Annotated in this window: 102 protein-coding genes, 5 tRNA genes, 3 rRNA genes and 1 riboswitch (1 of these 111 cut by a window edge); of the genes, 40 read left to right on the top strand and 70 right to left on the bottom strand. The window is 36.7% G+C overall.

The window, feature by feature from the left end; genetic code table 11:
• From arcC to arcA, 4 genes are all read right to left on the bottom strand, one after another.
• Positions 1-283 carry the 5' end (the start) of a carbamate kinase gene (arcC, locus tag OZX59_RS05495; protein WP_277125047.1) on the bottom strand. It extends 659 nt beyond the left edge of the window, so 283 of the gene's 942 nt are visible here — the first part of the coding sequence; the start codon lies at positions 281-283; its stop codon lies off the left edge, out of view.
• A gap of 17 nt (positions 284-300) precedes the next feature.
• On the bottom strand, positions 301-1719 hold the full coding sequence (locus tag OZX59_RS05500) for a basic amino acid/polyamine antiporter (RefSeq protein ID WP_277125049.1): 1419 nt from the start codon (positions 1717-1719) through the stop codon (positions 301-303).
• 111 nt (positions 1720-1830) lie between these two features.
• Positions 1831-2871: an ornithine carbamoyltransferase gene (gene argF / locus OZX59_RS05505; protein WP_277125051.1), complete on the bottom strand. Its 1041-nt coding sequence runs from the start codon at positions 2869-2871 to the stop codon at positions 1831-1833.
• A 29-nt stretch (positions 2872-2900) separates the two neighbouring features.
• The gene (arcA, locus tag OZX59_RS05510) at positions 2901-4130 is read right to left on the bottom strand and encodes an arginine deiminase (protein WP_277125053.1); all 1230 of its coding nucleotides are present in this window, start codon (positions 4128-4130) and stop codon (positions 2901-2903) included.
• A 174-nt stretch (positions 4131-4304) separates the two neighbouring features.
• Between arcA and OZX59_RS05515 the strand changes: the two genes are divergently transcribed.
• Together OZX59_RS05515 and OZX59_RS05520 are read left to right on the top strand one after the other, a co-directional pair.
• Entirely contained in the window at positions 4305-4955 is a 651-nt protein-coding gene (locus OZX59_RS05515) for a GntR family transcriptional regulator (RefSeq protein WP_277125055.1), read from the top strand.
• A gap of 276 nt (positions 4956-5231) precedes the next feature.
• Positions 5232-6629, top strand: a complete 1398-nt coding sequence (locus OZX59_RS05520; RefSeq protein WP_277125057.1) for a basic amino acid/polyamine antiporter — start codon at positions 5232-5234, stop codon at positions 6627-6629.
• Positions 6630-6635: 6 nt separating this feature from the next.
• Here the strand turns inward: OZX59_RS05520 and OZX59_RS05525 are convergent, their stop codons facing one another.
• Positions 6636-7577, bottom strand: coding sequence for an aldose epimerase family protein (locus OZX59_RS05525; protein ID WP_277125059.1), 942 nt, complete (start codon positions 7575-7577; stop codon positions 6636-6638).
• Between the two features lie 277 nt (positions 7578-7854).
• Here OZX59_RS05525 and OZX59_RS05530 point away from each other — a divergent pair, with 277 nt between their 5' ends.
• The gene (locus tag OZX59_RS05530; RefSeq protein WP_277125061.1) at positions 7855-8421 is read left to right on the top strand and encodes a DNA-3-methyladenine glycosylase I; all 567 of its coding nucleotides are present in this window, start codon (positions 7855-7857) and stop codon (positions 8419-8421) included.
• A gap of 42 nt (positions 8422-8463) precedes the next feature.
• Here the strand turns inward: OZX59_RS05530 and phnE (OZX59_RS05535) are convergent, their stop codons facing one another.
• The 8 genes from phnE (OZX59_RS05535) to OZX59_RS05570 all read right to left on the bottom strand — a co-directional run bounded on the left by phnE (OZX59_RS05535) (position 8464) and on the right by OZX59_RS05570 (position 16039).
• Positions 8464-9276 (bottom strand): phosphonate ABC transporter, permease protein PhnE, encoded by an 813-nt coding sequence (phnE, locus tag OZX59_RS05535; protein WP_277125063.1) that lies wholly within the window; start codon positions 9274-9276, stop codon positions 8464-8466.
• Positions 9276-10079 carry a phosphonate ABC transporter, permease protein PhnE gene (gene phnE, locus OZX59_RS05540; protein ID WP_277125065.1) on the bottom strand — a complete coding sequence of 268 codons (804 nt, stop codon included), beginning with the start codon at positions 10077-10079 and terminating at the stop codon, positions 9276-9278. Before phnE (OZX59_RS05540) ends, phnE (OZX59_RS05535) begins: the two co-directional genes overlap by 1 nt.
• Positions 10072-10845 carry a phosphonate ABC transporter ATP-binding protein gene (gene phnC / locus OZX59_RS05545; RefSeq protein WP_277125067.1) on the bottom strand — a complete coding sequence of 258 codons (774 nt, stop codon included), beginning with the start codon at positions 10843-10845 and terminating at the stop codon, positions 10072-10074. The genes phnE (OZX59_RS05540) and phnC overlap by 8 nt, the downstream gene beginning before the upstream one ends.
• 12 nt (positions 10846-10857) lie before the next feature.
• Positions 10858-11793 carry a phosphate/phosphite/phosphonate ABC transporter substrate-binding protein gene (locus tag OZX59_RS05550; protein ID WP_277125069.1) on the bottom strand — a complete coding sequence of 312 codons (936 nt, stop codon included), beginning with the start codon at positions 11791-11793 and terminating at the stop codon, positions 10858-10860.
• 290 nt (positions 11794-12083) lie between these two features.
• A complete protein-coding gene (locus OZX59_RS05555) occupies positions 12084-13022 on the bottom strand; it encodes a phosphate/phosphite/phosphonate ABC transporter substrate-binding protein (RefSeq protein WP_277125071.1) in 939 nt (312 codons plus the stop codon).
• Between the two features lie 171 nt (positions 13023-13193).
• Positions 13194-14129 (bottom strand): phosphate/phosphite/phosphonate ABC transporter substrate-binding protein, encoded by a 936-nt coding sequence (locus OZX59_RS05560; protein ID WP_277125073.1) that lies wholly within the window; start codon positions 14127-14129, stop codon positions 13194-13196.
• 250 nt (positions 14130-14379) lie between these two features.
• Entirely contained in the window at positions 14380-15315 is a 936-nt protein-coding gene (locus OZX59_RS05565; protein WP_277125075.1) for a phosphate/phosphite/phosphonate ABC transporter substrate-binding protein, read from the bottom strand.
• A gap of 244 nt (positions 15316-15559) precedes the next feature.
• A complete protein-coding gene (locus tag OZX59_RS05570; protein WP_277125077.1) occupies positions 15560-16039 on the bottom strand; it encodes a universal stress protein in 480 nt (159 codons plus the stop codon).
• Between the two features lie 143 nt (positions 16040-16182).
• Here OZX59_RS05570 and OZX59_RS05575 point away from each other — a divergent pair, with 143 nt between their 5' ends.
• Positions 16183-16983, top strand: coding sequence for a tyrosine-protein phosphatase (locus OZX59_RS05575; RefSeq protein WP_277125079.1), 801 nt, complete (start codon positions 16183-16185; stop codon positions 16981-16983).
• 15 nt (positions 16984-16998) lie between these two features.
• A complete protein-coding gene (locus OZX59_RS05580) occupies positions 16999-17475 on the top strand; it encodes a nucleoside 2-deoxyribosyltransferase (RefSeq protein ID WP_277125081.1) in 477 nt (158 codons plus the stop codon).
• A gap of 37 nt (positions 17476-17512) precedes the next feature.
• Here the strand turns inward: OZX59_RS05580 and OZX59_RS05585 are convergent, their stop codons facing one another.
• Both OZX59_RS05585 and nagA read right to left on the bottom strand, forming a co-directional pair.
• Complete coding sequence (locus tag OZX59_RS05585; protein ID WP_277125083.1) at positions 17513-19177, bottom strand: IS1182 family transposase; 1665 nt, start codon at positions 19175-19177, stop codon at positions 17513-17515.
• Positions 19178-19329: 152 nt separating this feature from the next.
• Complete coding sequence (nagA, locus tag OZX59_RS05590) at positions 19330-20484, bottom strand: N-acetylglucosamine-6-phosphate deacetylase (protein ID WP_277125085.1); 1155 nt, start codon at positions 20482-20484, stop codon at positions 19330-19332.
• A gap of 158 nt (positions 20485-20642) precedes the next feature.
• On the opposite strand from nagA, the gene OZX59_RS05595 reads away from it, so the two are divergent.
• Complete coding sequence (locus OZX59_RS05595; protein ID WP_277125087.1) at positions 20643-23636, top strand: TIM-barrel domain-containing protein; 2994 nt, start codon at positions 20643-20645, stop codon at positions 23634-23636.
• A gap of 75 nt (positions 23637-23711) precedes the next feature.
• Here OZX59_RS05595 and OZX59_RS05600 read toward each other — a convergent pair whose 3' ends face one another.
• Positions 23712-24560: a helix-turn-helix transcriptional regulator gene (locus OZX59_RS05600; RefSeq protein ID WP_277125089.1), complete on the bottom strand. Its 849-nt coding sequence runs from the start codon at positions 24558-24560 to the stop codon at positions 23712-23714.
• 101 nt (positions 24561-24661) lie between these two features.
• Between OZX59_RS05600 and OZX59_RS05605 the strand changes: the two genes are divergently transcribed.
• Entirely contained in the window at positions 24662-25894 is a 1233-nt protein-coding gene (locus tag OZX59_RS05605) for an MFS transporter (RefSeq protein WP_277125091.1), read from the top strand.
• Between the two features lies 1 nt (position 25895).
• Here OZX59_RS05605 and OZX59_RS05610 read toward each other — a convergent pair whose 3' ends face one another.
• Genes OZX59_RS05610 through OZX59_RS05625 form a run of 4 tightly spaced genes read right to left on the bottom strand, consistent with a single transcriptional unit; the run spans position 25896 to position 28703 of the window.
• Positions 25896-26660, bottom strand: a complete 765-nt coding sequence (locus OZX59_RS05610; RefSeq protein WP_277125094.1) for an ABC transporter permease — start codon at positions 26658-26660, stop codon at positions 25896-25898.
• A 22-nt stretch (positions 26661-26682) separates the two neighbouring features.
• A complete protein-coding gene (locus OZX59_RS05615) occupies positions 26683-27438 on the bottom strand; it encodes an ABC transporter permease (protein WP_277125096.1) in 756 nt (251 codons plus the stop codon).
• A complete protein-coding gene (locus OZX59_RS05620) occupies positions 27438-28313 on the bottom strand; it encodes an ATP-binding cassette domain-containing protein (protein ID WP_277125098.1) in 876 nt (291 codons plus the stop codon). The genes OZX59_RS05615 and OZX59_RS05620 overlap by 1 nt, the downstream gene beginning before the upstream one ends.
• A gap of 15 nt (positions 28314-28328) precedes the next feature.
• The gene (locus tag OZX59_RS05625; RefSeq protein WP_277125100.1) at positions 28329-28703 is read right to left on the bottom strand and encodes a helix-turn-helix transcriptional regulator; all 375 of its coding nucleotides are present in this window, start codon (positions 28701-28703) and stop codon (positions 28329-28331) included.
• A 569-nt stretch (positions 28704-29272) separates the two neighbouring features.
• Here OZX59_RS05625 and OZX59_RS05630 point away from each other — a divergent pair.
• Genes OZX59_RS05630 through OZX59_RS05640 form a run of 3 tightly spaced genes read left to right on the top strand, consistent with a single transcriptional unit; the run spans position 29273 to position 31960 of the window.
• Positions 29273-30238, top strand: a complete 966-nt coding sequence (locus OZX59_RS05630; protein ID WP_277125101.1) for an ABC transporter substrate-binding protein — start codon at positions 29273-29275, stop codon at positions 30236-30238.
• Between the two features lie 26 nt (positions 30239-30264).
• A complete protein-coding gene (locus OZX59_RS05635) occupies positions 30265-31179 on the top strand; it encodes an ABC transporter permease (RefSeq protein WP_277125103.1) in 915 nt (304 codons plus the stop codon).
• On the top strand, positions 31157-31960 hold the full coding sequence (locus tag OZX59_RS05640) for an ABC transporter ATP-binding protein (protein WP_277125105.1): 804 nt from the start codon (positions 31157-31159) through the stop codon (positions 31958-31960). The genes OZX59_RS05635 and OZX59_RS05640 overlap by 23 nt, the downstream gene beginning before the upstream one ends.
• Before the next feature lie 76 nt (positions 31961-32036).
• Here the strand turns inward: OZX59_RS05640 and OZX59_RS05645 are convergent, their stop codons facing one another.
• Complete coding sequence (locus OZX59_RS05645) at positions 32037-32396, bottom strand: hypothetical protein (protein WP_277125107.1); 360 nt, start codon at positions 32394-32396, stop codon at positions 32037-32039.
• Complete coding sequence (locus tag OZX59_RS05650; protein WP_277126995.1) at positions 32389-33267, bottom strand: cytochrome C5; 879 nt, start codon at positions 33265-33267, stop codon at positions 32389-32391. The genes OZX59_RS05645 and OZX59_RS05650 overlap by 8 nt, the downstream gene beginning before the upstream one ends.
• Positions 33268-33445: 178 nt before the next feature.
• On the opposite strand from OZX59_RS05650, the gene OZX59_RS05655 reads away from it, so the two are divergent.
• On the top strand, positions 33446-34681 hold the full coding sequence (locus OZX59_RS05655; RefSeq protein ID WP_277125109.1) for an MFS transporter: 1236 nt from the start codon (positions 33446-33448) through the stop codon (positions 34679-34681).
• Between the two features lie 72 nt (positions 34682-34753).
• On the opposite strand, the gene OZX59_RS05660 is transcribed toward OZX59_RS05655, so the two are convergent.
• The 6 genes from OZX59_RS05660 to OZX59_RS05685 all read right to left on the bottom strand — a co-directional run bounded on the left by OZX59_RS05660 (position 34754) and on the right by OZX59_RS05685 (position 42196).
• Positions 34754-35575 (bottom strand): histidine phosphatase family protein, encoded by an 822-nt coding sequence (locus OZX59_RS05660; protein WP_277125111.1) that lies wholly within the window; start codon positions 35573-35575, stop codon positions 34754-34756.
• Between the two features lie 31 nt (positions 35576-35606).
• Complete coding sequence (locus OZX59_RS05665) at positions 35607-37052, bottom strand: 6-phospho-beta-glucosidase (RefSeq protein ID WP_277125113.1); 1446 nt, start codon at positions 37050-37052, stop codon at positions 35607-35609.
• A 24-nt stretch (positions 37053-37076) separates the two neighbouring features.
• A complete protein-coding gene (locus OZX59_RS05670; protein ID WP_277125115.1) occupies positions 37077-39026 on the bottom strand; it encodes a beta-glucoside-specific PTS transporter subunit IIABC in 1950 nt (649 codons plus the stop codon).
• Positions 39027-39167: 141 nt separating this feature from the next.
• A complete protein-coding gene (locus OZX59_RS05675) occupies positions 39168-40037 on the bottom strand; it encodes a PRD domain-containing protein (protein ID WP_277125117.1) in 870 nt (289 codons plus the stop codon).
• A gap of 190 nt (positions 40038-40227) precedes the next feature.
• Positions 40228-40815 carry a M15 family metallopeptidase gene (locus tag OZX59_RS05680; RefSeq protein ID WP_277125119.1) on the bottom strand — a complete coding sequence of 196 codons (588 nt, stop codon included), beginning with the start codon at positions 40813-40815 and terminating at the stop codon, positions 40228-40230.
• Between the two features lie 16 nt (positions 40816-40831).
• On the bottom strand, positions 40832-42196 hold the full coding sequence (locus tag OZX59_RS05685) for an amino acid permease (RefSeq protein ID WP_277125121.1): 1365 nt from the start codon (positions 42194-42196) through the stop codon (positions 40832-40834).
• Between the two features lie 384 nt (positions 42197-42580).
• Between OZX59_RS05685 and OZX59_RS05690 the strand changes: the two genes are divergently transcribed.
• A complete protein-coding gene (locus OZX59_RS05690; protein ID WP_277125123.1) occupies positions 42581-43804 on the top strand; it encodes a C39 family peptidase in 1224 nt (407 codons plus the stop codon).
• Between the two features lie 24 nt (positions 43805-43828).
• Complete coding sequence (locus OZX59_RS05695; protein ID WP_277125125.1) at positions 43829-44902, top strand: P1 family peptidase; 1074 nt, start codon at positions 43829-43831, stop codon at positions 44900-44902.
• A 78-nt stretch (positions 44903-44980) separates the two neighbouring features.
• Here OZX59_RS05695 and OZX59_RS05700 read toward each other — a convergent pair whose 3' ends face one another.
• Together OZX59_RS05700 and glpK are read right to left on the bottom strand one after the other, a co-directional pair.
• Positions 44981-45748 (bottom strand): tyrosine-protein phosphatase, encoded by a 768-nt coding sequence (locus OZX59_RS05700; protein ID WP_277125127.1) that lies wholly within the window; start codon positions 45746-45748, stop codon positions 44981-44983.
• Between the two features lie 14 nt (positions 45749-45762).
• On the bottom strand, positions 45763-47265 hold the full coding sequence (glpK, locus tag OZX59_RS05705; protein WP_277125129.1) for a glycerol kinase GlpK: 1503 nt from the start codon (positions 47263-47265) through the stop codon (positions 45763-45765).
• 142 nt (positions 47266-47407) lie between these two features.
• Between glpK and thiD the strand changes: the two genes are divergently transcribed.
• The 4 genes from thiD (at position 47408) to OZX59_RS05725 (ending at position 51329) form a co-directional block, all read left to right on the top strand.
• Positions 47408-48220 carry a bifunctional hydroxymethylpyrimidine kinase/phosphomethylpyrimidine kinase gene (thiD, locus tag OZX59_RS05710; protein WP_277125131.1) on the top strand — a complete coding sequence of 271 codons (813 nt, stop codon included), beginning with the start codon at positions 47408-47410 and terminating at the stop codon, positions 48218-48220.
• 61 nt (positions 48221-48281) lie between these two features.
• Positions 48282-48947 (top strand): cobalamin biosynthesis protein CobQ, encoded by a 666-nt coding sequence (locus tag OZX59_RS05715; protein ID WP_277125133.1) that lies wholly within the window; start codon positions 48282-48284, stop codon positions 48945-48947.
• A 123-nt stretch (positions 48948-49070) separates the two neighbouring features.
• A complete protein-coding gene (locus OZX59_RS05720) occupies positions 49071-49706 on the top strand; it encodes a DNA-3-methyladenine glycosylase (RefSeq protein ID WP_277125135.1) in 636 nt (211 codons plus the stop codon).
• Positions 49707-49784: 78 nt separating this feature from the next.
• Positions 49785-51329 carry an SLAP domain-containing protein gene (locus OZX59_RS05725; RefSeq protein WP_277125137.1) on the top strand — a complete coding sequence of 515 codons (1545 nt, stop codon included), beginning with the start codon at positions 49785-49787 and terminating at the stop codon, positions 51327-51329.
• 70 nt (positions 51330-51399) lie between these two features.
• On the opposite strand, the gene OZX59_RS05730 is transcribed toward OZX59_RS05725, so the two are convergent.
• The 3 genes from OZX59_RS05730 to OZX59_RS05740 all read right to left on the bottom strand — a co-directional run bounded on the left by OZX59_RS05730 (position 51400) and on the right by OZX59_RS05740 (position 53136).
• Positions 51400-52314: an HNH endonuclease signature motif containing protein gene (locus tag OZX59_RS05730; RefSeq protein ID WP_277125139.1), complete on the bottom strand. Its 915-nt coding sequence runs from the start codon at positions 52312-52314 to the stop codon at positions 51400-51402.
• A gap of 116 nt (positions 52315-52430) precedes the next feature.
• Complete coding sequence (locus tag OZX59_RS05735; protein ID WP_277125141.1) at positions 52431-52571, bottom strand: hypothetical protein; 141 nt, start codon at positions 52569-52571, stop codon at positions 52431-52433.
• Positions 52572-52740: 169 nt separating this feature from the next.
• Entirely contained in the window at positions 52741-53136 is a 396-nt protein-coding gene (locus tag OZX59_RS05740) for an iron-sulfur cluster biosynthesis family protein (protein WP_277125143.1), read from the bottom strand.
• A gap of 187 nt (positions 53137-53323) precedes the next feature.
• On the opposite strand from OZX59_RS05740, the gene OZX59_RS05745 reads away from it, so the two are divergent.
• The 3 genes from OZX59_RS05745 (at position 53324) to htpX (ending at position 55960) form a co-directional block, all read left to right on the top strand.
• Positions 53324-54424: an SLC13 family permease gene (locus OZX59_RS05745; protein WP_277125145.1), complete on the top strand. Its 1101-nt coding sequence runs from the start codon at positions 53324-53326 to the stop codon at positions 54422-54424.
• Positions 54425-54500: 76 nt separating this feature from the next.
• Positions 54501-55061: a LemA family protein gene (locus OZX59_RS05750; protein WP_277125147.1), complete on the top strand. Its 561-nt coding sequence runs from the start codon at positions 54501-54503 to the stop codon at positions 55059-55061.
• A gap of 14 nt (positions 55062-55075) precedes the next feature.
• The gene (gene htpX, locus OZX59_RS05755) at positions 55076-55960 is read left to right on the top strand and encodes a zinc metalloprotease HtpX (protein ID WP_277125148.1); all 885 of its coding nucleotides are present in this window, start codon (positions 55076-55078) and stop codon (positions 55958-55960) included.
• 92 nt (positions 55961-56052) lie between these two features.
• Here htpX and OZX59_RS05760 read toward each other — a convergent pair whose 3' ends face one another.
• Positions 56053-56991: a helix-turn-helix transcriptional regulator gene (locus tag OZX59_RS05760; protein ID WP_277125150.1), complete on the bottom strand. Its 939-nt coding sequence runs from the start codon at positions 56989-56991 to the stop codon at positions 56053-56055.
• Between the two features lie 108 nt (positions 56992-57099).
• Positions 57100-57189: riboswitch (TPP riboswitch) on the top strand.
• 41 nt (positions 57190-57230) lie between these two features.
• Between OZX59_RS05760 and OZX59_RS05765 the strand changes: the two genes are divergently transcribed.
• Positions 57231-58589 (top strand): ABC transporter ATP-binding protein, encoded by a 1359-nt coding sequence (locus tag OZX59_RS05765; protein ID WP_277125151.1) that lies wholly within the window; start codon positions 57231-57233, stop codon positions 58587-58589.
• 8 nt (positions 58590-58597) lie between these two features.
• The gene (locus OZX59_RS05770) at positions 58598-59251 is read left to right on the top strand and encodes an energy-coupling factor transporter transmembrane component T (RefSeq protein ID WP_277125153.1); all 654 of its coding nucleotides are present in this window, start codon (positions 58598-58600) and stop codon (positions 59249-59251) included.
• Positions 59252-59303: 52 nt separating this feature from the next.
• Here OZX59_RS05770 and OZX59_RS05775 read toward each other — a convergent pair whose 3' ends face one another.
• The 8 genes from OZX59_RS05775 to yycF all read right to left on the bottom strand — a co-directional run bounded on the left by OZX59_RS05775 (position 59304) and on the right by yycF (position 67616).
• Positions 59304-59624: a hypothetical protein gene (locus OZX59_RS05775; RefSeq protein ID WP_277125154.1), complete on the bottom strand. Its 321-nt coding sequence runs from the start codon at positions 59622-59624 to the stop codon at positions 59304-59306.
• A 156-nt stretch (positions 59625-59780) separates the two neighbouring features.
• Entirely contained in the window at positions 59781-60260 is a 480-nt protein-coding gene (rlmH, locus tag OZX59_RS05780; protein ID WP_277125156.1) for a 23S rRNA (pseudouridine(1915)-N(3))-methyltransferase RlmH, read from the bottom strand.
• Between the two features lie 489 nt (positions 60261-60749).
• A complete protein-coding gene (locus OZX59_RS05785) occupies positions 60750-61946 on the bottom strand; it encodes a trypsin-like peptidase domain-containing protein (protein ID WP_277125158.1) in 1197 nt (398 codons plus the stop codon).
• A 70-nt stretch (positions 61947-62016) separates the two neighbouring features.
• Positions 62017-62814, bottom strand: a complete 798-nt coding sequence (locus tag OZX59_RS05790) for an MBL fold metallo-hydrolase (RefSeq protein ID WP_277125160.1) — start codon at positions 62812-62814, stop codon at positions 62017-62019.
• A 27-nt stretch (positions 62815-62841) separates the two neighbouring features.
• Positions 62842-63651, bottom strand: coding sequence for a two-component system regulatory protein YycI (locus OZX59_RS05795; protein ID WP_277125162.1), 810 nt, complete (start codon positions 63649-63651; stop codon positions 62842-62844).
• Between the two features lies 1 nt (position 63652).
• A complete protein-coding gene (locus tag OZX59_RS05800; protein ID WP_277126996.1) occupies positions 63653-64993 on the bottom strand; it encodes a hypothetical protein in 1341 nt (446 codons plus the stop codon).
• Positions 64974-66830 carry a cell wall metabolism sensor histidine kinase WalK gene (gene walK, locus OZX59_RS05805; protein ID WP_277126997.1) on the bottom strand — a complete coding sequence of 619 codons (1857 nt, stop codon included), beginning with the start codon at positions 66828-66830 and terminating at the stop codon, positions 64974-64976. The genes OZX59_RS05800 and walK overlap by 20 nt, the downstream gene beginning before the upstream one ends.
• 69 nt (positions 66831-66899) lie before the next feature.
• Positions 66900-67616, bottom strand: a complete 717-nt coding sequence (yycF, locus tag OZX59_RS05810) for a response regulator YycF (protein ID WP_277125164.1) — start codon at positions 67614-67616, stop codon at positions 66900-66902.
• A 137-nt stretch (positions 67617-67753) separates the two neighbouring features.
• Here yycF and OZX59_RS05815 point away from each other — a divergent pair.
• A tRNA-Lys gene (locus tag OZX59_RS05815) sits at positions 67754-67826 on the top strand.
• A gap of 88 nt (positions 67827-67914) precedes the next feature.
• Here the strand turns inward: OZX59_RS05815 and OZX59_RS05820 are convergent.
• Positions 67915-68691: a DUF4097 family beta strand repeat-containing protein gene (locus OZX59_RS05820; RefSeq protein WP_277125166.1), complete on the bottom strand. Its 777-nt coding sequence runs from the start codon at positions 68689-68691 to the stop codon at positions 67915-67917.
• 266 nt (positions 68692-68957) lie between these two features.
• On the opposite strand from OZX59_RS05820, the gene OZX59_RS05825 reads away from it, so the two are divergent.
• The 5 genes from OZX59_RS05825 to OZX59_RS05845 all read left to right on the top strand — a co-directional run bounded on the left by OZX59_RS05825 (position 68958) and on the right by OZX59_RS05845 (position 72718).
• Positions 68958-69033, top strand: a tRNA-Lys gene (locus OZX59_RS05825).
• A 637-nt stretch (positions 69034-69670) separates the two neighbouring features.
• A complete protein-coding gene (locus OZX59_RS05830; protein WP_277125168.1) occupies positions 69671-69994 on the top strand; it encodes a PadR family transcriptional regulator in 324 nt (107 codons plus the stop codon).
• Positions 69978-70628 carry a DUF1700 domain-containing protein gene (locus tag OZX59_RS05835; protein WP_277125170.1) on the top strand — a complete coding sequence of 217 codons (651 nt, stop codon included), beginning with the start codon at positions 69978-69980 and terminating at the stop codon, positions 70626-70628. The genes OZX59_RS05830 and OZX59_RS05835 overlap by 17 nt, the downstream gene beginning before the upstream one ends.
• A 3-nt stretch (positions 70629-70631) precedes the next feature.
• The gene (locus tag OZX59_RS05840; protein WP_277125172.1) at positions 70632-71519 is read left to right on the top strand and encodes a DUF4097 family beta strand repeat-containing protein; all 888 of its coding nucleotides are present in this window, start codon (positions 70632-70634) and stop codon (positions 71517-71519) included.
• A 113-nt stretch (positions 71520-71632) separates the two neighbouring features.
• The gene (locus OZX59_RS05845; protein ID WP_277125174.1) at positions 71633-72718 is read left to right on the top strand and encodes a DUF4097 family beta strand repeat-containing protein; all 1086 of its coding nucleotides are present in this window, start codon (positions 71633-71635) and stop codon (positions 72716-72718) included.
• A 55-nt stretch (positions 72719-72773) separates the two neighbouring features.
• Here OZX59_RS05845 and OZX59_RS05850 read toward each other — a convergent pair whose 3' ends face one another.
• The 3 genes from OZX59_RS05850 to OZX59_RS05860 form a co-directional block, all read right to left on the bottom strand.
• The gene (locus OZX59_RS05850; RefSeq protein WP_277125176.1) at positions 72774-73619 is read right to left on the bottom strand and encodes an Rgg/GadR/MutR family transcriptional regulator; all 846 of its coding nucleotides are present in this window, start codon (positions 73617-73619) and stop codon (positions 72774-72776) included.
• 456 nt (positions 73620-74075) lie between these two features.
• A complete protein-coding gene (locus OZX59_RS05855; RefSeq protein ID WP_277125178.1) occupies positions 74076-74483 on the bottom strand; it encodes a type II toxin-antitoxin system HicB family antitoxin in 408 nt (135 codons plus the stop codon).
• A 92-nt stretch (positions 74484-74575) separates the two neighbouring features.
• Positions 74576-74773, bottom strand: a complete 198-nt coding sequence (locus OZX59_RS05860) for a type II toxin-antitoxin system HicA family toxin (protein ID WP_277125180.1) — start codon at positions 74771-74773, stop codon at positions 74576-74578.
• A gap of 278 nt (positions 74774-75051) precedes the next feature.
• Between OZX59_RS05860 and OZX59_RS05865 the strand changes: the two genes are divergently transcribed.
• Positions 75052-76320: an MFS transporter gene (locus OZX59_RS05865; protein WP_277125181.1), complete on the top strand. Its 1269-nt coding sequence runs from the start codon at positions 75052-75054 to the stop codon at positions 76318-76320.
• Positions 76321-76849: 529 nt separating this feature from the next.
• Here the strand turns inward: OZX59_RS05865 and OZX59_RS05870 are convergent.
• From OZX59_RS05870 to deoC, 5 genes are all read right to left on the bottom strand, one after another.
• Positions 76850-77128, bottom strand: a complete 279-nt coding sequence (locus tag OZX59_RS05870) for a hypothetical protein (protein ID WP_277125182.1) — start codon at positions 77126-77128, stop codon at positions 76850-76852.
• A gap of 193 nt (positions 77129-77321) precedes the next feature.
• Positions 77322-77957 (bottom strand): hypothetical protein, encoded by a 636-nt coding sequence (locus OZX59_RS05875; RefSeq protein ID WP_277125184.1) that lies wholly within the window; start codon positions 77955-77957, stop codon positions 77322-77324.
• Positions 77958-78677: 720 nt separating this feature from the next.
• Positions 78678-79877 (bottom strand): hypothetical protein, encoded by a 1200-nt coding sequence (locus OZX59_RS05880; protein WP_277125186.1) that lies wholly within the window; start codon positions 79875-79877, stop codon positions 78678-78680.
• Between the two features lie 169 nt (positions 79878-80046).
• Positions 80047-80766, bottom strand: coding sequence for a GntR family transcriptional regulator (locus OZX59_RS05885; protein ID WP_277125188.1), 720 nt, complete (start codon positions 80764-80766; stop codon positions 80047-80049).
• Between the two features lie 125 nt (positions 80767-80891).
• Positions 80892-81599 (bottom strand): deoxyribose-phosphate aldolase, encoded by a 708-nt coding sequence (gene deoC, locus OZX59_RS05890; protein WP_277125190.1) that lies wholly within the window; start codon positions 81597-81599, stop codon positions 80892-80894.
• A gap of 271 nt (positions 81600-81870) precedes the next feature.
• On the opposite strand from deoC, the gene OZX59_RS05895 reads away from it, so the two are divergent.
• From OZX59_RS05895 to OZX59_RS05915, 5 genes are all read left to right on the top strand, one after another.
• Positions 81871-82635: a 1-acyl-sn-glycerol-3-phosphate acyltransferase gene (locus OZX59_RS05895; protein WP_277125191.1), complete on the top strand. Its 765-nt coding sequence runs from the start codon at positions 81871-81873 to the stop codon at positions 82633-82635.
• Between the two features lie 10 nt (positions 82636-82645).
• Positions 82646-83485 (top strand): glycosyltransferase family 8 protein, encoded by an 840-nt coding sequence (locus OZX59_RS05900; protein WP_277125193.1) that lies wholly within the window; start codon positions 82646-82648, stop codon positions 83483-83485.
• Positions 83486-83506: 21 nt separating this feature from the next.
• The gene (locus tag OZX59_RS05905; protein WP_277125195.1) at positions 83507-84454 is read left to right on the top strand and encodes a glycosyltransferase family 8 protein; all 948 of its coding nucleotides are present in this window, start codon (positions 83507-83509) and stop codon (positions 84452-84454) included.
• Entirely contained in the window at positions 84451-85314 is an 864-nt protein-coding gene (locus OZX59_RS05910; RefSeq protein WP_277125196.1) for a lysophospholipid acyltransferase family protein, read from the top strand. Before OZX59_RS05905 ends, OZX59_RS05910 begins: the two co-directional genes overlap by 4 nt.
• Before the next feature lie 91 nt (positions 85315-85405).
• On the top strand, positions 85406-85639 hold the full coding sequence (locus tag OZX59_RS05915) for a cytochrome b5 domain-containing protein (protein WP_277125198.1): 234 nt from the start codon (positions 85406-85408) through the stop codon (positions 85637-85639).
• 92 nt (positions 85640-85731) lie between these two features.
• Here the strand turns inward: OZX59_RS05915 and OZX59_RS05920 are convergent, their stop codons facing one another.
• The 5 genes from OZX59_RS05920 to OZX59_RS05940 form a co-directional block, all read right to left on the bottom strand.
• On the bottom strand, positions 85732-86658 hold the full coding sequence (locus tag OZX59_RS05920; RefSeq protein WP_277125200.1) for an SLAP domain-containing protein: 927 nt from the start codon (positions 86656-86658) through the stop codon (positions 85732-85734).
• 144 nt (positions 86659-86802) lie between these two features.
• Positions 86803-87564: a type I 3-dehydroquinate dehydratase gene (gene aroD, locus OZX59_RS05925; RefSeq protein WP_277125202.1), complete on the bottom strand. Its 762-nt coding sequence runs from the start codon at positions 87562-87564 to the stop codon at positions 86803-86805.
• A 12-nt stretch (positions 87565-87576) separates the two neighbouring features.
• Positions 87577-88491, bottom strand: a complete 915-nt coding sequence (locus tag OZX59_RS05930) for a shikimate dehydrogenase (protein ID WP_277125204.1) — start codon at positions 88489-88491, stop codon at positions 87577-87579.
• A 36-nt stretch (positions 88492-88527) separates the two neighbouring features.
• Entirely contained in the window at positions 88528-90240 is a 1713-nt protein-coding gene (locus OZX59_RS05935) for an FAD-dependent oxidoreductase (RefSeq protein WP_277125205.1), read from the bottom strand.
• Between the two features lie 29 nt (positions 90241-90269).
• The gene (locus OZX59_RS05940; RefSeq protein ID WP_277125206.1) at positions 90270-91463 is read right to left on the bottom strand and encodes an MFS transporter; all 1194 of its coding nucleotides are present in this window, start codon (positions 91461-91463) and stop codon (positions 90270-90272) included.
• 283 nt (positions 91464-91746) lie between these two features.
• Between OZX59_RS05940 and OZX59_RS05945 the strand changes: the two genes are divergently transcribed.
• Together OZX59_RS05945 and citG are read left to right on the top strand one after the other, a co-directional pair.
• Positions 91747-92676, top strand: a complete 930-nt coding sequence (locus tag OZX59_RS05945) for a LysR family transcriptional regulator (RefSeq protein WP_277125208.1) — start codon at positions 91747-91749, stop codon at positions 92674-92676.
• Entirely contained in the window at positions 92669-93493 is an 825-nt protein-coding gene (gene citG, locus OZX59_RS05950) for a triphosphoribosyl-dephospho-CoA synthase CitG (protein WP_277125210.1), read from the top strand. The genes OZX59_RS05945 and citG overlap by 8 nt, the downstream gene beginning before the upstream one ends.
• Before the next feature lie 52 nt (positions 93494-93545).
• Here the strand turns inward: citG and OZX59_RS05955 are convergent, their stop codons facing one another.
• On the bottom strand, positions 93546-95420 hold the full coding sequence (locus OZX59_RS05955; RefSeq protein ID WP_277125212.1) for a flavocytochrome c: 1875 nt from the start codon (positions 95418-95420) through the stop codon (positions 93546-93548).
• A 121-nt stretch (positions 95421-95541) separates the two neighbouring features.
• Between OZX59_RS05955 and OZX59_RS05960 the strand changes: the two genes are divergently transcribed.
• Positions 95542-96468 carry a LysR family transcriptional regulator gene (locus OZX59_RS05960; protein WP_277125214.1) on the top strand — a complete coding sequence of 309 codons (927 nt, stop codon included), beginning with the start codon at positions 95542-95544 and terminating at the stop codon, positions 96466-96468.
• Between the two features lie 37 nt (positions 96469-96505).
• On the opposite strand, the gene OZX59_RS05965 is transcribed toward OZX59_RS05960, so the two are convergent.
• The 7 genes from OZX59_RS05965 to OZX59_RS05995 all read right to left on the bottom strand — a co-directional run bounded on the left by OZX59_RS05965 (position 96506) and on the right by OZX59_RS05995 (position 102510).
• Positions 96506-96578 (bottom strand) — tRNA-Asn (locus OZX59_RS05965).
• Between the two features lie 11 nt (positions 96579-96589).
• Positions 96590-96706 (bottom strand): 5S ribosomal RNA (gene rrf / locus OZX59_RS05970).
• Between the two features lie 89 nt (positions 96707-96795).
• Positions 96796-99713 (bottom strand): 23S ribosomal RNA (locus OZX59_RS05975).
• Between the two features lie 122 nt (positions 99714-99835).
• Positions 99836-99908, bottom strand: a tRNA-Ala gene (locus tag OZX59_RS05980).
• 50 nt (positions 99909-99958) lie between these two features.
• A tRNA-Ile gene (locus OZX59_RS05985) sits at positions 99959-100032 on the bottom strand.
• A 124-nt stretch (positions 100033-100156) separates the two neighbouring features.
• Positions 100157-101723: ribosomal RNA gene (locus tag OZX59_RS05990) — 16S ribosomal RNA — on the bottom strand.
• Together the 16S, 23S and 5S rRNA genes with 3 tRNA genes alongside form the textbook arrangement of a ribosomal RNA operon.
• 373 nt (positions 101724-102096) lie before the next feature.
• Positions 102097-102510 (bottom strand): peptide deformylase, encoded by a 414-nt coding sequence (locus OZX59_RS05995; protein ID WP_277125215.1) that lies wholly within the window; start codon positions 102508-102510, stop codon positions 102097-102099.
• Between the two features lie 145 nt (positions 102511-102655).
• On the opposite strand from OZX59_RS05995, the gene OZX59_RS06000 reads away from it, so the two are divergent.
• Positions 102656-103744, top strand: coding sequence for a serine hydrolase domain-containing protein (locus OZX59_RS06000; RefSeq protein ID WP_277126998.1), 1089 nt, complete (start codon positions 102656-102658; stop codon positions 103742-103744).
• 42 nt (positions 103745-103786) lie between these two features.
• Here OZX59_RS06000 and OZX59_RS06005 read toward each other — a convergent pair whose 3' ends face one another.
• Complete coding sequence (locus OZX59_RS06005; RefSeq protein ID WP_277125217.1) at positions 103787-106621, bottom strand: DEAD/DEAH box helicase; 2835 nt, start codon at positions 106619-106621, stop codon at positions 103787-103789.
• A 67-nt stretch (positions 106622-106688) separates the two neighbouring features.
• Positions 106689-107516 carry an exodeoxyribonuclease III gene (locus OZX59_RS06010; protein WP_277125219.1) on the bottom strand — a complete coding sequence of 276 codons (828 nt, stop codon included), beginning with the start codon at positions 107514-107516 and terminating at the stop codon, positions 106689-106691.
• A 373-nt stretch (positions 107517-107889) separates the two neighbouring features.
• Between OZX59_RS06010 and OZX59_RS06015 the strand changes: the two genes are divergently transcribed.
• Complete coding sequence (locus tag OZX59_RS06015) at positions 107890-108900, top strand: D-2-hydroxyacid dehydrogenase (protein ID WP_277125222.1); 1011 nt, start codon at positions 107890-107892, stop codon at positions 108898-108900.
• 80 nt (positions 108901-108980) lie between these two features.
• On the opposite strand, the gene treC is transcribed toward OZX59_RS06015, so the two are convergent.
• Both treC and treR read right to left on the bottom strand, forming a co-directional pair.
• A complete protein-coding gene (treC, locus tag OZX59_RS06020; RefSeq protein ID WP_277125223.1) occupies positions 108981-110642 on the bottom strand; it encodes an alpha,alpha-phosphotrehalase in 1662 nt (553 codons plus the stop codon).
• A 9-nt stretch (positions 110643-110651) separates the two neighbouring features.
• A complete protein-coding gene (treR, locus tag OZX59_RS06025; protein ID WP_277125225.1) occupies positions 110652-111377 on the bottom strand; it encodes a trehalose operon repressor in 726 nt (241 codons plus the stop codon).
• A 189-nt stretch (positions 111378-111566) separates the two neighbouring features.
• Between treR and OZX59_RS06030 the strand changes: the two genes are divergently transcribed.
• Entirely contained in the window at positions 111567-113495 is a 1929-nt protein-coding gene (locus OZX59_RS06030) for a PTS glucose transporter subunit IIABC (protein ID WP_277125227.1), read from the top strand.
• A gap of 69 nt (positions 113496-113564) precedes the next feature.
• Here the strand turns inward: OZX59_RS06030 and OZX59_RS06035 are convergent, their stop codons facing one another.
• Positions 113565-114329 carry a pyrroline-5-carboxylate reductase gene (locus OZX59_RS06035; RefSeq protein WP_277125229.1) on the bottom strand — a complete coding sequence of 255 codons (765 nt, stop codon included), beginning with the start codon at positions 114327-114329 and terminating at the stop codon, positions 113565-113567.
• A 67-nt stretch (positions 114330-114396) separates the two neighbouring features.
• On the bottom strand, positions 114397-115110 hold the full coding sequence (locus tag OZX59_RS06040; protein WP_277125231.1) for a YjjG family noncanonical pyrimidine nucleotidase: 714 nt from the start codon (positions 115108-115110) through the stop codon (positions 114397-114399).
• Positions 115111-115343 lie beyond the last annotated feature (233 nt).

Here is a 115343-nt window from a genome sequence, read left to right on the forward strand (position 1 = left end):
GAGCATTTTGTAACCAATAACCTATACTTCCTTGAGTCATCGCACCAACTGTGTCAAGTGGCATAGCAGGATTCTTAGGACTATTAGCGGCTAATTGCTGTAATAGTTGATTACCAACTTGTGGTCCATTACCATGAGTTACGATGAGCTCGTCACCATTTTTAATAAAGTTAACTAAAACTTTTGCTGTTTTTTTAACTGCTGCTTGTTGCGCTCTAGCTGTTGGGTCAGTTGATAAAATCGCATTTCCCCCTAAGGCAACAACAACTCGACTATTTGTCATAAATAATTTCCTCAATTCTAATTTATTTTAATTGTGCCATTGATTAATAAAGTAACAGTTAATAATGCTAACAATAAAATGATTACCATTACCACTTTTTCCATTTTAGTGATTTTGTGCTTATATTCTTTGGATGCTGCCCAATAGAAGTATAATCCTGGTAAATATGCCAGCGTCGTCATTAATACTTGTTGCCATCCAGCTAAAATCATTGCTAATAACTGAAATCCAGCTGCAAATATTCCAATTGCAAACTGACCCCAGTCGCCGTTTTGGTATGAATATTTCATTTGATAGACACCAACCAGCAAATAACTTAATAAAATCGCTGCTGTTGCCAATGTATAAGCAAAATTATAAGCATAATCTGTTGCTAGCAAGGTAAACAGAAACAATGTCTGCATAACACCAGTAATTATTAAAGAAGTTGTAGGTGAATTTTTAGCGTTTAATTTACCCCAGTATGACGGCAAAGTTTGATCCTTAACCATCAATGTTGTGGTTTCAGCTGGTAACATAGTCCATGATAGCCAAGAACCAATTGTTGAGATAATAACACCGACATTAATAAAACTTGCTCCCCAATCACCAACAACATGTTTCAAGATATTTGCCATGGCTGGCTGTTTAATTGTGGCTAATTGTGCTTGACTCAAAACACCATAAGGTAAGATTGATGCAAAAACATAAATAATAATTAAAGTTGCTAATCCCATAATGGTTGCAGCTTGTGCATCTGAACGCCTTTTGGCACGATTGGCTAATACACTAGCACCTTCGATCCCAATAAAGACCCACATAATAATCATAATGCTTTGCTTCATTTGACCAAAAATACTAAGTACTTTACCACCGTGCAATAGATTATTGGCCACATTGCCCCAAAAGTCAGCAGTAAAAATTCCTGCTTTAAAGCCAACTATGGTAATAATCATAAATACTACCAGTGGAACTAGCTTGCAAATAGTTACAATAGTGTTAACAAAACTTGCACTTTCCACACCATTATTTACCAGCCAGCTTAGTCCCCAAACAAAAATAATAGCAACAAAAATTGACGGCAAATTTTGTCCACCCTTGAATACAGGGAAAAAGTACCCTATAGCACTCATCAGCATTGTGGCAAAAGCAATGTTTCCTAGCCAAGCAGACAACCAATATCCCCAACCACTTAGAAATCCTCCAAGTGGTCCGAAAGCTGCCTTAGCATAACTGAAAATACCGGAATTTAATTCTGGTTGTTTTTTCGACAGATTATTAAGTGACAATACTAAAGCATAGATACCAATCCCACAAAATAGCCAAGCTAGTAATGCTGGTCCTGGAGCCGCTGCATTAGCGAGATCACTCGTAATTCCAAAAATGCCTGTTCCAATTGAAGAACTAACAATCAGGGCAGTTAACCCCGTTTTACTAATTCCTGTTTCTTTAGCCATTGTAAATCTCCTAGATTTTTTAATAAAAAAACAGCCGCATACCAAAGAACTTCTGAAGTAAAACTGCTGCCTTTTTGTAACTTTATAACAGAGATATTAATTAATTTAAACCTAAGCTTTAGGAATGAATAAATCACCTAATGTTGCAGCCATAATTGCCTTAATACCATGCTTACGATTCTCACCCTCCTCGAAAACGCGTGAATATTTGCTACGGAAGACCTCATCGGTTACTTCCATTTCGGTGATGCCATACTTTTCTTCAATCTCTTTACCATATTCGGTCTTTGTGTCATGAAAAGCAGGTAAACAATGCATAAAGATCAATTCATCGTCTGGAGTACCAGTTTTACGCATTAAATCCATATTTACTTGATATGGCTTTAGCAACTTAACCCGTTCTTCCCAATCTGACTCACCCATTGATACCCAAACATCAGTGTAGATTGCATTCGAACCTTTAACTCCCTTATCAATGTCATCAGTAATTACAATTTCTGAGCCACTTTCTTGAGCATATTTTTTAGCAATTTCAACATGATTTTCTGAAGGTAACAATGATTTTGGTGCTACTATATGAACATTTACGCCAACCATTGAACCACCAACTAAAAGTGAATTAGCAACATTGTTGCGACCATCACCAATAAAGGTCAAAGTTAGACCCTTGAGATAGCCAAAGTTTTCTTTTAGAGTCATCAAATCTGGAATTGTTTGTGTTGGATGCCATTCATCAGTTAATCCATTCCAAACCGGTACACCCGAATACTTAGCTAAACCATCAACTGTTGATTGTTTAAAACCACGAAACTCGATTCCATCAAACATACTACCCAAGATTTTAGCAGTATCTTCAACTGATTCCTTTTTTCCTAAGTGAATGTCATCTTTACCTAAGTAATCTGGATGAGCTCCGAGTTCAACTGCTGCTGTAACAAAAGATGAACGAGTTCTAGTCGATGCTTTCTCAAACAAAAGAGCAATACTCTTACCCTCAAGATAACGATGTGGAATATTATGCCGTTTGAGATATTTCAAATGCAAACCAAAATCAATCAAATAGTTCATTTCTGCAGGCGTTAATGAAGTCTCAGATAAAACACTTCTACCTTGGAATATACTGTTCTTTTTTCCGTTAAATCTTTTGTCCATTATAATTAATTCTCCATCTTATCAAACTATTAAATATCTTCTCTAACGATTGGCATTGACATACATCTAGGACCACCACGACCGCGTGATAATTCACTCGAGCGAACCTCATGTACTAAAATACCGTGTTCACGTAACAAATCATTTGAAACATAATTACGGTTATAAGTTACTACTTCTCCTGGAGCAATTGTTAATGTATTAGAACCATCGTTCCACTGTTCTCTTGGCGCTACAATTGGATCACCATTGCCGGTTGGAATTAGATCAATTTCTGATTGATTCAATTCTTTTTTCAGAACTTCAACAATATCGTCATGATAGTCTACTTTAATTCGATCATTTTCATCAGCAGTTAAAACGTATACATCAAGTTTTCCATCTGCCTTTAAAATCGCAGGATGAACTGTAAATTGATTGTAATTAATCATCGTAAAGACAGTATCTAAGTGCATCATCGCATGATTATGTGGAATCCGAATCGCCAAAACGGTATCAAAATCAGAATCCTTAAACAAATTATGAGCAATATCCTCGATTGCCTTAGCTGATGTTCTTTGTGAAACACCAATTGCCAAAACACGCTGACTAAGTACCAGTTCGTCCCCGCCTTCTATACGGCTAGTGTGGTTCCGATCACGCCAAACATGAATACCCTGATCTTTAAAGCGTGGGTGATTAGCAATAATATATTGCATAAATAATGATTCTCGGTTACGCGCAGCAAAAGTCATATGATTAATTGATAAACCATCTCCAATTGCAGCTGCCGGATCTCTTGTAAAGTACGTATTCGGCATTGGATCCATCAAGAATGGATATTCAGCATCTTCTGCTAATTCTGCTAATGAATTCAGCTTAACATCGATATCAGTCTTGCGAACACCAGCAATAATTTTGTTAACCATTGCTTGGTTATCCAAGCTAAGTAAATATGCTTTTAAGGCATCATGAACTGATCCAGCAGCATAACCTGACTCTGCCAACATCTGATCTAGAAATTGTTCTTTAGTGCCTTCATCAGCCAAAGCTTGAGCAGCTAATTGCTCCATGTATAAGACTTCAACGCCATTATCTTTTAGAGTATTAGCAAAATCGTCATGTTCTTCTTGAGCAATTGGCAGATAGGGAATATCGTCAAATAATAGACGCTCCATTGAATCTGGGGTAATATTCTCAACTTCCTCACCAGGTCGTTTTAAGATAACAGTCTTTAACTTACCAATTTCTGAAGTTACATGAATTGCATGTTGTGACATAAAAATCACTCCTTTGTGACTAGTTTTGATTTTTTTGATTGAAGTGCACTCAACACGTCGAATATTAATACATAACTGCAAACGCTGTCAAACATTTTTTTGATTTGAACAGTAAAAATTACCTTTTTCAAACCTGCTGGAAGTATATTATAATCAAGCTTGGAGGTGTTTTTTATGACCAACAAAATTTTTTCTCCAAAAGAGAAAGTTTATAATTATTTAGCCCAACAACTAACACTAGGAAAAATTAATCGCCATGAGCACATCACGGAACAATCCTTAGCAGATCAGCTTGGAATGAGTAGAACCCCTATACGAGAGGCTTTATTAGAACTTTCCATGGATAATATTCTTGAAAGAATTCCCAATAAAGGCTTTAGAATTAAGTTTTATACCAAAAAAGATTTACGTGAGCTTTATAGTTTAATTGGGTTACTTGATGGCAAAATTGCTGAATCAACTATTGACCAATTAACCGATCAAGATTACTCACTCATGCAATTTTACGTAGATAGCATGAATTCTGCACTAGCCAATCGGCTGTATACAAAATACAATGAGCTACAAGAACAATTTCATGATATTTATTTAGATAAGTGTGCCAATAAATTATTAAGACAAGAATTAAGAAGTAAAAAGAAAAGTTTTATTGGCAAGGATTACGCAAAACTATCTGACACAGAAATTACTAATCTATTGAAGCAAACTATTCTTGAGCATCAACATATCCTTAACTTATTCAAGCAGCATAATACAGCTGACTTACGTAAATATATTGAAGAGGTACATTGGAATCCCAATAATTCTCGCTATGATGTTTCTTGATAATTAGTCTATATAATAGGAAGAAACTAGAAAATTTTGTATAAGTTCATGATAAACTTTCCAGTTTCCTCCTATATTAAGTACTTGTAAAAATACATTTCAACTTATTCTGTTGAAATGTATTTTTTATCCAATTCTTTTGTGATAAGTTAAATTATTATCAATTGTATTTTGTATGTGAATATTTTCTGTTTTTTCTTTGCCTCTATTAAAATAATGTGTTATTATATAAGCGCTTCCAAGATAGTGAATTGATGGACAAGGAATTCAAGGATAATGGAAAAAAAGAAAAAAATAGGCGGTTTCACTTTAGTCATGTTAATTGTAACTGCTTCAATTGGGGCGGGAGTTTTCGCTCTCAACAGTCAGTTAGCGCAAGCAGCCGCACCTGGTCCTGCCCTAATTGCTTGGGGAATTGTTGGCTTAGGAAGCTTATTACTAGCAGCAACACTTAATAATTTACTCAATAAATGCCCTCAACTTGATGGTATTTTTGCTTACGGCAAAAAAGGGTTTGGCGATTTCACTGGCTTTTTAAGCGGTTGGGGTTATTGGATGTCAGGCTGGCTAGGTAATGTCGCAATCTCAACTGTTTTCATGAGTACATTAGGGAGTTTTTTACCAATTTTTTCTAAAAGTAATAGCCCTTACACAATTACAGGGGCTAGTATTTGCACATGGCTGTTAATTTTATTAGTTTCGCGTGGGATTGAAAATGCTGCTTTTCTAGACTCAATTATTACAATTTGCAAATTAGTTCCAATTATCACTTTTATCATTATTAGCTGGGTAGTTTTTAAAGCTGGCTTTCTCTCTCGTAACTTTTGGGGTAATCTGACTAATTCCTTCAATTTGCAGACTACTTTTTCACAAGTAAAAAATTGTTTTGTAGTTATGATGTGGCTCTTCGTCGGATTAGAGGGAGCCACTGTTTTAGCCGCACGCGCAAAAAGTAAAAAAACTGCAGGACGTTCTACTTTAGTAGGCGTTATTTTATTACTCGTAATTTATATTCTAACTTCGATTTTACCTTATGGCTATTTCACTCGAAAACAATTGATTAATGCTCCTCAACCACCTATGGCCTACTTGTTAAGTAAAATAGTTGGAAATTGGGGAGGCTTATTAATTACTGTGGGGGTACTTTTATCTTCACTTGGTACTTTAATTTCCGGAACTATCTTACCTTCAGAAACAATGCAATCAATGGCTCAAGATCAACTTTTACCTAATAAGCTGAATAATAAAAATAGTTTCGGGGCACCAACAACCGCATTATTAGTAACCGGTACAGTAATTCAACTATTTTTAATCAGTCTATTATTTACTAATAAAGCATACAAATTAACCTATAGTCTAAGTACTGTTGCCATTATCATTACCTATCTAATTATTGCTGCCTTTCAAGTCAAGATTTCCTGGCAAGAAAAAAACCTACTACAATTATTAATTGGAGTAGGTACATTGATTTTTGAAGTAATTGGGATTCTCTCAGCTGGCTTAAAATATCTTCTTGCCTGTACAATTATTTATATTCCTGGTCTATATCTTTACTATCGCACAATCAAAGCGAAGCGAAAATTAACTTTACCAGAAAAACTAGCTATCGCAATTATTACAATTATTGGTCTATCTGCCTTAATAGTCTTAATCACTGGAAAACTATCACTATAATGATTTTTAAAAGTGTAAATGGTACTTGATTGTATAAGACTTTGGTCTATTTGGTTGTAACTCAATCTCAGAAAAATCATTTTCTTTTTCCAGACCAGTCAAAGTTTCAGGTTCTAAAGCTATCCCTGCGTATGGCCGTCCAACACCTTTTGTTCTAATTAGATTCATGTGCTCTTCAGTAAAGGAGTTAGCAGTAAAAGCGACTAATCCATTACGCTTAGATTCAATTGCTACACTGATATTGGTTTCTGGATCTGCTAGCTCCGCAATTATTCCACTTTCATCAGGTTGAACTACAAAAAGATCGTCAAGGCCTTTTTCGTTTGTGTCACTCATTGCCGCAATTGCTGTTCCAAGTTTAGTTGAACCTTGAAAATCAAACGATGTTTGAGCAACAGGCAATTTTTTGGTAGTTGGGATCTTTTGCTTATCTAATTCTAAAACTTGATTACTGTTTATCTTTAACCAATGCTGCTTAATAGTCTCAGTCTTACCAAGGTTAAAATAGGTATGCTGTGTAGGATTAAAAACCGTCTTTTCATTACTATTAGCACTAAACTTAATCTCTACTACATCATCCTTAGTTAAGGAATACGTAACACAGACTAGCATTTGACCAGGAAAGCCGTCACTGCTAGCTTGTTCGTGATACATCTTGATCACATCTTCATTAGTCGCATGAACAATTTCACCCTGCCAAATTTGTGTATTGAAGCCTTGAGCACCCCCATGAAGAGTAGTTGAACCTTCATTCGTTGGTAATTGAATAGTTTGACCATCAAGCATCAATCTTCCATTAGCAATTCGTCCAGCAGTTCTCCCAATCGCCATGCAAACATAGAAGGGATTATCTAAATAATCTCGACTATGAGCATAATTTAATACTAAATTACGTTTACCAGTTTTAGTTGGAACACTAATTTCATAGATTGTTGAACCTAAGCTCAATATCGAAAGAGTAACTCCATGTTGATTGGTCAAACTGAACTTTTAATTTTTTGTTCCTGATATTCATCAAAATCTACTGTTGTCCCACTCGTTTTATTTATCATTAATACTATCTCCTAAGTATTTTATTAAATACTACCAAAGCTAAAATTGGTAGGCATTGAATTCGCTTACACAATAACTATAAAGTATTTTCTTTATAGTTGCAAAAAATTCCACATTTTTTTGCGTACTTACTTAAAATCAAGTAAAATAGTGAACAAAGGAGACTTTTATCATGACTGAAACAAAACGCTGTCCTTGGTGCACCGACAGTGATACTTTAATGCAGAAATATCATGATCATGAATGGGGAAAACTAAACTTAGATGAAAAACATCTTTACGAAATGCTAGTCTTAGAGTCATTTCAATCTGGTCTAAGTTGGTCAACTGTACTGCATAAACGAAGCAACTTTCGCAAAGCATTTAATGATTTTGATTTGTTAACTGTTGCAAAGATGGACGAAACAGATATTACTCGACTAATGCAGGATAGTTCTATCATACGTAACAGGATGAAGATTACTGCTGCAATTAATAATGCCAAAATGATTTTAAAAATTGAAGTAACCCAAGGCAGCTTTGCTCAATACTTACAACAATTTGTTAAAACACCAATTGTGCATCATTTTGAGAATACCGAGAGCTTACCTACTACCAATTCTGTTGCTACTGACTTAGCTAGGCAAATGAAAAAAGATGGGTTCTCATTTGTTGGCCCAGTTACAATCTATTCATATTTGCAAAGTATTGGTTTAATTAATGATCACTTAGAATACTGTGTATTTAAATATCATGGCTAAAAAATAAGCATTGCAGTTAAGCATTGCTTATTTTTTTAGTTATTAAACTAGCTTCTTCCGAATCATACCCGAAATCCAGTCAATCACAATTACCATGATAATGATACCTAATAGGATAATTCCTACACGATCCCATTGGCGATATTGCAAAGCAATAATTAACGGATAACCAATACCACCAGCACCAACTAAACCAAGAATTGAAGCTGAACGAATTGACACATCGAATCGGTACAATGTATTAGAGATTAAAGCTGGCATTAAGTTAGGTAAAGTTGCGAACATCGTTACATTAGTTTTAGATCCTCCAACTGCCGTAACAGCTTCATTTGGACCGTCATCCAAGTTTTCTATTGCTTCAGAAAATAGCTTTGCTAGCATCCCAACTGAATGAAATCCTAAGGCCAACACCCCGGCTGCCGAACCCGGACCAACTGCTTTAATAAACATTAAGGCCAACACAATTTCTGGAAATGACCGAACAATTGCTAAAACTATCTTACCTGTACGCGAGACATACCATTTTTTATGTTTCGTATGCGCAGCCCAAAAAGCAAATGGTAAGGAAATTATTGCAGAAATAAACGTTCCTAAAAATGCAATACAGATAGTTTGCCATAATTGTGAAACCAAATCTTCACCGCTACCATTATACACATATGACCAATCAGGATGAAAAATCCCACTAAAAATCGCACCAGCAATCTGTCCAGCCGTTGCCTTAATTCCACCAAAGTCCATTCCAGTACAAGACCAAACAATTAATGCAACAGTGACTATCCCTAGTGACCAGTGCAATAATCTTTTTTTCGAATCAACTGGTTTAGGAGGTAAAGTTTTCATTTTTGTATTCATTATTCCATCAACGCCTCCCGAGATTTAGACGAAACATAATCGATTAAGACCACAACCAAAATAATTACAATAATAATTGTTCCCGTTTTGGCATAATCAAAGACTTGCAGCGTCTGTTGCAGATATAGTCCAATACCACCAGCACCAATATAGCCAAGTACAGTTGAGGCTCGGACATTAATTTCAAAAGCATACAAACAATATGAAATGAAATACGTAATTACTTGTGGTAAAACAGCAAACATAATAATTTGTAATTTATTGGCACCAACTGCGATCAATGCTTCAATTGGACCAGGATCAATCGTTTCAATTGCCTCATAAAACAATTTAACAACAATTCCAAAAGTACAAATCGCTAATGCTAAAACACCGGCAACTGGTCCAATTCCGACAATTGCTACAAAGATTGCCCCAAGCAGCAAGTCCGGAATTGTTCTGATAATATTCATAATTAATCTTAAAACGCCAGTAACTGCCTTATTTTTAATAATATTACGTGCAATTAACAACGAATAGACAAAGGCCAAAGCAGAACCAATGACTGTTCCCAAAATAGCCATCTTGATTGTCTCTAAGAGTAAGGGAATAACCGAACCTAAATAAGACCAATCAGGGTGTAACATCTGAATAAAAATATCTGTAAATTGGCTAAAGTTGGCAAACAACGCCCCTAAATTGGTATTAGTAACATCTGTTGAAACAAATAATCCAGCTACAAAAATAATGACCCACAGCAAATTCATAACTTTGAATTTTTTCTTAGGTAATTCCAGTAGCGTTTCCTTATTGGTATCAGTCATCCTGCTCACCGCCGTTATAAATTTGGGCAAAAGTTGCTTCAGATGTGTCACTCATTTTGCCATCATAAATAATCTCGCCACTACGCACACCGATTACTCGCTTACCAAATTCCCGAGCCAGATCGACACTATGTAAATTAATTACGACAGTCATGCCATGCTTTTCATTTAACATTTTTAGATCCTGTAATACACGACGTGAAGTTTGCGGATCTAGCGAAGCAGTTGGTTCATCTGCCAAAATTATATCTGGATTCTGAGTTAAAACTCTGGCAATCGCAACCCGTTGTTGTTGACCACCTGATAATTCATCAGCTCGTGCATAAACCTTATCAGCTAAATCCACCTGCTCTAAAGCTTCATATGCTTTTTGCTTATCCTCTTTAGTAAATAAATTCAAACTACTCTTCCAAGTTGGATAGTAGCCTACACGTCCAGTCAAAACATTCCGCAGAACACTTGAACGTTTAACTAAATTAAAGCTTTGGAAAATCATTCCAATATTACGCCGTAATAATCGCAGCTTCTTACCTTTAGCTTGCGTAATTGATTTACCATTAATTAAAATGTCACCTGAAGTAATATCAATTAACCGATTAATTGATCGTAATAAAGTCGACTTCCCAGCACCTGATAAGCCAACAATAACTACAAACTCACCTTGATTAATTGTTAAATTAACATCCTTTAAGCCAACAATATCTTTGCCATAGATTTTTTGTACATTCTTTAATTCAATAATTGGCTGTGTTGAAGAATTTGCCATCAGATATATCCTCTATTTCTTTTTGGTTGATTCGATAATCTTTTCATATTTACGCACAACGTTAAAGTCGCTATCTTTAGCGCGAACATAACCTTCATGAGTATAAATACTTTCAATTACCTTCTTACCCTTCTTGGTTTTACCAATATCAATGAAGGCATTAGCTAATTTTTTCTGGAAAGATTTTGACATGCTTGGAACAACCGAAATCGTATCGTTAGGAATTGGCTTTGTAAAGTAGATTGGGACAACCTGATCCATAATCTTTGGGTTATCTTTTTGAACGATTGTACGGGCATCCTCAAAGACAAAGGCTGCATCTGTATCACCATTTAAGACATTCAAGACAGCTTGGTCTTGACCAGTAACAGTTACCAATTTACAACTCTTAGGAACATCCAAGCCTTTTTCTTTTAATTCAGCAATTGGAAAAACATAACCAGCAGATGAAGTTGGGCTTTGCACAGAAATTGACTTACCCTTTAAGTCTTTCCAGCTCTTAATTTTAGAACCTTTCTTAGCAACAATCTCTGCTCGATAAAAATCAACTAAGTCCTTAGTTGGTCGACCATTGGGTTGCTTAACGCCATATCTTTGGGCTTGCAACAACACATCAGCTGCACCTTGTTTATGCGCTAAGATATATCCATTTGGTGGCAAGAAACCAACATCGACTTTTTTAGACTTCATCGCTTCAACTACCGTGTTATAGTCAGTTGACATTGATACATGAACCGGAATTCCTAAACGGTCGGAAAGCATTTTTTCAAGTGGCTTAGCACGTGATTCGAGCTTAGTTGCAGCTTGACTAGGTACGAATTGCACTTTTAAAGACTTGGGTGTGTAACTATCTTGGCTTTCTTGCTTACTCTTATTGGAACAAGCGGTTGCCATTATTGCTACCAAAAAAACAGCAGCACCAACTAGAACTTTTCTAAACTTCTTCATTATGCCCTCCTAGACACAAAAAAAGACTTAATGCAAAAACACAAACGTGAATTAATCTTAAGTCTTTCAATAATTCTTTCAAATAAAACGCGAACAATACTCTTATTCTGTGGGGAATAAAAGCAACAACTGCAAAAACACTAATGAACGCGTTACGCTCTTCATATCTTTGCATGGCTTTCACTCCCTTTCAGCTATACTGTATACATTCTTATCAATGATAACAAAAATATTCGTTTTAGCAAAGGAATTTCAGTCAACTTTTTCGGATAATTTTTGGTTTATTTAGTTTAATCGTTCTTCTTTTTAGTTGATGCAATTACCTTATTGTATTCTCTAATGACATCATAGTCACTATCCTTACCGTAAGTATAACCCTCGTGACTATAAATTCTTTCGATAATTTTCTTACCTTTTTTAGATTTTCCAATTTCAATAAAGGCTTTGGCTAACTTTTTCTGGAAGGATTTAGGCATATCCGGCACAACCGAAATAGTATCGTTCGGAATTTGCTTAGTAAAGTAAATCGGCACTACCTTAGACATAATATCTGGGTTGTCCTCTTTAACACTATTACGAGCATCTTCGAAGGTAAAAGCCGCGTCTGTATCACCATTCAAGACGTTTAACACAGCTTGATCTTGACCTGTCACTGTTACCAACTTACAACTTTTAGGTACATCCAGACCTTTTTGCTTTAATTCTGCCACTGGAAAAACATAACCAGAATCAGATGTCGGATTAGAAACAGAAATTGACTTACCTTTTAAGTCTTTCCAGCTCTTAATAGCAGAGCTCTTTTTAACCACAACTTGACCACGATATGAATTAACTAACTTATCAGTTTGCTGACCATTAGGTTGCTTGATACCATACCTCTGCGCCTGCAACAGTAAATTAGCTGCATGTTGCTTGTGTGCCATTACATAGGCATCAGACGGTAGGAAGCCAACATCAACTTTCTTAGATTTCATTGCTTCAACTACCGTATTGTAGTCAGTTGACATGGTTACATGAACCGGAATTCCAAGCTTATCTGATAACAATTTTTCCATCGGTTTAACCCGAGACTCCAACTTATTGGCTGAAATACTTGGCACAAACTGTACATTAATTGATTTAGGAGAGTTACTCTTGCTTGAAGTTTCCTTTTTGTTTGAACAAGCTGTTGCACCTACAGTTAACAACAACAAGAAAAACGTTATAATTACTTTTTTTAATTTGGTCATTTTAGCTACTCCAGAAGATTATTTTAAAAAATTATGTCTTTTTACGTCCACTACATATAGTTTTCAATATCACTATACCACAATATATAGTATTTACCAGTTAAAATTTAAAATTCAGCTCCCACAAGATTGCTATCCCAATGAGCAGTAAGGGTTAACGTTCCTGTTTAATTATTTTTGCATTGTCTTAACAATCTTTTCATATTTGCGTACAGTATCAAAGTCACTGTCTTTGACTGGTACATACCCTTCATGAGCATAGACGTTTTCAATGAGTTTATGGCCTTTTTTAGATTTACTAATCTCAATAAAAGCCTTAGACAGCTTTTTCCGAAATGCTTTAGACATGCTAGGTACTACCGAAACAGTATCATTCGGAATTCGTGCCTTGGTAAAGTAAATTGGCACTACTTTACTCATAATCTTCGGATAATCCTTTAACACCTTGTTACGAGCATCTTCAAACACAAAGGCAGCATCCGTATCACCATTTAACACATTCAAAACAGCCTGATCATGACCTGTTACTGTCACTAATTTACAATTTTTCAAAACATCAAAGCCCTTTTGCTTCAATTCTGCAATCGGATAAATATAACCAGCAGTTGAGGTGGGACTTTGAATCGAAACTGATTTTCCCTTTAAATCTTTCCAATTCTTTACTTTAGAGTCCTTGCGTGCCACAATTTCTGCCCTAAACGATTTAGTTAACGTATTAGTCCAGCGACCACCTGGTTGCTTGATATCGTAGCGTTCAGATTGCAATAATACATCAGCTGCACCGCGTCGATGAGCGACCACATAACCATCAGGCGGCAAAAAGCCGACATCCACTTTCTTAGAACGCATTGCCTCCATTAGCGCGTTATCACTAGTTGAGACTAATACATGTACTGGTATACCTAGTTTTTTAGAAAGCATTTTCTCTAATGGCTTAGCCCGTCCCTCCAACTTATTAGCTGCAATACTGGGAACGAACTCTACAGTTAACGATTTGGGCGTATAACTTTTACTTTTTGATTGTGAAGTTTGCTGTGAACAAGCTGTTAACAATACTGTACCCAAAATCGCAACAAAGCCTAATAAAAACCGTCTTATTTTTTTCATTTTGCCCCTCCATGGCATAATTGCACACGTAAAAAGGCATGATGCAAAATCACATCATACCTTTATTTAATATTTCAATAAAAACGAACATTGTTAATTTATGTGCATAATCAGTCAAGCAGTAATAATTCTTTGCTAATTCAAGAATATTATTCATCATTGCCCTCAACCTCCCACTAATATTTACGTTCGTTAAGATTATAATATAGCATAAATGTTCGGGTTGCTGCAACAATAAATTTTAACCAAGTTAATGCTTTTTAAGTGATTGGGCGATTTTCTCGTACTTACGAACTATATCATAATCACTGTCTTTAGCCTTACGATAACCATATTGGTCATACATTTTTTGGATTAATTTTTGACCGTCTTTAGTCTTACTAATATCGATAAAAGCATTAGCCAACTTCTTACGAAATGCTTTCGGCATACTTGGAGAAACCGAGATAGTATCATTAGGAATTGGTGTAGTAAAGTAAATCGGCACTACCTTTTGTTTAATCTTAGGAGCATCTTTTAAGACTTTATTACGTGCATCCTCAAAGACAAAAGCCGCATCAGTATCGCCACTCATAACATTTAAGACTGCCATATCGTGACCATTAACCGTGACTAACTTACACTTTTTGGTTACGTCTAAGCCTTTTTGCTTTAATTCTGCCACTGGAAAGATATAACCAGTTGTTGAAGTTGGACTTTGAATTGAAATTGATTTACCTTTTAAGTCCTTCCAACTCTTGATGTTAGAATTTTTTCTGACAACTATCTCAGCACGCAGCGTGTGTACCAATTTCTTAGTCCAAGTTCCGCCTGGTTGCTTAATACCATAACGCTCAGATTGCAAAAGTACATCGGCTGCACCTTGCTTATGAGCTTGAACATAGGCATCAGCCGCCAAAAAGCCAACATCAACCTTCTTGGATTTCATAGCTTCGATTTCGGCATTATTGTCAGTCGAAGTAGTCACATGAACTGGAATACCTAACCGTTTCGAGAGCATCTTTTCTAACGGTTTACCCTCACCTTCCATACGACCAGAAGCATCACTAGGAACAAATTGCACATTCAACGACTTGGGATCATTGCTTTTACTAGTTTTTGACTCTTTTTGATTAGCACAAGCTGTTAAAGTCACTACACTAATTGCAGCTAACGCACTTATCATTATCCGCTTAAATTTCTTCATCATCGGCCTCCCTAAAGCTCAAAAAAAGACTCAATGCAAATTACCTAAGTAATTCACATCAAGTCCATCTTGAAATTACACTTTAAATTATTTAATTTTGGAAACTGTAAAAGCTGAACAACAAAATTGATACTGGAATTTTGAACATTCATCGTCATTGTTGCCATCTCCTTTAGCCACAAAATTAACCAATCAAGATGATAGCAGATTTTAAGCTAAAATGAAAGAGCATTCAGCAAAAAAATCATTTTTGTTTAAGAGGCTGATTGTTAATATCCGTGCGTACAATCAATACGTCAGCCAGAGCATGCTGATTAACATATTCTGTTACTGAGCCCATTAACATTCTCTCAACTCGATTTAACCCTGTTGCTCCCATAATAATCAAATTATTATGATGATCTTTAATAAAGTCATAGGAAATTATCGCCTTTGGACTGCCATAACGAATGTGATAATCGATATCATCAAAGTCAAAATTATCATGAGCCCAAGTTTTAAGACTTTTGAGGTATTCAGCTGCATCCTGGGTCATCTGATAAAAAGTATCGCTAGTAATCACCGTATCTTGCATTTCACCCAAAAATTGTCTGGTATCAATCACATTTAAGATATCAATGTGCGCCCCCTCTGATAGCGCAATCTTAACTGCCTTATCAAAAGATCTTTCAGCAGAATCCGAGCCATCAACTGGAACTAAAATATTGTTTTTTTTCGTACTCATGTAATCATCCTCTAAAAATATAGTATTCTACTTTAGATTTTATTTTAACATAGTTTTGAATTAACTCGGCTTTTTTGTAATTGTTTATAAAAAGGTTTATTGCTAAAATAGAACTTAAAAGTCAAAAGGCAAGGATGGAAAAGATGACAGAAAAACTTAAAAACCAACTAATTGGTGTCAAAAGTGGACGGAACTTTCGCGAGTTGGGTGGTTACCAAACTAAAGACGGCAAAACCGTAAAGATGCATAAATTATTGCGGACGGCAAACTTAGGAACACTAGATGAAAATGATCAAAAGCTTTTGCAAGATTACGGTGTGAAATACATCGTAGACTTCAGAAGTAGTACCGAAGCTGAAGCCGAACCCGATCGAATTCCTGAAGGTGCTAGCTATGATTTTGATCCCGTTTTTAGCGAAGATTTAACTAATGCTTTTAGCAGTGTTGAAAATGTCGTTGCCATGGGCGAAAAAGATCCGCAGGCTGGTTTTAAGCATATGTTTATTGCCTACGACGATATGATTACTAGCGCTTCCGCACAAAAGGCTTACCGTCATTTCTTTGATCTACTACTAGCCAATGATCAAGACGGTCAAAGTCTAATTTTCCATTGTACAGCTGGAAAGGATCGAACCGGCTTTGGTGCATTGCTCATTTTGAGCGCTTTAGGTGTTCCTGCTCAAACCATTAAGCAAGATTACTTATTAACCAACGTGACAACCGCGGATTTTGTCGAAGATTTCCTAGCTAAAGCCAAAGCAAAAGGAGCAAACGAGGCTACCTTAAATATTCTTAAGGACTTCCAAACCGTTCACCCTGAATACATTGACCATGTTTTCGAAACGCTTGATAAAAATTATGGTGGCGTTAACAACTATCTGCGTGATATTATGAAATTGACTGATGCTGAAATCAGTCAGTTGCGTAAAATCTATTTAGAATAAAGGAGCAAAAGACCGATGACGAAAACAAAGACCGTTTATTTTGGTGCTGGTTGGTTTAATGAAAAGCAAAATGATGCTTATCAGGCAGCCATGCAAGCACTAAAAGCCAACCCTACGATCGATTTAGAAAACAGCTATGTCCCACTAGATAATCAATACAAAGGGATTAATGTAGCCGAGCATCCTGAATACTTACATGATCGCGAATGGGCAACTGCAACATACAATGGCGATTTAGTTGGTATTAAATCAAGTGATGTTGTACTTGGCGTTTATCTGCCAGATGAAGAAGATCCAGGTTTAGCAATGGAAATGGGTTACGCCGTAGGTCAAGGAAAATATATTTTATTAGTTATGCCAGACGAAGATTATGGTAAGCCAATCAACTTAATGAGTTGGGGTGCTTGCGATAACGCCATTAAAATTAGTGAACTAAAAGATTTTGACTTCAATAAGCCTCGTTATAATTTCTATGACGGAGCTGTTTATTAAAGAAACCACGATATATAAAAAAGTGTCTGGGAAAAAACTAGCTTTTCAGACTTAAAAACAGACCAAGTTTTCGTAATAAGAAAATCTTGATCTGTTTTTTATTGCTTATTTCCTGTAAAAGAAGTTTTCCGCCACCTCTTCTACTCCAATATTTGCTCAAATTCATCATCATGAACATCAAGCCTACATCGGTTTCGACCTTTTTCTTCCCTCGCAAGTGTGTTCTGCGCATGCCAAAAACGTTCTTCATATGTCCAAAGACTGGCTCTACGTCAGTTTTTCTATAGCCATAGATCCGTTTGCCTTCGCTACTTTGAAGAGTTTGTTTAGCTTTTTCCTTTAAATATTGCCAATTGGGATTGTATTGCACCTGCCTTTGGCGTCCGCTTTTAGTTTTGGCTAGCTCAGTTAATTCAGCTGTTAACTGAAACTCATCTGCTTCATATATTTTTAGATCAGAGATTAACCCCGTACTCTTATTCCTCCGCTTACCATACCGTTTGAAATTAAAACGCACACCTTGCCAGTCAAGGTAATAATCTTCTTGCTCATTATAAGTCCAATTCGCCAGCTTGGTGGGATCATTTTGATACTTTCTAGTCTGCTCCTTATCGTAAAGGCTGTAAGGAATAAAATATTGTTTATCTTCATACTCATTTTCAAGCATAGAATAATTATATTCGCTGCCATAGCCGGCATCGGCAACGATGTTCTGGAACTTGTCTAAATTTGTCATTTGCTTTAAGAAAGGTTCTAAAGTCTTGAAGTCTGTTGGATTAGGGTAAAGTGCATAATCTACTACATATTGGTTGGTAGTTGCCACTTGAATATTATATCCGGGTTTAAGCTGACCATTCCTCATATGATCTTCTTTCATATGCATAAAAGTGGCATCATGATCGGTCTTTGAGTAGCTATTACGCTCACCAAAAGTTGCTTGCGCCTGTTCATACTTTTCTGCTCTGGGGATAAAATCCTGACGCAACTTATGCAAGACTTTTTTAAGGCCTCGCCTTTGGCGTTTTTTAGTTGAACCTCCAGGAATTACTTTCGGCTCAGCCGCGATTGCTTCATCTAGTTGCTTGATGGCAGTTTCTGTTTGTTCTGCCATGATTGCCAGACCCTGACTAGTTTGTGCTTCTTCTTCAGTAATCGCTTGGATTACTTCTTTTTGAATCAATTCGTCATAAAGCTCAACTGCATTAGCCTTTAACTTAGTATGAAACTTTTCGACAGCTCTTTTCCAAACGAAAGTATACTTGTTAGCATCAGCTTCAATTTTGGTCCCATCAATAAAGATGGCATCTTCTCTAAGCAACCCTTCTGCTTGCAAAAGATTAGTAAAATAGACAAAAGCTTGTTTAATCAGCTGATTGGTATGGCTACTAGCTCTAAAGTTATTGATCGTATGATATGAAATATGTTTACCACTAGCTATGACCATCATCGGGAGGTTTTCTGTGAGCATCCGCTCAATTTTTCTACCAGAGAAAACGCGTCTAGAATAGGCAAAGAGTAGTATTTTGAGCATCATTGCTGGGTGATAGGCAGGCCGACCAGTATTTGAATTGTCTTCCAGCAACACATCGGCAGGAATCGAGTCGACAAAATCACTGATAACCTGAGCAAGATGATTTTTAGGAATAGAAAAGTCAAAGTTAAGTGTTAAAGCAGTTTGACCTGTGATATAATTTTGATACATGAAAAGCCCACCTTTTTTGTTTTTTGTAGTAATTTAATAATAACAAGGTTAGGCTAGAATGTATATGAAAAATCCGCTAGAACGCAAAGGTTCTAACGGATTTTTTGCTTTTAAGGGTCTAGTTTTTTCCCAGACACTTTTAATTTGTTTTTTTAAGCTTGATAACGTGATTCACCATTTAAATAGGTTTCACTCAAAGTCATGTCAGGATTAATCACTAAGAAATCGGCGGCCTTATCTGGTGCAATCGAACCACACTCATCTAAAATATGAGCGCTCTTAGCTGGAACATAAGAAGCCATCATAATTGCTGCTTCTGGAGTAGCCACATTCCAGTCAACGATATTCTTAACAGCTGTATTCAGTTGCAAAATACTACCAGCTAAATTATCACCGTCTTTTAGCCGAGCCATACCATCCTTAACATAAACTGGTAATTCACCCAAGCTATAATCGCCGTCAGGCATCATCCCAGCTTCCATACAATCAGTAATTAGGGCAATATGTTCTGGGCCTTTTAATTGCACAAAAGCACGCACCAATGCTGGCTTAACGTGATGACCATCACAAATCAACTCTGCCGTAACATTATTTAAGGCCATTGCCGCATTAGACATTGTTGGTGCATGATGAGAAGGATCTGGCATCCCATTAAAAGTATGGGTAAACATGGTTGCACCAGCTTCTATGCCATCAGTAGCTTGTTCATAATTGCTACTAGAATGTCCTAAAGAAACCACTACGCCTTCTTTAACAGCCTCACGAATAAATTCCTTGGCTCCCTTTCTTTCAGGTGCTAAGGAAATTTTATTTAATAAACCACTTGATGCATCGCGCCAAGCATTAAACTGATCAATATCTGGATCAAGTAGATACTTTGGATTCTCCGCTCCTGCATGTTCAGCGGTAAAATACGGGCCTTCAAAATGCAGTCCTTGAATCTTAGCACCCGTTTCTTCACCTTTGTGGTCGCCAAACATCTGACAGATTTGCATGAGTGTATCGGCACCAGCCGTATAAGTCGTTGGCAGCCAGCTAGTCACGCCTGAACGTAAAAACCCCTCTGACAAGTGATTAATTCCTTGCCAATCACTCTTCATGACATCTTCTTTGAGCGAACCGTGAACGTGAGTATCAACTAAGCCCGGTGCAATCCATTGACCTGTGTAATCGATAATCTTGCCAGCCGGTTTTTCATTTTCACGATAATAAAAACCAAATTTGCCATTATCTTGAACTTCCAGATAACCACCCTCCTCAGTGGTATTTTCTAAGAAAAATTTATCTGCATGGATATAATAAGTCATTGTTTCCCCTTTCCTGAATTAAAAATTTAAATTGTTATTGCTAAACTTATTTTAGCCTAACAGATTGGTCTTGACCAGTTTAATCACAAATAGTAACGAAAATAGCAAATTTTTAGTTATAATGGATACTAGGTAAAACTATATTAGGAAGCAAAAGCATGATACAAGATATTCAAAATCCAAAACACCAGTTAGGCTCACTAACTGGTGCCAATCGCTGTGAAAATTATTACGAACTGCATTATTCAACAGGAGAAGTCGCCCGCTTTTACATATTAGCTGACGGTATTTTCCGATTTTTACTTGATCCAACTAAGATTTTTGAGGAAAATCAGACTTCGTTAATTCAATTAGCTAACTTTGATCAATCTCACTTTAATCAGTCTACAGTACGAGCAACTAATGACTCACTTATTATTCAAGCTGGGCATTATCAAATCTTATTTGGAAAAGAACCAGCTATAATTAGTATTTTTGATGAGGAATTACATAGAACTCGGATGGCGCAAGCTAAGCCTTTAGAACTTAACGCTAACCAGACAAGTGAATTTTTGGTTCAGAATAAAAACGAATTTTACTATGGTGGTGGTTTGCAAAATGGCTATTTCGGCCATAAAGGTCGCCAAATTGAGATTAAGCACGATCAAATTACTGGTAAAGGCGGCGTAATCACGCAAACTCCTTTCTTTTGGTCTAATACTGGCTATGGCGAATTGCGCAATACTAACCAAACAGGCACCTATGATTTCGGCGTTAATGATCATCGCCTAACAACTATTAGTCATCAAGATCGGATTTTTGATACTTTTTACCTAATTGGTAAGACTACTCAAGATATCTTAGTAAAATATTATTCCTTAACTGGTAAACCGCTAATGCCGCCAAAATATAGCTTAGGCCTAGGTCATATTGGTAATTATGAAACTACCTTATGGCAACCAAGTCAGGCTAAAGACCGCAATGCTAGCAAAATTGCTGGAAATTATTACACGCGTACTCAAGATTCTACAGTTGCCACCAAGAAGGCCTCTCTTAACGGCGAAGAAGATTATCAATTCTCAGCTCGCGCAATGATCGATCGTTACAAAAAACTACACTTTGCTTTAAGCTGGTTTATCCCTAACTATAATACTCAACCCGATCACGAGGCGCTTGCGAGCTTTAATGAATATGCACACAGCCAAGATGTGCAACCAGGATATTGGCATGCAAAAGAAACTGACTTACCAAACACCACTAGCTTCACATTAACAAATAATAGCGCAGCAGTGACATCAGATAATGAAAAGTTGCTAGCTAGTCTAAACAGCAAGCGACCGCTAGTATTAAATACTCACGGCAGCATAGGTATGCAGTCAAAAGCAGCCATCATCTTTAGCGACATCGGTGGTAATTGGGAAAACATCACTACCCAAGTTGCTGGACTCATTGGAGCTAGCTTGTCTGGGATACCCTTTGCTAGTACAGCAGTTGACGGCGACCAAGGCGGCGGTAATGCGCAAATTAATATTCGTGACTTTGAATGGAAAGCCTTTACCCCACTATTATTTAATCTTGATGATCAAGGTGAGTTTAGTAAAACACCTTTTGCTTTCAATAAAAAGATAACTGAGATTAATCAAGCATATTTACAATTACGTTATCAGTTCCAGAGCTATCTATATACACTAAGTTATCAAGCTCAAAATGGCGCTACAATTGTCGGCCCAATATTTATTAACTTTCCTAATGAGTTAGTTAATTATACTGAACAGTTTAAAAGTGAATTTATGCTTGGTACCAATTTACTAATTGCTCCAATTACCAATGGTCGTGAAGACGCCAATGGCCGCTCACGCAAAGATAACCTATATTTACCCGATCAGCGCACCATGTGGATTGACTTGTTTACTGGTGAAAAATATGCTGGTGGTCGAGTTTACAATCATCTTACTTATGCTTTGTGGCACTTACCCGTTTTTGTTCGCGGCGGAAGTATTTTTGACTTTGGTCAGCGCAATTTTGTCTTCTATCCACAGGGACAAAGCAGTACCACAATTTATGACGATGATGATCTGAACGATTTTATTCATAACCATACTGAAACCAAAATTAGCAGCATTAAAAGCGCTAATGAGCTAACGATAACCATTGATCCTATTCAGGGTAATTATCCAAGTCTTGAACCAGAACAACCTACTATGCTTACTATTATGTGTGATGCTTATCCTGATCAAATAACGGTTAAGATTAATGACCAAAGATTATCACTACAAGAATTTGGAACAATTGATGCCTTTAACCATGCTAAAGAAGGCTTCTTCTACAATTCGAATTACAGTCCTGTACCAGCATTCAACTATTATCAAGCTCCTAAACAAGCGGCACTACAAATCAAATTAGCCGCTCGCGATATTACTACTAGCAAGTTTGAAATCATTATTCATAATCATGTTTATGGCGATAACGTCCTCGTTCACGCCATTACTGATAGTTTATTACCATCACCTAAGTTGCCAGCAGTTGATCCCAGCAAGATTACGGCACACTCCTTTGAACTTGCTTGGTCAAAAACCAGTCAGGTAGAAGTAGAGATTAATCAGATTCTTTACCAAGGAATTATTGGGAGTTCCTTTACTTTCCATGAATTAGCTCCCAATACCCGTTATATTATCCGAATGCGCTATGTCATGGGCAATAAAGTATCTGAATGGTCAGACTACTTCGGGGTTATCACTAAACATGCCGCTAGTGAATATGCAATTAAAGATATCGCTGTTACCGCTAATTTTACCAGTGAACCTAATCATCCATTGCAATACTTAACTGACCTAAAACTAGCTAGTGAATGGCAAACTAACACTGTTGCTACTAAAGAAAAGCCTCTGCAATTAACTTTTACCTTTAAAGATATTGAGAAACTGAGCCGTATGGTACTAGTACCACGCAATATTGACCATAATGGTAATCCTACTGATATTAGTATTGCGATTTCTACCGATGAGGTGAATTACACTACTTACGCTGAACATATTCACTGGAAAGCCGATAGTAAAAACAAGGTTGTCGGCCTCCGTGACGTGCGTGCTAAATCATTACGCCTGACTATTCATGAAGCATCTGGTGCAATAGTTGCTGCTAGAGAAATCGAATTTTTTAGAGCCAAGAAATAAATAAGTCATTATTAAATTAAGAAATAGCTTTATCTCCTGTTTAAGAGGTAAAGCTATTTTTAGTTTGCCAAATTCTTACTTATTTTTTTCGACAAAGTCTGACACTTGTTGACCATATTCTGGCATCCCCAAAATCGTGAAATTCTGTAATGCCAGCTTGACATTAGTCAGATAAATTGGCTCATTTTGTAAATGATACTTAAGCAGATTAGCAAATAAGTAAATTACATTTTTAAGGAAAAAGATTTCTGGTCTAGTCGGGATCTGGTCAGCAAACTCTAGCAATTGTGCAGCTTCATTATCACGTTTTTGTTCGATACAATTATCAGCTACATTAACAATAATACCCAATAAAAGTTCTTGAATATTTACATCTGTCGTCTTTTGAAACTGCTTAATGACTCTCTTGGTAATTACTAAGTTACTATCAAGATCATATAGGTCAATAAAGTTACAATATAATTCCAGCTTTTCACGATTGAAGTCAGGAATATTAAAAATTAGCTCTCTTAATTTATTTTGCTTATCCTCGCTCAACTCTGACAAATCTCTATCAGTCATTGCCATAAACGCGTCGATATACAATAACTGCTCATCCTTATCAGGCAAATTACTGTTTTTAACAAGTTCTTTAACAGCCAATAATTCATTATTGGATTTGTGATAAAAAGCATATGTTACTGCCTGACTAATCTTTTGCTTCAATTGGCGTTGATTATCGACGTTTTGATCTAGTTCACTAAAAAAGTCCATTAATGGAACTTTATTAAACTGCAACAATTTAACTAAGTCTTGAGCAGTAATTCTGTGGCGATCTTGTTCCACTTTACCATAATATGAAGGACTGATAACCTTGCCGGCCCAGTCCTTTTTAGTCTTACCTTGTCTAACACGATAGGATTTCAATAATTCGCCAATCGTCATCTTAGCTACCCACTATCTTAAAAAGTGTCAAATACGCTACTTTCGTTTTTTTAATTATAACTTAAATATACTGAATATATCGTTAAATAAAGGAGAAAATTATGGACATTTTTTTAAGAAACAAAAATTATCGTAAACTTTCAGTTGCTAGTTGGCTGTCCGGTGCCGGAAATATTCTATTCTACTTGGCCCTCATGACCTATGCTAGCAAATTAAAAAACTATTCATTAGCACTATCGCTAATTGCAATTATGGAAGCTATTCCTAATTTATTATCCAGTATTGGCGGTTATTTTGCTGATCGCACCAAAAACAAATATCATGTGATTGTTACCCTAGCCTTAATCCGCTGCGCGCTTTACCTAGTTGTTGGTTTGCTCTTTGCTAGCAACTTAGCGGGTTGGAATTTGGTTTTACTAGTTATTGGCCTTAATTTCATTTCCGATTTAGCAGGTACCTATTCTGGCGGCTTATCAACCCCATTAATCGTCGATCTAGTTGGACAAAACGATTTAGCTGAAGCTGAAGGCTTTACTAACGGAATTAATCAAGTTATTACGATGCTAGCACAGTTTATCGGTTCTGGATTGCTACTTTTTATGTCGTACACCAACCTGGCAATTGTTAATGCTATCACCTTTTTAATTTCAGGATTACTTTATCTCAATGTTGGCCGTAACTACAAGAAGCAGCAGCCAATTAACACTAATGTTAATCAACAGTCCTTTTGGGCAACCTTAAAATCATCCTATCACCAAGTAAAAACAGCTCATGGCTTACTAACTATCGTCTTAGTATTCGCCTTGCTTAACGGTATTCTCAGTACGATCGAGCCATTACTTTCAATTCTAGTTGCTGGTAATAAAAGCATGCTAGTTGGTACTTATAGTTTCACAATTGCATTATTTGGGGCACTTGATTCAATTGGAATGGCTTTAGGTAGTGCAATTGGCACCAAAATTTTTAAGCAAACCTCATTATTTATTATTTCTTTGCTAGACACTCTTGCTAGTATTGCTATGGTAATAGCTTTACTTACCAAAAATATGCTTGCCTGTCTAGTCTTTGGTAGCCTGTTAGGATTCTTTGCTGGAGTGGGCAGTCCCAAATTATCACAATGGTTGGTTACGTCGGTTGATCACGATATTCTGGCTTCTTCTGTGGGAATGCTCAATACTATTTTATTGATTGCTGGGCCATTAATGACCACTATCTTTACCAGTATCGCGGGAACAACTAGAGTCAATTATGCATTATATGGCATAATTGCTGTTAGTATCGGTGTTTTCATAGTTACCTTAGCCGTCATGCATTCGGCTAAACCAAAACAGTAATTTAAAATTTCTTTTGACGAAAGATTAAGTAACCTAAAACAAAAAACAACACTAAGTATAGTATGGTTCCAATAATAATTTGTTCATTAATAAGTTGAGTAGTCTTATAGTACATCCCAAAGTTATAATACTGCCTAGTTAAATTGATCATATTAAAAGGATTCCACTTCAAAACATTTACTAATTTATTGGAATTCAACAAATTAGCAGAAACACCTTGCCCCATAAAGACAGTCAGTAGGCTTAATGTAATTACAACAGCATTCTTATTAATCAGACAAGATAATAAAAAAACTAAGCTGATAATTAACATTGTTGTTAACAAGTCTATTAACATTGTCTTAAACATATTTTTCCAAATTGGCTGTTGATATTGATAAATTGCCAGCCACGAAATTTTAGATCCTATTAATGCTATTTTTAAAATAATAGTTAGCATAATAGCGATAACGTGTAAAAAAATATCGTAAGCAAAAATAATAATGTATTTTGACAAATAGACTTTTATTTTGCTAGAAGCTTTATATAGCAACGTTAAAATGGTGTTATTTTGAAATTCCATTGAAAACAAAGTAGATGCAATAATTACCAAAATAAACATTATCCAATCAGGTGCATCATAGCAAGTCATTAATAGCAATTTTTCTTCACCATAACCTATGGTATAAGACGTCATCACCATTAATGCCAATAGTGTTACTAATGCAAACCAGGTAATTTTTTGATATTTTAACTTATAAAATTCTTGTTTTATGCTAAAAATCAATCTTGGATTATCCTTTCTAAAACTATACTTTTTGATGCTTAAATAATAGATAGCCTAAAAGCAAAAAAATCACTCCATAGCCAAACGTGCCCAAAACTAGCTGCTGATTAGTTAACTTAGAAATTTGAGTATAAGCACCCCTAGCTAACTGCTGCGAAATAAAGATCATGTTCAACGAATTCCACTTCAAAACATTAACCGCTACAGGAAATAGCTTTAATAAAGCCGTTGATACACTTGCTCCCAAAAATCCAATAACTAAATCACTACAAATAACAATTGCATTATTTTTTACAAGCATAATCAACATAAAAGAAAATGCCACTATGAAAAACGAATAAATCACACTACCAAGCATATTTAATAACAAATTAGTGACTAATGGTCTGCCCTGATCAATCGCTAACCAACTATATTTATTATTTACTAAAATAAACTTTAATAAAAAGGTTGTAACAACAGCAAATGATGTCAACCATAAACCATAAAGAAAAATAACTAGAAACTTAGCGATATATATTTCGAACTTCTTTGAGCCTTTATACATCAACAGCATAATCGTATTATTACTGTATTCCATCGAAAAGAAAGTAGAGCCAGTAGCAATCAGAATAATCGGAAGCCACTCAATTGCACCAAAACCTATAATTAAAGTATTTTTGGTAATTTTTGCAACTATTGCACTGTAAAGCATTACCATTATCAAAGCTATTAACCCATAAACGGGAGTTTTTTGATGACTAAATTTATAAGACTCATTTTTAAAACTGTCAATCATCACTTTTCCCTTTGTTTATCTAAAATATCAACTACCAATTGTTCAAAGTTTGGTTGTAGTGGACTCATTTCTGTTAAATAAATATCATGTTTGCAAAGTTCAGCTTGAACACGAAAAATATCCGATTGATTCACAAGCAAATGATCTGTCTTATCACAAAAGTCAATCTTAAGCTTTGAAAGCAAATCCTTGGTCGCAATATTATTTTGAGTTACCAATCTATATCTTTGAAAACTAATTTGCTCAAATTCATCCATTTTTTTATTCATAACGACTGTACCTGCACTAATTATAATTGCTTTAGTCATCACTTTTTGAAGTTCACTCAAGACATGGCTTGAAATTAAAAACGCTGTTCCTGAATTAGCATATTGCTTAATTAACTTTCTAACTTCGATTGTTGCCGCTATATCCAACCCATTCATTGGTTCATCCAGAATAATTAATTCAGGTTGATTTAAAAATGCTATTGCAATTCCCAATTTTTGTTTCATTCCTAAAGAATATTTTGCTGCTTTGGTTTCAATATAATCATTCATATCAAGTGCCGTGATTAAGTGATTCATATCATTTTTACTATAACTATATAACTCTAAGTTTTGTTTACCGGTTAAAAATGGGTAAATTGCGGGATGCTCAATTAGAGCACCAACTCTTGCTAAAGCTTGATGCTGATCTTCAGTAACTTTTTCACTGTCTATTTTTATTTCGCCAGTAAACTTAGTTAAACCAAGAATTGTTTTCATAGTTGTTGTTTTACCAGCACCATTAGCACCAATTAAGCCAACAATCTCACCTGGCTTAATATCAAAACTAATTTGATGAACTATCTCTTTTCGACCAATGGAGGTACTAAGATTATTGACCTGTAACATTTATTTAGTATCCTTTTATAAAACAGCTGCAATCATAAATATACAAAATAAAAATGCTATGAACATAAACATAAACAGCCACCAAAAATGAGTTAAAACACCCCAGAAGTTCATCGTGTCATAACGCCGAACGTATTTGTTTTTTCGTGGATCAAATACAAATTGCGTACTGTCAACTTTAGAGTCAGACTTTATCCCTAATACTAGATTATCCAAGCTAACGTTAAAAATCTCTGCCAATTTAACTACATTATCTAGATCAGGGGTTGAATCTCCAGATTCCCACTTCGAAATTGCTTGTCGACTAATTAATAATTTAGCCGCAAGATCATCTTGAGATAAAGAATTCTTTTTACGGTATGCCTTCAATTGTTCTGCAAGTTTAATCATGTTAATTCTCCTAAATATTTTTTAATACTTTTAATTTAGTTTGGCACAGCCGCTAAGATTATCAAGCAACTATTTTGTGCACTCTTGTAAAAGGCAACTAACTTTTACGCAACTAATAATTGCAAATCATCAAGCAAGTCCTTGATATTAAAGCATTCATTGGCTAATTCTCAAGTAGCGAAAATTTTATTAGATAAAAAGCTCACTCGTTTATTATTTTTCTTCCAGAATGCTTACTAATTTTAGCTATTGACTTTACTTTTTAAATAATTTATAATTCTCTCATCAAGTGTTGGAGGTAATTCTCATGGCTAGAACTGAATGTCATCAATTACAATTGAATACTCGTTATTACTTTAGCTATTTTAGATAGCGTTTGAATTCATCTAGATGAGTTCAAACGAAACGTAAGTTTGAATTTATCTATGATGGCTAAAGCGATTTGTTTGCGGTTAGTCACATAATTCTAAGTGGCTAAGCACAACAATGAATTTTAAAAAATGACTTTGTGATACCTGCTTAGAAATAAGTGGGTATTTTTTATTACAATTTTTTATGGAGGAACAACAATGAAAATCAAGAAAATGTTGCTAGGAGTCAGTCTAGCTGGATTACTATTATTAGGTGGCTGCAGCAATAAGTCAGATAAAAAAGCTGAAGTTAAACACGTGGGCGTTTTGCAAGTTGTGCAACATCCATCTTTGGACCAAGCATACAAAAGCTTTAAAGCAGGCCTAAAAGCTGGCGGTTATGTCGAAGGTAAGAATCTGAAAATTGATTATCAAAATGCGCAAAATAACCAAGATAATTTGAAAAGTATGAGTGACAAACTAATCAATGATAAGTCTGATCTGGTATTAGGAATTGGAACGCCAGCAGCACAAAGTTTAGCTAATACAACTCAAGATATTCCTATCGTGGTCACTGCCGTTACCGACTTAAAAGCTGCTAAATTAGTAAAATCGGATACTAAGCCAGGTGGTAACGTTACAGGAACAACCGATATGGTTTCAATTGATAATCAAATTAAACTATTACTATCAATTGTGCCAAAAGCTAAAACCATTGGCATTATGTACAATGCTGGTGAATCCAATTCAAAGATCCAAGCTGATTTGGCAATTAAAGCACTGAAGAAATCCGGGGTAAAAGTTTTAGTTAAAACCGCCAATACTACTAATGACGTGCAACAAGTAACTGAAACGTTAGCTGGAAAGGTACAAGGAATCTACATTCCTACAGATAACACCTTTGCTTCCGCATCATCCCTAGTTGGTAAAGTAGTCAAGAAGCACAAAATTCCATTAGTTGCTGGTTCAGCTGATCAAGTTAAAACTGGTGGTTTAGCCACTATTGGTATTGATTACAAGGCTTTAGGTAAACAAACTGGTAAAATGGCCGCTAAAATTTTATCCGGCAAAGCCAAACCTAAAGACATGCCAGTCGAAAAAGCCGATAATTTAAAATTAGTAGTTAATAAGGACATGGCTAAAGCTTTAAAGATTGATCCAAAATCAATTAAAGCACCTAAGTAAGCTAGAAAGGCAGAAACAGAATTACCATGAGTACTTTTACAGATTTATTGCTATCATCGACTTCACAAGGACTGTTGTGGTCACTAATGGCGATTGGCGTCTATTTAACTTTTCGAATATTAGATTTAGCTGACATGACAGCCGAAGGAAGTTTTCCGTTAGGCGGAGCAATTACCACAATGTGCCTGATTAGCGGAGTCAATCCAGTCTTAGCAACTATTGCTGCCTTTGGCGGCGGCATGCTAGCAGGACTAGTAACTGGAGTGTTAAATACTAAATTAAAAATTCCTTCTCTATTAGCCGGAATTGTAACCATGACGGGATTATATTCCATCACTTCTCGAGTAATGAAAAATGCAGCCAACGTTTCTTTATTAGGCAAAAGAACCCTCTTTTCAATTGCCCAAGATTGGGGTTTATCTCACAACAACGCCGTGATCGTTATGGGACTAATTGTTGCCTTACTAGCAATTATTTTACTCGTTGGTTTCTTTAGAACAGAAATCGGCTTGGCCATGCGGTCAACAGGTGACAACCCTGAGATGAGTGCCGCTAACGGAATTAACACTCAAAGTATGAAAATCTGGGGTTATATGATTTCTAACGGTTGCATTGCCCTTTCTGGTGCACTATTGGCCCAAAATAATGGTTTCGCAGACTTGAACTCTGGTGTTGGAACCCTAGTTATTGGCTTAGCTTCCATTATTATCGCCGAAGTTTTACTGCGGCATTTGCCAATTGGCATGCGCTTAGTTACGTTAGTAATCGGCGCCATTATTTACCGGCTAATCTTGGCACTTGTCTTCCAAATGAATGTTGAACCTTCTGATGCTAAATTAGCTTCTGCTCTAGTCTTAATCATCTGCTTGGCATTACCTAATTTTCATTTATCAAATAAAAACAAGGGAGAAAAGAACAATGTCTCAAGTATTGAAAATTAAAAACTTACATCAAACTTTTGAACAAGGAACCGTTAATGAAAATCGCGTCTTGCGCGGTGTCAATTTAGAGCTAGCAGCCGGTGATTTTGTTACCATTATTGGTAGTAATGGTGCCGGCAAATCAACTTTGCTCAACAGTATTGCTGGTACTTTGCCAATTCAACAAGGAAAAATTATTCTCAATGACCAAGATATTAGTAAACAGTCAGTAACTAAACGTTCAAAACGAATTAGTCGCGTTTTTCAAGACCCTAAGATGGGGACTGCTGTGCGGCTAACTGTCGAAGAAAATCTTGCTTTAGCAATGAAACGCGGTCAACGGCGAACTTTCCGTGCTGGCGTTAAAAAAGCAGATCGCAGCTTTTTCAAAGAACAATTAGCCCAGCTTGACTTAAACTTAGAAAATCGGTTAGATACCGAAATCGGCTTGCTATCTGGCGGCCAGCGTCAAGCTATCACTCTCTTAATGGCAACACTCAGGCGTCCCGATTTAATTTTACTGGATGAACACACTGCCGCATTAGATCCGCAAACTTCGATCACAGTAATGAATTTAACCGAGAAATTGATCGCTGAGCAAAAACTAACCGCCTTCATGGTAACCCACAATATGGAAGATGCCATTCGCTATGGCAATCGGCTTATTATGCTCCATCAGGGACGTGTTGCCTTGGATCTTGCTGGTGAAGAAAAGAAGCAAATGACAGTCCCAAAACTCATGGAATTATTCCAAAAACACGTTGGCACAGAACTAAAAGACGATGCCATCTTGCTAGCTTAAAAAAGTTTCATCTTTATATTGGACAAAATAAAGCCTCACAGATTTATCTTCTGCGAGGCTTTTTGCTTGGAAACTTTTATTTTCCTAAATATTTGATACCTTTCAATTTTGGTTGTTTTGATAAGCCAGCACTCTTAAACATTACTCCATAATCTGATTTACCAATTTTTATAATATAATAAAGAATATTTCCAGAGCCTTGATTATCTGATTCTATAGATATTAATTCTGTATTTTCATTAATAAGTTTTTTATCTGTTTTGGTATTCACACTATATTTGTGAACGGTATTTTTTTGTTTAATTTTTGAATATACTGCATTCTTAAGTAAAGATTCTCCATAATCATCAAATACTTTAAAACCTGCTATACCAATAATTATCAGTACAAATAACGTTATTAGAAAGTCGCATATTCTTTTCAATCTTTTATTCAAATCGATCCTGTTTAAAAACACGGTATATCGCAATTACTAACACTAAAATTGCACAAAGCATAGCAACATAAGCCATTGGCCCCACATGCACAGCTGCTTGTGCCTGTGCATGAGTCATTTGATTCTCCATGGCATAAGCCACAATCCATTTATTCATTAAGTGAGGCGTTAAGATAAAGCTAACAGTTGCAACTGCCGCTGATATTAAAACAACGTTTCTTGAATATGGCTCCTTAAAAAATTGTGCTAAGAACGAAATCGCCGGTGCAATCATCAATAATAGCACCCACATAATGATTAATCGTCCCGCATCACTATTCATCATTTGAGCGCTATTAGCCGCATAACGATATTTCCCCCAAAGTTGTCCGCCAGTCAACGTATTAAGCAGGCTTAACAAATACGACCCTTGTTGACCATAAAACCCGCCGCGATTAGACAATACACCTTGCACAACTTGCAAGCCATCAGTTGAACCAGCCGTTGAAAAATTAACGGTGACTACTTTCTTCATATAAGTAGCCAGAAACATTACCATCGAACCACCAAATTGCAGGGCCCTTAGCATACTTAATTTTTTGGTAGCCTTTAACTTAAATTCTAAACTAAGTACACGGTCAGGATGGTGGCTGCGGCCAATAATATAGATACCAACTACCACGATAATTAATAATATTCCTAATAACCACCATAATTTAACCATCACTAAGAAAATTGCTAAAACCGCAATTGCCACTGCAAGATATGGTCGATCAGAAAAAACTTCCCAAAAATTCAATTTCAAATGGCGATAATTGGTTCGCGTTTGTGAAACTTCAACCTTTTCTTGAACATAAGAGCTCGTTTGTGAAATTTCCACATCATGTGACATCCGCTTACGATACTCGCTTCTAGTCATGCGTGAATTTTTACTCATGCTGTAACTCTTCCTTCCAGAAACATTATCCTAACACGATTATCTTGCAAATATTACAAATTTAATAATTTTTTAGCAATTCTTAGTGCTATCATAGAAATGATATGTTTTTTTACAAAAGGATGAGTGAATTTTGACCAAAAATATTAAATTATCAGCCAATTGGTACAAGGCATTCTACACCTTATGGCTAGGCTGTTTTATCACTGGTATGGGCTATTCAATGACCATGCCCTTTATTTCGTTATTTATTGCTGATCTTGGCCATTATAGTCAATTGCAAATCAGCATGTACTCTGGTTTGGCCTTCGCCGCAACTTTTATTGCACAAGCAATTGTTTCTCCTTATTGGGGCAATTTAGCTGATCGTAAAGGAAGAAAGCTAATGTGTATGCGTGCTTCTGGCGTAATGGCGTTAACGATTACTGCCACTGGTTTTGCACCAAACGCAGTTTATATCATTGTGATGCGCTTTATCCAAGGTGCCTTTTCCGGTTATATTAATAACGCCACTGCCTTAATTGCTGGTGAAACTCCCCACCAAAAAAGTGGTTGGGTGATGAGTCAAATGATGACTGCAGGAACTGCTGGTAATTTAGTTGGGCCTTTACTTGGCGGAGTGTTATCAAGTTTCTTTGGTAATTTGTTAGGCGGTGCCTGGGGTTATCGAATTCCTTTCTTCATTACTGGCTTTTTAATGTTATTGGTGTTCCTTGGTTCTACCTTTTTAGTTCATGAAGATTTTACTCCAATTCCACGGACAGAGCTGAAACCAATGAAGGAAATCATGCATACGCTGCCTAATACCAAGTTAATTATTGTTATGTTTATTACAACCTTATTGGTACAGGCAGCTAACATGTCAATTGATCCAATCGTCTCACTTTACGTTAAGTCAATGATGCCAAATAGTAAAAACGTCGCTTTTATTGCTGGTATTGTTGCTGCAACACCAGGCTTAGGAACACTGCTAGCTGCTTCTAAAGTTGGTCATAAAATGGATGAAATTGGACCCTTAAAAATATTACGACTTGGCTTAATAGCTGGTGCCATCTTGTTTGTGCCAATGGCTTTAACTAATTCGCCATGGGTTCTAGCCGGTTTACGCTTTTTATTAGGAATTGCTAGTGCCGCAATGTTGCCAGCTGCTCAGACTGTACTAACACTCAATACTCCTGCAGAAAGTTTCGGACGGATCTTTAGTTATAACCAATCTTTTCAAGCAGTTGGTTCAGTCTTTGGCTCACTGATGGGCTCGACTATTTCCGGAGTCTTCAACTACGCTAGTGTCTTTTGGACAACCGGAATTACATTGTTACTCAATTTTATTTTAATTATCTTTTTCAGCTTCAAAAAATCAGCTAAGTAAAAAAATACTGCCTATAACTCTAAAGTTACAGACAGTATTTTTATTTTTGAAAGGGTATAAAATTATCGAGTATTATTTATTTTTACCAGCGTTATAGTATTCCAAACTACCAATCTCACCTGATAGTTTAAATTTACCATTGCGGTAAGTTAACTTCGTGACTGAATCATTAGCCAATCCAGTTCCTTCATATTGTGGATAGTCTTGTGTTGATAAGAATAGGTTGATTGACATGCCTGAACTTACAACTAAGACATTGCCACCTTTTTTCTGTTGTTTTTTAGCGATTGCTTTTAGAGCAGCTGTCATTCTCTTTTCAACTGTTTGAGAGCTTTCTGCACGATAAGCGTCTGGCAAAGTCGTATTCAACTTATTTTCTTTATCTAAGCCATAGTAGCCATCCTGCATTTCATTCTGGAATCTCTTACCAGCCTTAGTTTGGAATTCTTCCATGCTACTATAGCCCAAATATGCCGAAATTTCTGGCACATTTTTAGCCATATCAGGACGACCTTCATAACTACCATAATTGCATTCACGTAAACGTTGATCAATTTGTAATTTTACTTTTTTATTGCCGGAATACTTGAGAGCACCTTCAGCTGTCTTTTCCTGACGAGTTAAATCGCCAGAATACGCAGCCTTGAACTTAGTACCTTTTAAGCCTCGACCAAGGTATTCTGCACCTTTGCCCCCGTTATCAGTCAGGGTAAAATCACTCCAACCTTGAGCTAGATGCATTACGTTAGCAGTTGTTTCACCGTGACGAGTTAAATAAATTGTCACTGGCTTAGTTGTATTCTTACTCTTGGCCTCAGCGGGATTTGAGCTAATCAGAAAAGTGGTGGATAAACTTGAGATTAAAAGCAGCGCTTTTATCAATTTGTGTTTCATTTCTTTTTGCCTTTCCAAAGTTTTAACTTTGTTATTTTAGGTCGGAACCGTTAGTTTCAATTACCTTCTTGTACCAATCAAATGACTTCTTCTTATAACGATCAAAACTACCATTGCCTTCATTATCTTCATCAACATAGATAAAGCCATAACGTTTAGACATTTCACCGGTTGAAGCACTGACTAGGTCAATACAACCCCAAGGAGTATAACCCATTACATCAGCACCATCATCAATCGCTTGTGAGATAGCTTCAATATGTTCACGCAAATAATCAATCCGATAATCATCTGCAACATAATGATTTGTATCTGGTTCATCAAATGCACCTAGACCATTTTCAACAATAAATAATGGCTTTTGATAACGATCTGATAATTGATTAAGCGCAATTCTTAGACCAGTTGGGTCAATTTGCCAACCCCAGTCACTAGATTTTAAGAATGGATTCTTAACACCGCCCATCAAATTACCATTAACAGTCTCAGCATCCTGATTAGTGACGTCAACAACTGATGACATGTAGTAACTGAAGCCAATGTAGTCCACCGGATTCTCAGCCAGTAAGTCTAATTCTTCCTGGGTAACATCCAAATCTTCTGGCTTTACACCATTACGAGCTAATAAACTCTTGGTATAAGCTGGATAATGACCACGAACTTGTACATCTGCACAGAAGAAATTATTAGCTTGATTATCCTGCAATGTCGCTAATTGATTGGCAGGATTAGCATCATAACTATAAGTAGTTGCATACAAAATCATACAACCAATTTGTAAATCAGGATCAAGTTCATGACCGATCTTAACAGCCTTGCTGCTAGCAACGAACTGATTATGCCAAGCTTGGTAAACATTCTTCTTATCATTAGCACCGTTAGCAGCAACTAGCCCTTGGCTCATTACCGGAAAATGCGCTGCACTATTAATCTCATTGAAGGTCATCCAATACTTAACTTTATCGTGATAACGAGTCAAAACAGTCCGTGCAAATCTTTCATAGAAGTCAATTAACTTTTTATTCTTCCAAGCACCATACTTTTTAACCAGATTTAATGGCATTTCGTAATGTGAAATGGTAATCACCGGTTCAATATTATACTTCAAACATTCGTCAATCACTTCATCATAAAATTTCAAGCCAGCTTCATTAGGCTCGGTTTCATCGCCATTAGGAAAAATCCGTGACCACGCAATTGAAAAGCGATAACATTTAAAGCCCATCTCGCCGAATAAGGCAATGTCCTCTTTAAAATGGTGATAATGGTCAATTCCAACATGGTTAGGATAGTACTTATCTTCATCAATAGTAAAATCAAAGTCTGGTGCATTGACTACCTTCATCCGATCGCGACCTTCTGGCAGAATATCAGGTAAGGACAACCCTTTGCCATCTGCTTGATAGGCACCTTCTAATTGATTAGCAGCGGTTGCTCCGCCCCACAAAAAATTCTTAGGAAAATTATTCGTCTTCATATATACCAACCTTTCTTATTTAATTTATTCTAAGTCAAGCAACTGATCACCGATTTTGACCTGATCGTTAGCCAGCACTTTAACTTCCTGATAACTATTAGTATTAGTAACAATTACTGGTGTTGTAACTACATAGCCAGCTTTTTTAATAGCCTCTAAATCAAACTCAATTAATGGATCGCCAGCTTTAACAGTTTGGTCTTTTTCAACTAAAGTCTTAAAGCCCTTGCCATCTAATTCTACTGTATCCATTCCAATATGAATCATCACTTCAGCGCCATTATCTGAAATCAAACCAATGGCATGTCCAGTTGGGAAAACCATCGCAACCTTACCACTAAGTGGTGAACAAACTTTGCCATCGCTAGGATTAATTGCTACACCTTTACCCATTGAACCGCTTGAAAAGACTTCATCTTTAACCTGCTCTAATGGTACTATTTCACCATTTACAGGTGCTGTCAACTTTTCTGGGATAACAGTAGCTGCTTCATTAGTGACCACCTTATCAGCTTCATGAGTAGCTTCTGCGCCAGTTCCTGCAGGCGCTGCTTCTACTAATGGTTCATCAACTGAACTCTTGCCAAAAATCATTTGTAAAACAAAGCCTAAAACAAGTGCCAAAGCCATTGCAGCGATTAAACCGTAAAATCCACGGTCCATACCGTTCTTGCCCATGGCATCCGGAATCGCAAAGATTCCCATTCCGGCCATAATATAAACCTTAGTACCTAAAGCACCAATCAAAGCACCACCAACAGCTGAAGCAATACAACTAATGTAGAATGGTTTCTTACGTGGCAAGGTTACCCCATAAATAGCAGGTTCGGTAACCCCAAATAGTCCAGAAATTGCAGCCGAAATTGATAAACTCTTAGTTTTTTCGTCTTTAGTTTGGAAAATAATAGCTAATACAACACCAGTTTGCGCAAATGAAGCGGCCAATGAAAGACCCAAGATTGGATCGTAGCCCATTGCTGCAATATTGGCCATCATAACGGCCACAAAACCCCAATGAACGCCAAAGATAACAAAGACTTGCCAGAAGGCTCCCATCAAAATACCAGCAATAATCGGGCTAAAGTTATAAATACCACTTACGATTGCCGAAATCCCGTCACCAAGCCAAGTAGCAATTGGCCCAATAATTAATAAGGTAATTGGTACTGTAATTATTACTACCATTAATGGTACTAAGAAAGTCTTGACCACATCAGGAATAATCTTACGCGCCAGCTTATGTACCTTAGACGCAAACCAAACTGCTAAGATAATTGGAATAACTGTTGAAGTATAATTCATTGAAATTACGGGAATTCCCAAAAATGTCATATGAATTGGTGCTTCAAAAATGGTTCCTTTAAATAGTGTAAATAATGTAGCTTTACTACTAGTCATTGCCACAATTGATGGATAACAAAGTGCTGCTCCGATTACCGCACCCAAATAGCTATCAATTTTGAACTTTTTAGCAGCTGAAATTCCTAGAACAATTGGTAAGAAGTAGAACAAACTATCACCAATTGCATTTAAGACAATATAAGTACCGGACTTTTCAGTGAGCCACCCAAAAGCAACAAACATGGCGTTGAAGCCCTTGATCATTCCAGTAGCACACATTGGTCCTAAAATTGGTGTAAAAATACCAGAAATTAAGTCAATGAACTTATCTATAAGACTCATGTTGCTATTATCAACATAGTCATCAGCTACAGCTCCGCCGTCAGCAAAGCCACCAACTTTAATCAAGGTATCATAGACATCAGCAACGTTATTACCGATTACGATTTGATACTGACCACCTGACTTAACCAGCGATATTACGCCATCAGTCGCTTTAACTGCCTCATCGTCAGCTTTTTTCTCATCTTTTAACTTAAATCTGAGTCTAGTAGTACAGTGAACAACGCTAGCTACGTTATCCTTACCACCGACTCCGTCGATAATCTTTTGACTTAATTCTTCGTAAGCCATAACTTCCTCCTTAAATTTACAAAACAAAAACCCGAGGGCTTAGAGAAACTCCCTTTACTAACATGTAAAAGAATCTTCTCTAAGCCTTCGGGCTAATGCCTGTTAATTACAGTAACACGCCTTTTGGCTAAAAAACATTTGTTATTTTACTTCTTTAATATCACTTTGTCTATGGGTAACTCGCCAAACATGTAAGGTTAGATAAACTTCATCATCAGGTTGCAAGTCCCATCCGGCCTGTTTATGCAAGTAAGTTCCAATTTTTAATACCGTAGCATAAGCCTTTGGATATTTATCCTGCATTAGTTTTAGCAACGCGCTATCCAATTCTTGACCACTACCAATATCATCATCGCTACTAGTGATATGACGTACCATGAATGAACGTAGATGTGTCATAAAGCGACTAAAATTAAACGATTCTGTATCTAATTGAATTCCATATTGGTATTCAATAATTGCAACCACACCACGCACTAACTTAGTAATTTTAATCGTATCTTGCAGCTTAGTTTGGTCCGAATCGGCATTAATAAAGTGATAGGTTAACAAAACTGTCTCACTTTTGGGCAAATCTAATTTGCTCTCATCACGCATTAACTGCAGTGCCTTCTTAGCAACTTGAAACTCTTTAGGAAATAATTTTCCTACTTCCCAACGCACAGTTTCTTGACCTAATTCCAAATGCTCATCGGCACGCTTAAACATAAAATCAATGTGATCAGCTAGAGATAGGTATTGATAATCAGAAAAGGTAATATTTAATTCTTTTGAAGCTAAATCAATGACGTCAGTAGTTAAATTCAAAGTCCTTGCATCAATATTGCTGACACTATCAATCATTTTGATATTCTTTTGGACAGCGACAAAACGCCGAGTAATTTTCGCTTCATCAATCGCATCGCCTGCTTTTTTGCCAAAGCCAATTCCGTTACCAATTACAACCCAGTCAACCCCAGATTCATCTGACACCAAAGCAGCGTTATTGTTAAAATTCTTAATAAATTTCACTCAGCCAACTCCCTTTTCCAATAAAAAAGCCTACAAATAACCATTCCAATTATGGTAATGCTTATTCATAGGTTAATGCCTGATCGAATCAGTAACACGCTCAATACTTTTTTAATTATAAACAAGTGTTAAAGCGATTTCAATACTTATTTGCAAAAAAATTTTAAGTATTGCAAATTAGTGCTACGTTTTAGTAGTCATTAGGGTTAGCTTGGGCAGGTTGATATCTATCTGCATCGTTATCTTGATAATCCCACCATTCACTTTCATACCCATGAAAACCAGCTAGTTGCATCGCATTATCCAAAATTTGGTAATTACGCTCTTGCTGCCCAGTTCTGGGGTAATTCCTTAATGCCTTACCCGTAAAATCATCAAAACCGCTTTGCATCGGCAGTTCCTTGCCAGCTAGATCCGTAATTGTTAAATCAAAAGTAACACCTTTTTCATGACTGTAATTAGGATTAGGAGCCGCCACCCATTCATCGTGTGGATAAATCTGATACATTCTTTTTTGCGCACTGTTAGGACGAAAAGCATCCCAAACCTTAATGCGATAACCTCGCTCATACAATATTTTAGCAGCAATGCCTAGCTTTCTAGCCGTACCCGCCCTAGCAATGGCAGTAGTAAAGTCATAAATTTTATGTCCAGTAAAATTATCTGGTGTTGCGTACTTTAAATCGACGATTATGTTCGAATCAACTTTTTGAATATTTAAAAATCCAGGATCTGGCTTAATTGCAGCTACTTGAGCCTCTATCTGTTTTATGTTCATTCAAAACTACCTAACTTTATTCGTTAACTGGATATTTATGTCTAAAGTAATAATAAACCCCTACCGAAAGTGCTGGAATCAATAGCCCTAGTAATGAAGTTACTGGATCATCAAAGAAATTATTAATCAAAATAATTAAAAACGCAATTACTGCAATAATCACGGTCCAAGGATATGCCCAAACCTTATATGGTCTTATAGCATCTGGCTTACGATGACGTAAAACTGGTACAGCCAAAATTGATAATAAGTTAAAGATTGCCCCACTAAAGACTACTAAAGAAGTCAGTTCATTTAGATCACGTGTTAATACTAAGATAATAGAAATTATCATTTGCATTAATAGACCATGATCAGGAGTGCGGTACTTAGGATGAATATGACCAAAAGTTTTCCATAATAATCCATCCTTAGAAACTGCATAATAATAACGTGAAAATGCTAGAATCATCCCATTTAATGAACTAATCATAGCCAAAACCATGGTTACTGCAACCAAAATAGTCCCAGCATAACCCATAAAACTCTGGGCAACATTTGTCCCTAAATATAATTGACCAGCTTTAATCGATTTAGCAATGGCTTTAGCTGGTAATGAGCGATAAATAGCAAAATTAAACAAAACATAAACAATTGTCGTAAAACCTACCGACAGAATCAATGCTTTAGGTAAATTCTTTTGGGGATTTTTCATCTCTCCAGCCACTGTATTTAAATTGGTCCAGCCTTCAAATGCCCATAATGAAGCAATTACCGCAAAGGCAATCATCTGAACAATATCCATTAAATTGCCATTACCTACAGGCATCTTTAAAGATAAGTCTGGTAAATAGTGACCGCCAAAAATTCCTAAGCCAATAATTAAAACTAACGGTAAGATTTTTAATACCGTAAAAAAGTTTTGCACTACTTCACCGATATTTACGCCAAAGTAATTGACAATTGTAAAAATAATTATCAACAAAATCGCGATCATTTTGACCGTTAAATCATTAAAATGAAAAAAGCTCGTTAATGCCATCGGCAAGGCAATTGCAATCGCAGCAATAGAACCTGGACCACCAATGACCATGCTTTGGAAGGTAAACATATAACCAACTACTGGTGAATAGGCATCTGAAAGATAAACATAAATTCCACCAGTTTCTGGATTCATTGCTCCCAGTTCTGCAAAGCAAAGACTACCCAATAAGGTAACTAATCCGCCAACTAACCAAGCCAATAACGCATAACCCATTGACATGTGCGAACGTTGTAAAACATACGATCCGATGTAAAACACACCTGAACCAATCATTATACCGACTAAAATACTACTTCCACCAAAAACCCCAATCGAGCGTTTCAAATGTGGGGTATTTTCTTCTTGTTTTGCTTTCAATATCCTGCTCCCTAACATAATAACGATAATTTGAAAATTTTGATCAAAATAAAAACCTCATTGTAAATACAATGAGGTAAAAATTGAAATCCTAATTAGATAGCACTCCCCAAAAAGCTTGGGACAGTCTACAAGATATGCTCTTGTAGCCCAACCAAAATACTTTGCGAACAATATTTCAGTTTCGGCAATAACTCTTAACTTAACCATCTTCGCTCTTCGCACGCTCAAGTAAAGCTAATAATCATTGCAACCTCTATTGTAATAAAAATACTAGACTCAATATCTTACTTTGTCAATAAGCCTTATCTAATTAATAATTGGCAAAATTAGCAAGTCAATTATGCTATTATTAAGTTAATCAATTCTAGAAAGGAGTCTTATATGAAAACAATCTATCATTTAAAAAAGCAACAGCTAATAGTGATTAATAGTTACTCTGCTACCTTAGTGAATAATCATTTACAAGTAATCGACAATCTCGAGTATGCCAGTCAATTATCAGCACAAGAGCTAGTCCAAGATAACGACGGTAAACTCTATTTTTCAACAACGACTGGCCTAGTAGCTTTTTCGCAGGCTTATTTTCGCAACTTTAACTTTTTTCATGAAGTCAAACTTTATCCACAATCAAAGTGGGGACGTATAAAGCGGAGTCATGGTAGTCAGCTCTATTCTGACCAGCACCAATTATTAGATCATTTACCACTAAAAAGTCCTGTCCAAATAATCGGCAATGGGTACGATCTGTTCCACCAACCATGGCTTAAGACAATCGATGGTGGCTGGCTAAAGCAAGCTGATATTTGGCTCGATAATGAACCTTTAATTACTCATCAGCATGACTTAATCCAGCAAGCTACTATGGTTATTAATCCGCAAGGAACGTGTTGTTTTAATCAAGCAGGTCAGCCAATAAATATCATTCCTGCCAAAACCAAGTTTAAAGTACTAGCAGTAATGGATGATCAATTTGGTAACGAGTTCTTGCAAGTTGGCGAAAATAAATTCTTGCCTACAACAGACTGCCTATTAGGTCAGCTACCTGCTGAACTGCCCAACCAAGATCTCTGGCAATTACCAACTGAAAACATTAACCAAATGTTTTGGCAAATTGAAAATGGTTGCGAAGCTGCAGCCTTATTAATGGGTTTGCACTATCACCACCATCTAGAATCAACTGACTATCAAAGCTTCATTGATAAAATGCCAATTGCACCAGATTACAATCCTTATCATGGTTTCGGCGGATCACCCTACAAAAATGTTAAGGGTAGATTTGAAGCAATCTTTCCACCTGCATTGCTGAGATGGGGACGCAATTATACTTACCTGCGAGATCTAACTGGCGTAACTGAGTCAGGTTTAATTGCCGCTTTAAAGCGTGGCAATCCCGTTCTAGTTTATGTAACAATCAACTTTGACAAACCAGAACCAGATACGTATCCTTGGGGTAAAACTTATAAGAATAATCATGCAGTCTTGCTTGACGGCTTTAGCCAAGATCTATTCCACGTTTCTGATCCAATTAATGGTCATTATTGGATTAGTAAGCAGCAATTTGGGCAGGCTTATCAAGTCAGAAAATGGGCCATTGAAATTTATTAATAATTGAGAAAAGGAAGTAATATTATGGGACTTAATAAACCACTTTTAAACGCTAATAGCGATACACAACCAGGTATCAACAACTTAATCACTGATGTAGCTGGAATCACTGTTGGTCACAAAACCATCAGCAATGACAAATTCAAGACAGGTGTTACTGTAATTGAACCCTGTCAAGACAATATCTTTAGAGAAAAGATGCCAGCTGCTGTCCACGTAATTAATGGCTTTGGTAAAAGCACCGGTCTAGTACAAATTGAAGAATTAGGCACAATTGAAACCCCAATCGTTTTAACCAATACACTTAGCGTTGGAACGGCTTATACTGCTTTAGTCAAAAGAATGCTGGCTCAAAATCCAGAAATCGGCTTATCTACTGGTAGCGTTAATCCAATCGTAATGGAATGCAATGACAGTACCATTAATCATATTCGAGATCTAGGGGTAACTGAGACTGATGTTACTGAGGCTTTTGATAATGCCAAAATAAAGTTTACTGAAGGAGCTGTCGGCAGTGGTACAGGAATGAGCTGCTATGATCTTAAAGGCGGCATCGGTTCTGCTTCCCGCCAAGTTAAAATTGATGATAAGACTTTTACCATGGGAGCACTAGTTATGTCTAATTTTGGCTTTGGCGAAGACTTGAACATCTATGGTCATGCTATTGGCCAAAAAATCACGCAACTAAAAAAGGAAAAAGAAAAAGGTAGCATTGTTACAATAATTGCTACCGATATTCCTTTTAACTCACGCCAACTTAAGCGGATTGCTAAACGCTCAAGTGTTGGCATCACTCGGACAGGATCCTTTACTGGTAACGGCAGTGGTGAAATCACGCTAGCCTTTTCTACTGCTAATCGTGTTAGCCATTTTCCTAAAGATGAATTAAGTAATATTCAGGCAATTACCGATGACAAGATTGATCGCTACTTCCGCATGACTGTTGACATTGTTAACGAAGCCATCTTAAGTTCTCTAGTCCATGCCGAAACTACGCTAGACCGTGAAGGCAAGCCAATGTTATCGCTAAAAGATGCCTTGAACAAGTTAGGAAATGATCAAGAAGCACTCCAGCTTAAAACAGAACTAGGTCTTTAATCATTATTAACAACTAAAAATAAGACAACCTCAACTTAATAGTTCGAGGTTGTCTTATTTAGTTTGTACTATTACTTGCTACTCTAAATACAACTGTTGCAATTTCGTTAAATCAGCTTTACTAAAACCCAATTCTTTTTCAAAAAAGGTTGCAAAATCGCCCCAGCCACCACGAATTGTTTCCGTAATACCGCGAATCGCGGTTCCTTCACCTTTAGTCACATTCATTTTAGCAACCAAATTGGCAATTTCATCGTTAGTAGGCAATTGATGAGACACCGCAAAACCATACAGTTCATTAGTTAATAAATAATCGCGAGCAATCGTATCATCATCCATCCCCAATGCCATTAAGATTAATGCCGATACCATGCCAGTTCGATCCTTACCCGCACTGCAATGATAGACTAAGGCTGCATCAGTTGGCAAAGTCAATAACTGCATAAAAATTTGACTAAACATCTGCTGACTATGCTTATCCAATAACGTTTGCTGATAAATTTGACCAATAAAATTATCTTTCATATCTGGAATATGATGTAAAAAGCGATAAACTTGGTGCTTTCTGGGACTAGTATCTTCGGCGTAGATTGGCACATCAATAAACTTTGCCCCTGACCACAATTTATCTGGTGCGGTTTCTTTTTCATAAGCCGAACGTAAATCACAATCAACGGTGACATTCATTGCGGTCAGCCTAGCTTGATCAGCATCAGATAGTGCACTAAGTGAATCAGAACGATATATTTTATGCCACTTAAGTCTTTTCCCTGCTTCATTTTGATAACCGCCAAGATCTCGAAAGTTTACTGGCCCGTCAAATGCAACAATTCTCTCCTGTGCCATTTTATCTCCATAACTTAAACATCATCATGAGCAAAAGATTGGGTAGCTTTAACCGCCCGTTGCCAACCATGATAAAGTCGATCGCGTTCTGGCTGCTCCATCTTACATTCAAAGGTCTTACCGACCTCAAAAACGTCTTTTAACTCATCAGTATTTTTCCAATAGCCAACTGCCAGTCCAGCTAAAAACGCCGCTCCCATTGACGTGGTTTCAAGGGTCTTAGAACGCTCAATTTTAGTTCCTAAAATGTCAGCTTGAAATTGTAATAAGTAATCGTTATTAGAAGCGCCACCATCCACTCTCAGAGTAGGAATTTTAATTCCTGAGTCTTCCTGCATAGTATCAACTACATCACGAGTTTGATAGGCCAATGACTGCACAGTAGCTTTAATAAAGTCGTTCTTATCTGTTCCACGTGTAACACCAAAAACCGCCCCGCGCGCCTCAGAGTCCCAATATGGCGCGCCTAAGCCAGTAAAAGCTGGAACAACGTATATTTCATTTTCAGACTTAGAAGCCCGCGCCGCCTTTTCTGAATCAGCAGCGCTCTTAATCATCTTCATTGAATCCCGTAGCCACTGCACCGCACTGCCTGCCACAAAAATGGAACCCTCTAATGCATAAGAAACCTTACCATCGATGCCATAAGCAATCGTTGTTAACAAATTGTTATCAGATTCCGTCGGCTCTTCGCCGGTGTTCATCACAATAAATGACCCTGTACCGTAGGTATTTTTAACCATTCCTTTTTTCAGTGCAAGTTGACCAAACAGGGCTGCCTGTTGGTCACCTGCAATTCCTGAAATTGGCACTTTCCCACCGAAAAAGCGATACGACTTAGTACAGCCATAGACTTCCGAATTAGACTTAACAGTTGGCAACATTTTCTTAGGAATATTAAGCAGTTTTAGAATGTCATCATCCCACTCAAGATCATGAATATTAAACAACATAGTTCTAGAAGCATTAGTATAATCAGTAACGTGTACTTCGCCATCAGTTAGCTTCCACAACAACCAACTATCAATTGTCCCAAATAATAAATCGCCTTGCTCTGCCCTTTCCTGAGCACCAGCAACATGATCTAAAATCCAGCGAATTTTGGTCGCACTAAAATACGGGTCAATAATTAATCCCGTCTTTTTATGGATCATTTCACTATAACCATCGTTTTTTAGCTTTTCTGCTAATTCTGTAGTTTGCCGAGACTGCCAAACAATTGCATTATAGATTGGTTTGCCTGTTTTCTTATCCCAAATAACCGTCGTTTCTCGTTGGTTAGTGATACCGATACCCACAATCTGCTCAGGCCGAATACCCGAACTGATAATGGCATTGGCAATCGTAGTTTGCACTGCATGCCAAATCTCTTCAGCCTTATGTTCTACCCAACCAGGCTGGGGAAAATACTGGGGAAATTCTTTTTGTGAAGAAGCAACTTTCTTACCCTGATGATCAATGATCATTGCACGAGTTGAGGTGGTACCCTCGTCAATCGCCATAATGTATTTTTTCACCGTAATTATCTCCTTTTGCTAGGAAAGCGTTTTAGAATAATTTTACTACCAAGTTGCAGTTTTACAAGAAATAATTATATCATTATCGCCTTTTTAAAGTTATACTAGCGGATAAAGAGATCATTAAAAGAGGTGTCCATTTATGGAAGAAAAAATTATTGCTCTAACAATTGCCGGTAACGATAGTGATGGTAGTGCCGGGATGAGCGCGGATTTACATTCATTCTATGCACGCGAGGTCTATGGTATGGGGCTGCTTACTGCAGCAGTTGCTGGTAATACCACTGGCATTTATGCCCAAGAAGTCTTGCCAATTGCCTTTATCCAGAAACAATTTGAAGTACTTAATGCTGATTTTACTATTAATGCATTAAAAACTGGAATGCTAGCTAACAAAGAGGTCATTAGTTGCGTAGCTAAAAATTTGCGCAATTATCATATGGGGAAGATAGTCATTGACCCAGTAATTATGACTAAGCATGGCGATACATTACTTGACGACGATGCCTACCAAACCTTTTTGACAGAATTATTGCCACTAGCCGACATTATTACTCCCAATTTTTATGAACAACAAAGACTTACTGCTTCTACCCTAGGCAACAAAGCAGCAATTAAGCAAGGAGCTATCAAATTACAAAAGATGGGTGCTAAAAACGTATTAATGAAAGGTCGGCATGATGATACCAATCAAGATACTGTCACCGATATTTTCTTAGCTGCTGATGGCCAATTCTACGAGTTTACCAAGCCATTTATTAATACTGATAGAATTAATGGTACTGGCGATACCTTGTCTGCCGTCATTGCTGCAGAGCTAGCTAAAGGCTCGTCAATGTTTAATAGCGTCAAAATTGCTAAAGATTTTACTTATGAAGCAATCGCTCATCCAATTGCAGTTGGATCTAAATATGGTCCAATTAATCATCTAGCAGCGCAACAAGAAATAAAATAATTTTTTCTAGATAACAATATCAGTTATACTTTAACCAAATTAATTATGGGGTTGATAAATAATGAACAACGAAGCAATTAAAATTGCCTATTTATATGAAGACTTGATGAATACCTATGGTGATTCAGGCGACGTTAAAATCTTACAATTTTTACTAAAAAAACAGGACTATCAAACACAAGTCGATAATATCTCATTAGGTGACCCTTTCGACGCCTTTAATTATGATTTTGTCTTTTTTGGCGGTGGACAAGATTTTGAACAGACCGTCATTGCCCAAGATTTACAACGGCATGAACAAACATTGAAACAATATATTAATTCAGGTCATCCCATGCTAGGGATTTGCGGAGGCTACCAATTAATCGGAACATATTACAAGACTAGTTCTGGTACCACCATCAAAGGCCTTGATATTTTACCGTTCCACACAGTTTTTAAGGCTGACAACCGGATGATTGGTGATACCTACTATACAACCCAATGGGGTGACGTCCGAGCATTTGAAAATCATTCGGGTCAAACTTATTTTGATGATACCCAGCTGCAACCACTTGGTAAAATGGTCACAGGTTATGGGAACAATCCTCAAGACGGTGTTGAGGGTTTGCATTACCGCAATTTTATTGGCAGCTACTCCCACGGTCCGATTTTGAAAAATCTTAATATAGCCCAAGCAATTATGCAAATGATCCTTTCTTGGCATGGCAAGCGTTTGGCAGATTAACAATTAGGTGAGAAAGATTCTCGCCTTTTTGCTTGCTTAAATTATTATTTTAGCAAACCAAAATGTGCAATAATTAACTTTGGTATCTCAAAATATTCTTTATTAACTAACGGAAAACACAAAATGGATTATTCAACATACTTTACCAATAATACTACGTCAGCGATTGCTGCTGACTTAATCGGCCGACCTCTAACATATCATGATGGTACTCATTTACTCGGTGGTTACATCGTTGAAGCCGAGGCCTATCTTGGCATTCACGATCGTGCTGCCCACTCCTATGGCGGCCACCGCAGTCCCGCCAACGAAGGACTTTATCGAACAGGTGGGACCATTTACATTTACAGCCAACGGCAGTATTTCTTCTTTGACGTTGCCACCCAAGCATTAGATGAGCCACAAGGGGTTTTAATCAGGGCAATTGAACCCGCTTGGAGCATTGAACAAATGACTACTAATCGCTCAGGTAAAAGTGGTGTCTTACTAACAAATGGCCCGGCTAAAATGATGCAAGCGTTTGGTATTCACGACAAAAAGTGGAACTTACATTTTTTAAGTGACTCACCCTTTTCAATTGATTTATCCGAAACGCAAAAAAAGCGCGCCATTGAGATAACTGCTGGGCCTCGAATTGGCGTAACCCAATCTGAACTTGAATGGGCCAATAAGCCGCTGCGCTATTATGTTGCTGGTAATCCTTACGTTTCCAGAATGAAAAAACGCGATTATGCCGAAAATAACGGTTGGCAAAGATAATTTTTTAGTTATCGGTTTACCCCCCCAGAAAAAGAACTATAATAATTACATACTAAATTAATTTTATGAGGTGAAATAATGAAAATATTTACTAAGCTAAGTATCGGTTTAGCTGCTATGATAATGACAATTAGTCCCTTAGCAACCAGTACAGCTAATTTACAATCGGTTCAAGCTAAAACACAAGAACAAACAATAGTATTAACCCATCCCGCCTATCTCTATAATAAAAATGGTCACAAAGTTAAGGAAAAGATTGATAAAAATAATATGGTGCTTAATCCACCCGATGCTGATACTACTACTGATCCCAATGGCTATTATCATCTTGAAAATTATGATGTTACTAATTTTCCATATACTGGCAAGACACGCATAATTAACGGGCAAACTTATTATGATACAGGTAAAAATTATTATGTTAATGCAGCTGATGTTAAAGAAATAAACGGCAAAAATATTAAACAAAGTAAGTTAGTTCTTAACCACAAATCAGCTGTTTACAATAAAAAGGGGCAAAAAGTTGGACAAACTTATGCCAAAAATTCAATTATCAACTATGCTGGCAAAGTTAAAACTACTACTGAGATGCCTAAGTACTTCTTTTCGCAAGCTGAAACTAAAACGTACTCATATTTGACTACTCACCAAATTAAGGGTCATGATTATTATGCCCTTGGTCACAATCGCTATCTCAATGCCTATAACGTTGATAGCATTAATGGTGAACCCACACGCTATAATGGCGTTACCACAGCTAAAGTTATTAGTGACACAAAAACTCAAACTTTAACTAATGCCAGGACCAAGCATATTCTGAAAAAGGGACAAAAAATCAAGTTGGATCTAACAGTTACACCATGGTCTGAAGACTTTGGCGGTTACATTTACAGATTGCATGATTATCCAAATGAATATGTTAATGAATTTTACGTTCAACCTCGTGCTTCTTTACCAGTAACTGACTACACCAACCTTGCCTATAGCTTTGTTAAGCCTAATACAACTAATAATGTCCAAATCTATGACGTCAATGGTAAAGCTACCGATAGCAGTATTAAATATCATCAAGATGCTACTATTTCAGTTGATGGCTTAATTTATCTTTGGAATGCCAGTGAAAAGAAGGCAGAATTATTCTACCACCTGTTTTATGACCATAATGATACTAGCAGTGACACTGTTAACCCCGCTGACAAGCCAAACATTCCTACTAATAGCAATCCCAATACTGTAATAGCGACTCCAGTAAGTACGCAGCAGCCTACAGCTGCAGACCCTAATCTAACCAACAGATTTATTAAAGCTAGTGATGTTACTTTTACTAATGGTATTAAACTGACACCAATCAATACGGCTAAAGAAGTAACTGATGAGGCACAAAAACCAATCACTGATAGTACCAAGAAAGAATTGCAAGACCTGATTGCCCAAAGCCAAACTATTAAAAACAGTGATGCTTATCATTCAGTTGTTCGCTACAATTACGATAATGCATTAACTTATGCAAGTAATCTACTTAAGTCTAATAAAGCTACTGTTGCCCAGGCTAAAGAAGCTATCTGGTTACTTAAAACAACACAAACTCAATTAACGACACTTGACTTCGAAGATTGGAGCTAAAGCTCACACAACATTTAAAAGAACCAGTTTACCAAAGTAGACTGGTTCTTTTTTATTAGATCTTAGTAAATTAAATAATATTAGTCTTACCTTCCTCTTGGACTAACTTCCAGCCAGTAACAAAATGCTGCTCACGCAAATTACACAAGTCGTGATAATCACTTTCCAGACTATCAATCGCATCCTGAAGCTGCTTGTTCTGTCTGCGTATTTCATTCAATTCAGGATCGTTAACCACTCCTTTAAGATGCATTGTTGCAGCTAGCGAACGTCTTCTTTCCTCAAACTCACCTTTTAAGGTTGCCAGCGTATTCTCATATGTTACTAGCTTTTGATTAACCTGCGAAATCTGGTTATTTAACTGCATAAATAATTTAAACGGCATGTTGGATTTTATTCGATTGCACTCTTTACACGACAGTATCAAATTATCAAAGTCATTATTATGCGATAGCGATACTGGGTCCTTATGATCCACGCTGTGACCACGGCGACCACAATATTGACAGCGATAATGATACTTGACGCGAATCCGTTCACGATCAATATAATCAACTTCATTTAATTGGAAGTTAACTGCTAAGCCCAATTTTTCTAAGTTTTCAGCAAAAGTTAAATCTTTGCGCGGCACAAAACTTATTTTTCCTATTTCACTAGCAATTACCGCCTTATTAAAATCTGATCGCGGTAATTGCTGCTGTGCTAGACTATTACCGTCATAGTCTTGAATCAAGGACTCATAACATTTTCGTTGTTGTTTATCAGTAATCAAAAATTGCCTATCTTCGCTAGCATCACTGCCGGTAAAGGTATACAGCATACTTTGCGCAAAAATCTGTACTGCAATATTGGCAAAATTTTCGGGCCTTTGACCTCGCTCCAGGCACAGATCACAAACACTAGTCAGTTTAGGATTTATTAATCCTTCCTGCTTAAAATGAACGGAATTCATGCGTAAGCCGCATGCACTGCATTGGAATTTCACTTAGGTCTCCTTTGATAGTGTTAATTATTTATCTTAATTCTACTCAAGTTAAACAAATAAAAAAAGCCGCATTACTTTCGTAAGTCGACTTTTATTTTTTATAAATTTGGAACAAACTACTTAGTTTCGTCTGCTTTAGCCTTGTTCAAGAAAGAAACAACAGCTGCAACGTGAGCAACACGCTTCTTAGCGTTCTTCTTGTTCTTAGGTCTTTGGTTTGGTTCACAACCAGTGTTGTAATTTTCACCTTTACGCATAGTACTATACTTCCTTTCAGATTTTCGAAAATCTCACTTAGTTTACCATGTTAAAGCTTTCTAGGCAAGATTTAACCGATTTTAATAAGTAAGATCCAGCAGAAAGTAGGATTTCAAAAAAATAACCTGCCGTAATTGCAGATTATTTATAAAGTTACATCTTTTTAAACTAGCAAGTCTTACCCTCTTGCATATCTTTAGCAGTTACTGACGATGGTTCATATTCATTAATCGAAACTGCACCGTCAATTACGCCACTGTCATCAGCTAAATTCAACGTAGCATCTTTTTCATCAACAACTAAATCGTTGCCTAAAAATTGCATCTCAGCCGGACTAGTATATAGGTCAAGACCAGCATTATTGGTTACCTTTATTGTGAAAGCTGGATCTTTGGCAGCTAAAATAACAAATTGAAAATTAGCTCCAATTGAGCAGGTACCACCAACTTTAGAATATTCATTAGAACCGTCATTTAACGCTAGTAAAACCACCTGACCAGCTTGAACACGACTGTTAAGCTTCTTTTCGGCAGCTGGCTTTAAATTCATTTGAACTTTATCCATAACTAAATCCCCCCTTATCTTTAACTACTAACTAAAGTATAGTATATAATAATATAGGAAAGCAAAGTTCTTGTTTATTAGCCAGACTTCATTATGATTACAAATTTATTATTGCATACAGCAAAAAAAAAGCTCAAAATAGAAGTAATGACTTTAGATGATTGTAACTTGCGAAAGGGGACATTTTATGACCGTCTTGAAAAAAATCGCTAACGACAGAATCTTACAAATTACTGCTGTAGTAACTATAATCAGCCTTTTTTTTGCTAGACCGCGGCTCGAGGACATTAACTTACACACTATATTTTCGGTAGCCGCGATGCTAGTCATTATTCAAATATATGCCTACTTGCATGTTTTAGACGTGCTGGCGTATAAATTAACGAGTATTGCAGATAACACACGCAAACTAAATATTCTATTTACGCTATTAGCTATTATTGCTGGGATGTTTTTAGGTAACGATATAACAGCGCTTACACTAATTCCATTATATCTCAATATTGCAAAAAAGTATAATTTACCGCAAATATTGCCTGTTACCTTAATTGGTATGGGAGCAAACATTGGAGCGGCATTTACGCCTTGGGGTAATCCACATAACATCTTTTTAGTCAGTAAATATTCAGTTAGTGCCCTAAAATTCTTTTCTTGGTCGCTGCCTTATCTGATTGCTTCATTAATTATTGCCTTTATTATTTTTCACTTTATTCCTCGTAAACAGATTCCAATTCAAAAAACTACACCAGTTAAAATAAGTGTTCGACCAACAATCATCACTACAATGGTTTTTGCCTTTTTCTTTTTGGGCGTTTTTAAGGTGGTTAATGTAGCTTGGCCAATGATAGCTGCCATCATTTTGGCACTATTAATCAATCCTAAGATACTACTTAGAGTTGATTATGCTTTATTGCTGACTTTTACCTGTTTCTTTATTTTTATTAGTGATATCCAACAGATTCCGGTCATTGTGACCTTAATTCACACCATGATTAATTCAGAGGGGTCAACTTATCTTACCTCGATTGTTTCTAGCCAGATTATTAGTAATGTGCCAGCTACGATTTTAGTTGGGAAGTTCACGCCGTACGCTGAAGCCCTATTTTTGGGATCAAATATTGGTGGCTTCGGCTCGCCAATTGGTTCAATGGCGAACATGTTAGTTCTAAAAACCTTTACTGAAAATGGGACAGTTTCAAAAGGTGAATTCTTTAAGAAATGGCTATTGATGCAAATCGCTGGTTTAGTTATCTTAACAATTATCGGAGGAATTTTATTACTCATTTAAAACCAGTTCGTTACTATTTCCAAAAAAAGTAGAAGTTAGTTATAATTAGATTAAGCTAGATTAAAAGGAGAAAAATATGTCACCATTAATGTGGATAATTCTAATTATCATTATTCTGTTAGTTGCTATCTATATTACCAGCTATAATTCACTGCAAAAATCTAAGGTATATACTGATGAATCTTGGAGTCAAATTGACGTGCAGCTAAAGCGGCGTAATGATTTAATTCCCAATCTTGTAGAAACCACTAAAGGCTATGCTAAACATGAAAAAAGTACTTTAGCTGAAGTGGTGCAATTACGGAATCAATTGACTGCGATTCCTAGTGATGATCGGGCGCAAGCGTTAAAGGTATCAAACCAGATTTCAGATGCGCTGAAATCAATTTTTGCTTTACAGGAAAATTATCCTGATTTAAAAGCCAACCAAAACTTCATGAAACTACAAGAAGAATTGACCAATACCGAAAATAAAATTGCTTATTCTCGGCAACTTTATAATTCTTCAGCTGCCCTTTATGATCAAAAGCTATTAACTTTTCCATCTAATATGGTCGCACGAATTCATGGCTTCCAGAAAGTCGATTATTTGCAAACAAGTGAAGCCGAAAAAGAAACACCTAAAGTTAAGTTTTAATAATAGGATCAACCATGCTATTTCAACAAATCGCCAGTAATAAGCGTAAAACAGGCTTGATTATGGTGTTATTCATAATTATTCTTGCTTTAGTTGGTTCAGGATTAGGCTATCTTTTTGGTGGGACACCTTGGAGCGGTTTAATCCTTGCCCTAATTGTTAGTGCAATCTATCTATTGATAGTTATGCATGATCCTGCAAATATGGTAATGAATCTCAATCATGCCCAAGAAGTTCACGAATCAGACAATCCAGAATTATGGCATATTGTACAAGATATGGCCTTAGTGGGTCGCGTGCCAATGCCGCGAGTTTTTATTATTAATGATCCTAGCCCTAATGCTTTTGCGACTGGTCGTGATCCCGAGCACAGCGCTATTGCAGTCACTCAAGGTTTATTAACCATGATGAATCGTGAAGAGCTCGAGGGAGTTCTAGGTCATGAAGTTTCACACATTCGAAACTATGATATTCGTCTTTCAACCGTAGCTACTGTTTTAGTGGGCGTTATTTCCTATATTTCAGGTATTGCTAGTCGTTACATCTGGTGGTTTGATGATGATCGCGACAATGATGATCATGATGACAACAAGGCGGTTTTAATATTTAAAATTATTGCAATTTTATTTGTGTTAATTCTCGGTCCATTGTGTGCCAGTCTGGCCCAAATGGCGTTATCACGTAATCGCGAATATTTAGCCGATGCTTCATCAGTTGAACTAACCCGAAATCCACAGGGACTAATTTCTGCTTTAACTAAGATTGAACACAGTGAGCCAATGCAACAGGCTGATCCAAGCAGTCGTGGATTATATATTGAGAATCCATTACATAAGAAAAACTTATTTGACAGCCATCCAGCAACTGCAGACCGAATTAAGCGACTAGAAAAAATGTAATTTTTCACTGCCCGACCAGAGAACTTATTCTTTGATCGGTTTTTTAGTGCAACAAAAATAGCGATTCTGACCGAATCACCATTGATACTATTCTATTTTAAATTAATATTAGCTTGTCTAAATAACTCCGACCTCATCTGAACCGGTGTTTGATGATAATATTCATTAAACTTCTTATAAAAAAAGGATTTTCCATGATATCCCACTAAAGTGATAATTTCCTTAACCGAGATATCTGGTCGGGCAAGCAAATTACGGGCTTCTTGCATCCTTCGCTCATCAACATGTTCGACAAAACTCTTCCCCGTTTTTTGTTTAACTAGGCTTGAAAAATAATTAGGATTTAAACCAAAATGTTTGGCTGCTTCTGCTAAAGTAATATCAGCAAAGTTGGCATCAATATAGCGATCAAGTTCTGTTCCAGCAAATTCCATAGTTGTTGCTGGTGCAGCGTTCAAGTCTTGCTTTCTGATAGTAGTAATCAACAACAATTTTAATTCGGCCGCAATAATTTCTTTAGCAAACAAATTTGCTTGTAGATATTCATCAATTATTTTATTTATTAATTGAACTGGTTCTGATAATTCAGTATTTTTAAGATATAGAAATCGTTGTTGTTCCAATTTCTGTTCCAGCTGCTTGATAATTTCCCGCTCTGACGCAGTACGCGAACCAGTATTTCCTGGGAAATACTGCCCTAGCTTTTGTAAACTAAATTCTAGTTTAACCAACACCCCACTATTTGTTTGCTGTTGTACCTCATATTCGCACTTATTCAACAAAAAAAGCATATTTCCCGGCTTGAGCCGATATTCATAGTTATCGACCTTAATTTTTATTTCACCTGCTGCCACATAAAGCAGTTGATAGCTGCTTGCTTGATAACGATGGACACCAGTATTATGATTTTCAAGTAAAATTGTAAATAGGTCAAAATTTTTATTTCCTGAATTTAACCGTAACTCATTGGTATCTGCTGTAGTTGCATGCAAAATACTGAGTAAATATTGTTCCAGTTTAACTACTGCCATGATTTCACCACCTAATCTTAGTTTATTTTCATAGTTCAATTATATAACAAAAAAGCAGTTTAATGATGAAAAACTAGACAAAGGACATTTTTTCTTGTACAATTTAGCCAAATAACATCGGGGTGCCGTTTGGCTGAGAAGATACCCATTGAACCTGCTATGGCTAATACCAGCGAAGGGAAAATTAACGTTTTTGCGTCGTCGAGTTTTTCCTTGACGACTTTTTATTTGGTGAAAAAATGTCAATCACAACTAACAATCTCTGTTTTTCATATAATCAAAATACCAAAATTCTTAATCAAATTAATTTAACAATCCCAACAGCTAAATTTTCGCTTTTAATTGGACCAACTGGCTGTGGTAAATCAACTATTTTAAAAATTCTTGCTGGTTTATATCCTAAATACGCTGGTCAAACTACTGGAAACGTTGATCTTGATGGATTACAAGCCGGCATGATGTTTCAACACGCTGGTGAACAGTTTACTATGGCCACACCTCGTGAAGAAATCATCTTTGCACTTGAAAATTTACAAGTCTCTCCTGAACAATATTCCCAGCGATTGGCTCACGGTGTAGAATTTACCCAAATTAAGCAGCTACTTGATCAAAAGATTAATACTATGTCAGGCGGTGAACAACAACGGGTTGCCCTCGCTGTTTTGGTCGCAATGGACCTTGACCTTTTTCTATTAGATGAGCCTTTTGCCAGTTGTGATCCTGAAGCACGCAGATTTCTAATTGACAAGCTCGGACAATTACAAACTCAGGGTAAAACTATTATTGTTAGTGACCATCTATTAAATGATTATGCCGGCATTTGCGATTATCTCTTTCAATTCAAAAATGGTACAATCACTAAGCTATCTGATCATGAAAAAGACCAGCTGTTGACACAGGGGCAGACTGCTGCCTCCTACTGCTTCGCTGTCCCAAATAACAAGGCTGCTTGTTTCACCTTAACTAATGTCCAAATTGCTCACAAGCGACTGCTATTACAACAACCTGAGCTTAAAATTGCTGCTGGAAAAACAACTCTCATTACTGGGGCTAACGGTACTGGTAAAACTTCATTATTTAATGCACTCACCAAGATGATCCCTTACATTGGCAGTATTGCATATTATGATCAGGAGATTAGCAAGTTAAGCGCTCGAAAATACTTGCTTAACGTGGCACAAGTTTTTCAAAATGCCACGGATCAATTCTTAAGTGTCACAGTTGCCGACGAAATTGCTTTGAGTAAAAAACAAGGATTAAATCCATTCTTTACCTCTGAAAAAATCAATCAAACATTGAACTATCTTGATTTAGACCAGCACCTAGATCAAGTTGTTTACACACTTTCGGGAGGTCAACAAAAGAAACTACAAATCTTTTTAATGCTACTAACTAATCAAGACGTATTGCTATTTGACGAACCATTAAGTGGATTAGATGAAGCCTCCAGTAAAAAAGTTGTCCAGCTCATGCAAGAAAGTCAGCAAGCTCGCCACCAAACCTTTTTAATTATCAGTCATGATTTACATAACTTAGCCCCTTGGTGCGACTATCATCTAGTCTTGCAACATCAGCATTTGAACTATTCTACTAAGTGAGGTCAATCATGAATCCTAGTTTCAAATTTATTTTAGCGTTAATTATTTCTATCGAAATCTCCATCAAGGTCAGTCTAACCACTAACTTACTAATTATTTTATTTTGCATTGGTTACTTGTTAGTTCACCACACTACGATAAAAAAACTACTAACTTTGCTACTTGCACCATTAATTGCTGCTATCACCGTTTTTGCTACTTTATACTGGTTTACCACCCAGCCAAATCTTAATAATGCTTTGAGCCTATCAAGTCGAATTTATGTTTATACGCTCTCGATTGCCTGTGTTAGCTGCAATACTAGTGCTGAATCATTGGCACGTTCATTTGAACAAAATTTTAAGCTGCCAAGCAAATTTGCTTATGGTGTGCTAGCCGCTCTTAATATTATCCCTTTAATGAAGCATGCGGTTAAACAAATCCGAACTGCTGGTATGATGCGCGGTGTTTATCTGAGTTTTTGGTCACCAGTACTTTATTTTAAAGCCATTCTGGTTGCCCTTAATTCAGCCGATAATTTGGCCCAAGGAATGGAATCACATGGATACCGCGAAGGCGGTCAGCGTTCTATAATTGTACCAATCACAGTTAAACGCGGTGATTGGTTATGGAGTATACTTTTACTCTGTTTAACGAACCTCTTCCTCTTTACATTGAAATAAGCAAAAAGACAACAGTTTAATTCCTGCTGTCTTTTTGCTAGTTATCAACCTTTTAATCCCGTGACTGCTTTTGTCCCCATTCTCTATTTTCCTTAACAAAGATCTGCAATAAATCTACAGCCTCCATCTTCTTTCGGAAAAATAGTGGTAACTCTGCAATTACCAGTTGGTCCACTTCTGCTACACTACGATACTTCGGATTAGTTATGGCAGCTTCAAGATTGTCTAAATAAAAGTATTCAAAAAATACTTCTTGTTTATCATAAGTTGTATACCAATAAGCCCAAACAACAAAATTACCACAATTAGAAATATCATCAGCCAAGTTGTTAGCCAACCCAACATAATCAAAGTCAGAATATTTATCTACCATATAATCACCTTTATTCTTTTAAACTTATATTTCACAATCACTATTATTACATTATATCTACTGGTATTTACTTATCTGTTAATAATACTTCCACTAGCTTCATTGTTCAACCAAATTTTTGATTAAGCAACTTGCAATTAACCATCAGTAATTCAACTACTTATGATATGGACTGCCACTATTAATCATAAAACCACGATAAATCTGTTCAATTAGGACCACCCTCATTAATTGGTGCGGCATAGTCAACTTACCAAAGCTGAGCAAACTATCGGCACGCTGATTCACTGCCTGACTAGTCCCCAGACTACCACCTATCACAAAAGTTAGCGTTGAATGTCCATAAGTAGCCAAGTCTTGCAATTCATGGGCAAACTCCTCACTACTACGTTCTTTTCCCTTAATTGCAGTTACATAAACATAGTCTTTTGGCTGGATCTTACTCAAAATTCGGTTACCCTCAATTACTTTAACCTGTTCTTGCTGAGCTAAACTGTATTTTTCTGGTGCCTTTTCATCTGCAACTTGTATTAGTTCCACTTTTGCAAAACGACTTAAACGCTTGCAATATTCTGCAATGGCAGCCTGAAAATACTTCTCTTTTAATTTACCTACACATACAATCTTAATCTTCATAACTTCTATTTTATCCCCTAATTCGCATTGTTTCCACCCCAGTTTTCCACAACTGTGTAAAAGCAAAATCTACATTTTGTAGTCAAAACTTCTGTTCGCCACCTAATTTGTGATTGCAGATTTTTTAAAATTTTTTTGTTAAAAAGTTGCCCACATATTATCTATAATTCGCAAATTTACAAACGTATGGCAATAAATGCTGTTATACTAGGATACTTGGCTAATTATTCCTAAAAATACCACCTGTAATCTACACACAATCAACAGATTATCCACAGCTATCTAGCAGTCTTTTTGGCAAAGTTATACACAATCCACAAAGTTATACACAGTTATCAACATTGTTTTATTGCTTTTAAAAAACTTGACAAGCCATAATTCCGAACATAATGATGTTTCGCAATAAAATTATTAATAAAAAAGCTATGTTAGCGGATAAAACCTAGCCAGCATAGCCTTTTTTTATTTAAATAAAGAATATTAGCAACTTTAATTAGCCTGCAACTTAACCTTTAAATTCAGCATTTTTCCATCCCGATTAACAGATAAATTGACGGTATCACCGACTTTATGACTATACAAGATGCTGTGTAACGAAGCGACATCTGAGACGGATTTATTGTCAACCTTGGTAATAACATCACCCGATTTAATCCCAGCTTCCGCAGCAGAACCTCTCTTAGTTACTGAAGAAACATAAATCCCCTTCTTCAAATCAGATTTTATATTGAGCCTCTTCTTGTAGCTATCAGGAATTCCTTCTAGGGCAATTACCTTAACACCTAATTGTGGCCGCGTAATTTTACCCTTCTTAACTAGCTGGTTAACAATCGTAACCACTTCGTTAGATGGAATCGCAAAGCCCATCCCTTCAACTGAAGTACCATCACTAGATTGGGCTAGCTTCATTGAGTTAATTCCAATTACTTGGCCAGCCGAGTTGACTAGAGCACCACCGGAATTTCCTGGATTAATCGCCGCATCAGTTTGAATAACCGTCTGCTCATTAGCAGATGACGTAGTAATGTTACGTGCTGGTGCTGAAATAATCCCTTGAGTGACCGTAGACGCGTATTCACTACCTAAAGGTGAACCAACCGCAATCACATTTTGTCCAGGAGCTAGGCTCTTAGAATCGCCAAATTCAGCTGTTTGACTTACATAACTAGCATCAATGGCTAGCACAGCAAGGTCGGTTGTTTCATCAGTACCAACGATTCGGGCATTGACAGTCTTACCATTGGTCAGCATCACTTGCACCTTATCACTACCAGAAACAACGTGATTATTAGTTACAATATAACCTTTTTTGCCCGACTTCATATAAATAACGCCGGAACCTTCACTATAAGTCTGTAACTTACCTTTGCCCTGACTGTTACTGTTATCGTCATCATCATCACCAAATAGATCAAACAAAGAATTACTCTTATTATTTGCCTGTCGCTTCATATTAATAACAGACACAACTGCACCCTTAACGTTGTTATAAGCTGGGGTCATTGCACCACTAGTTTTAGCACTCTTTTTAGAGAGCTTAGCACTATTAGAAGTAACACTAGTCTGGGCACTGTTATTATTTAAGTTAGCATTATTAATTTGATCAATGGCAACATAAGAAACCCCGCCGCCAATGATCCCTGCAACAACGCCAACTACCGCTGTTTTAACAAGACCATTTTTCATGATTAATTATCTCCTTTGTCTATACTTTCTAATATACTAATAAATTTTGAACAAATTATGAACAATGCTGCTAAATTTCAACTAAATTAGTAGGTTGTTGTGGATCAGTCAAGTTAATTTTAACATCACTGGGTAAATTCGTATCCCCGGATAGCAAGATTTTTTCAGCACTGTCTTTAGCTAACTGCGCAGTATTATTATGTTGACTTAAATGAGCCAAAAAAATTTGCTTAGTTTTATTACTTACAACATCTCGTAAAGCCTCTCCAGCTTCTTCATTGGACAAATGACCAACATCTGAAAGAATCCGCTGCTTCAATTCCCACGAATATGGCCCATTACGCAGCATCATGTCATCATAGTTAAATTCCATTAAGTAGGCATCAGCATCTGTGATTACCTCTTCAACTTTTTGCGAAACATAACCGGTATCTGTCAAAAAGGCCATTCGCTTGCCCTGACTAGCAAACACATAATATTGCGGCGCAGCAGCATCATGACTAGTAGCAAACGCTGTAACGTCAAGATCACCTAAAGTTAATGTCTGTCCAGGTTCAATGACATTAATTTGTGGCATCGGCAGCTTACCAATCTTATTGGTTTGCGATAGATAGTTCCAAGTCGCTTCATTAGTATATGCCGCAATTTGCGGATACCGCCGCATTAATACCCCTAATCCTTTACTGTGATCAGAATGATCATGGCTTAAAAAAACTAGGTCAATATCCGCAATATCAACTCCAACTTGCGCCAATAACTGCTGCGTCTTTTTACCAGACAATCCAGCATCCATCAAAATCTTGTGCTGCCTCGTTTCGATTAAACTGGTATTTCCAGTTGAACCACTAGCTAAAATAGAAACTTGCAAATTTTTCCCCTTCTAAAATATTCATTATTAATATGAGCTACCAACTTGCAATAACTGAGCAGTAAAAGCATTCACTCGCTTTATCGTAACATTCTTAGTGGCCTTACTTTCAATCCAAATAATCCATGTCGGCAATAAAATTGTACTGCCACGCACTTCCGTTAACTTAGAATATCCTAGTTTAACTTGCATTACTCGTGAATTATTGGCAATTTCACGATCAGTATACATTGCTTTAACCGCATGCCACGCACTGATAATTAATTGTGGTTCACGTACCGCGTGAATTGGCCCGAGATACGTAATCATATAATTAGTGATCTGATTTTTATGAACATTAATCGTTAGTTGCGCACCACTATCATAGATTTGCCCATAAGGTGAACTTTGAACATAACAATAAGTACTTTTATTGGACATGCCGGCATCATAATTAAATTTAGCGCCAAACGGAACATTCTGTGAGTCATTTTTAAAATTATTTAGCTGCTGCAATATTTGTTTTTGATTGCCACTTAACATAATTGGATTCTTAGGTGTCACAGTTAGAGTATTGTCATTTTTGGAAAAATGAGTAGTCATCTGAGTTAAATCGTTTGTTTTATTACCTAAATAATCTTTGTTCTTAGCCGCCAAATAATAACCCGAACGCTGCTTATGCGATATGTGGCGAGGAATATCAATCCCGTCTGCCCTCATCTCATTACGAATACTAGTAGTTGTCGTCCCTGAACTACTGCTCAAACTGATTGGAGAACGCCAAATTTCTATTCCTAGGTATAAGTCAATTAACAAGAAAATAATAAAAAATAGCCATTCTATTCGTTTATGGTCCATTTTATTGCGTTCCTCCTTGCTTTTTACCTACTCTATCTAATACACTAAAGTCTTGCTTTTTCCATTCAGACAAGCTTTTCCATTGATCATACGCTTTAACATAATATGTTGGAATCAAGTTAACCAAGTTATCATGACTGTTATCTTTTTCTACTTGAAAAGCAACCACTACACGTTGAATCTCTGTTCTCTTAAGTCCACTATTAACTAAGTTCTGCACCACTGAATCTGTTGACTGCAAATTACGAGTTTGTCCATCAAAGGGAATCGGAATCTGTAATTCCAAATTATTAAAAGTCACTTCAACAGCATCTTGGCTGTAATTAGTATTAATTTGTAAATCATGCTTATTTAAAAAGACTGGTATACCTTCAACATAATTAGTATAGTTGGTGATGGCACCGTTAGTATCAAAAAAGCGTAAATCTTGTTCATTTAAGCCAGTCTTATGCACGTAATCAACACTATCAAGCAGCTGCTCATTAACAGTCATATTCTTTCTTTTTTCATAATTAGTATATAAGAAGTCATGACGGTTAGACTTAGTCTTAGGTACCCGCAGCTTAGTATAATAATTTAGCGAATAGATCGTCCAGGGACCTTTGCCAGTATGAGTAGTAACATTGGTTGTGCCTAATAAACGTGAAACAAAATAGGAATCCGTTTGGCTATTAGTAAGGTAGCTGTAAACGCGCCAGTCTTCATTATTAAGATAAAAAACTTCGTAGCATCCCTTTAGGTGCTCAAACTTAACCGGAATCTTGCTGCGTGCTTGCTTGGCGTAACCGCGCAGCCGCTTAAAATTAACATTAGCTAGCTCAAGTTTTAATACAGTGTAAGTTTCATCATTACCTAAATACAGATATTTGTTACTGCTGGAAACAAAGACACGGCGAAACTGCTGACCAGTTTTTTGTAAATTTCGCTTAGTCAGTAAATTTAAATTAACTTCATCTGGAAATGTTAACTGCAAGTAATCTGGATCTTTCAGTAGCTGCTCATACTTTAGTTGACTACTGCTAACTTTTTTTACCTGCTGATATTTAGCACCTTTTAATTCTTTGGTAAATTCTAAAGGCAAATTGTTCTTAGCATCATATAATCTGCACAGTTGACCATCTTGATAACCGTAAGAACTAGTTGGGATATATAAGTCATTAACTGATTGAGTCTTATGCATTCGTGACTGCTGAGTAACATTATTATCTTGTTTAATATGGCTAAAATATTGATCATTAGTCATAATAAAAATCCACAGCACGATTGATAATATAAAAGCTGCACCTGTACCCAAAAAGAGCAGTGTATCACCAATTTTATGCTTAAACTTCATCCCAATCATCCCCTTCACTCATTGGCTCATACGGTAGTGCAATATGAAAGACTGATCCTTTTCCCTCACTACTGGTGGCCCAAATCTGGCCATGATGATCTTCAACAATTTCTTTAGCAATTGCTAAACCAAGACCCGTACCACCTTGAGCTCGTGAGCGTGCCTTATCAACCCGATAAAAACGGTCAAAGATTTTGTGTAAATCTTCACGCGGAATACCTAATCCCTGATCGGCAATATTCAAAATAATCTGCTGTTGATCTTGTTGCAACTTAACAGTAATCACACCGCCATCAGGTGAATATTTAATCGCATTATTTACAACATTATCAATTACTTGCGCCATTTTATCAGTATCAATCTCAACCCATAGTGCTTGCGGGGCTAGATGTCGTTTAATCGTGTATTTCTTCTTACCCGCTTTTTGATCGCTTTTCACAATCATATCGAAGCGATCCAAAATATGCGCAACAAAATCATTAAAATTAACCCACTCAAAGTCAACTTTAGAAACGCCTCGATCCATCCGTGACAAACTAAGCAAGTCATTAATCATTCGAATCATACGTTCGGTTTCTTCTTGAGTAACCTGTAAAAACTGTGGAGCAACCTCGGGATCTTTCCAAGCGCCAGCATTCAAGGTCTCAATATAGGCATGTAAACTTGTTAGCGGCGTTCGCAGTTCATGAGACACATTAGACACAAATTGTTTTTGCGAATCTTCATTTTTCTGCTGTTCCGTAATATCATGCAAGACACAAACACTACCTGAAACAAAGCCAGTTACCCGCTTAATTAGTGAGAAGCTTGCATGCAAAATTACTTCATCACGTGTTCCTTTGTTAACAGTTAGGACAATGCCTTTTTGCTCAGCAATTAAGTCTTGTGAAGTTTCATCAATTCCCAAAACCACCGCAATTGGCTTGTTAATAATCTGCTCTTCAGTAGTATTAAAAAAACTAAGCACCATTTGATTAACAACACTAATATTGCCATGACGATCTGTAGCCAACACGCCATCACTCATATGTGACAAGACACTATCAAGTCTACGCTGTTCACTTTCTGACTCTTCTTGGGAACGTTCAATTCTAACTGATAAGGTATTAAAAGCCTGGCCCAATTGCCCCAATTCGTCATTTGAATAAATCTTTACTTGGCTAGAATAATCCCCTTCGGCAATATTTAACGCCTGTGATTGCATTTCTTCAATTGGTCGCGTAATTGCACGTGAAACTACTAGTGACAAAATTGCTCCTAAAACAGCTGCAATTAGCGAGGTCACTAAGAACATTAACGAAACATTACGCAGATTATCAAATACTCCTTGCATTGACGCACGAACATAAATTGCACCAACAGTATTAGCAGAACCATTGCCCGCATTGAGCGGTGTAACTTGCACCATGTAATCGCCATGATCCTCAACCACCTTGGTCGCTTGCTTACCAGTCGAAGTCACCTGCTTAACTAAAGCATTATTAACTCGCTGACCGACTCGGCTTTTGTCATTAAAATTAGACACTGCCCGAATAATATCTTTGTTATCAACAATGATAATTTGACTAATTGCACTAGTGCCGTTGCCATAATCATTGACAATCCGATTAATGCTACTATCCGTATGCTTGTTGTCACGCAACAACTGCATCGCCACTTGATTAGTAACAATTGGTGGTACTTGAATGGTTGACTGAAAGTTTTCAATGCTACTTTGTTCTAGCTGCCTAGTGAAATAAGCCCCGATAACTTCAATCGTGGCAATAATCATCGCCATAAAGACAATTGCTAACGTGGTATTAATGGAAATAAATAAATGTTTGAACTTGCTCTTAATCTTTTTAATCATAATCATATATTATAGAGATAAAAAGAAAGCCACGCATCAAAAATAATATCTGCGGGCTTTCTTTGGTTATTCTTCATTTGGATGTTTAACATAATAGCCGACACCGCGACGTGTCACCAAAACTTGCGGTTGAATCGGATTATCTTCAATCTTTTCTCGTAATCGGTGAACTGTCACATCAACGGTGCGCACATCACCAAAGTAGTCATATCCCCAAACAGTTTGCAATAAATGCTCTCGGGTCATCACTTGTCCCATATGTTGAGCTAAATAATACAGCAGTTCAAACTCACGGTGAGTGAGCTCAATTTTTTTACCATCTTTTTCAACGATATAGGCATCTGGCATAATTACCAGATTACCGATAGTAATATTCTTAGTAGAATTATCTTGGTTAGTGGTTTCAACTTGCTTAACAATTGCCCGGCGACGTAAATTGGCCTTAACTCGGGCAACTAATTCACGATTAGAGAATGGCTTGGTGACATAATCATCTGCTCCCATTTCTAGCCCTAGAACTTTATCTATTTCGGTATCCTTGGCAGTGACCATGATAATTGGCATATCATGCTTCTGACGTACTTCACGTGCAACTTCCAATCCATCTTTTTTGGGCAACATCAAGTCCAAAATCATTAAATCAGGATTGTACTCATCAACTTTTTTGACGGCTTCCTCGCCATCGTAAGCAGTCTCAACTTCAAAACCCTCTTTAGTCAAGTTAAACTTGATAATATCAGAGATTGGCTTCTCGTCATCGACCACAAAAATCTTTTTTGGCATCGGAAATCCTCCTTTGCTACTTATTATACTGGTTTTTGCGCCATTAGCAAAAAAGTCACCGAAATTTAATAAAAAAACTTGCATTTCTTAGTAAATAATAGCATAATAGTTTCTGTTGATTATTTATTGCAACATATGGGTGGCTAGCTCAGTTGGTAGAGCAACGGACTCTTAATCCGTGGGTCCAGGGTTCGAGCCCCTGGCCACCCATTAACCTAAAGGAAGACGATCATTAAGTTGATCGCTTTTTTTTGCACTTTTTGGATTTTCAACTAAAACTATTTACTCTTATTCAGCATCAATTAATCAGGATATCACCGCAATCTGATTCAACCTTGATCAAACTATTACTCTCAACAATCTTCTGATTAAATTTATTATCATATTGCTTGCCAAAGAAGTTAATGTCGCAGTCAACTGCTCCCAATTGGTAATTAACTTTTTTAGAAGCTTGATGCATAGTGAAATCACCTGTATCTGTCTTGAAATTTAGGTCTTGCAGCTGTGAATCTGATAATTTGCAATCACCTACATCCGTCTTAAGATTTAACTTTTGCAGTTGTAACCCCTGCAAGCTAAAATCTCCCGCATTATCTTTACCAGTAATTGTTGACAAGATTGCGTTAGTTGGAACAGTAACTTCAATCTTAAGTGCATAGTCAAAGCCTTGATTAGCCCAACCATGCTTGCCAAAGGGTCTTCCAGGACCGTGATCACTAATTTCTAGGGTCCCCTGCTTAACTTTTGCCGAAACAGTAACATTTTCAAAGTCAGTTACTTTGACTTGATATTTATCACCGCGATGGATATCAACGTCAGTTGCTGCTAGATTTAGTTTGATTTTATCAAATTTAGCTGTTGAAACAGTCCGTTTTCGTTGGGCTCCTAACTTAGGCTTTTTTGTACTTGTTTGCTCTATGTTAGCTGTTCTAATGTGTCTATTCTTGAAATGCTTTGCAATTCTTGGTGAATGCTGTATAGCATGTTCATCATGGTGATGGATAACGCCTCCTATTACAATTAGACATAACCCAATAGCGATAACGATAACACTGTTTTTTATAAATTTCTTCATGATTGTTTAAGCTCCTATATAAAGTTAAGTCGAGTTCACTTCACTGTATTATTATCTTATCACAATAAAATAGCAAAATGAAATACTTTTAGATCATAAAATGACACTATTCAAACTATCAAGGCTATTATTAACTGTTGCTATATGGGCTTTAAAAATTTTATCCTGAGTAGTTTACTAGACATTTTGCACTTTTTTAGCAAAATGACTTGCCAAAGAGCCAATTAATTGTTAACATATTTAATTGTCAACAGAAATATTGACATGGGTGGCTAGCTCAGTTGGTAGAGCAACGGACTCTTAATCCGTGGGTCCAGGGTTCGAGCCCCTGGCCACCCACCATAATAGAAATGGCACTGCAAGTAGTCGGTGCTTTTTTTATACCCAATTTTAGAAATAAGTACTAATAGATCGCTAAATTTATTAATCATCATACTAACTAGAACATATTGTCTTTAAACTTACCCACATAAAAAGGAACGTTAAACTTTAGTCTAACGCTCCTTTTTTATTATGCTTCTTTTACCTAATAATTAGAGAAACAGGCTCAAGATCTTGCAAATACCTGATGCCATACCCAATGCAGCTTGTACGATAGCAACCCAAGACATGAAATCATCTCCTTCATAAATAAAATGATACTCCTATATAGGTAATTATTTAAATACATCAAAAAATGCACTAATGCCATCAAGAACTAAGGCTGCAATAGCAAAAAATCCTTTAAGAATCATCTTTATATACCCTCCTTTCGATGCTTTTAAATTAAATTACATACGTTATCTACAAATATATTGTAGAATGTTTCCGCTGTCAAGTGGTTATTTTATATTTGTATACAACAAATTAATAAAAGCCATTAAATAACACAAAATAATTTTTTATTAGTTATTTAATTTACTTTTCTTGATAAAAACCACTTGACAAAATAAGCTTCAGACAATATTATATCTTGTATAATATTAGAAAGGAGCAAGGCATGGCAATTCAAATTCCGACACGCCTGTTAGATGGTGCAGTATTAGCATTTCTTAAGACTGAAGATCTCTATGGCTATGCGTTAACCCAAAAAGTTCAAGCGGTTTTCGACATTTCTGAATCAACTATCTACCCAGTTTTAAGGCGGTTAAAAAAGAATGGCTACTTAGAAACTTACGATGAGCCCTTTCAAGGACGTAATCGGCGATATTATCGCTTAACTTCTCTAGGCTTGACATTACTGCAATCGATCCAATTAGAATGGTGGCAATTCAGTCAAAAAGTTAACACAATTTTGGGAGAAAAACATGGAACAAGCAATTAATGACTATATTTTAGAAGTCGAACAGAACTTAGAGACTTTACCTGAAAGCGATCGCAAAGACGTGTGCGAATTTTACCGAGAATTCTTACTTGATGGTAATTTTACTGATCGCGCTGCTATCGAACAAAACTTAGGAACGCCAACCCAACTGGCACACAAAATTGTCGCAGATTATTCGGTTAATGATTCACGTGAAACAAACGATAAACAAGAACAAACTGAACCATCTTCTTCAAGCAATATGAAGACCATTTGGCACATTATTGTCGGTATTTGCGCTGTTCCGACAGGATTAATTCTAATTATTCCAATTATCGCTGTACTAATTGCCTTACTATGCGCTCTATTCGGTATCTTTCTTGGCCTAATTGGCGTAATTTTCGCATTAACAGTGGCTGGAATTGTTATTGGCTATGTGGCCTGTGGTTTTATCTTTACTGCAAGTTGGCCCGTAGGCGTTTTTTATCTTGGCGTAGGTTTAATCTTAGTTGGGATTGGCTGTTTCCTATGTCCTGCTATCATTATCGTTATTAGATTTTTAATTAATAAATGCACGCAATTTGCCCGTTATCTCGGTAGCAAGTTATTTAAAAAACAATACTACCAAACCACCTCACATAACAAGGAGAACTAACCAATGAAGAAATTTTACAAAATCGGTGCTTTTACCATAGTTATCGGCATAATTCTAGCGATTATTGGCTTTGCTAATCACGGATTTAAAACCATCTCTGGTAACAAATTTAACAATTTTCATGTTGTCACGCAAAGGCCTAAACCTAAGAAAAAGGTAATTAATGTTCCGAAATTTAAGCAAATTGATATCGATGTTGATGAAGCCGATGTTTATATTCATCGAGGTAATAAATTTCAGGTAACCACTACCAACTACTCAGATACACCTATTACAGCAAAAGTTTCTAACCAGAAGCAGCTCTCAATAAGTGGTAAAGAATCATCTTATTGGATTAACTTTGGCAACTCCAATCACAACTCTCGCATCGAAATTACACTGCCAAAAAAGGCTGCTTTAACTAAAATTACTAGTAAAAACGACGAAGGGGACTTAATTTTAGAACATTTAACAATGGATCAACTGGATTTAGATATCGATGAAGGAGATATCAGTCTAAATAATGTTACGATTAACAAGAAAGGGAATTTTAACTCTAGCGAAGGGAATTTTACCATCGACTCATCCCGACTAACTAACAGTGATTTTGATAGCGATGAAGGTGACATTGACATTAAGAATAGTAAAATTCAAACTATTTCAACTACTCAAGATGAAGGAGATCTTACTTTTAGAAACTGTTCTCTAAGTGGCCATAATTCTGCCACGCTTTCCGAAGGCGATTTTAGGCTTAATCCATTACCAAAAAACACTAGTTTCAATCTTAGAACTGATGATGACACGATTATCTTTGGCAACAGACATGTTTCTAGCCACTTCGTCAAAAACGTTAATAACTCTAAAAATAAATTAACAGTTACTTCTGATGACGGGGAGATTATAATTAGGTAATAAGCAAAAAGCTTGGTTCCTTAAATAGTCACTTACTTGGTAAAAAGCATATAATTAAATTAAAGGATTTTTGATAAAGTAAGTTATTTTATCTTTTCATTGTAGGGGGAAAAATGTCCCAAATAACTGATAATTACATTACGAATTTAGCAAAATATTTAACAGATTTGTCTGATATCGAGCGAACAAATAACCTTAATTTTTACCGTGAATTTTTGCTGGATGGTGACTTTCAAACCAAAGAAGAAATTGAAAAAGAATTGGGAACCCCTGCTGAATTAGCCAAGTTAATTAAACAAGACTACGAGCGAATCAAAGCGAAAACAGCAGTTTCTAAAAATGAAGCATCAGCCAGTGACAATTATGTACGCGGCTTTCATGTGGAGAAGAACCCTTTACGTAAACGCACCATTTTACCAACTAAATTTGGCAAAATCAAACTCAGTTTGATCAACGCAGATGTCTTTATTCATCAAGGTGAGCGCTTGGCAATTTTTATTGCTGATTATAACAGTCGTCCAGTTAATGCAGTGGTAGCCAATCAAACTCTACTAATCGATGAATTGCCTAGCAAAGAAGAAAATCATCACCTCCTACTTAATTGGCAAACTGGCGGCAGCCGGATTGAAGTGATCATCCCTAAACAAAATTCAATAACTAAGATTAGTGGTACAAATATTGATGGTGATATCATTTTACAGAATCTACAGTTGAATGAGATTTCTCTAACTCAAAGAAACGGTAACACTCTGATTAACAATGTCAATGTTAACAAAAACTTTCAGTTATCCTCAAAAAACGGTGACTTAACTTTAGTTCAAACCAAGATTGTCAAAGGAATTTTTGACATTCACAATGGCGATACTAACATCAAGCGTAGCATTTTAAAACGATTTACTTTAGAAAGTACAAACGGCGATGCTAGCTTTAGCCAATGCAATCTTACCCTAAAATTTCAGGCTAAAAATGGTGATATTAAAATCAAACAAAGTCAATTTATCAACAAAACTACTATCATCTTAGCTGCTGGGGATCTATATTTGAACCAATTGGCGCATGATATTAGTTATCAATTGGCAACTGAACATGGCAACATTATTTATCACAGGTCAAGCATTGGAACTAAATTTTACAGTAAAACCTCTTTGAATGACTGGCTTAAAGTAACTGCTAACACTGGTGACATTATCATTTATTAATTAACAATTGAGCAAACAAGATTTTAAAAGCAGGCTAGATTTCGCTAGTCTGCTTTTAACGTTTATTCTTCTTAAAAAATTTTGCTAATTCTTCCCCGTACTCTGGCATACCTAAGAAAGCACAATTATCAATTGCCTTAGTACATTGATTTAAGTAAGCTTCTTTACGATCATATTGATAATTAATCATATTTTTAAGCATAACCAAGACATTCTTGTAAAAAAACAACTCTGGTTTAGTTTCTATCTGATCAGCCGCAGCGATAAAATATTTTGTTTCATCATATTTTTTATTTTCAATACATTGAATTATCAAATTAGCTATGATACTAAGCAAGATTGTTTGAACTTTAACATCATTACTATTTGAAACCTGTTTAGTTATATTTCTACAGATTAATAAATTGCTTTCTAAGTCATAGAACATCATAAAGTTGCAATACAGCAATAAAGTTGCTTTATCAAAACTGGGACTACTGAAGATTTTATCTTTGAGTAATTCCTTTTCTGCTTCATTCAAATCCTCATTATCTACATCAGCAATATATGCATCAATATAAAGTAAATCATCTTTTTGGTTTGGAAAGTCATTTTCAATAATGACTTTTCTAATCTTTAAAAGTTCTGCTTTAGAATTCCGATAATAAGCATCATTTATCAAGTGGATTAAATCACGTTCTTGGTCATATTTTGACTGCCTTTTTTTATTTAATTCACTAAAAAAGTCTACAATTGAAATATTATTATGATTTAGGATAGCCAGTAAATCCTCTGCGGAAATTCTACTAATATTTTTTTCAACTTTTGCGTAAAACGATGGGCTTATTACTTCTCCAACCCATTCTTTCTGGGTTTTTCGTTGCTGGATACGATAATCTTTTAACAGTTCACCAATCGTCATTATTCATTCCTCCTTAATTTGTCAAATATAGTTATTAATTGTCAAATATAGTTATTAATTGTCAAATATGCCGTCTTTACTAAGTCTTATTATAACCAAAACATACTTATATATAACATCGAATTAAGATAGGCTGAAAATTATGGACATTTTAAAAAAATAAGAATTATCGTAAATTTACAATTGCTAGTTAGGCTGAACTATGCTTTATTCGGATTAATAATAATTAGCATAGTAGTATTTCTTGTTACTTTAACTGTTATGTTCAAAACAAGAAGTATTCAGCAATTAACAACAGATAAGCCCGCAGAATAAATCAAACGTTCAAAACTAATTGACTAACTTCTGTCCTTTGTGAAAAATGAATGATCTATTTAAAAAAGTCCGCCAATGCGGACTCTTTCTTTTACAGTTAGACTAATAAAAAATAGTTAATTTTAGCTGCTCCAATAATTTTTAACCCAATTTTACTCTAAGCGCATCAGTTAATACTTTTGAAAAATTGATGCCCATTTTTTCTCCTTTAAGAGCTAGATCCCTAGGAATCGACGTGTTTTTCTTAACCATAACTGGCTTAGTAATTGCTTTTGCTTCCAGCATATCAGCTGTTATATAACTGACAATTTTACCAGGATTAGCCTTTTGAATCTCTTCCAGCGTACTACTAGTAAATTTTTTATCCGAATTAATAAGAATACCTTCTAATCCTTCTTTGCCACTTGTTATAGCTTGTGCAATACCTGTGCCATAACCATATGCTCCTGGAACATCAGGAAAAGTTACAGTGTAATCACCTTTAGCATCTTCAGAATCATCAATCACTGCTGGAAATGCATAATATCTGTCTTCAGTATAAGCTGTCATTTTATATCCCCTATTAAATTTAATTACATTTTTATATTATCTTGTTTTTTATTTTACGTATTAGTACGCACCTTGTCAAAAGCAAAGATTACCTAAACTTCTCCCTTTATTTGCTTAAGTATTGCCTTATAAAGACCCGTGCCAATGCTATCTTTGCGACTTGAATAGGGCACCGTAACAAGATGACCAGCTGCATCTTTAAAGTTATGGTGATCTCCAGTTATGTTGCGTTCTGAGAAACCGTATTCCTTCAGAAGTTTTAATACATCTGCTGCCGTATATTGGATCATAAGATTTATCCCTTTACTTTAAAATAAAGTTATTTGCTAAAAATGGCGTTTTCATAATACGCTCTAATACGTATAATTATAGCATAAAATTAAGTTATTCAACTTTTTTATTTCTCTATATTGTTCACCATCTTGTAACTTTATTTATACTCATTTAGAAATTTTTCGATTTTCCCTTTAGTTTTTCAAATATGGTTGCTAAATGTCAAATATGCCAATTTCTCCCAACTTATTATAAACAAAATATACTAAAAGTAACGTTAATGGAGGAGAAAATTATGGGCATTTTTTTAAAAAATAAGAATTATCGTAAATTTACAGTTGCTAGTTGGTTATCCAGTGCTGGTAACATTTTATTTTATTTAGCACTTATGACTTATGCTAGTAAACTTAAAAACTACACTTTAGCACTATCATTAATTTCGATTACTGAAGCTATCCCTGATTTATTACAAACGGTTAGTGGCTATTTTGCTGATAAAACTAGAAACAAGTTTAAAGTCATGATTTGGTTGGCCATTATTCGCTTTGTACTATACGTAGCTGTTGGAATTCTTTTTGTTACTAACCTTGCAGGCTGGAACCTAGTCCTAATGGTAATTGGGATCAACTTCATTTCCGACCTTGCAGGTATGTATTCTAGTGGCTTACAGACCCCTATCATTGTCGATCTTGTTGGTGAAAATGAAATGTCTGAAGCTCAAGGCTTTACTGGTGGAATTTCCCAATTAATTACTATGGGAGCTCAATTTGTTGGCTCTGCTTTATTATTATTTATGTCCTATTCCACTTTAGCCATAGTTAATGCCTTAACGTTCTTAATGGCCGGTCTTATGTTTGCCAATATTGCAGCTAGTCTTAAAAAGAGCCAAACTACAAAAACAATTCAAACAGTTAATGAACGAAACTTTTTCACTACCTTTAAAACTTCAATTAAGCAAGCTAGCGAAGCTCATAGCTTATTGACTGTTGTCATAGTTGTCGCATTACTAAATGGCTTACTAAGTGCCATTGAACCGCTAATTTCAATTTCCTTTGCCGCTAACAGAGGTATGCTACTTGGAACCTATAGTTTTACCATCGCTCTTTTTGGAGCAGTTGTTTCCATCGGAACAGCTCTAGGCAGTGCAATCGGAACAAAATTACTCGAAAAGACCTCACTATTTATTATCATTTTACTGGATACTATTGCCAGTACCTGTATGATAATCGCCATGATTAACAAAAATACCATTGCCTGCCTAATTTTTGGGGCTATGCTGGGCTTCTTTGCCGGAACTGCTGGACCTAAACTAATTCAATGGCTAGTTACCTCAGTTGATCGTAAAATCTTAGCTTCTTCAATGGGGGCAGTTAATACTATTCTTGCAATTGCCGGGCCAATAATGACTACCATTTTTACTAGCATTGTTGGTGCAAGTAGTCTCAATTATGCCTTGTATGGGTTACTTGTAGTAGGTGTGATAATTTTTATTGTTACCTTTTATGTAATGCTCAAATCTCAAAAAAGTAGTGAGATTGATCCTGAAGTTGAAGTAAACAAATAAAAATTTTCGCCAACGCGAACTTTTAATTTCACAATTAAACCAATTAAGTTATTCAACTAATTCATGTAAAATGCATTTAACAGTATTAAGTAAATCAGTTATTGGCTTAAGAAAAAAAGTATGTTACGAAAAGCAGCAGGGTAAAGGCTAAGAGTTTATTACCCACAAAAAGTTGACACTAACAAAAATAATATCAAAATTGCATACCACTTTTAAACATGCTACAATACCAGTGTAAAGCAAAAGAAGCTCTACTGTTAATAGAGCTTCTCAACGTAGAACCGTCTTCAAAGGACGGTGGCTACCAAACAATATTTGAAACAAATACGTCCTGTAACTGCCAAGTTATTATTCAGGGCGTTTTTGTTTGCGACTATTTCTTGTGACTGTCGATATACGTCAACAAATCAATGAGAAACGTAACTGATAACAACACTAATGTTGCTACTTCGTATCCACTCACAATGACTACCTTTCTACTAGGAGATTGGATTATTAGTCCATTGAATGCCATAAGCATCATCTTCTTTCAATACGAATTATTTATAAAAAATACATGCGGATAAACACTATAAAGCAAAAGATGCTGTCTAGGTCTATTATCCAGGTCAACATCGTCAATAAAGAAGCCATCTGTACCCTTTATTCGATAATTTGCTGTAGAATAAGTCAAATTACCCTTGTCATCTCCCATCAGATCAAATGTACTTGATTCACGATCAACCAGAACCTTCTCTCCCTTTTTTAAAAGCTTTTTTGGTGCTCCATTTGCAAAATCATAAGCATAAATTTTATTTTTACTATTCATTTTAACAATAACTGTAGCATAATTAGTTATAAGATAATGGCCATTAATCTCTGCAACATTTATAGATTTAATATATCCGTCATGACCGATACTATAATATTTTTTCCCTTAATAGTTTTGTATGGTAAATAAAAACTATTCTCATTGTCATCATAAAAAATATCGCAAGGCTTCTGATCTAACGATATTTTGTTTATTTTTCTAATGAACCATCCGGATATTTCCCAATTAATAGTACTGGCGTTTCCGATAACGTATTATTTTTAAGAAACTGCTTCAATTGTTTAACTGAAGTATTAGCAATTTTTCTATTTTTACCAGTTAATTTATTTGCTAATACTTGAACTTGGTTTAACAGGTCTGAAGTAGGCTCATTGCTATCCTTAGCAGTCATTACACGTAATTCCGCTTTAATCAATGGCTGTAAAGCTTTATTGGATAGGTTTTTGTTGCGAATCCCATTAATGTAATTAGTGTAGCCTTTATATTTACCATCCTTAGAGACTAAATCAACAGAAATACCATTTTTAATAGTCGAAAGTCGCTTTACTTTAAATAGTGTATGATTCTTAACAAGCTTCTTTAGCACCTTTTGACTATATGATTTACCGCCCTTAGCTGCTGTATTCTTATACAGTGCTCCTTTAGTAGCATGAGGTAATTCAAAAATGTATCCTGCATTAGCTAACTTTTTAGTCCAAGCTTTATCAGTTACACGCTTAGGGTTCTCTACTTGTGCAGCTTGAACCGGAGTATTACTTGTGATAGCTAATAGCTGTCCTGTTGATACCATTGTTAGTACAGCTAAAACTTTAATTATTTTTTTCATATGCTTACCTCACTAGTACCATTAATGTGATTGCCAAAATTTATAGTTCAACATATTTTATTGGAAAAATAATTGAAGACTTTTGGGTAGATCTTTTCTAAAGCACAAAAGATTAATAATAAGTAGCAAAATTTTATCAAGACATTTGGTAATTCACTAAAAATATTTATATTATGAATAAGTATCTGTATTTGATAGTCAAAGAAATCAGTTACTGCCAAAACTAATACGGTAACAACAAAATGTACAGCAAATTCAAAGTGTAGCAATTTTTTAGAATTATTTTGGACTTTCTTTAGCTTCTTCATAAGTTACATCTACTTTATCTATAAGTTATTAATCCAACTTCTTATACGTATTACCTTTATATTTATAATATACCATTTTAAATAAGCGCTTTCAATAAAAACATAAAATAATTGTAGACCAATTCTAAAATTATTGGCTATACAACAATTTTTTCTATAATCTCATCTTGACATCTTTTAAACAATGGGCTTAATAATAAAGCACTTTTTTGACTTACCAATTTAAAGGATTTTTATTTTTTAAAAATCATACCACTTGATGATTTAATTATGAAAACATGAAAATTTAGCCTATATACTATAAACCACTAAAAATATGGAATATTACACTAAAAAAACAGCAAAAAACCAATCCGCAATGGATTGGTTTTTTAAAACATTATCTTTTATGTGTAATATACATAAGTTTATCTTAGTTTTGACTTTGAGAATTACTTTCACTAGCAGCATGAGCAACTGGAGCGGCAAAAGATGCGGCGCCACCAATTCCTAAAATAACTGCACGTCTAGCTTCATCTAAAAGACGTTGGCCAACATTTACTAATGAGTGAACAGTAATTACAACACCATCAACAATTAATGGAGCGATTCCAAGAACAGGAATTGCACTGAATACACCGAGTACCCATTCAGCTACATCAAAAACTACTTCAGTTATAGCATGAGCAATAAAAGTAACACCTTGTGCAGCTGCATCAATTCCGATAGAAGCTAAGTTTACAACAGAGCCATAAACACTTTCAGCTAGTTCTCTATCAGCTTCGTCAGCTTCAGTAGTATCCTCTTCTTCATCCTCACCATCTTCATCAGTCATATCTAAATCAGGGTCGTTTTCTTTAGCCTTTTGATTTTCATCATAGATCTTCAATGGACCGACAATAGATAGTGCTGCAACTGGTGCTAAAACAAGAGAGCGGCGAATTGTACTCCAAGCATATTGGAATCCATGCCACAATGAGTCTACTCCTATTAATACCCCATCAACAATTAATGGTGCAATACCAACAACAGGAATTGCACTAGCAACTCCTAAAACGATCATTGCCGCATACGCAACAGCATTAATTGGTTCTGCGACTAAGCTTTCAACTACATCAGCCGCTAAGTTAATCCCATTTGCGACAGCAAGTGAACTACAGATAGCATCTGCCTCTGACATTGCTTTGTCAGATTTACCTTGATTACTCGGATCAGTTGCAGTCTCATTTGCATCTTCATCAGTAGTAGCTGCTGTGTGAGCTTCTTCATTATTGGTAGTATTTTCTGCCGGCTTATCTTGATCAGTAGCAGTATTAGATGAACTAGTACTATCTACTGCTGACGCATTATCAGTTGTATCAACATCTGATGCATTGTCATGATTAGCTGTTGGTTCTTGATTACTATCAACAACTTCTGACTCTTGAGCTGCTGAATCAGTATTCTCATTTGCATTAGAATCTGGTTCAGCAACACTAGTAGCCTGATTTTCATCCGAAATAGCTGTTGTAGTCTGCACTATATCGTTGTCAGATTGTGCTGCATATACTTTTGAATTGTCATTTGACATAAACATTAGTGATGCAGCAACTAGTGAGCCTGCAATAGCTATTGGAACAGTATTTCGACGCATTATATCCCCTCCTAAAAATTAAATCAACTATATTTTCCATTTTAAGTATATTACATCTACAAATAATACAACACTTGTTATTTTTAGTCAAACTAAGAATTAATTAACTCAATTGCTTAAAAGTCTGGCTATACTAGGCTTCATTACCAACTATAATTTTCTCATTTACTTACTGCTGAACATCAATCACAAAGGAATTAATATCACCGCGATACTTAGCGATCGAGTACTCAATTGGTTGCTCATCAATCGTCATCCCCTGAGTATGAAAATTAAAAATTGGCTTACCTTGAGCAACATTCAATAAACTTGCTATTGTTTCATCGGCTTCAAGTACTTCCAACTTACGAATTACATGGGTAACTTTTAAGTCATATTTTTCCAGCACTTTATATAAGGAATCTTTAGCAAAATCATACTTGATTAACTCTGGCACCCTTTTTTGGGGAATATATGTCGTGACTAAAACTGTTGGCTGATCATTTGCATAACGCAGTCTTACTAGCTTAAAAACAGGCTCTGCTTCTTTGATATGCAAGCTATTTGCCACTTCTGCTTTAGCTGCTTCTGCTTTAAAGTAAAGCAAGTTAGTCTTGGGGTACATACCTTTAGCACTCATTTCACTGCTATAACTTTCGATTAGATGCGTGAATTCTTGCTCAATTTTGGTCTTTTTTACTAAAGTTCCCCGTTTACGGCGACGCTCCAAGTATCCCTGATTAACCAAATTAGAAATTGCCTGACGCACGGTTGGCCTGCTAACCTGATACTTTTGTGCCAATTCAGTTTCAGCAGGAATAATGGTTCCTAATGGATAAATACCTGTCTGGATTTTCTGCAAAAGATCATCTGCGATTATTTTATATTTGGGAAGATTCGGTATTGCCATATAGATTCTCTGCTTTCTAACTTGTTAATTTATGTTATGACATAAATACTATACCATGCAAAAAGCCGGTGTTAAAGCAAAATCTCCATTGCTTACATCGACCTTTTTAAAAGCAGTTACAACTTTTAAACTTCTAAAAAACTTACCTTATCTTCAGCAAAACGTTTCTTCAACGCATCAATAATTTTGATACCAGAACTAGTCCCAATTCGTTCTGCCCCTGCACTAATCATCGCCAAGAAGTCATCAGTATTTCTAATTCCACCTGCTGCCTTGACTTTAACCGTCGATCCAACCGTTTGCTTCATTAATTTAACGTCTTCTACTTTAGCTCCCGATGTACCAAAACCAGTTGACGTTTTAATAAAATCTGGCTTAACTTTTTTCGCAATCAAAGCTAATTGTTCAATTTCAGCTTTGGTTAAATAACAATTTTCAAAAATAACTTTGCAAGGTACTTGTTGGTCGTAACAAGCAGTCACCATTTGTGTCATTTCATCTTCTAGATATGCCCAATTGTGCGCCCGTACTTGAGTTAGATTAACTACATAATCAATTTCATTGGCACCATTTTGGATAGCATCCTTAGTCTCAGCTACCTTAGCAGCAATTGATGTCTGCCCTAGTGGAAAACTAATTGCTGCACCAGTATCAATATCAGTTCCCTGCAGTTGCTCTGAACAATATTTTGACTGCACCTGATTAATTGCCACCATCTTAAAATGATATTCTTTAGCTTCAGCACAGAGTTGCTTCATATCTGCTTCAGTCGCGTCAGCATGCAAATTAGTGTGATCGATTAAGCGTGCAAAATCATCAATTGTATATTTCATTTCTATTCTCCTTTTGTTATTACTTATTGTAATAATATAGCTACAAACACTTAAAAATTATATTTTTTGTAATTACATATTATTAATATAACACAATTTTATAACCATTGCATTAAACATTAGCAGCTTTAGCAATCAAGTAATAATAAAAATTTGCTTATAAATTTACGTGGATATAATTACAATTGTTATGCTTTACACAGCAGCTCTTTTTCTTATTAAGTAATTCATGATAAAATTACTTAGTAACATTATTGTAAGGAAGGCATCCATGGTTAAGCACCAATATTACTATCACGATCTAAGCGATGATCTGGTCACAACTAAAGATCAAGACTATCACTTAGCTTCTAACTACACAATTCTTCCTACTTCTGCTGGACATAGGTTCTGGTCAACAATCATCAAGCGGGTTGCTCATTTAGCCAGTATAATTTATAATCGAGTAATTGTACGCGTCCATATAATAGGAAAAGAAAAACTAGCAGCAGCTCATGGACAGGGATATTTTATTTATGGCAATCATACCCAAGCCTTTGGCGATGCGATTTTGCCACTAAGCTTTTTACCAGCTAATAATTATTACGCAATCTGTGCCCAAGCTAATTGGAGTATTCCCATACTTGGTAAACTAGTCGTGCCCTATTTCGGCTTACCAGTTGGTTATAACTTACAGGAATCTGGTAAACTAGTTAAGGCTGTTAAAAAAGTTATTAAAGCCAGCAAAACAGTGGTCATTTATCCCGAAGCGCACGTTTGGCCTTATTACACTAAAATTAGACCATTTAGTGCAACTAGTATGCATTTCCCAATTGCACTTAATGTACCAAGTTTTGTCATGACAACCACTTATCACCGTCCTAAAAGAGGTAAGCAGCCTCAAATCATAGTTTATCTTGATGGTCCATTTTATCCTGATAATAATTTAAATAAGAAACAAGCTCAAAATAAATTGCACAAGCAAATTTATACAATGATGCAGAAACGAGCAGCATTGAGTGACTATCAATATTGCACTTACACAAAGAAAGATTAAGGAGTTCTAAATGAATATTCTTTTTTGCGGCGATCATCACGCTGAAGACGGTATCTTGATTGCTATCCTATCTTTATTAAAAAATTCTGGAGCTAAAGAACTACATATTTATATTTTTACAATGTATGCTCAAAGCTACAAAAAGCAGTTTCAGCCTTTTAGCAAACACACCGCAGATTATTTAAATTCACTTTTAACTAAACAAAATTCCAAAAACACATTAAAGCTAATTGATTGTACTGGTGTCTTTGTTAAGGAGCCACCTCTAGCCAATATGGGAACTCACTTTACTCCTTATGCCATGTTGCGCTTATTTGCGGATCAAATTCCACAATTACCAGATAAGATTTTATACCTTGATGCAGATGTAATTATTAGACGTGAGTTGACTGAGCTTTACGAACATGATCTAACCAATACTGAATTTGCCGGCGTACTTGACTATTGGGGGCGCTTCTTTTATCACAACTTACACGAACACAAAGCATTTGACTATATCAATTCTGGAGTTCTGCTGTTAAATTTAGCAGAAATTAAACGTACCCGCTTATTTGCCAGAATCAGGCAACTATTACAAACCAAAACTGTCTTAATGCCTGATCAAGCAGCACTTAATCGCTTAGCACGCGAAAAAAGGATCCTGCCACGCCGCTACAATGAGCAATACAAACTAAAACCCGATACTGTTATACAACACTTCACTACTAGTTTTCGATTCTTGCCATTTTTCCATACACAAACAGTCAAACCTTGGGAGGTTGACCGCGTTCACGATGTGTTAAAATTACACGAATATGATGATTTATTAGACGATTACCTTGCTATTAAAGATAACCTAGTTAAAAATTGATATTTTAGAGGAGATTAATTCATGACTATCCCAGTTTTTTATACAATTAGTGACGATTTTACCAAATATGCCGCTATCTCGCTTAATTCTCTAGTTAAACATGCAAACAGCACTAACGACTACACTGTACATTTTCTGAGTCAAGATTTAACTGCCAAGCATCAGCATGATCTACAAGAGTTAGGCAGTGATAACGTTCATATTGAGTTTTGTAAAATTAACGATGAATTAGTTGCTCCGATTCAAAATCGCAAAGAAAACTATTTACGAGCAGACTTTTTTACAATGTCGATTTTCTACCGATTATTTATCCCTGACCTATTTCCTCAATATGATAAGGCCATCTATATTGATAGTGATACCATCATTAATGATGACATTGCTAAGCTATATAACACTGAGCTAAATAATAACTTATTTGCAGCTTGTACAGATTTGTCAATCCAATATGTTGACAAAATGGTAACTTATATCAAAGAAGTCTTAGCTCTTGATCCTAAAAAATACATTAATTCTGGAATGCTTGTACTAAACTGTCGTGCCTTTCGTGAAGAAGGGTTTATCGATCACTTCATGAGCCTTTTAACCAAATATCACTTTGACTGTATTGCGCCTGATCAAGATTACTTGAATGAAATCTGTGATGGACGGATTTTGCACCTTGATCCTAAATGGGATGCAATGCCAAACGATAATATGGAGCCTCTTACAGATCCTAGTCTAATTCACTACAATCTTTTCTTTAAGCCATGGCATTTTTATGACGTGCAATATGACCAATATTTCTGGGACAGTGCTAAAGAAACTAAGTTTTATGACGAGCTACAAGCCGAGCGCAGCAACTACACTGACAAGCAGCGTACTGATGATCGACAAAAACTCGATAAAATGTTAACCAAAAAAGATCAAACTATCAATGATCCCAATAATTGGGCACGGATCAAAGAACAAGGACCAGTTAATTTATGATTATCGGCGACAAGCGCGAACAAGTAATTCAAAATATCAAGCAAGCAGCTAATCACGAACACTTTACCGCTAAAACTGAAATTGGAGATCCTGTTTTGTCTTTAAATGAGCGAACAAGATTAGTCAGTGATTTTTGGCAGGATCAAAGTAGCTTAAAAGGTAAGATAAATAACAAAATTGGCCATGCAATTTTTAATATTTTGGTACATACATTAACTGCTTCTACCAAATTCGATGGATTAGAAAACCTCAAAGATATCCCTACTGACGGTGCAATTGTTACAGCTAATCACTTTAATCAAATTGACGAATTTGCCATTAAACACCTTGCAAGTAAAACTCACCATCAATTAGCAATTGTAATTGAAGATACCAATTTAAAATTGCCTGGTTTTTTAAGTTATTTAATGCACTATGTCGGAACTATTCCTCTAATTAGGAGCACTAACTATATGGGTAACGAATTTCCTAAACACTTGCATGATGCGCTTGCCAAAAATAATTGGGTTTTAATTTACCCAGAGCAAGAAATGTGGTGGAACTATCGCAAACCACGCAAGTTACAGCGCGGCGCCTATTATTTTGCAGCTAAACAAAATGTTCCTATTATTTCAACTTTTATTGAAATTCAAACTATAAATAAGAAAGAAAAAGATCACCCTAACTTTTACAAGACCAAGTATATAGTCCATGTTTTACCACCAATTTATCCGCAACCCGAGCTAAGTCTTAAACAAAATTCGCAGCAGATGCTCGAAAAAGACTATCAACAAAAGGTAGCAGCTTATGAGAAGTGTTATCATAAAAAACTAGACTATCGCTTTACACCATGGGACATCGCTGGTTGGTGTAATGAATAAATATATAAGCTAATTAATAGACTTTATGCCGTTAAAAGATTATCATAATCATAAGAATAACGTTTGAATAAAAGAGAAAGAGATGTTTTTAATGGAAAAATTCACAAAAGAATCTTTAGCAAAATTTGATGGTAAGAATGGTAACCCTGCATACGTTGCGATTGACGGTACTGTTTACGATGTAACTGGCAATTCTCATTGGACTGATGGTGAACATCACGGTGTTGAAGCTGGTCGTGACTTGACTGAGGCAATTGCTCAATCTCCTCACGGTAAGAGTGTATTAGGTAACTTAAAAGAAGTTGGCACATACAGCGAAGACTAATTAAGTTCAATATAATAACAAAAATGTCTGGATACTTCCTCTTTATAAGGATTATTCAGACATTTTTGTTTTGGTTTGTTATTTTATACTAACTAGTTAAAATTAGCTTGCTTAACATAGCGATTATTATCAATTGTATAGTAAGCTTTATTTTTAATAGTTACCGGCTTGCCGTATGTACGCAATGTTTGACCTGCCTTGACAACCTGACGACCAACTCGTTGACCATACCGATTATAAATATAAGCATTATGAGTAAGCCCACGTTTAGTGCCATCAATGTTATCTGCCGGAATTCGTTCACCATTACCGAATTCATAAAATTCTTGACCATTAATCGTTTCAGATACAGCAGCATAACACATTGACCCTACACTAAGAATTAATTTATTAGTCCGCTGACCATTTTGATCATAGATATAAGTATCTCGCTTAACATTGCCATTGACTACAATTCCCTCAATATAGCCAGGACGCTGCGGTGTAGCAGCGTTATCATTAAGATCTGCCTTTTTAACAAATTGATCATTGCCAATACTGTAATATTCTTCGCCATGCATGACTACAGGATCACCATAAGTCGCAATACTAGTGCCACCTTTAAGTTTACCCTGACTAGTAGCCTCACCATATTGATTATAAATAACAGAATTGTGAGTCACAGTCCAAGTTTTATTATCAATATTACCGGCAGCCAAATATAAATCTTGACCTAAACTATAAAACTTACGTCCATTAATAATCTTAGTGCCATAAGTTGCAACCTTAGTACCAGTTTTCAAAGCAACGTCGTTAGTTCGTTGACCATTTTGATCATAAATATAAGCATTATGAAATAATTCTTTTTCGACCCCTTGGTCAGCAGTCGCAGTTTTAGTGGCTGTATTCGTAGTATCGGCTGCCTTAACCACTTGATTATTAAGCATTAGTGTGCTGCCTGCAGCAACACCAGTTAAACCTAAGCTAGCAACTACCAATGTGCTAACTTTAATATCTTTTATCTTTCCCAACATCATCATATCCTTTCAATTAGTTTCCTAAGTTATATAATACAGTATAACTTAACTTTATCAAATATTTATTTTGATTTGTTATATAACAAAAAAGGTACAATATCACTCAACATAGCAATATCATACCCTTTTGGCTCAAAAAGCTTGACTTTAAGAATTCATTTGTAAATACTTTTCTGCGTTACGCAAATCAACAATTGAAAGTTGTCCTGGAGCTGAGGTTTGACCAACAGCTCCAAACGATAAGCTCGATCCAAAGACCTGCCCTGCAATCCGACTTACCTTACCTAAATCTCCCATCGCCATCGTAATCAGCGGATTAGCTAGTTGGTCATGGACATTTGTAGTTGCTGCTAAAAGCGTTAAGACATCTTGTGGTGTTTGCGGCATACATGCTAATTTAGGTACATCCGCACCTAATTGTGCCATCTTATTTAGTCTGAACTCAATCACATCTTGCCCAGGAACCTTTTCAAAGTCATGATTACTCATAATTACCACCACATTATACTTATGAGCTAACTCAACTAGTTCCACTATCTGTTTTTCATTATGAAAAAGTTCAATATCTACCGCATCACCTAAGCGATTGGTAATAATCGTCTGCAACAATTCAAGATAGGCAGATTCTGCTAAATCACACACGCCTCCTTCGTTCTTAGTTCTGAAAGTTACCAAAATAGGTAATTCGCCAACTAATTCACGTAATTGCTGTGCAGTAGCAACCAATTGCTCATTATCTTCAATACCTTCAGTATAGTAGTCAATCCGCCACTCCATAAGATCAGGACTAGCTGCAACTATTTCCTTGGCATTAGTAATGATTTCCGCCTTGGTTTTACCAACATTGGGGACAGCAATTTTAGGTAAGCCTTCACCTAAAATTATATTTCTGATTTTTACAGTTGCCATGGGTTACCTCAATTATTTGTCTTCATCAGCAAACATAATTTGTTTAATATAATCAGTAGGCATATCTTGACCCGTCCACAACTTAAACGAAGCAGCACCTTGTTCGATCATCATTCCAATTCCGTCAAAAACATGTTCAACTCCGGCTTTTTGTGCAACCTTCATCAGTTTAGTTGTTCGCGGAGAATATACTGTATCAAAAACAACCATATCCTTATGGAACCAAGTTGGATCTTCAACTAAAGTTTTATCTTCTAATGGTTTCATCCCCACGCCAGTTGCGTCACAATAAATATCACTAGCTGCGATTGCCGCTTTAAATGCTTCTTGATCATCAAGATTAGTCAATGAAGCTTTGCAATTGGTATTTTCTTGGATAGTTTTAACAGTCTTTTCCGCTTGTTCCCATTTAGCATCTTTAATATTGAAAATCTTAATTTCCTTAACTCCATCAAGAGCTGATTGAACTGCAATTGGAGTAGCAGCACCGCCAGCGCCAGTTAAAGTCATTACCTTGTCTTTAACAGAAATGCCTTCATCCTTTAAAGCTTGCACAAAGCCAATTCCATCAGTTGTATAACCGGTCAACGTCCCGTGATCGTTAACAATCGTATTAACTGCATCACACATTTTTGATGCTGGTGATAGCTTATCCAAATATTGCATAACTGCATTTTTATTCGGCATTGACACATTCGAACCACGCATATCTAACGTTCTAATTGCATCAACTGCTTTACCCAATTTGTCATTACCCACTTCAAAACAAAGGTAAGCATAATTTAACCCTAACTTAGCAAATGCATTGTTGTGCATCGTCGGTGACATTGAGTGCCGAATTGGATCTGCCATCAGTCCGATTAAATACGTATGTCCATCTAACCAACCTGTAATTGGTCCATTTATACCTGTAATTTTATTAGCCATAATTTTTTCTCCTTTATTTAAATAATTTAATTACCATTAATCAGCGTTAGTATTATAAGCTGCTGCTGTACCAGCAACAAAACCAGAAGCATAGCTCCAGGAATTCATCATACTTGGCATTGAATCCTTACCATTAGCTCCGCCCACAATCTCACCAGCAGCATAAAAATTAGTAATTGGTTCTAGTTCTGTATCCAATAATTCCATTTGTGGTGTAGTTTCATAGCCACCTAAGGTTGTACAAAAACGCAACTTTTGTTCAATAACATAATAGGTATCACCCTCATACTCATGCATAAACTTAGCTGAACGACCAAATTCTGTGTCGCGACCTGTCTTAACTGCAGCCGTATAATCCGCTAGCGTCTTTTGTAGATTAGCATAATCTATTCCAGCTTTTTGGGCAACCTCGGCTAAGTTACCTTTAACCAAAACTGGACTCTGTTTTCCTTCCAAAGCAAAATAGCCAGCAATTTCTTCAGCTGTAAAGCCATATTTTAGTAACAAGGCATAGAATCTCTGCCAAATTCGCTCATCTATTACAATATATGCTGTTTGATCTTTTTGAGCAGCAATGGCATCCCTAAAATGAGTATACGGCGCAGATTCATTGACAATTCGTTTACCAGCATGATTAACAAAGATTGCACCCATATCCGTAGCTTCTTTAGTAGAATATGTGGTTAACTTAGCGATGCCCGGTTCTACTTCCAAGCCATGTGGATATACCTTATACCAATCCAGATTACGTGTTACTAAGTTCATGTTTTTAGCAAAATCAAAATAATCACCAGTCGAAGTCATTGGCCCATAGTAAGGAATATTCGTCTTGTGTTCACGATAATCACGTGCACCCCAGCCACCAGCTGCTAAAATTAATGACTTAAAATTAACTGTAGTTGTCTGATGCTTACCCTCTGCAACTAAGGATACTAATTTATCACTATCATTTTTAAGAAGTTCTTCAACACGCGCATCTAATAAGATCTTCCCGCCTTTTGCTTCAAAAGCCTTGGCCACCTTAGTTATAACTTCATACGAACTTTCAGATGGCATTTCAATCTGCCGATCAACCGAGTGCTCTACTGTTTGTGTTTCAGCCTTTTGATATTGTAAATCAGCAAATTCAGTAATAAAATCAACTGCTTGCCCAATATTATTGGCAAGTAAATCTGACAACATTGGATAATTAGTCCCGCGACATTCACGCGCAATATCTTTGACTAAGCGGCTAGCAGAATCTTTTTGAGCTTCTGCACCCAATAACCTAGCAGAGACTTTTGAACCTGTACCAACCACGTTTGAACCGTTTAAGGCAGTTGCACCACCTAAGTAGCCGTTCTTTTCTAATACTAAAACCTTTTTACCCATTGCTAATGCCCGCGATGCAGCCATTAGGCCAGCCATTCCAGATCCAACGACTGCAACATCAACATCTAGAGTAACACTTTTATGTTCTGGCTTATTCTGCGACTGGGCAGGTTTAATATCATTATCCTTAAGTGCCTTTTGTCCTGCATCAAGCATAGCTTGCGTCATAATTGAAGCACCTGAAACTGCATCAACAGCAAAACTCTGTTCATCCAGTACATTCTGCTTTAATTTACCAAAAACTTGATCAAAAATAGCTGGAGTTTCTGAACTCTTTGTTACCTGCAAATCGGTAATTTTATTTCCATCTACAGCAATATCAAAATCAATTTGACCATTACGCCCTTGAGCCTGTGCTTTAATTTTTTTAGTTGTCATATTGAACCTTTCTTTTTAATTGTGCCTATTTATTCAGCGATATTAAATTTACGTCCCCGCATAATTAAAACACCAGTTAAAACTACTGAAATAATAGCGATAATCGTGGTAATCCAGAAAACCATTAATGTACTGGCCGAGTTGGCTTTTAAGACAAAGGCTGCCACTAGTGGGGCAACAAAATAAACCACTGCTGGTGCAAAACTATAATAAGATGTAATTTTCCCGTGACCTTGTGGAAAATATGAAGTCAAAACAGACAAACCAACCTGCCAAACACCACCAGCCGCAAAGAAACCAACTAAAACCGCACCAATTTCACCAGAAATAGCAGATGGATTAAGTACCATTAATAGCAAACCACAAGCTGAAATAGCAGCATAAGTCAAAATTAAATATAACCGCTTCACTTTTGTAACCAAAGCTGAAGTCACAAACACAGAAACTAGCGATGCAATTGAATACCATGACACTAGTTGATTAGCATTAGCTGCTGATTCATTTAAAACATACTGTCCATAGTACGGCGCATATAGTGAAAAAATATAAAAAGTAAAACAAAGAGTAAAACCTAAAGTAATAATCATAACTCCATCAACTGCCAGCTTAGGCTGATTACCGGTTTGGCCAGTTGCCTCAACTTCAGCTTGGTCACTTGAGGTTTCATCTTGAGTCTGTGGTGCATAAGCTACTTTTAATGTTAACACTATATCTAGCAATAAAATAACTACTAAAACACTAGCAGTAATTTTAGGATCCTTAATCAATTTAACCCAAAACGGAAACAACATTTGCATTACCTGCATAGCTGCCTTAACAAACGAATTCATCGTTGCAGTTTTATCTGGAAAAGCATCAGCTAAGGCAGGATACCCAGCAGTATCACCAAAGGAATTAGTTGCTCCAAAAAACATGGCTGCAATTCCAGCTAACCAAACATTATTAGCAAAAGCTGCGCCTAATAAGAAAGCGATATCACAAGCAAGTGAAATCAGTAAAGTATGCTTACGTCCAATACGATCAGAAATTGAACCAGCAAACAGAATTGTAATAATTCGACCTAAACCAACCATTGCCATCACGATTGAAATAGCCGCTTCACTAGCATGCCAAGCTTGAGCTAAGACTTGCCGATACTGACTAATAAAGATTGTCGCCGCACCAACTACTGCATAATTCAAATACACAGAAGTTGCCGCGCCAACATAACGTTGTCGTTTCATAAACTCTCCCTATAAAAATATTTGTTTTTTTAATCAGTATCAATATACCGCTTTCTAAATAAAAACAACAATTAGTTTTGTTCTAGACTTTATTTAATAAAACTATATCTTATCAAGGCTTTAACTCTAGGATTTTACCATTTAAGAAATTACACTGCTTACTACTAAAATTCATTTACTGAACTTTACACTATTATTTTGATTAGTTAATATAAATTATCTTTGCGATTTTATAGTTAACATTTATAATTTAGGTATCATACAAAAACTTTTGAGGTAAAAAATGAATTTAAATCAACTTTACTATTTTCGCGAGTTAGCTGATCAAGGACAGTATACTAAAGCAGCGAATCAACTTTTTATTAGTCAACCTACCTTATCGGTTTCAATTAAGCAATTGGAAAACGAGCTTCACTGTCAACTATTTAGACATGCTGGTCATTATGTAAAATTAACGCCCTATGGACAAATCTTCTACGACACAGTCGTCAATTCATTAGATACACTTGATAACGGCAAAAAAAAGCTAAAACAAAAAATTAGCCAAGACCAAGGAAACATTCATATCGCCAGCATCCCTACTGCAATTGGTACTATTTTGCCTAAAATTATTAAAGTTTATCAACAAGAAAGTAATACTTCAGCTCATTTTATTTATCATGACAATCCTTCATACCAAGTTTGTGAAGGGATTGAAAACGGTTGGTATGACATTGGAATTTGTTCTTTTGTCCCTAAATATCGCTCTTTTACCTATATCCCACTTTATACTGAAGAAATAATTGCTATTGTTGCTAAAGAAAACAGCCTTACAAAGATTAAACAAATTTCACCAGAAGAATTACGTGGTGAAAATATCATTACCTATTCCCAGAAAATTCAAATTGGTAAAGATGTTACCGATGCACTGTTAGCTGCCGCTTCTGATTTAACAATTACCAATCGACTTCATGACGAATTAGCGATTGCTGGTCAAGTAATTACCAATAATCTAGTTGGAATTGTTGCTAATACTATTTATCTTAGTGGTTTCGACATCCATAAAATAAAAATTGATTTACCAAAAAATACTCGACAATTATATTTAGTTTATGATCCTGTTAATCAGCTTTCGCCAGAAATATTTGATTTGATTAATTTTTTAAAAGGAAGCAGACAAATGATTCAAGACTTAGCCAATGAATCTGTTATGGATAGTAATTATCATGACTAATTCAATCACACAAAATGCCTTACGCGCACTTTTATATGAAGTTGCCACTCAGCCTAAGCCTGGCTTAGTTGACCCTGTTAGCTCAGGTCCACATCCTGACATGGATATCTATACCTTTATTGACAGTAGCCTAAGTCTAGAAAGCTATTTAAAAGCAGCTGAAATGCTAGGGCAAACATTCAGACAAGATAATTTAACCGACATGTTCTTTGAATTACGTCAAAAAGGTCTTGCTGCTGAACAAGAGATGTATGCTGCCACTGACAACATCAATACTCATAAAGGCGCAATTTTTGCGTTGGGAATTTTTGTTTGCGCTGAAAGTTATGCTCAAACACAGCAGGCTGAACTATTCACTACCATTAGACAAATGTGCACAGGTTTAGTTGAACATGACCTAAATAAAAATAATAATCTACAAACTGCTGGAACAAAAACCTATCAAAAATATGGTTATGGCGGTGCCAGACAAGAGGCCCAAAATGGCTATCCAATTGTTGAACAAGTAGCGCTTCCTTTTTTAAAAAAACGAACAGGCTGCATCCAAACTAGAATTCTTGATACTCTAATGAAGATTGCTTCGGTTGCAATTGACAGTAATTTGATTAAACGAGCAGGTGGTGACATTAGTGCTGTAACTTGGGTCCAAGAACAAGCTAAAAAGTATCTTGCTTTAGGTGGATATCAAACTGTACAAGGAAAGGAATTTTTACTGGCATTTAACCAAGAAATGACTGATAAAAATTATAGTCTAGGTGGCTGTGCTGACCTGTTAATCGTGACCATTTTTGTAGCATTAGAGCGTAATTATTTATAAACAAAAAGAAGTTGACTTTGATCAACTTCTTTTTAATGATTAAATTTAATTTTTAATGTGTTGAGGCGCCAGAAGCAGTATCTGGGATTGCCGCACAAGCCGTATCTGCTGCAATTCGGCCAAACGTAAAAATGTCTGCCAAAGAATTTCCGCCTAACCGATTACCAGCATGTAATCCGCCAGCTACTTCACCAGCAGCATATAGGCCAGCAATTACTTGACCATTTTGGTCAAGAACTCGCGTCTTAGGATCGATTCGTAAGCCACCCATTGTATGATGAATTGCCGGTTTACGTGGGGTTGCATAAAATGGCGCTACTTCACACTTCAAATTAAAGGTACTCTTACCAAATTCAGGATCTTTACCTGTATCAACATAAGAATTATATTTCTTAACTGTTGCTACTAAAGTTGCTGGATCCATGCCAACTTTTTCAGCCAATTCTTCAAGCGTATCGGCCTTAAATAAAGTCCCAGCTTCAACTTGAGCATCAATCGACTCCTGTGTAGTATTATAAGCAGTTTCCTTAATTTTATCATCAGCAATTAGGTAGAACAAGCCACCATTGTCAATCGCTGCTTTGGCCAAAGTATCACGTTCAGCAAATTCGTTAACAAACCGGTTGCCCTTTTGATTAACCATAATAAAGTTTTCAGGTGGAGTTTGCAGTCCAGAGAACAATTCACCGGTTTTTGGATCAGAAACTGGCATTAATTGGATAAAACCCATACCAACTAAATCTGCTCCAGCTTCTTGTCCTAGAGCAATCCCATCACCTGTGATTGCTGGTGAATTAGTTGTTGCAATATCATCAGCAATTTCAGTCCAATAAGTATTGTACTTTTGGACCATCTGCGTATTAGCGCCAAATCCACCAGAAGTTAGAATAACTTGTTTGGCATGAATCGTTATTTTGCTACCATTATCTTGTTTAGCAACCACGCCAACTACTTGTCCATTTTCAATTAATAAATGCTGTGCCCGCGTTTGAGTTAAAACATTAGCACCATGCTCTTTAATCCAATCACCCAAAACATGAACAAAGGCATAACCCATTGGTTCAACTGGTTTGTGGCCTCTACGCCATAAGGCACCAACTGGCATCGTAACTTGCTTACGATCAAATTTAACTCCTAAATCTGTTAGCCATCTAACAGAATCCAGGACATTTTCAATTAATTCCTTAACCAAATCATAGTTACCATGAATTTCTTGACCATTAAGATCCGTTCTCTTACCACCTAAATAAGTTTGAATTTCATGTAGCAATTTTGAATCAAATAAATAATCCGCACCCGTTGCCAAATAGTCATTAATTTGTTTCTGTAATTGTTTAAAGTCATCCTGGTATTCAGCATCAATTTCGGCAATCGGAGTTTCCGCTAATTCTTTTAAGGTCTCTTTTTCACCAGGTAAAGCTTTAAAATCTTTTTGCCAGTCAGGTTCAGCAGCATTCATTGGGCCACCGGCGCGAGTAGTATTACCACCGATTTGTGGATATTTTTCTAATAAAATAACCTTTTTACCATTTTGAATTGAACGAGCTGAAGCTGCTAAACCAGCACCACCAGCACCAATCACTACAACATCTGTCGTGAGCTCTTGATCGCTAGCTTGTGCCAATTCTGGTTTAGCCCTTTGTTGCCACTCGTTTGCATCGCCATCAGCTTCTGTAATTGCCTGTGCAACACCACTAACAATTCCGTTACTGGAAATAGTAGCACCACTGATTGCATCAACATTTAGAGTTTGATAATCAACAATTTCTTTAGGTAGACGCTTAAATACTTCATCAGCCACGCCTTTAGTTTCACCACTTGAATCAACCGTGATATTAGTGATTTTATCATCTTCGATTGATACTTCCATTGGCATAGAGCTTGAACCATGACCCTTAGCCTTAACTTGATATTTTCCTGTTTTCATCGTAGTAGTTTCCTTTCACTTTGATTACTTTTAATTAAATTTTACTAACTTTACCGAAATCTGTGAAATAGTTTTCTAGCAAATAGGTTATAATAGTTTTGTTATCGAAAGGAGCTCATTAATGAAAAATCCAGAAACCTTGTTACACTATCTTGATGTTCTACTAAAAGAAAGTAATTTTACCAAAGCAGCTCAAGAATTATTTATTTCGCAGCCCTATTTAACTCAGTTAATTAAACGTATCGAAAAAAAATTAGGTACAACAATTATTGACCGACAGCAGATTCCTTTCACACTAACAAAGGCTGGAAGTATTTACTATAAATACCTTGAAAAAGAAATTGTAGATAAAGAAAATTTAAATCGACAGCTTCTTCCTATCATTCAACCAAACACAGAAATCATTAGAATTGGTATTTTGGAAAGCCTAGGTAGCTTTTTACTAGCACAACTATTGCCAGACTTTCTAGATAAAAATCCTAATATTAATATTCAACTCAAGGAAACTTCTCCCCGAAATAATGAAACAAATCTTCTCAATGAACAAATAGACTGTTATATTGGACAAAACCCAGAATCAATTAATCAAGAATTTGATCTCCACATAAATGGTAGTGAAAAATACTTTATCATAATTTCACCTAAATCAAAATACTTTAAAAAAGGAAAGTTTATTCTAGAATCTGATGAATATGACTTGCAAGAACTATTACAAGAACCATTTGTTGTCAGTAATTCAAATTCTGCAATCAGACATCAACTAGATGCAATTTTTCATCGCTTTAACATTAAGCCCAACCTAGTATTAGAGAGCAACAGTATTATAACCGTCACTAATTTAGCAATCAAGGGAGTGGGCTTAACGATCTCGGCAGCAAGTATTATTAAACGCATGGCACAAACACCAATTAACCTGTTACCCCTAGACCCAAATTTAATTAATATTAGATACTTCATTGCCACCAAAGCAAAAAGACCTCAAACTCCAGGGATAACAAAACTAATTAATTCATTCAATGAACTAGAAATCAAACCAAAAATCAAGTAAAAGACCGAGGATGATATTCATCCTCGGTCCTCTTTTGCTCCGGCTGACAGACTCGAACTGACGACATCTTGATTAACAGTCAAGCGCTCTACCAACTGAGCTAAGCCGGAATATTAAAAAAGCACGGCAACGTCCTACCCTCGCAGGCAGTTTCCCACCAACTACTCTCGGCGTTAAGAAGCTTAACTTCTGTGTTCGACATGGTTACAGGTGTTTCCTTCTTGCTCTTGCCACCGTACTTTTTATTCTCTTTGAGTTTTTACACTCAAAACTAAATATAATCTACTCTTTTTACCGTTCCACTCTCTTTCCAAATTGCACTCGCTTTTGGTCAAGTCCTCGACTGATTAGTACTAGTCCGCTCCAAGTATCACTACTCTTCCACTCCTAGCCTATCTACCTCATCGTCTTTGAGGTGTCTTACTACTTTACGTATGGGAAATCTCATCTTGAGGGGGGCTTCGCACTTAGATGCTTTCAGCGCTTATCCCTGCCATACTTAGCTACCCAGCTATGCCTTTGGCAAGACAACTGGTACACCAGCGGTATGTCCATCCCGGTCCTCTCGTACTAAGGACAGCTCCTCTCAAATTTCCTACGCCCACGACGGATAGGGACCGAACTGTCTCACGACGTTCTGAACCCAGCTCGCGTGCCGCTTTAATGGGCGAACAGCCCAACCCTTGGGACCTACTACAGCCCCAGGATGCGACGAGCCGACATCGAGGTGCCAAACCTCCCCGTCGATGTGAACTCTTGGGGGAGATAAGCCTGTTATCCCCAGGGTAGCTTTTATCCGTTGAGTGATACTCTTCCATGCGGTACCACCAGATCACTAAGCCCGACTTTCGTCCCTGCTCGAGTTGTCTCTCTCGCAGTCAAGCTCCCTTTTACCTTTACACTCTATGAATGATTTCCAACCATTCTGAGGGAACCTTTGGGCGCCTCCGTTACTCTTTAGGAGGCGACCGCCCCAGTCAAACTGCCCGTCTGACACTGTCCTAAATCTCGCTTAGAGATCCTAGTTAGAGTAGCCATCAAACAAGGGTAGTATCCCAACATTGCCTCTGATAATACTAGCGTACTATCTTCTCTGGCTCCTACCTATCCTGTACATGTTTAACAGCTACCCAATATCAAATTGCAGTAAAGCTCCATGGGGTCTTTCCGTCCTGTCGCGGGTAACCCGCATCTTCACGGGTATTATAATTTCACCGAGTCTCTCGTTGAGACAGTGCCCAAATCATTTCACCTTTCGTGCAGGTCGGAACTTACCCGACAAGGAATTTCGCTACCTTAGGACCGTTATAGTTACGGCCGCCGTTTACTGGGGCTTCAGTTCGAACCTTCGCTTGCGCTAAGCTCTCTCCTTAACCTTCCAGCACCGGGCAGGTGTCAGCACCTATACGTCGTCTTACGACTTTGCAGATACCTGTGTTTTTGATAAACAGTTGTTTGGGCCTATTCACTGCGGCTGGTTCTTACACCAGCACCCCTTCTTCCGAAGTTACGGGGCTATTTTGCCGAGTTCCTTAACGAGAGTTCTCTCGCTCACCTTAGTGTTCTCCACTCGACTACCTGTGTCGGTTTGCGGTACGGGTACATTAGCTCTCACTAGAAGCTTTTCTTGGCAGTGTGACTACTTCACCTTCGCTACTTTTATTTCGCTCCTCATCACGTCTTGTGATTATCGAAAGTAAGCATTTGACTCACTCTCTCACTTAACGCTTGAACATGGCTTCCAGCGCCATGCGTGCTTCACCTTCTGCGTCCCTCCATCGTTATTAACGATCTAATGCAGTACAGGAATCTCTACCTGTTGTCCATCGGCTACGCCTTTCGGCCTTACCTTAGGTCCCGACTTACCCTGGGCGGACGAGCCTGCCCCAGGAAACCTTAGTCTTTCGGCGGATAGGATTCTCACCTATCTTGCGCTACTCATACCGGCATTCTCACTTCTAAGCGCTCCACTTATCCTTTCAATTAAGCTTCTCCGCTCTTAGAACGCTCTCCTACCACGCATTACTTTCATAATGCATCCACAGTTTCGGTACTATGCTTAGCCCCGGTAAATTTTCGGCGCAGCGTCACTCGACTAGTGAGCTATTACGCACTCTTTTAATGATGGCTGCTTCTAAGCCAACATCCTAGTTGTCTACGCAACTCCACATCCTTTTCCACTTAGCATAGATTTTGGGACCTTAACTGGTGATCTGGGCTGTTTCCCTTTCGACTACGGATCTTATCACTCGCAGTCTGACTCCAGTGCGCAGATATCTGGTATTCGCAGTTTATCTGAATTCAGTAACCCTTGACGGGTACTCTTCGTCCAAACAGAGCTCTACCTCCATTATCTTTTCTCGCACCAGGCTAGCCCTAAAGCTATTTCGGAGAGAACCAGCTATCTCCAAGTTCGTTTGGAATTTCACCGCTACCCACAACTCATCCCCGCAATTTTTAACTTACGTGGGTTCGGTCCTCCAGTGCGTTTTACCGCACCTTCAACCTGGTCATGGGTAGGTCACTTGGTTTCGGGTCTACATCAAATAACTCCTGCGCCCTTTTCAGACTCGCTTTCGCTACGGCTCCGTCCTTTTATGACTTAACCTTGCTATTTAACGTAACTCGCCGGTTCATTCTACAAAAGGCACGCCATCACCCTTTAACGGGCTCTGACTACTTGTAAGCACACGGTTTCAGGTTCTCTTTCACTCCCCTCCCGGGGTTCTTTTCACCTTTCCCTCACGGTACTGGTTCACTATCGGTCACAAGTGAGTATTTAGCCTTACGAGATGGTCCTCGCTGCTTCAATCGGAATTCCTCGTGTTCCGACCTACTCAGGATACTGCTCAGCGTGCTTGAAATTTCGCTTACGGGGCTCTCACCTTCTCTGGCTTATCTTCCCAGATAATTCTGCTATCTCTTACACTACCTTTATTGCAGTCCTACTACCCCAAATGATAAATCATCTGGTTTGGGCTCTTTCCGTTTCGCTCGCCGCTACTATGGAAATCGATTTTTCTTTCTCTTCCTGCAGCTACTTAGATGTTTCAGTTCACTGCGTCTTGCCCTTATTAGCTATGTATTCACTAATAAGTAATACAATTTCTTGTATTGGGTTCCCCCATTCGGATATCTCCGGATCTCTGCGTACTTACCGCTCCCCGAAGCATTTCGCTGTTTGTCGCGTCCTTCTTCGCCTTCTTGTGCCTAGGCATTCACCGTGCGCCCTTCTTTTCTTGACCTTACCTTTAAGATCTTCTCTCTCGGTCGCTCGTGCAATCTGTTTTTCTCTTTGATTGTTTCTCGGTTTTTTCTAGATTATATTCAGTTTTCAATGTCCTAACCATGAATCATAAAGATTCAATGGAGGCTAACGGGATCGAACCGATGACCTCCTGCTTGCAAAGCAGGTGCTCTCCCATCTGAGCTAAGCCCCCAATATTCTTTTAAACAATTATAGCTTAATATACAAAGCCTTAACTGTCAATGGGCCTAAGTGGACTTGAACCACCGACCTCACGCTTATCAGGCGTGCGCTCTAACCAGCTGAGCTATAGGCCCGTCTAAAGCGTATATTTTCAGAGGTACTACCCTCAAAACTAAACAATGTCTTCGCTTCTGTGTGCTTCCTTGCTCCTAGGCTTCTTTTAGTATTCCTACTCTCCACCTATTCGCTCTTCCTTAGAAAGGAGGTGATCCAGCCGCAGGTTCTCCTACGGCTACCTTGTTACGACTTCACCCTAATCATCTGTCCTACCTTAGACGGCTGACTCCTTACGGTTATCCTACCGGCTTTGGGTATTACAGACTCTCATGGTGTGACGGGCGGTGTGTACAAGGCCCGGGAACGTATTCACCGCGGCATGCTGATCCGCGATTACTAGCGATTCCAGCTTCATGCACTCGAGTTGCAGAGTGCAATCCGAACTGAGATTAGCTTTAAGAGATTCGCTTGCCTTCACAGGTTCGCTCCTCGTTGTACTAACCATTGTAGCACGTGTGTAGCCCAGGTCATAAGGGGCATGATGACTTGACGTCGTCCCCACCTTCCTCCGGTTTGTCACCGGCAGTCTCATTAGAGTGCCCAACTTAATGCTGGCAACTAATAATAAGGGTTGCGCTCGTTGCGGGACTTAACCCAACATCTCACGACACGAGCTGACGACAGCCATGCACCACCTGTCTTAGTGTCTCCGAAGAGAACGTCATATCTCTATGATTTGCACTAGATGTCAAGACCTGGTAAGGTTCTTCGCGTTGCTTCGAATTAAACCACATGCTCCACCGCTTGTGTAATTCCCCGTCAATTCCTTTGAGTTTTAACCTTGCGGTCGTACTCCCCAGGCGGAGTGCTTAATGCGTTAGCTGCAGCACTGAGAGGCGGAAACCTCCCAACACTTAGCACTCATCGTTTACGGCATGGACTACCAGGGTATCTAATCCTGTTCGCTACCCATGCTTTCGAACCTCAGCGTCAGTTACAGACCAGAGAGCCGCCTTCGCCACTGGTGTTCTTCCATATATCTACGCATTCCACCGCTACACATGGAGTTCCACTCTCCTCTTCTGCACTCAAGAAATACAGTTTCAGATGCAATTCCTCAGTTAAGCTGAGGGCTTGCACATCTGACTTGTCTTCCCGCCTGCGTTCGCTTTACGCCCAATAAATCCGGACAACGCTTGCCACCTACGTATTACCGCGGCTGCTGGCACGTAGTTAGCCGTGACTTTCTGGTTGATTACCGTCAAATATATAGCAGTTACTCTATACATCCTTCTTCACCAACAACAGAGCTTTACGATCCGAAAACCTTCTTCACTCACGCGGCGTTGCTCCATCAGACTTGCGTCCATTGTGGAAGATTCCCTACTGCTGCCTCCCGTAGGAGTTTGGTAGTGTCTCAGTCCCAATGTGGTAGTTCAGTCTCTCAACTCGGCTATGTATCATTGCCTTGGTGTAGTACTTTACCCTACCAACTAGCTAATGCACCGCGGGTCCATCCTTTAGCGACAGCTCGAAAGCCGCCTTTTATAGCTTGATCATGCGATCTTACTTCTTATTTGGTATTAGCACCTGTTTCCAAGTGGTATCCCAATCTATAGGGTAGGTTACCCACGTGTTACTCACCCATCCGCCGCTCGCGCTCTTAGCTTCCTACCCGAAGGTATTCTGTTAAAATTGCTCGCTCGACTTGCATGTATTAGGCACGCCGCCAGCGTTCGTCCTGAGCCAGGATCAAACTCTCATTTTTATCTGTTTGTTTGAATGTTTGCTCATTCGTTCTCCAAGATTTGCATCTCGGATTTATTTGCTTGCGAAATTGACTTCGCTCTTGTTTTGGGCTTTTACACCCGCACACTTTTGCGAAAACATTGTTCAGTTTTCAAAGTACTACCTGCTGCTTATAGCAGCGCTTTTCTATTCTAGCAGACCGTTTTGATCTTGTCAATAACTTTCTGCTCTTTATTTTTGCCCTCTGGCTTCAAACCCTTTGTTTGTTGCCCGACGACAGTTATTAATACTAGCAACTCTTTTCCTCTTTTGCAAGTCTTTTTTACTACTTTTTTCTCGTCTCTCCAATTTTTCCTTGTTACACCAGCTTTTAGGGCATTAAACTTTTTTAATTAAATTAAGCGTCCGTGGCAGTGATCAACCTCATGTTGAATAACTTGAGCCACATATCCCGTAAAATTCTGCCTTTGTTTTTCAAAATTTATATTTTGATATTCCACTGTAATTATTTGATAGCGATCCGTTTTTCTTAAACCAGTTAATGATAGACATCCTTCTTTTGTAGAATACTTTTTAGATGCCAAAATAATTTTCGGATTTAACATTACGATTGGCAGAGATCCGAAATAAAAGGTAATAATTTGTTTATTAATTCCAATCATATTAGCAGCTAAGCCTGCAGCTGCTTCTTTTTGTGCAATCAAAGTATCTTTTAAGTCGATTGCAGCTTTTAAATCATCCCTAGTAGCTGTCTTTGACTTTTGCTGTAAAAAAATGGTATCGGTGATTATCTTTTTCGCGGCCACATTTATTCCTCAATTAATTAACTATCTATAGTTTGTTATACAAACTTAATCATTTCGCATCTTTTTGTTAACACTAGTATTCTATACTAAAAATAATATTTTCTATATAAGGAGCACATTTTTAATCTTGAAACATAGACTCTTCATATTAACAGCATTACTTTTTGGAAGTGCTGCTAGCTTTTATCGACCAACTACTGTTAATGCAGCACAAACTAACGAGCAAGTCCAAACATATAACTTCGTCAGAAACACCCTAAAAAAGCATCACATGCGAGGTAGTGTCGCTATAATTAAAGACGGTCAGGTGCAAACTGTTAGTTACGGCTATGCCTGGTATGGCAAAAAATTGGGTAATGGCAATGCTAAAGTGGTCTATCCAACTGCATCTCTGCAAAAAGTAGTTACTGCTGCAATGATCGTTCAGCTAATTGATGAAAATCCTGAACTTTCACAATATACCAAGATTTCCCGTTGGTATCCAACTCTGAGAAACTCCAATAAAATCTCAATTGGCAATTTATTGACCCACACATCTGGTATTAAGGCTACTAAAACCGAAATCAATCGAGGTTATAATTACTCTGAAGCCAATGCAATTAATTGGGTAGTCAATAATATTAACGCTGCTTCATCCGATAAAGTCGGCACCTATCATTACAACAACAGTAATTATATCCTGCTTGCCGGTATCATTAGACAAATTACTGGTCAATCATATGAAGCCAATCTCAAAAAGCGGATCATCAAACCACTTGGCTTAAAAAATACATATTTGTATCAAAACATCCCTAATCGGATGACGGATGCGATCTCCTATTATTCAAATGGTGGCAAAAATTATCAAAAAGCCGGTTACGTTAAACGTTCACTTGCTTCTCAAATTCCTGGAGCGGGTAATTTGTTCTCTACCCCAGCAGATTATTATAAAATTCAAGTTGGACTATGTGATGGTTCCATTTTAACTAAGAAAAACTTCAATTACTTAACCCACCTAAATAGCAAAGTAAATGACTATTCTGGAGGCATGTATTTGAAGAAAAACGACACACTAAAACTAGCTTATGGTAGCCTTAATAATTTGCATTTTGGTAGTTGGGTGCAATTAACAACTGACAATCAAAACGGTATTGTCATGTTCCTAAACCAAACTAATGATAATGAAAATGCTGAAAAAGACGTGGGTTATGATATTTTACAATACATTAAGCCAGGAACTTTCGTCTCAAGATAAAATCAAAAATGCTATTGCACCTTTTAAGTGTAACAGCATTTTTTATTCTGCAAATAATAAGTTATACATTTTGGCCTCGAGTGGATGTCGTAGCAACAAATTCATCCCTACAGCCACTTTTTTCTTAGGGCCAATTAACTCTTCTTTCACCGTCTCTTTTTGAATATCGACTTGGCCTAAATAGAAAAATTGTTTGCCAACTGCATCACTCTTTTTAACAAATAAATGTAGCACCATCTGCGGGGTATTAAGCAAACGTTGGACTTCATTTGAATTAAGGTGCCGCGGTGTACGTGTGTACCACCGTAAGCTACGACCATCAGCCAACGTATTATGATATACTGCATTGCGTTTTTCACTTGAGTCCTTTTGATAAGTAATAAAAATTGGCGTTTCTTTTTCATCCACTCGATAGCCATACATTGGTGCAGAAACATCCTTTGGCCAATTAAGTAAACGACAAACATCTTTGCGATCATATTGCTGATATAACGTAAATTGTGCTTGATCATCATAAGGCTGATTTAGCAGCAGTCCTGTTTCAATTACATCAATAAATAGTCTTCTAAATTCTGCATTATCTTGCAAAGACTTTACTAGCTGCGGAGCTAATTCATAGCCTAATAAGTTATGTTCAATTAGTGCTTGCCCACCATATTGCTCTTTTTTGGTAGTCTTACCTTGTTTAATCTCAAAAAACGTTAAAGTTAGAATATCTTCAACCGAAGTCATAACTGCTGAATTAAAGTAAGCATTATGTTTTTCTAAGATTTGCTCAAATTCAGCTAGTCCTACTGTTTGCTGCTGTAATAATTGCTGCAAAAGTAATAATTCATGCGGTCTTTTTCCGTTCAGCAATTCCTTGGTCATAAATGATAAGACACCATCTTCAAATGCTGATAAAGTTAACGATTCCCCCATTTTTATTAAAAATTTTCCATAATGTAACAAACTATTATTGCGCGCAAATACCAACGGTGAGGTCGAGCCTTCTTGATAAAAGTCGAGCAGTAGTGGTACTCGCCCCAATTTTTGTTTTAGTTCCTGATAAGATTGGCGCAATTCTTTGATGCTATCCAGTTTAACTCGATCAAGTGAAGCTAGAATTCGTTCAGAAGCAATCCGACTAAAATTAATCGTAGAAACATCAATAAAGCTCGGTAATAGGGTTTCCGCGCGCACTTTATCCTGATCGCGACTATTGTCTTGATTTAAAGCAATGGGAATTAAGTAGTTATTTTGATAGTTACCAATAAAATCAATCACCGTGACATAATCTTTTTGCGGATATTTACGTAGTCCTCGCCCTAGCTGCTGAATAAAAACAATACTGGATTGTGTATTACGCAACATCACAATTTGATTCAAGGCGGGAATATCAACACCTTCGTTAAACAAATCAACCGTAATAATGTACTCCAAGTCGCCGTTTTCAAGCTGTTTGACTACTTGTGCACGCTTAGACTCGCTATCTTCATTAGTCAGAGCAACTGCTGGGTGCTTTTTAGCAGTGAATATCTGAGCAAGTTCACGTGCTTCTTTTTGACGACTACAAAAAACTAGGCCTTTAGCCTTATTGCCGCAATAGCCGTAATAATTTAGCTGATTTAGGATATAATCTACTCTTTTAGGTGCTAACAAATTACGTAAATCGGTTGTCTCATCAATTTTAACGCCATCTACTTCGTAGTCTTCAACCCCAACATAATGAAATGGTGTCAGCATATGTTCTTCCAGCGCGTCTGTCAAACGGATTTCGTACGCCAAGTTATAGTCAAACAGTTGATAAACATCTTGCTCGTCCATACGTTCAGGAGTTGCCGTCATTCCTAACCAAAAATCGGGTTTAAAATGATCAAACAACTTTTGATAGCTTGGCGCTGGTGCCCGATGCGCTTCATCAATTAGAATATAATCAAATTCAGTTGGCTTTAATTCAGCTAATGTTTCTGGTCTACACAGCGTTTGAACCGTCGCAAAGAGATATTTACAATTAGTTTCATGTTTGTGTCCTGTTAACAAGTCATAATCTGAGTTTTTACCACCAATTACTTGTTTAAAACTAGCCAAAGCCTTTTTAGCAATTTGTTCTCTATGAACAACATACAAAAATTTTCTTGGTTGATACTTTTGAACAGCAAAGGCACCCAAGTATGTTTTCCCAGTTCCCGTAGCAGAGACTACTAAGCCGCGATGCTCACCTGCTTTAATCAATTGATCTAATTTTTGTAATGCATCTTGTTGCATTTGATTAGGCGTTATTTCCTGGGAAATATTTTTTACAGCTGATGTCATTACTGGTCTTGTCCAATTAGTCTCATAGTCATTGATCCAATCTAAAGTTAATGATCTACTATTGGCTTTCAATTGACATAATTGGTCGGCTACTTCTTTAGTTAGCACCGCATTTTGGGTAGAACTGACTTTTAATGCCCATTCATAGTTACTAAGCAGAGCAGAACGAGTAAAATTAGCACTACCAATTACTAATGTCTGCCAATCTATGTGTTCAAACAGATAGCCTTTAGCATGAAAGCCTTGGGTTGAAGCTATTTTTACCGTTAAATTAGGAATTTTTAATAGTTCATAAAAAACTTGCGGAGCATTAAACCCTAAGTAGTCACCCGTAATGAGCGTACCCGAAACATTTTTCTTAGCTAAGTCTGCCAAAACAACTTTAAGTGGAACTAGCATATCTTGGGTTACAAACGCTACAGCCCAGGTAAAACTATTACATGTTAGCAGTTCTTGACGTAGAGTCAGCCAAATATTATTGTTCTTAGTATTTTGCAATAATTGTGGCCGTAGCGCCTCATGTCCCGAATAGCTAGGATCATATAGACCATTCAAAATTGCATCTTGTAGTAGTTCATTCATTTAATATCGCCTCAACTTAGTATTTTACACAAAATAAAAAGAAACCCAATACCATGAGTTTCGTCTTTTATAAATCAATATCAAGTAGAATTGGACAATGATCAGCACGCGAGCCAGTATCTATCATTTCCGAATGATTAACTTTATCAGCAATTCGATTACTAGTTAACCAATAATCAATTCTCCAGCCTGAATTATTAGCTTTGGCCGTCCGCACTCTTTGAGCCCACCATGAATAGACATCTGTAACATTACCATTTATTTTTCTAAAAGTATCACAAAATCCAGCATCAAGCAATTGTGAAAAGCCAGTTCTTTCTTCATCCGTAAAACCAGCTGAATGATGATTATTGTCTGGATGCTTCAAATCAATTTCTTCATGAGCACAATTATAGTCGCCACTAGCAAGCACTGGCTTTTTATTGTCTAACTTCTGCAGATATTCCAGATATTTTTTATCCCATTCTTGCCGTTCACTCAAACGCTTCAAGCCGTTACCAGAATTAGGCGTATAAACCTGTGTTACAAAATATTGTGCAAATTCAAGGGTAATGATACGACCTTCTTGATCCATTGGCGTTGGGGCACCAATTTCCGGATAAGTAACCTTTGGTTTTAATCCTTTTTGATATAAATACATCGTACCAGCATATCCTTTACGAGCAGGTTCCTCTGCCGAGCGCCACACATAATCATACTCTGGAAATTCTGCTGTCAAAATTTCTTGATGCTTTTTAGTTGGACCAGTCGCACGCAATTTAGTCTCTTGAATAGCAATGATAGCTGGCTGCTTATCATGTATTTGGGATAATACTTTACGTGTTTCTTCAGCTCGCTCAGATGTACCCGTTAAGGCTGCGTTCAATGAATCAATATTCCATGAAATTAAGATCATTTTGTTCTCCTTTTATCCTATCAGTTTCTATTATAAAGTTTTTCATCAATGACACAAACTCTCAACACCTAATCGAACTATTCTTGGAAATTATTTCTAAAAATAACCAATTAGATAAATAAATTCATACCTCTCATGATTTTTGATATCGCTTTCGTGAATGTTTTTACATAATAAACTATTTTTATTTAATCATTACATCACTTGTCTGATATAAATTTACCATTTATTAATCTAATCATACGTTTAATTCCTATTAAATTAATATTTTAACAAAAATTGCTTTTTCACAAACTTTTATTTTTTATTCTGACAATACAAGTGTATAATAGCACAAGAGATAATATTTTTAATTTTATGGAGGTCCAATTTTATGACTAAAATATACGCTTATGCAATTCGCAAAGACGAAGAACCATACGTTAAAGAATGGAAAGATGCCCACAAGGATATTAAAGTTGAATATACTGACCAATTGCTAACTCCTGAAACTGCCAAATTAGCTAAAGGTGCTGATGGTGTAGTTGCATACCAACAACTAAATTATACAGCTGAGACCTTACAAGCCTTAGCTGATGAAGGAATTCACAACTTGTCACTTCGCAACGTCGGAATTGACAATGTTGATTTAAAGAAAGCTAAGGAATTAGACTTTAAGTTGACCAACGTACCAGTTTACTCTCCGAATGCAATTGCTGAACACGCTGCTGTCCAAGCTGCAAATATTTTACGTCAAGACAAACGCATGGCAGAAAAAGTCGCTAAACACAATTTACAATGGGCACCAACTATTGGTCGTGAAGTGCGTGATCAGACCGTTGGTGTAGTCGGAACTGGCCACATTGGTCAAGTTTTCATGAAGATTATGGAGGGCTTTGGCGCTAAAGTTATTGCTTATGATATCTTCAAAAATCCTGAATTAGAAAAGCAGGGTTATTACGTTGATAGCCTTGATGACATTTATGCACAAGCAGACGTAATCTCATTGCACGTACCAGATGTTCCTGAAAACGTCCATATGATCAATGATGATTCTATTAAGAAAATGAAAGATGGCGTAGTGATTGTTAACGTATCTCGCGGCCCATTAGTTGACACAGACGCAATTATCCGTGGTCTTGATTCGGGTAAAGTCTTTGGCTTTGTAATGGATACTTACGAAAATGAAGTTGGTATTTTTAACGAAGACTGGAGTAATAAGGATTTTCCAGATGAACGTTTAGCCAATTTAATTGCCCGTCCAAACGTTTCTGTAACTCCTCATACGGCTTTCTACACTACGCATGCCGTTCGCAATATGGTTGTTAAGTCGTTTGATAACAACTTAAAATTAATCAAAGGTGAAACCCCAGAAACTCCAGTTGACTTAAATAAAGAGTTCTAACAAACTTGCACATATAACTAATATCTAAAAAGAGAACTGAGTACAATTGCTCAGTTCTCTTTTATTTCCTGGGAAATATTTTAAATTTTAAGTGCAATTGCTTCATAGGGCTTTAGCACTAGTTCATTTCCCAACTTAAAATCAGTTACTTGGTAATTACTAATTAATACAGTAAAAGGTTTATTTTGAAATTTGTCAGGAACTTTCACAGTGTGCTCTTGACCATAGAAATTAGTCAGTACTAGTAACACCTTTTGACCTTTAGTTAAGAAACGTTCATAAGCAAATACTTGCCGATCTTCTTTTAAGAACATCTTGATATGTCCAGCAGAAATTAACTCCTCCTGCTTACGCAACTCGATGAGTTTTTGGTAATAAGAAAAGATCTCACCGTTAGCAAGTTCATGCTGCACATTAATTTCCGATTGATTTGTCGGCATTAACCACGGTTTGACCTTGCTGAAACCTGCATACTTACTATTATCCCAATGCATCGGCGTACGCGAATTATCCCGCGCTTTAGCATGAATAATATCAAACGCTTGTGCCTGACTCATACCCGCTTGTTGTAAATTCTGATATGCATTACGTGCCTCAATATCAACATAATCATCAATCGATGAATAGTCTGGATCAACAAGTCCAATTTCTTCTCCCATATAAATATATGGCGTTCCTCTTAATAAATGTAGTGCAGTAGCCAGCATCTGTGCAGACTTAACTCGGTATTTACCAGTATCACCAAAACGGCTTAATGCCATTGGCTGGTCATGATTATTCCAAAATAGTGCATTCCAACCATTACCAGCATCCATTTCTTCTTGCCATTGCGTTAAAATTTGTTTTAACTGCATAAAATCAAAGGACTTCTTAGTCCACTTTTGGCCATTTTCATAATCAACTTTTAAATGATGAAAATTAAAAACCATTGAAAGTTCATGCTCATCTGGATTTGAATATTCAAGTGAATTTTCGATTGTGGTTGACGACATTTCCCCAACGGTAATACTTTCCGAATCTTGTCCAAAGCTGGCAGCATTCATTTCCTTTAAATAACGATGAACTACTGGCGTATCAGTATATAGACTTTTTTCTTGAATTGGATCAGTTGAATCAACTAGTTCTTTAGCCTTACCAGTTACATTAATAACATCAAAGCGAAACCCCTTTACCCCTTTTGCACGCCAAAAATTGACAACATCAAATACAGCTTGTCTTACCTCTGGATTGTGCCAATCTAAATCCGCTTGACTTGGATCATAAAGATGAAGATAGTAATAATCTGTATTGCCAAATTTGCTCCAAGCAGGACCACCGAATTTGCTCTGCCAATTTGTCGGCAAACTGCCATCAGACTTGGCTTTTCTCAGATAAAAGAATTTTCGATATTTCTCATTACCTGCCAGTGCTTTTTGGAACCACTCGTTATCAATTGAGCAATGATTGAATACCATATCAAGCATTACTCCAACATTTATTTGTTTGAGTTTAGCAACCAACTCTTCAAAGTCAACCATTGTCCCAAAAACCGGATCAATTCGATAATAATCAGCAACATCATAGCCATTATCACGCTGTGGCGAAACAAAAAAAGGATTAAACCAAATCATATCAACATTCAATTTTTGAATATACGGAATCTTTTGAATAACCCCTTGTAAATCACCAATGCCATCATTATTTGAATCATAAAAAGATCTGGGATAAATCTGATAAATTACTTTTTTGCCTAAATCAACCATTTTTTACTCCTAAGGCTTAATTTTCTGTCTACGCGCAAAATCAACAAAAACAAACTTACTTGGATTATGAAAAGAAAGTGTCAGCTGAAATGGCGTTGCGTCACTCAAAAAACTTTGACTGGCAACCAACACAACCATATTATCTTTAAGCCCTAACTTTTGCTGTAATTGCGGCGTAACTTCTTCAACTGTAATCGCTTTGGTTGCATACGAAATAGTTAAACCCAGATCGTTTTCAATATATTCATAAATCGAATTTTCTGCTGCAACCTCAGGAATATTTGATATGGGAGGATTAAATAAAAAGTCACAATCAAGTACGGCAGGTTGCTGCTTTAGCAAACGAAGTCGTTCAACATAAATACCTTTAGTTTCATGCTGTTTGGGAAACTTTTCCTTGAAAATCTTCGGTATAGTTATTAATTTCTCTAAGTCCAGTACTTTAGTTTGTGCATGCATACCTAATGACTTATTTAATTCTGCAAAACTAGTAATCCCTGAAATTGGAAACGAATATTTATCTAAATTTAAGACTAATGATCCCCTACCACGAATTTTTTGAATCAAGCCTAGTGCTTCAAGTTGTGCCAATGCTTTTCTTACAGTTTCACGAGAGGTGCCGTATAACTGCTTTAATTGACTCTCGCTTGGCAAAAAACTCCCTACTACAAATTGTTTATGCCTTATTTTAGCTGCGATATCTTGAGCAATAAGATCTGCCTTTCCTTGTGCCATCTTATTTCCTTTCACCTAGTTTACTTTTTATTATAACGATAGATATATAGACAAGCAAACCACTTGGCATATTATTAGCTTTTTATAGTTTATAAAGACAATAATGTCTATAAACTTAATTTATTTGACAGCTTGTATAGACAAGTATAACATAATATCATGTAAACGTTTTATGTTAGGAGTAAAATAATGACATTCAAGCAAAAAGTTACGTTCCTGAGCCCGACTGATGGACAAATTATTCCATTAAATAAAGTCAGTGATCCAATTTTTAATAAAGAAACTATGGGTAAAGGCTTTGGAGTTATTCCAAAGTCTGGTGAAATTATTGCCCCAATTGCTGGCAAAGTCACAACAATTGCCACGACTAAGCATGCTATCGGTATTACCACCAACGATGGACTTGAAGTTCTCATTCATATGGGTATAGATACAGTAACGCTTAAGGGAACTGGGTTTAACATCCAAGTCAAACCTGATGATGAAGTCAAGGCTGGACAGATAATCGCAAATATGGATCTTGGTCTCATTAAGAACAGAAAGTTAGATCCTACTGTGATTGTTGTAATCACCAATTCTCAAGAAAAGTTAACTAACTTTGATTTAGCGATTGGCAATACCAAGGCGCTAGCAAGTATTGCTGAGGCTACTTTAAAAACTGAAGATGCTTCTACCAAACATAAGCTTTCATATGACGAACTAGCAACTTTAATTATTAAAAATGTTGGTGGTCCAGATAATATTAGCAATGTGATCCACTGTATTACTCGTTTACGTTTTTATTTAAAAGATGAAAACAAAGCAAATGATGACCTCCTAAAAAATCAACGCGGTATTCTTGACGTCTTACACTCTTCTGGTCAATATCAGGTTGTCATTGGTGACGGTGTAGCTAACTTATACGATGCAGTAATCAAACAGCTACCAAAGTTAGATACTTCAGCCACAAGCACCAATAATCAAGATGATAGTAAAAATCCAGTTTCTCATGCTATTAATAATTTGATTGGCTTCATAACTGGTTCAATGAGTCCTGTTATCGGCGTAATTGCAGCTTCTGGAATTATCAAGGGAATCCTTGCGCTGCTTACTTTACCGCAATTAGGGTCACTACTAAATATCAACAGTGTGCCCTATCTTACAATTAGCGCAATGGCTGATGCAGCTTTTTATTTTTTGCCAGTTTGGGTTGGCTTTAGTGCTGCTAAAAGACTAGGCAGTGATCCAATCATTGCCGCAGTAATCGGCGGTGTGCTCACAATGCCACAGCTAATTACTTGGGGTAAAGCTGGTAAAGTAATGTTTAACTTAGCGGGATTAAATTTCCAGTTTCTAGACTATACTTACTCTATCTTCCCTATGATTTTAGCAGCTTGGTTAGCTGCTAAAATAGAAAAGTGGCTTAAGCAGGTATTACCGACCTATTTACAAATGATCTTTGTACCACTAATTACGATATTAATCGTGGCGACCATCACTTTAATAATCACTGGGCCCGTTATTCAAGGTATTGCAAACGGCATTGCTATCTTCATTAACTGGCTAGTTTCTGTATCCGGTTGGCTAGGGGGCTTCATTATTGGTGGCTTTTACCAAGTATTAGTGATTTTTGGCTTCCATTGGGGTGTCGTACCGTTAGTCGCCCAACAAATTGCTAGTACCGGACAAAGTGCAATCAACGCTATCATTTGTTCAACTATGATTGCCCAAGGAGCTGCTGTCTTAGCTGTTGCTATCAAGTCCAAGAAAGCTGACATCAAAGAGTTAGGCTTTGCTGCCATGATTAGTGCATTTTGTGGAGTAACTGAACCAGCGATTTATGGCGTGAATCTAAGATATAAACGCGTCTTTATTTCCGGATCAATCGGCGCTGCCTTTGGTGGTCTGATAACTGGATTAATGCATGGAACCATGTTTGGCTTCACTGGCGGATTAATTGGCTTTTCCAGTTTCTTTAATCCTAAAAATCCTGGTGACTTAAATAGTTTTTATACTTTCTTGATTGCTAGTGCCGTATCAATCGTTATCGCCTTTGTTGTAACTTGGTTTTGGGGCTACAACGATGATATGACAATGGGTAAAAAAGTTGCTAAAGCTAAGAGACCAGGAACAAAATAATATAATTATTTTAAACAAAAAAGAGCAAATGTTTCATATGAAACATTCGCTCTTTTTGATTTACTAAACCTAATTAGCTGATGCATTAACTGCTTGAATTAGAGCATTTCTAAAGCCTGCTTCTTCTAGTTTAGTAACGCCTCTAATTGTTGAACCACCCGGAGTAGTTACCTCATCCTTTAATTCTTCTGGTAATTTCTGATTGGTTAAAGCTAATTTAGCTGTACCAAGCAGCATCTTTTCAATTATTGCATAAGACTCAGTCCGCTTAACACCATTCTGAACTGCAGCATCACTTAATGCCTCAATCATTAGATCAACATAAGCTGGCGTACAGCCAGCAATCGTGCCATAAATCCCTAGTAAAGTTTCATCAACGACGTAAACATCACCCATTTGACTAAAAATCGCTTTAACTGTATCAATTACCTCGCTACTTTCATTAGGAATAAAGCTAACTACAGTAATGCCCTCTCCAATTTGCACAGGGGTATTTGGAACAGCTTTAACAAAAGACGCATCTGCGACAATTTGGCGATTAATTAGAGTTAAATCGCCACCACCAGTTGAAATAATAATACCATGATAGACCTGACCCAAGTCATTAATAATTGTTTCTTGAGCATCACCACCAACAGCGACTACGACAGCGCGACAATTATTAAAATCACCATACTCATTAATTAAGTGTAGGCCAGCTTTTTTAGCTAATGCTTGAGCAGATCGGTGACCACCATCATACACATAAATATCCTGACTAACCACATCTGCATGTAACAAACCTTGAATAATTGAACTACCTATTTTACCTGTTCCAATGAATCCAATTTTCATTTTCTACGCTCCTTTAATACTTAATTAGTTATTTAACGCCATTATTGTAACAATGCTTACATTAAATCTATCCTAATCGATAGCCCGGTTGAAAATCTCGTTTTAACAAATCAACAAATTGCGGATATGTCTCTACTTCAAACATAGGATGCAAATTAAGATCATTTTTGCGATGACGATGATTGTACCAAACACTGGCAAAACCATAATTTTCTGCACCCAAAATATCTGACTGTAACCCATCACCAAAGAAAATAGTATCTTCAGGTCCAATTGTCGTCTGATCAAAAAAATAATCAAAAACTCGGCGGTCCGGTTTTGAAAATCCAGCTTCTTCAGAGGTTACAATTAGTGAAAAGTACTGCTCAACTCCCGCTTGCTCAAGCCGATGACGTTGCATAAATGCTTCGCCATTACTTAAAACAGTTAATTGATAATCATTTTGCGCAAAACGTAAAGCATCTTCAACACCTGGCAGTAATTGATATGCCTGCTCAAAATATGAACGATACTCCGCCATGATCGCTTTCCCATCAACTTCTAAGCCAAAATTTTGCTTCAAAAAAACTTGAAAAACCTGTTCACTTAATTGGTTATAGGAAATAGTGCCCTGTTCAAGTTTACGCCATAGCCCTTGATTATAAGCATGATAGCGTTTCTGCATTTCACGAGTCAATTGCCAATGATGTTTCTTAAATAGAGCATGCAAAGCAAAATCTTCCGTTGCAGCAAAGTCAATTAACGTATCATCAACATCAAAAATTATTTGTTTAAATCGCAAGTATTTTTCACTCCTTCTAATTCATTCATCTGCTTTAATTTCTGCGTGAACGAATTTAGTCTAAGAATAATTATAGCAATTTCTTAATTATAAAAGATATAATTAACTATTTTTCTTAAGAAAAAAGGGATATAATTGGGCTTATTTATTTTGAAGGAGTGCTTAGAATGCTTACACTATTATTGATCTTGTTTGTTACTTGGCTACTAATGAAATTAGGAATTGGCCTATTT

Origin of the sequence: Lactobacillus sp. ESL0681 (genome assembly GCF_029392835.1) — a bacterium.
In the GTDB taxonomy this organism is placed as follows: domain Bacteria; phylum Bacillota; class Bacilli; order Lactobacillales; family Lactobacillaceae; genus Lactobacillus.

Bases quoted from the DNA above. Each gene is read 5' to 3' on its own strand.
- OZX59_RS05855 (WP_277125178.1), bottom strand. From the start codon at position 74,483: ATGACAGCTTATACTGAAGACAGATATTATGCATTTCCAGCAGTGATT.
- OZX59_RS05715 (WP_277125133.1), top strand. From the start codon at position 48,282: ATGAACAACGAAGCAATTAAAATTGCCTATTTATATGAAGACTTGATG.
- OZX59_RS05960 (WP_277125214.1), top strand. From the start codon at position 95,542: ATGAAAAATCCAGAAACCTTGTTACACTATCTTGATGTTCTACTAAAA.
- deoC (WP_277125190.1), bottom strand. From the start codon at position 81,599: ATGAAATATACAATTGATGATTTTGCACGCTTAATCGATCACACTAAT.
- citG (WP_277125210.1), top strand. From the start codon at position 92,669: ATGACTAATTCAATCACACAAAATGCCTTACGCGCACTTTTATATGAA.
- treC (WP_277125223.1), bottom strand. From the start codon at position 110,642: ATGGTTGATTTAGGCAAAAAAGTAATTTATCAGATTTATCCCAGATCT.
- OZX59_RS05620 (WP_277125098.1), bottom strand. From the start codon at position 28,313: ATGTTACAGGTCAATAATCTTAGTACCTCCATTGGTCGAAAAGAGATA.
- OZX59_RS05795 (WP_277125162.1), bottom strand. From the start codon at position 63,651: ATGGACCATAAACGAATAGAATGGCTATTTTTTATTATTTTCTTGTTA.
- argF (WP_277125051.1), bottom strand. From the start codon at position 2,871: ATGGACAAAAGATTTAACGGAAAAAAGAACAGTATATTCCAAGGTAGA.
- rlmH (WP_277125156.1), bottom strand. From the start codon at position 60,260: ATGAAGATTAAGATTGTATGTGTAGGTAAATTAAAAGAGAAGTATTTT.
- OZX59_RS05725 (WP_277125137.1), top strand. From the start codon at position 49,785: ATGAAAATATTTACTAAGCTAAGTATCGGTTTAGCTGCTATGATAATG.
- OZX59_RS05740 (WP_277125143.1), bottom strand. From the start codon at position 53,136: ATGGATAAAGTTCAAATGAATTTAAAGCCAGCTGCCGAAAAGAAGCTT.
- OZX59_RS05575 (WP_277125079.1), top strand. From the start codon at position 16,183: ATGACAGAAAAACTTAAAAACCAACTAATTGGTGTCAAAAGTGGACGG.
- OZX59_RS05830 (WP_277125168.1), top strand. From the start codon at position 69,671: ATGGCAATTCAAATTCCGACACGCCTGTTAGATGGTGCAGTATTAGCA.
- OZX59_RS05880 (WP_277125186.1), bottom strand. From the start codon at position 79,877: ATGCGTCGAAATACTGTTCCAATAGCTATTGCAGGCTCACTAGTTGCT.
- treR (WP_277125225.1), bottom strand. From the start codon at position 111,377: ATGGCACAAGGAAAGGCAGATCTTATTGCTCAAGATATCGCAGCTAAA.
- OZX59_RS05695 (WP_277125125.1), top strand. From the start codon at position 43,829: ATGGGACTTAATAAACCACTTTTAAACGCTAATAGCGATACACAACCA.
- OZX59_RS05875 (WP_277125184.1), bottom strand. From the start codon at position 77,957: ATGAAAAAAATAATTAAAGTTTTAGCTGTACTAACAATGGTATCAACA.
- OZX59_RS06030 (WP_277125227.1), top strand. From the start codon at position 111,567: ATGACATTCAAGCAAAAAGTTACGTTCCTGAGCCCGACTGATGGACAA.
- OZX59_RS05935 (WP_277125205.1), bottom strand. From the start codon at position 90,240: ATGACAACTAAAAAAATTAAAGCACAGGCTCAAGGGCGTAATGGTCAA.
- OZX59_RS05800 (WP_277126996.1), bottom strand. From the start codon at position 64,993: ATGATTGGGATGAAGTTTAAGCATAAAATTGGTGATACACTGCTCTTT.
- thiD (WP_277125131.1), top strand. From the start codon at position 47,408: ATGGAAGAAAAAATTATTGCTCTAACAATTGCCGGTAACGATAGTGAT.
- OZX59_RS05770 (WP_277125153.1), top strand. From the start codon at position 58,598: ATGAATCCTAGTTTCAAATTTATTTTAGCGTTAATTATTTCTATCGAA.
- OZX59_RS05750 (WP_277125147.1), top strand. From the start codon at position 54,501: ATGTCACCATTAATGTGGATAATTCTAATTATCATTATTCTGTTAGTT.
- nagA (WP_277125085.1), bottom strand. From the start codon at position 20,484: ATGACTTATTATATCCATGCAGATAAATTTTTCTTAGAAAATACCACT.
- OZX59_RS05585 (WP_277125083.1), bottom strand. From the start codon at position 19,177: ATGTATCAAAATTATATCACAGGTCAAACTGCTTTAACACTTAACTTT.
- OZX59_RS05515 (WP_277125055.1), top strand. From the start codon at position 4,305: ATGACCAACAAAATTTTTTCTCCAAAAGAGAAAGTTTATAATTATTTA.
- OZX59_RS05865 (WP_277125181.1), top strand. From the start codon at position 75,052: ATGGGCATTTTTTTAAAAAATAAGAATTATCGTAAATTTACAGTTGCT.
- OZX59_RS05595 (WP_277125087.1), top strand. From the start codon at position 20,643: ATGATACAAGATATTCAAAATCCAAAACACCAGTTAGGCTCACTAACT.
- OZX59_RS06005 (WP_277125217.1), bottom strand. From the start codon at position 106,621: ATGAATGAACTACTACAAGATGCAATTTTGAATGGTCTATATGATCCT.
- OZX59_RS05580 (WP_277125081.1), top strand. From the start codon at position 16,999: ATGACGAAAACAAAGACCGTTTATTTTGGTGCTGGTTGGTTTAATGAA.
- OZX59_RS05690 (WP_277125123.1), top strand. From the start codon at position 42,581: ATGAAAACAATCTATCATTTAAAAAAGCAACAGCTAATAGTGATTAAT.
- OZX59_RS05945 (WP_277125208.1), top strand. From the start codon at position 91,747: ATGAATTTAAATCAACTTTACTATTTTCGCGAGTTAGCTGATCAAGGA.
- OZX59_RS05550 (WP_277125069.1), bottom strand. From the start codon at position 11,793: ATGAAGAAGTTTAGAAAAGTTCTAGTTGGTGCTGCTGTTTTTTTGGTA.
- OZX59_RS05870 (WP_277125182.1), bottom strand. From the start codon at position 77,128: ATGAATAGTAAAAATAAAATTTATGCTTATGATTTTGCAAATGGAGCA.
- OZX59_RS05605 (WP_277125091.1), top strand. From the start codon at position 24,662: ATGGACATTTTTTTAAGAAACAAAAATTATCGTAAACTTTCAGTTGCT.
- OZX59_RS05835 (WP_277125170.1), top strand. From the start codon at position 69,978: ATGGAACAAGCAATTAATGACTATATTTTAGAAGTCGAACAGAACTTA.
- OZX59_RS05905 (WP_277125195.1), top strand. From the start codon at position 83,507: ATGACTATCCCAGTTTTTTATACAATTAGTGACGATTTTACCAAATAT.
- OZX59_RS05955 (WP_277125212.1), bottom strand. From the start codon at position 95,420: ATGAAAACAGGAAAATATCAAGTTAAGGCTAAGGGTCATGGTTCAAGC.
- arcA (WP_277125053.1), bottom strand. From the start codon at position 4,130: ATGTCACAACATGCAATTCATGTAACTTCAGAAATTGGTAAGTTAAAG.
- OZX59_RS05640 (WP_277125105.1), top strand. From the start codon at position 31,157: ATGTCTCAAGTATTGAAAATTAAAAACTTACATCAAACTTTTGAACAA.
- htpX (WP_277125148.1), top strand. From the start codon at position 55,076: ATGCTATTTCAACAAATCGCCAGTAATAAGCGTAAAACAGGCTTGATT.
- OZX59_RS06015 (WP_277125222.1), top strand. From the start codon at position 107,890: ATGACTAAAATATACGCTTATGCAATTCGCAAAGACGAAGAACCATAC.
- OZX59_RS05600 (WP_277125089.1), bottom strand. From the start codon at position 24,560: ATGACGATTGGCGAATTATTGAAATCCTATCGTGTTAGACAAGGTAAG.
- OZX59_RS05500 (WP_277125049.1), bottom strand. From the start codon at position 1,719: ATGGCTAAAGAAACAGGAATTAGTAAAACGGGGTTAACTGCCCTGATT.
- OZX59_RS05665 (WP_277125113.1), bottom strand. From the start codon at position 37,052: ATGAAGACGAATAATTTTCCTAAGAATTTTTTGTGGGGCGGAGCAACC.
- OZX59_RS05630 (WP_277125101.1), top strand. From the start codon at position 29,273: ATGAAAATCAAGAAAATGTTGCTAGGAGTCAGTCTAGCTGGATTACTA.
- OZX59_RS05700 (WP_277125127.1), bottom strand. From the start codon at position 45,748: ATGGCACAGGAGAGAATTGTTGCATTTGACGGGCCAGTAAACTTTCGA.
- OZX59_RS05735 (WP_277125141.1), bottom strand. From the start codon at position 52,571: ATGCGTAAAGGTGAAAATTACAACACTGGTTGTGAACCAAACCAAAGA.
- OZX59_RS06010 (WP_277125219.1), bottom strand. From the start codon at position 107,516: ATGATCTTAATTTCATGGAATATTGATTCATTGAACGCAGCCTTAACG.
- OZX59_RS05775 (WP_277125154.1), bottom strand. From the start codon at position 59,624: ATGGTAGATAAATATTCTGACTTTGATTATGTTGGGTTGGCTAACAAC.
- OZX59_RS05765 (WP_277125151.1), top strand. From the start codon at position 57,231: ATGTCAATCACAACTAACAATCTCTGTTTTTCATATAATCAAAATACC.
- OZX59_RS05555 (WP_277125071.1), bottom strand. From the start codon at position 13,022: ATGACCAAATTAAAAAAAGTAATTATAACGTTTTTCTTGTTGTTGTTA.
- OZX59_RS05840 (WP_277125172.1), top strand. From the start codon at position 70,632: ATGAAGAAATTTTACAAAATCGGTGCTTTTACCATAGTTATCGGCATA.
- OZX59_RS05720 (WP_277125135.1), top strand. From the start codon at position 49,071: ATGGATTATTCAACATACTTTACCAATAATACTACGTCAGCGATTGCT.
- OZX59_RS05570 (WP_277125077.1), bottom strand. From the start codon at position 16,039: ATGAGTACGAAAAAAAACAATATTTTAGTTCCAGTTGATGGCTCGGAT.
- OZX59_RS05680 (WP_277125119.1), bottom strand. From the start codon at position 40,815: ATGAACATAAAACAGATAGAGGCTCAAGTAGCTGCAATTAAGCCAGAT.
- OZX59_RS05530 (WP_277125061.1), top strand. From the start codon at position 7,855: ATGACTGAAACAAAACGCTGTCCTTGGTGCACCGACAGTGATACTTTA.
- OZX59_RS05635 (WP_277125103.1), top strand. From the start codon at position 30,265: ATGAGTACTTTTACAGATTTATTGCTATCATCGACTTCACAAGGACTG.
- OZX59_RS05745 (WP_277125145.1), top strand. From the start codon at position 53,324: ATGACCGTCTTGAAAAAAATCGCTAACGACAGAATCTTACAAATTACT.
- OZX59_RS05785 (WP_277125158.1), bottom strand. From the start codon at position 61,946: ATGAAAAATGGTCTTGTTAAAACAGCGGTAGTTGGCGTTGTTGCAGGG.
- OZX59_RS05615 (WP_277125096.1), bottom strand. From the start codon at position 27,438: ATGATTGACAGTTTTAAAAATGAGTCTTATAAATTTAGTCATCAAAAA.
- OZX59_RS05850 (WP_277125176.1), bottom strand. From the start codon at position 73,619: ATGACGATTGGTGAACTGTTAAAAGATTATCGTATCCAGCAACGAAAA.
- OZX59_RS05760 (WP_277125150.1), bottom strand. From the start codon at position 56,991: ATGGCAGTAGTTAAACTGGAACAATATTTACTCAGTATTTTGCATGCA.
- OZX59_RS05900 (WP_277125193.1), top strand. From the start codon at position 82,646: ATGAATATTCTTTTTTGCGGCGATCATCACGCTGAAGACGGTATCTTG.
- OZX59_RS05885 (WP_277125188.1), bottom strand. From the start codon at position 80,766: ATGGCAATACCGAATCTTCCCAAATATAAAATAATCGCAGATGATCTT.
- OZX59_RS05625 (WP_277125100.1), bottom strand. From the start codon at position 28,703: ATGATTAAACTTGCAGAACAATTGAAGGCATACCGTAAAAAGAATTCT.
- OZX59_RS05820 (WP_277125166.1), bottom strand. From the start codon at position 68,691: ATGAAGAAATTTATAAAAAACAGTGTTATCGTTATCGCTATTGGGTTA.
- aroD (WP_277125202.1), bottom strand. From the start codon at position 87,564: ATGGCAACTGTAAAAATCAGAAATATAATTTTAGGTGAAGGCTTACCT.
- OZX59_RS05650 (WP_277126995.1), bottom strand. From the start codon at position 33,267: ATGTCACATGATGTGGAAATTTCACAAACGAGCTCTTATGTTCAAGAA.
- OZX59_RS05845 (WP_277125174.1), top strand. From the start codon at position 71,633: ATGTCCCAAATAACTGATAATTACATTACGAATTTAGCAAAATATTTA.
- phnE (WP_277125063.1), bottom strand. From the start codon at position 9,276: ATGAATACAAAAATGAAAACTTTACCTCCTAAACCAGTTGATTCGAAA.
- OZX59_RS05915 (WP_277125198.1), top strand. From the start codon at position 85,406: ATGGAAAAATTCACAAAAGAATCTTTAGCAAAATTTGATGGTAAGAAT.
- OZX59_RS05560 (WP_277125073.1), bottom strand. From the start codon at position 14,129: ATGAAAAAAATAAGACGGTTTTTATTAGGCTTTGTTGCGATTTTGGGT.
- OZX59_RS05940 (WP_277125206.1), bottom strand. From the start codon at position 91,463: ATGAAACGACAACGTTATGTTGGCGCGGCAACTTCTGTGTATTTGAAT.
- phnC (WP_277125067.1), bottom strand. From the start codon at position 10,845: ATGGCAAATTCTTCAACACAGCCAATTATTGAATTAAAGAATGTACAA.
- OZX59_RS05910 (WP_277125196.1), top strand. From the start codon at position 84,451: ATGATTATCGGCGACAAGCGCGAACAAGTAATTCAAAATATCAAGCAA.
- yycF (WP_277125164.1), bottom strand. From the start codon at position 67,616: ATGCCAAAAAAGATTTTTGTGGTCGATGACGAGAAGCCAATCTCTGAT.
- phnE (WP_277125065.1), bottom strand. From the start codon at position 10,079: ATGACTGATACCAATAAGGAAACGCTACTGGAATTACCTAAGAAAAAA.
- OZX59_RS05920 (WP_277125200.1), bottom strand. From the start codon at position 86,658: ATGATGATGTTGGGAAAGATAAAAGATATTAAAGTTAGCACATTGGTA.
- OZX59_RS05670 (WP_277125115.1), bottom strand. From the start codon at position 39,026: ATGGCTTACGAAGAATTAAGTCAAAAGATTATCGACGGAGTCGGTGGT.
- OZX59_RS05660 (WP_277125111.1), bottom strand. From the start codon at position 35,575: ATGAAACACAAATTGATAAAAGCGCTGCTTTTAATCTCAAGTTTATCC.
- OZX59_RS05895 (WP_277125191.1), top strand. From the start codon at position 81,871: ATGGTTAAGCACCAATATTACTATCACGATCTAAGCGATGATCTGGTC.
- OZX59_RS05860 (WP_277125180.1), bottom strand. From the start codon at position 74,773: ATGATCCAATATACGGCAGCAGATGTATTAAAACTTCTGAAGGAATAC.
- OZX59_RS05520 (WP_277125057.1), top strand. From the start codon at position 5,232: ATGGAAAAAAAGAAAAAAATAGGCGGTTTCACTTTAGTCATGTTAATT.
- OZX59_RS05565 (WP_277125075.1), bottom strand. From the start codon at position 15,315: ATGAAGAAATTTAAGCGGATAATGATAAGTGCGTTAGCTGCAATTAGT.
- OZX59_RS05930 (WP_277125204.1), bottom strand. From the start codon at position 88,491: ATGGCTAATAAAATTACAGGTATAAATGGACCAATTACAGGTTGGTTA.
- OZX59_RS06035 (WP_277125229.1), bottom strand. From the start codon at position 114,329: ATGAAAATTGGATTCATTGGAACAGGTAAAATAGGTAGTTCAATTATT.